Source organism: Bradyrhizobium sp. USDA 4461 (assembly GCF_054055655.1).
The window spans coordinates 6,406,980-6,519,823 of sequence record NZ_JBSRXM010000001.1 but is presented as its reverse complement, the minus strand read 5'-3'; the positions used below and the strand labels follow the sequence as shown (position 1 = coordinate 6,519,823).

Here is a 112,844-nt window from a genome sequence, read left to right as displayed (position 1 = left end):
GCAGACTGACGCCGAGCTGGCCGGCGCGCTGGCGGTTGATGTCGAGCGCGGCGCGCAAGCCGCCGTCCTGCGCTTCCGACGAGACATCGCGGAAGATCGGGTCGCGCCGCATCTCGGCGACCAGCTTCTGCGCCCATTGCGAGACCTCGGCGGCGTCGGTCGCGGTCAGCGTATACTGGTATTGCGAGCGGCTCGACTGGGTCGAGATCTGCACGTCCTGCACCGGCTGGAAGTAGACGGTCATGCCGGGCACCGTCGCGACCTTCTGCTTGAGCCGCTCGATCACCTTGACGACGCCGTCGCGCCGCTCGTCGAGCGGCTTCAAGGTCATGACCAGGCGGCCGACATTGGTGGTCGGATTGACCGAGCCCGAGCCGATCACCGAGACCACGCCGACCACATCAGGGTCGGCCTTGATGAGCTCGGAGACAGCGCTCTGCCGCCGCTGCATCTCGGCGAACGACACATCGGGGCCGGCCTCGGTCACCGCCGTGATCGAGGACGTGTCCTGCAACGGCAGAAAACCCTTCGGCGCCAGCACATACATGATGAGCGTCAGCGCGATGGTCGCGAACGTCACCAAGAGCGTCGCGCGCTGACGCTGCAGCACCCAGAGCAGCGTGCGATGGTAGAACTCGACCATCCGGTCGATGAAGCGGCTGACCGCGGCCAGCCCCGGCACCGCCATCTCCTCATGGATGTTCTTGAGCAGCCGCGAGCACATCATCGGCGTCAGCGTCAATGAGACGATCGCCGAGGTCACGACCGCGATGGTCAGGGTCAGCGCGAATTCCCGGAACATGCGGCCGACCAGGCCGGACATGAACAGCAGCGGGATGAACACGGCGATCAGCGAGACCGTCAGCGAGATCACCGTGAAGCCGATCTCGCTGGCGCCCCTCAATGAGGCCTCCATCACCGTCTCGCCGTCTTCCATGTGGCGGACGATGTTCTCGATCATGACGATGGCGTCGTCGACCACGAAGCCGGTTCCGATGGTCAGCGCCATCAGCGACAGATTGTCGAGGCTGAAGCCGGCGAAATACATGATGCCGAAGCTCGTGATCAGCGACAGCGGCAAGGCCACGCCGGCGATCAGGGTCGCGCGCAGCGACCGCAGGAACAACAGCACCACCAGGGTCACCAGCACGACGCTGAGGATCAGCGTGAACTGCACGTCGTGGACCGAGGCGCGGATCGTCACGGTGCGGTCGGACACGACGGTCAGCTTGACGCCGGCCGGGACCGCGCGCTGCAACCGCGGGATTTCGCCGCGGATCTGCTTGACCACGTCGATGACGTTGGCGCCGGGCTGGCGCTGGATGTCGATGATGACGGCCGGCGTGCCCTGGTACCAGCCACCGGTGCGGTCGTTCTCCAACCCGTCGACGATCTGCGCGACGTCGCCGATCGTGACCGGCGAGCCGTTGCGATAGGCGATGATGATCGGCCGGTAGGCGTCGGCGGCGGCGATCTGGTCGTTGGCGGCGATGGTGTAGGATTGCTGCGCGCCGTCGAGTGAGCCCTTCGGCCCCGACACGTTGGCGCCGGCGATCGTGCTGCGCAGATCCTCCATAGCGATGCCGTAGGCAGCGAGCCGCGCCAGATCGGCCTGCACGCGGACCGCAGGCTTCAGGCCGCCGAGGATCGAGACCCGGCCGACGCCGGAAATCTGGCTCAGCCGTTGGCCGAGGATCGTGTCGGCGAGATCGCTCATCGCGCGCAGCGAGATCGTGTCCGAGGTCAGCGCCAGGGTCATGACCGGCGCGTCCGCCGGGTTCACCTTGGCGTAGACCGGCGGATACGGCAGCGTCTTCGGCAGGATACCCGCCGCGGCATTGATCGCGGCCTGCACGTCCTGGGTGGCGCCGTCGATATCGCGGTTGAGATCGAACTGCAGCGAGATCTGGCTGACGCCGAACGAGCTCGTCGAATTCATCGACGACAGCGACGGGATCTGGCCGAGCTGCCGCTCCAGCGGCGCCGTGATCAGCGAGGCCACCACGTCGGGGCTTGCGCCCGGCAATTGCGTCGTCACCTGCACGGTCGGGAAATCGACCTGCGGCAGTGCGGAGACCGGCAACGCCCAATAGCCGAGCGCGCCGCCGATCATCAGCGCGATGCCGAGCAGCGAGGTGGCGATCGGCCGGCGGATGAACGGTTCGGAGACGCTCATGGCTGCGTGCTCGCTGGTAGGTCGGACATTACGAGGTCAGGATGTCGGTCATGGCTGCGCCTTCGGCGTGCCGCCCGACTGTTCGCTCCCCGCCGCCGGTGCAGGCGCCGGTCCGGTCTGCCCCTTCTGATCGCCGTCGCTATGCTCGCGGCGGCCGCGGTGCTCGCCGTTCTTGCCTTGACCGTCCTGCCTGCCGTCCTTGCTTTGGCCGTCGCCCTGCGCCCCGCCGCGCTTGCCATCGGGATTGCGGCTGCGCTTGCGCGGCGCGAGATCGGCTGCCGGCGGCCCCTCGTCCTTGCCGACCACGACCTTTGCGCCATCGGAGAGATTGGCAAAGCCCGTGGTCACGACGCGATCCGATGTGGTCAGGCCGCTGGCGATGACGGCCTCATGCTCGTTCTGCTGCGTGACTGTCACCGGCTTGGCGGTGACGACGTTGTCCTCACCGATCACGTAGCTGAAGGTACCGGCGGGACCGCGCTGCACGGCCGAGGTCGGCACCACGATCGCCTGGGCCAAGGTCTCGACCTTGAGGCGAACGTTGACGAACTGGCCGGGCCAGAGCTGGTAGCTGGCATTCGGCAGTTCGGCCTTCAGCTTCAGCGTGCCGGTGGTCGGATCGACCTGGTTGTCGATCCCGGTGAGCTTGCCGGTGTCGATCACGGTGACGCCGTCATTGCCGAACACGTCGACCGCAAGCTGGCCCTTCGCGGCGGCGGCGTTGACCCGCATGATCTGCTGCTGCGGCAGGCTGAACCACACCGCGATCGGCTGCAACTGGGTCAGGATCACGAGCCCGGTGGTGTCGGAGGCGTGGATGATGTTGCCCTGGTCGACCTGGCGCAGGCCGGCGCGGCCTGCGATCGGCGCCACGATCTTGGTGTAGCTCAGCGTCGCCGCCGCATTGTCGATCGCGGCCTGGTCGGCCTTGATCAGCGCCTCCTGCTGCGCGACCAGCGCGCGTTGCGTGTCGGCCTGCTGCTTGGAGCCGGCATTGGTCGACGCCAGCTGTTCATACCGGGCGAGGTCGAGCTTCTGGTTGGTGAGCAGCGCGACATCCTGCGCCTTCTTGGCGACGGCCTGGTCGTACTGCGCTTGATAGATCGCGGGATCGATCTCGCCCAGCACGTCGTCCTTCTTGACGTCCTGGCCTTCGACGAAATTCACCTTGAGCAGCTTGCCGTCGACCTGCGAGCGCACGGTGACGGTGTTGAGCGCCTTCACCGAGCCGACGCCGTCAAGATAGACCGGCGCGTCATGCAGCTGCGGCGTCGCCGCCAGCACCGGCACCGGCAAATCGGGCCGCGCGCCTGCGCCGCGCCCGCCGCCTCCGCCCTGCTTCGGCTGGAACGCGAGCCAGCCGAGATAGCCGAGCCCGCCCAGGATCACGAGCGTAATGAGCAGCGATACCATGCGCCCAAGCAGGCGCGAGATCAGGCTCCGCTTGCGCGGCGCAGTGCTTTTCTCGTCGTCCTTGCCGTTTTTGGAGTCGGGCTTAAAGAGCATCGACCGGTCTTTCCATCTTCGGTTCCCAGCCGCCCCCCAGTGCCTGATAGAGGCTCACGATCGCCAAAAGCCGGGCCAATTGGGCCTGCGAATAGGCATCTTCCGCCTGAAACAAGGTCAGCTGCGTGTTTAGCACAGTTACGATGTCGGCAGTGCCGGCCTTGAGCTGCTGCTCGGCGAGGTCAAAGGCGCGGCGTGACGACGACAGCACGTCGCGCTGCAATTGCAGCCGCCGCGTGGTCTCGCGGATCGCGACCAGCGCGTTGTCGACATCGGTGAACGACTGCACGACGGTCTTGCGGTAGGTCTGCAGCAGTTCGTCCTGCCGCGCCTTTGCGTTCTCGAAATTGCCGAGGATCCGGCCACCGTCGAAGATCGGCTGCGTCATGCTGCCGACCAGGTTGAAGAAGGCCGCGTGCGGCTGGAACAGCGAGACCAGCGCCTGGCTCTGGTAACCGCCCGTTCCGGTCAGCTGGATGCTCGGAAAGAACTGCGCCCGCGCGCTGCCGACATTGGCCGTGGCGGATGCAAGCTGCGCCTCCTGCCGGCGAATGTCAGGACGCTGGGTCAGCAATTCCGACGGCAGGCCCGGCGTGACGCGGGGGATCGCGACGGAGTTGAGCGAGCCGCCGGCGACGCGCACGCTCTCGGGCGGCCGCGACACCAACACCGCGAGCGCGTTGATGTTCTGGTCGAGCGTCTGCCGCAACGGCGGCACCAGCGCGCGCTGATTGGCGAGCACGCTCTCCTGCTGGGCGACGTCGAGATCGGAGCCGGTGCCGGCCTTGAAGCGCTCCCGGATCGCATTGAGGATGCGCTCGGCGCTGGCGATGTTGCGCTGCGCGGTGCGTAGCCGATCTTGCGTCGCGAGCACCGTGAAATAGGCGTTGGCGACGCTTGCCAGCGTGGTCAGCGCCACCACCTCGCGGTCGAACCGGTCGGCGACCGCGGTCTCCTCCGCCGCCTGCGCGGCGTCGCGGTTCTGGCCCCAGAAATCGAGCTGATAGCTGGCGCTCAGCGAGGCATTGTAGTTCACCACCTCGCGCCCGCCATTGGTGAGGCCGCTGGCGCTGGAGCCGGACGTCCGCGAGTAGGTTTCCGAGCCATTGAGATTGACGGTCGGCAGCAGCGCGGCGCCAGCCTGCCGCGCCAGCGCGTCGGCCTGGCGGAAGCGCGCCACGGCCGCGGCGATGTCGAGGTTGACGGTCTGCGCCTCCTCCATCAGCTGTGTCAGCTCCTTGGAGCGGAAGCCCCGCCACCAGTCGAGCGTCGGAAGCGCGTCGCCCGGCCGGCTCAGGCGCGCCACCTTGTAGCCCTGGGGCACGTCGAGCGCCGGATCGGGGATGTCCTGGGTCAGGATGCAGCCGGCGGAGCCCGCGACCAGGCCGAGGGCGACCAGCGAGCGTCCCGCGAGCCGTCGCAGGCGGACAACGAGGCCGAAATGGCCTCCAGGCACCATCGCGGACGCGGTCTGGATCACACCCGTTCTCCGCCGCAGCCAGACTTCGCCTGTGGCGCACGAATGACGCGTTCAGCGATGGTCTGGGTAACGTTCACGGGGCAATGCTTTCAATGGAACCTGCTTGTCCATTCTACCCTCGGGATGATGGGGCGGACAGCCCTGTCAGGATTGCGCGACGTCGCGTCCACCGTGATTCGTCGCCACCCCAAATGGCGACTTTCCCCCATTTTTGCAGCGTTTCCGCGCCTTCGGGCGATATCTCAGCCGCTCGGATTCTAACAAAGATTTCATGGGGATTTCTTCACCCCTGTTGCGCCGAATCCGCAATTTCGGGCGCCTTACCCTGCGTTACCATGATCCAGACGCCATGATCCGTCGTTACCTTCCAGCAAGTCGCACCTTGCGGCTGATAGCGGCGTTCAACCTTCGGACCCGACATGACCTATCTCTACGCTTACCTCTCGACGTTGCTCGTCTTCCTACTCTGCGACATGGCCTGGCTTGGAACGATGGCGAGCCGACTATACCGTCCGACGCTCGGGGACATCCTGTCGACCGAAGTAAACCTGCCCCCGGCGATCGTCTTCTACCTGATCTACCCAGTTGGGCTGGTGGTGTTCGCCGTACTCCCTGCCCTAAAGTTGGGAAGCCTCGGCTCGGCCGCGCTCAGCGGCGCACTGCTCGGCTTTTTCAGCTACATGACCTACGATTTGACGAACCAGGCGACATTGCGGAACTGGACCGTCCAACTCACCCTGCTCGATGTCACTTGGGGGACATTGCTCGGTGCGATTTCCGCGACGATGGCCTGTCTCGTGACAGCGAGGTTAGTGGCCTGACGTCGGCTTCGGGAACGGAAAGAACGGCCGGGTTCGCGCCTGCACGTCGCGGAATTGCTGACCGCGCGAGCGCACCATGTGCTGTTCGAGCGGCGGCACGCCGGATACATGAACCAGAACCCAGTACATACAGGCAGGCGCCAGGAGCGTGATCCAGCCGGCTGGGTACCAAGCGTCGATGGCAATCAGCGGATAGGCCAACCAGCACACCCATTCGAAGAAATAGTTCGGATGACGCGACCACTTCCACAGCCCGACTTCACAGACCCGATGTCGGTTGGCAGGGTCCGAGCGAAATTTGCGTAGCTGCGCGTCGGATGACGCCTCCCCGATCAAACCGGTGAGCAGCAGCAGCGCGCCGAGCAGATCTCCAAACCCCAGCCCGGGGCGCGGGTTATGCGCAGCGAGCGCGACTGATGCCGCCAGGATCAAACCGACTGCTGCCTGCGCCTGCAACTGCAGGAACATGCGCCTATCGGCCGTCGCGCCCCATTGTTCGATCAGGTCGCGGTAGCGCGGATCGTCGCCGGCTTTCCAGGTTCGCAGCAGCAGATGACCACCGAGCCGGAGCGACCAGATCGCGACCAGCAGCGCCACCACGAGCTGCCGCTCGCTGGCCGTCCCGCCCTGCGGGACCGGGACGAGGCTGGCCGCGCAAGCAACCAGACCGGTCCCGAATGTCCAGCAGACGTCGATCCATCCGGTAGCGTCTGTTCGTCGCTGAATTTGCCAGGCGATCGTCATGAGCGCAGACAGCACAAGAGCCATGACGATGAACTGGGAGATCAACTGAAGCAGGCTCATGGAGAGCATCTTCCGGGGCGCTCGTCACATGCGGATCAGCGGTTGCAGCAAGCGGCCGATCACTCCGTTGAGCTTCAAATCGCCCTGCATTGCGACCAGGCAAATACAGTCTTCCGTCGAGTCGATCCAGATATCGTGATCCACCGTACCGTCGCCAAAGTCGAAATCTCCCGGCCCGAACTGGCCACCGGCGTGAACGAAGCTTCCGGACAGCACGCAGGTCATCTCAAAGCCGGTGTGTGTATGTTCGATCATCTTCGTGCCGGGGCTGGATTTCAGCAGAAAGGCGCGCGTCGCGCTCGGCTCGGGCAGCCGGATCGGCCGCAAATGCACCTTTGGCGCAATCCATCGCCACGAACTGTCGGGATAGCTGCCCAGAAAGTCCGGCAAGCCCGGCACATCGCGGAATGCCCGCCCCGGGCGTCGCACAGGAACGGACGCCGCCGACGCCTCGTCCAATCTGCGCTCCAACGCCTCAAACGATCCATCCGACATCGCGGCCGGCCGCAGTTGGTCCAGCACCGCACCGCCAACATGCTCCATTGCCCGTACCGCTCCGCGGCACTTGGCGCAGCCGATCAAATGGGTGGCAATCGCAATATGCTGACCCAGGTCGATCGTGCCGGCCGCAAACGCCGCCAACAACTCGTCCGGGGGGTGATGATGGACGGTCATGCGAAGTCATCCAGCAAGCTGCGCAGCCGGGCCATCGCCAGCCGCAAGCGCGATTTGACGGTGCCGAGCGGGATATCGAGCGCCTTTGCGATATCCGCATGGGCTGTTTCGTGAAAGAAGGATAGCTCGATCACCCGCATCTGGTCGTCCGGCAACACCGACAGTGCATCGCGGACTCGCGCCTCTATTTGATACGCCGCCACTCCCGCGTCAGGCAACGGGCCCTCGTCGCGCTGAAACTCAAGGTCCGTCTCCGACGTATCACTGTTCGGAGTTCGCTTCTGACGACGGAGCGCGTCAATGCGCAGGTTTCGCGCGATCGTGAATATCCAGGCGGCGGCACCACCGCTCTTGGGGTCGAACAGAGTGGCCTTCGACCACACCAGGAGCAGGGCCTCTTGCGCCAGTTCGTCGGCAAGCTGCTCGCTCGCCCCCGAGCGCTTCATGAACGCCTTTACGCGCGGCGCAAAATGCCGAAACAGCGCAGCGAAGGCCTCGCGATCCCTGCGAACAGCAACGGCTTCGATCAGCCGCGCCCATCGGGCGGCATCCGACGTCTCGTTGTCGGGAGTTTCACTCAGCATGCCGCGCGGACACTCCCTGTCGTTTAGCGCTCTGCGACCGCAATACCGGATCGCGCCCGGCCTGACCAGACCGGCAATCCCGGAGATATGTCGTATGGCGGCTTGCATACAACAGGAACGCTCTCTGGCTGAGGTTGGATCACTACCGGTGATCCAACGGTCATGATCCGTCGTTCTTACCCATGTCGTCGTCCGCACGACGCGCCGGCGCATTAGTGGATCGAAAAGGAATAGTCGTTGAGGAACGACGGCAAACTAAACGTCGCCGTAGTCGGAACCGGCATTTCCGGCCTCTCGGCCGCCTGGCTGCTCAGCCAACGGCACGATGTGACCGTCTACGAGAAATCCAATCGGATCGGCGGGCATTCCAACACCGTGACTGCGTCCCTCGGCGGCCAGCGCGTCGCCGTGGATACCGGCTTCATCGTGTTCAACCGGAAGACCTACCCTAACCTTGCCGCGCTGTTCCGATATCTCGACGTCTCCACGCAAGCATCGGAGATGTCGCTGTCGGTTTCTCTTGACCAGGGCGATCTGGAATATTCCGGGACCGGCCTTTCCGGCCTGCTGGCTCAGCCCGGCAATCTGCTGCGACGGCGCTTTTGGTCGATGCTGCGCGACCTGGTCCGGTTCTACGATCGCGCGACACGCGATGCGGCGCTGCTGCGTGACGAGACCATCAGCCTCGGCGAATATCTTGCGAAAGGCGGCTACAGTTCAGCGTTCCGCGACGACCATCTGCTGCCGATGGCAAGCGCCATCTGGTCGGCGCCTCCAGATGAAATTCTTGCCTTTCCCGCAGCGACGTTCATCCGCTTCCACCACAATCACGGCCTGCTTCAGCTAACCCAGCGGCCGGCATGGGAAACCGTGACCGGCGGCAGCCGCATCTATGTGCAGCGGCTGGTCCAGCCGTTCGCAGACCGGATCAAGCTCGACTGCGGCGTGGTCAGGATACGACGCTCGGCGCGCGGTGTGACCGTGACCGACGTTCACGGCGAAACGCGACCATACGATCATGTCGTCCTGGCAACGCACGCGAATGAAGCGCTGTCGGTGATTGATGAGCCGACTTCGGATCAATCCAGATTGCTCGGTGCCTTCCGCTACTGCCGCAACCTCGCCGTCCTCCATTCCGATACAACGTTCATGCCGCAACGGCGCCTGGCCTGGTCGAGCTGGAACTATGTCGGATCGCGCGGCCGACGTGCCACGCCGGCCGGAGTCACCTATTGGATGAACCGGCTGCAGGGCATCCCGCGGCATATGCCGCTGTTCGTCACGCTCAATCCCGCCCGTCCCCCGCGGGCGGACACGCTGCATCAGACGGAGGTCTACGAGCACCCGATCTTCGATGCGGCCGCAATCGCCGCGCAGCGCCGGCTTTGGTCGCTGCAAGGCGACGGAAACATGTGGTTCTGCGGCGCGCATTTCGGCGCGGGCTTCCACGAGGACGGGTTGCAATCGGGGCTTGCGGTCGCCGAGCAACTTGGCAAGGTACGCAGGCCGTGGAACGTGCCGAACGAATCCGGACGCATTGTGCTCGCCGCTAATACTAGATCCTTGCCCGAACGGGAGCTGCAGCCATGACACTCCGCTCCTGCCTCTATCGCGGTAGCGTGATGCATCGGCGTCTGCGTCCGACATCTCATCGGTTCCGCTACCGCGCGTTTTGGCTGCTGCTCGATCTCGACGAGATGCCCGCGCTGATCTCGCGGTTGCGGCTATTCTCGCACAACCACTTTAACCTATTCGCGCTGTACGACACCGATCACGGCGACGGCCGCGCAACGCCGCTCCGCGCTCAGATCGAGCGACAGCTCGAGCAAGCCGATATCGATCTGGCAGGCGGACAAATCCAATTGTTCTGCATGCCGCGGACACTCGGCTACAGCTTCAATCCCCTCAGCCTTTATTTCTGTTACCGAGACTCCGGCCAACTCGCGGCGATCGTCTATCAAGTCCACAACACATTCGGCGAACGTCACGCCTATGTAGCGGCGATCGATGCCGACGACGCGAGCATTCGGCACGACTGCAACAAGGACTTCCATGTGTCGCCGTTCATGGCCATGAACCAGAGCTATCATTTCCGCTTGCACTTGCCCGGCGAGCGCTTCGCGCTCGGTATCAGCGCGAGCGAAGACGGCGAAACCATACTGAGCGCCTGCCTTGGCGGGTCGCGCCAGCCACTGAGCGACTGGACGCTGTTGCGCAGCTTCCTTGGAATTCCGCTGGTGACGACCAAGGTCATCCTCGCGATCCATTGGGAGGCGGCACGGCTTTGGCTGAAGGGCATGCGCATTTGCGAACGACCTAGACCATCCGCGAACGGCATGACGCGCGTGGCCAAATCATTTAAGCAACGGACGAATTTGCATGCGCATTGACCATGAGCAGACCGCCCCCGGCTGGATGCCCGTCGAATGGCCGCCGGTGCTCCGCGCGACGATCGGGGTGCTGCTACGGCGATTGCTCCGCCGGATCGATTGCGGCGAAATACTCGTACAATTGCCCGGCGGGCGCGGCGTCACAATCTCCGGCTTGCGCGGCGGAGAACCGGTGCATATCAGGATTCACAGCTGGAAGTGCCTGCTGCGGCTGCTTGTCGGCGGCGACCTGGGCTTTGCTGAAGGCTACCTTGCCGGCGAATGGTCGACGCCCAACATCCACGCATTTCTCAGCGCGGCCGCCCCACGATCGGCCCACGCAACCTCGTTCGAAAGGCTGAGGCCTCCGCAACCCTTTATTTGGCTTCGCCATGCCCTGCTGAATCGCAATACCAGGCGCGGCAGCCGGCGCAACATTCGGGCTCATTACGATCTCGGCAACGATTTCTACCGGCTCTGGCTCGACCCGACCATGACCTATTCGTCCGGGATCTACATCTCGGCCGACCCAACCCTCGCGCAAGCCCAACAGACCAAGCTTGATCGGGTCACCGATCTGCTAGAACTCAAGGGCGGCGAGAAGATCCTCGAGATCGGTTGCGGCTGGGGCGCGCTGGCGCGGCACCTGATCGAACGACACGACTGTCACGTCACCGGACTGACGCTGTCGACCGCACAGCTCGGCTACGCGCGCGAGCAGCTGGCCGTAAAAGGGCTTTCGGAGAAATCAGACCTGCGGCTCGAGGACTATCGGGACACTGATGGCAGCTACGACCGGGTCGTCTCGATCGAGATGCTGGAAGCGGTTGGCGAAGCCTATTGGCCGCTGTTCTTCGACGAACTGCGGCAACGGCTCGATGTCGGCGGCGTCGCGGTGCTGCAAGTGATCACGATCGACGAACGTCGCTTTGAAAGCTATCGCAGGCGGCCGGAATTCATCCAGCGCTACATTTTTCCCGGCGGAATGCTGCCGACCGTCGAGATCGTCAAGCAACTGGTGAGCAATTCCGGATTGCGGCTGGTTTCGACCAAGTTCTTCGCCGATAGCTATGCACGGACACTGGCAGATTGGCACGACCGCTTCCTCGTCGCCTGGCCGTCGATTGAAGCACTCGGCTTCGATATCAGGTTCAAGCGGATGTGGGAGTACTACTTGGCATATTGCAGGCTGGGCTTTGAAATTGGCGCCCTTAATGTGGGGCTGTACAAGGTCGAGCGATCATCCTGAATTGGGTCCGCGCACAGAATCTGACGCAGCATGGTCAATTGCAGCAAGATTTGGCCGGATCGCAGGCCATTCGCAAAACGAGCGTCCTGCCAAGGGTTTTGATCAACGCCAGCGGCTGACCGTCGTACGAAATTCGCCGCACTGCAAAAGCCTTCCCCTTTTGCCGTCGGCACACTAGTTTCCGGCCAGGGCACCACACGGACCGGCAAAAGATTACCCCCGCATGGCATTCAACAAAGACGTCATTGAAGCGATCGGCAACACCCCGCTCATCAAGCTGAAACACGCATCCGAACTGACCGGCTGCACCATTCTCGGCAAGGCCGAATTCATGAATCCGGGCCAATCCGTCAAGGACCGCGCCGGCAAATGGATGATCCTGAAGGCTGAGGAGCGTGGCGTCCTGAAGCCGGGCGGCCTCGTGGTCGAATCGACCGCCGGCAATACCGGCATCGGGCTTGCGGTCGTCGCCAGCGCGCTGGGCTATCGCACCCTGATCGTGATCCCGGAGACCCAGAGCCAGGAGAAGAAGGACTTCCTGCGGCTGTGCGGCGCCGAGTTGGTCGAGGCACCGGCGCTGCCGTTCTCCAATCCCAACAACTACCAGCATCTCGGCAAGCGCCTCGCCGATCAGCTGCGCAAGACCGAACCGAACGGCGTGCTGTTTGCCGACCAATGGAACAACCTCGACAATCCCAAGGCGCATTATGAGTCGACCGGACCGGAAATCTGGCAGCAGACCAACGGCAAGATCGACGGCTTCATCTGCTCGGTCGGCACCGGCGGCACGCTGGCCGGCATCAGCCGCTACCTGAAGGAGAAGAACAAGGACATCGTCACGGCCTGTGCCGACCCGCACGGCTTTGCAATGTATGAACTGTTCAAGCACGGCGAACCCAAGATGACGCCGGGCAATTCGATCACCGAAGGCATCGGGCTCGGCCGCGTCACCCCGGTGGTAGAGACCGCCAAGGTCGACACCGCATTCCTGATCTCCGACACGGACGCCGTGACGGTGATCTATGAATTGCTCGAGCACGAGGGCCTCTGCCTCGGCGGCTCGACCGGCGTCAACATCGCCGGCGCGATCCAGCTCGCCAAGCAACTCGGGCCCGGCAAGACCATCGTCACGATCCTGGCCGATTCCGGCAGCCGCTATCTGTCCAAGCTGTTCAATCCGGAGTTCATGCGCTCGAAGAACCTGCCGGTGCCGGAGTGGCTCGAGAAGCGCACCAAGATCGAGCTGCCGTTCGTTTGAAAGGCGAGTAGCGAGTGGTGAGTGGCGAATAGCGGGAATCCCTACTCGCCATTCGCTACTCCCTACTCGCGCTTTGTGCTCTCACCGCAAAATCTGGCTCAAGAACAGCTTCGACCGCGCATGCTGCGGGTTGGCGAAGAATTCCTGCGGCGTGTTCGACTCGATGATCTGGCCGGCGTCCATGAACACGACGCGATTGGCGACCTCGCGGGCAAAACCCATCTCGTGGGTCACGACCAGCATGGTCATGCCTTCCCTGGCGAGGTCGACCATGGTGTCGAGCACCTCTTTCACCATTTCCGGGTCGAGCGCCGAGGTCGGCTCGTCGAACAGCATCACCTTCGGGTTCATGGTCAGTGCGCGGGCGATCGCGACGCGCTGCTGCTGGCCGCCTGACATCTGACCGGGAAACTTGTTCGCCTGATGCGGGATCTTGACCCGCTCGAGGAACTTCATCGCGGCCGCCTCGGCATCCTTCTTCGGGATATTGCGCACCCAGATCGGCGCCAGCGTGCAATTGTCGAGCACGGTGAGATGCGGAAACAGGTTGAAGCTCTGGAACACCATGCCGACCTCGCGCCGCACCTCGTCGACCCGGCGCAAATTCGGGCCGAGCTCGATGCCGTCGACCGTGATCTCGCCTTCCTGGAATTCCTCCAGCGCATTGATGCAGCGGATCAGGGTCGACTTGCCCGAGCCTGAGGGGCCGCAGATCACGATGCGCTCGCCCTTGCCAACCTCAAGGTTGATGTCACGCAGCACGTGGAAGTCGCCGTACCATTTGTTGAGCGTGGAGATGTTGACGATCGGAGTTGTGGACATGGTGACCTTGTTCAATGGCGGCGGTGGGCGTTGAGCCGGTGTTCGACGAACAGCGAGTAGCGCGACATTCCAAAGCAGAACACGAAATAGATCATTCCGGCAAAGGCAAATCCGGTGAACGCCGTGGTCGGCGTCGACCAGGCCGGGTCCGAGAACGATGCCCGCAGGGAACCCAATAGGTCGAACAGCGCTACGATCGACACCAGCGAGGTATCCTTGAACAGCGAGATGAAGCTGTTGACGATGCCGGGGATGACGTAGCGCAGCGCCTGCGGGAGCACGATCAGCGACGTGGTCTTCCACCAGGACAGGCCGAGCGCCGATGCCGCCTCCGCCTGCCCGCGCGCCACCGCAGCCAATCCGCCCCTGATCACTTCGGCCATATAGGCGCCGGTGAAGATGGCGACGCCGATCAGCGCACGCAACAGGCCGTCGACCGCGAAATTCCCCGGCACGAACAGCGGCAGCATGTAGGTCGCGAAGAACAGCACCGTGATCAACGGCACGCCACGCCAGAATTCGATGAAGGCGATCGAGAAGATCCGGATCAGCGGGATGCTCGAGCGACGGCCGAGCGCGAGCGCAATCCCGATCGGCATCGAGGCGACGATCCCGGTGATCGCGATCACCAGCGTCACCAGCAGGCCGCCCCACAGCCGGGTGTCGACGATCGGAAAGCCGCCGCGATCGAGCCCCATCAGCTTGATGCCAACCGCGATTCCGGCAAACGTCAGCACGCTGCCGATCAGGACCTTGCCGCCCGTCCGCACGCCGCCGCCGAGCACGAACAGCGCGGCGGTGACGATCGCGGCGGTGACCACGAAATCGCTCCAGACCGGCAGCGACGAGGCCTGCAACAGATCGCGCAACCAGGTCAGCGGGTAGATCAGCCAATGGATGATTGCGCCGGCCAGCACGAGCAGCTTGCCCAGCACCCACAGCAGCGGGGCGAGCGCCGAACCTTTGCTGAGATTGACCAGCAGATCGCCGGCGCCGCCGATGCTCTGCTCGAACAGCTGCAACAAACCGGCGGTCCAGCTCACGCCGAAACCTGCAATGCCGCCACCATGCAGCAGGAAGAATGCCACCACGGGAAGCGCGAAGAAGAACAGGCCGGAATTCAGGCCCTTGGCCGGCAGGCGCGGCATCAGCAGCGGCAGCAACAGGGCGGCGCCGAGACCATAGGTCAGATTGACCCGCCAGCGCTGGGCTTCCGGATAGAAGCCGTAGATCAGTTGCGTCAGCTTGGCCTGGATATAGGGCCAGCAGGCGCCGACTTCGTGCCCCGCCTTTTCGGCCAGGCAGGCGGTGCGATCCGTGCCGGTCCAGACCGCGTCGACCAGCAGGAACTTGACCGCGGGGATGATCAGGTACCAGGCCAGCAACAGCCCGAGGATCGTCAGCAGGATGTTGCCCGGCGAATTCAGCAGCCGCGTGCGCAGGAAGCCGATCAAGCCGGTGGTCTTCGCCGGTGCCGCACGCTCGGCGACCAGATCCTGCCGGACAAAGGACACGGCGGAGATGTCCGTCATGCCACCATGCTCCGGTTGATCCGCCAGCCGTAGATGCTCATCAGCGCGCTCGTCGTCAGCGAGAGCAGCAGGTAGACGCCCATCGTCATGGCGATGATCTCGATCGCCTGCCCGGTCTGGCTCACCGCGGTGCCGGCGAACACCGAGACCAGATCCGGATAGCCGATCGCGACCGCCAGCGACGAATTCTTGGTGAGATTGAGGTACTGGCTGGTCAGCGGCGGCACGATGACGCGCATCGCCTGCGGCACCACGATCAGCCGCAGCGTCGCGGAGCGGCTCAGCCCGAGCGAGGAGCCCGCCTCCATCTGCCCCTTGTGCACCGACAGGACGCCGGCGCGGACGATCTCGGCAATGAAGGCCCCGGTGTAGGTCGACAACGCCACCGTCAGCGCGACGAATTCGGGGATGATCCGCGCGCCGCCGGCGAAGTTGAAGCCCTTCAGCTGCGGCAGCTCGAACGTCAACGGCCAGCCGAAGACCAGCATCGAAACCAGCGGCAGCCCGACCAGGCACCCCAGCACATAGGGCCAGATCCGGATCATCTGCCCGCGCTGGAACAGGACCCGCCGCGCGGTACGCCGCAAACCCAGCGCCACGACGATGCCGACCGCGAACGCGGCCAGGAACGGATCGAGCCCCGGCTCGCTGATCGGCTGCGGCACGATCAGCCCGCGATTGTTGAGGAAGACCGCGCTGAAGATCGAGATGCTCTGCCGTGGCGCCGGCAGCGCTGCGAGCACGGCGAGATACCAGAACAGGATTTGGAACAGCAGCGGCAAGTTCCTGACGATCTCGACATAGATGCCGCCGATCCTCGACAGCAGCCCATTCGGCGACAACCGGCACAGCGCCACGATGAAGCCGATCACGGTGGCGAAGACTATGCCGATCACCGAGACCAGGATCGTGTTCAACAGACCGACGAAGAACACCCGCCAGTAGGTGTCGGAGTTGTTGTACGCGATCAGGCTCTGATTGACGTCAAAGCCCGCATTGTAGTTGAGGAAGCCGAAGCCCGATGCAATGTGCTGGGTCTCCAGATTGGAGCGCGCATTGGCGACGACCTCATAGGCGATCCAGGCCAGGATCGCGGCGAAGGCAATCTGGGCCGCCACTCCGTTCCAGCCGCTCTTGCCGCCAAGCGCACGCTTGAGCCTGAGGGCCAATTGCAGCGGTGGTTTGCGGGGCGCGATGCTCATCGCCGCAGCCGTCGGCCGGATCGATCAGCGGATCGGCGGCGCGTACTGGATACCGCCCTTGTTCCAGAGATTGTTGACGCCACGGGCGATGCCGAGCGGCGAGCCGGTGCCGACGTTGCGCTCGAAGGCCTCGCCGTAATTGCCGACCGCCTTCACGATCCGCACCACCCAATCCTTGGTGAGGCCGAGCTGTTCGCCCAGATTGCCGTCGGTGCCGAGCACCCGTTTCATCTCCGGCTTGTCGGATTTGAGCATCGTGTCGACGTTCTTCTGGGTGATGCCGAGCTCCTCGGCATTGATCATCGCAAACAGCGTCCACTTCACGATGTCGAACCACTGGTCGTCGCCGTGGCGCACCATCGGCCCCAGCGGCTCCTTGGAAATGATTTCCGGCAGCACGATGTGATCGGCGGGGTTCGCGAGCTTGAGACGGCTGGCATAGAGTCCCGAAGCGTCATCGGTGAAGACGTCGCAGCGTCCGGATTCATAGGCCTTGACGGCCTCGTCGATGCTGCCGAACGCGATCACCTCGTACTTCATGTTGTTGCCCTTGAAGAAGTCGGCGAGGTTCTGCTCCGTCGTGGTACCGGTCTGCACGCACACCGACGCGCTGTTCAATTCCATTGCCGAATTGACCTTGAGCGACTTCTTCACCATGAAGCCCTGCCCGTCATAGTAGGTCACGCCGGCAAAATTGGCGCCGAGCGAGGTGTCGCGCGACACCGTCCAGGTGGTGTTGCGCGACAGCACGTCGATCTCGCCGGACTGCAGCGCGGTGAAGCGATCCTTGGCCGACAGCGGCACGAACTTGACCTTGGTAGGGTCGTCGAGCACCACGGCGGCAATGGCGCGGCAAACGTCGACGTCGATCCCGGTCCAGTTCCCCTTGTCGTCGGGCGCGGAGAAGCCCGGCAGGCCCTGGCTGACGCCGCAGGACAACTGGCCCCGATCCTTGACCGTCTTGAGGGTTTGCGCCGAGGCCGCCTGGCCCGACAGGGCGGCAGCGGCAACGGCAAGAAAAACAGCCAGGGATGCGCATTTCATGGGCAGGGCCTTTCAGGGTCGTCCGTTGGACGTTTGCTTTGTGATCGCCTCGCGCGTTTCACGGGCCATCCCAATGATCCAATGCAGCAAAAGATGCTGGTCCGACCGGCAGTTTGGCGGGCAAACCGATCGGGCAACGGATCGTAGGTCGCGGCAGGCCCCTCAACGTGCGGCGACTGGTAGTTGCGCCGCATCACATAGCGACTGACGAGCCGGGTCAAGGGGTTGACGCATGTCTTCTGCGTCCTGTTAGTAACACCTCCCGGCGCAGCCCCGTCGTCCGACGCGGTGCGGCCGCGGCAAAAAGTCTAAAGTCGAACGGCAGCGATCCATGACCTCCTCAGACGGCTCCACGCCCGCCCACCCGCAGCACATCGCAACCCGCCTGGTCACGGCCGGCCGCGATACCAAGGCCCAGAAGGGCTTCGTCAATCCGCCGGTGTTTCACGGCTCGACCGTGCTCTATCCCACCGCGGAAGACCTCCACGCCCATCGCGCCGAATTCACCTATGGCCGCCACGGCACCCCGACTACCCGGGCGCTGCAGGACGTGCTGATGGCGCTGGAAGGCCCGCAATGCGCCGGGGTCGGGCTCGCACCGTCAGGCGCGGCCGCCATCAGCACCACGCTGCTCGCCGTGCTGAAGGCCGGCGACCATCTGCTGGTCTGCGACAATGCCTACCGGCCGACGCGAAACGTCTGCAACGGCATGCTGGGCAAGCTCGGGATCGAGACCACGTATTTCGACCCGCTGATCGGCGCCGGCATCGAGACCCTGTTCAAGCCGAACACCCGCGCCGTGCTGCTCGAGGCGCCGGGATCGCAATCCTTCGAGATGCCCGACCTTCCGGCCATCGCGGCGGTGGCCCATGCCCGCGGCGCGCTGGTCATCGACGACAACACCTGGGCGACGCCGCTTTATCACCGCTCGCTTGAGCAGGGCGTCGACATCAGCATGCAGGCCGCGACCAAATATATCGGCGGCCATTCCGACATCATGTTCGGCACCATCTCGGCCAACGCGAAGGCCTGGCCGCTGATTGCCGAGGGTATCCGCCTGCTCGGCGTCTGCGCCGGCCCCGACGACGTCTATCTCGCGCTGCGCGGTGTCCGCACGCTATCAGTGCGGCTTGCGCAACATCATCGCTCCGGCCTCGAGATGGCACGCTGGCTGGCCGCCCGGCCCGAGGTCGCGCGCGTGCTGCACCCTGCCCTGGAAACCGATCCCGGCCACGCGATCTGGAAGCGCGACTTCACCGGCGCCTCCGGTCTGTTCAGCATTGTGTTGAAGCCCGTTCCGCAAACCGCAGTCGATACCATGCTCAACGCGCTCAGGCTGTTCGGCATGGGCTTTTCCTGGGGCGGCTTCGAGAGCCTCGCGATCCCGTTCGACTGCAGCGATTATCGCACCGCGACCAAATGGTCGCCGGGCGGACCGACGCTGCGGCTGCATATCGGGCTCGAGAATGTCGACGACCTCAAGGCCGATCTCGATCGCGGCTTTGCGGCGTTGAAGGCCGCACTCTGATCCTCGGCGCCGGCTGCCGGGTTAGGCGGGATTAACCACAACGGACATGCCGCGACGGCGCGTTGCGACCAAGGCCGCACGCGCTGGAGCGCGCACGATCTCCGGGATTCTGCGGAGATGCGGCCGGCGCCGATAACTCGCCGTTCACCATCCCCACCAATCCCTTAATTGTCCGGACCTTCCATCAAGTTCCCTTATACTTTTGCGGCCGTAGTGATGCCTCCGGGAAGGGCTGTCAGTGCCGCAAGGAACGTGACTGCCCGGCGTTAAGGGCATTCAGACAATCGCATGAAGACGGCACGCATCGTGGTCCTCGGCATCGCCGGCGTCGCAGGCCTCGCGGCCATGTATCTCGCGAGCGTCGGCGATAAAAAACCGGCGCCGGTCGCGCCGCCGGTGGTGCAACTGCCGACCGTCGAGGTGCTGGTGGCGAAGTCCGACATCGGCCTTGGCCAGTCGGTCAAGGCCGAAGACCTGCAATGGCAGCGCTGGCCGGCTGAGACCGCGAGCGCCGCGTTCATCCGCCACGACACCAATCCCGACGCCATGAACGACGTCATCGGCTCGATTGCGCGCACGCCATTCATCATCGGCGAGCCGATCCGCGAGCAGAAGCTGGTCAAGGCCAATGGCAGCGGCTTCATGGCCGCGATCCTGCCCTCCGGCATGCGCGCGATCTCCACCGAAATCTCGCCGGAGACCGGCGCCGGCGGCTTCATCCTGCCGAACGACCGCGTCGATGTGATCCTGTCGCGACGCGACAAGAACCCCGATCAGGTTCAGGGCAGCCGCGACATCATCACGACCGAGATCCTGCTGTCCAACGTTCGCGTGCTGGCGATCGACCAGGCGCCGAAAGAGAAGGACGGCAACAACTCCCTCGTCGGCAAGACCGTGACCCTCGAACTCAAGCCCGAGCAGGCCGAAACGCTGGCGCGTGCCCGGCAGAGCGGCACGCTGGCGCTGGCGCTGCGCAGCATCGCCGACGTCAACGAGAAGACCGACGAGACCAGAGACCAGGCCCCGAAGCGCGGCGAGAGCATCAAGGTGGTGCGCTTCGGCATCCCGAGCTCGCAGACGACACAGAAGTGATGGGGGCTTCGCTATGACAACGGCTGCAAAACAACTGGCGACACGGACCACACTGGTCCGCTCGCTGTCATTCTCGGCGGTCACCGCCCTGATGCTGATCCCTGCCCTCGCCAGCGCGACCGATCCCGACAAGAACGCGGATGTCGCGGTCACGAGCAGCATCGCCGCCAAGACGCGGTTCGTTTCGCTCGGGGTCGGCAAGTCTGTCGTGGTCGACCTGCCGCGCGAGGCCAAGGACGTGCTGGTTGCCGATCCCAAGATCGCCAACGCGGTGATCCGCTCGGCGCAGCGCGCCTATATCATCGGCGCGGCGGTCGGCCAGACCAACGTGGTGTTCTTCGATGCCGACGGCAACCAGGTCGCCTCCTACGACATCGCGATCAAGCGTGACCTCAACGGCATGCGCGCCGCGCTGAAGCAGATGCTGCCGGGCGTCCAGATCGAGGGCGTCGGCGAAAGCGTGGTTCTGACCGGCACGGTGGCGAGCCCGGTCGAAGCCCAGCAGGCCGGCGACATCGCCGCGAAGCTGGTCGGCAGCGCCGACAAGGTCGTCAACTCCATCGTGGTGCGCGGCCGCGACCAGGTGATGCTGAAAGTCACCGTCGCCGAAGTCCGCCGCGACGTCATCAAGCAGCTCGGCGTCGATCTCAGCGCCAACATGAACTACGGCACTGCCGCTGTGGTCTTCAACAACGCCAACCCCTTCACCGCCAACAACGGGCCGCTCACCAGCAACTTGCTGACCGGCGCTGCCCTGAACAAGCTCGGTGTGCCGACCGTCACCGCGACGCTGCGCGCGATGGAAAGCGCGGGCGTGGTCAAGACGCTGGCCGAACCCAACCTCACCGCGATCTCCGGCGAGTCGGCGACGTTTGTTTCGGGCGGCGAGTTTCCGATCCCAACCGGCGTCACCTGTCAGACGACGACGTCGGGCACGATCGGCAATTGCGTGCAGACCGTCAGCTTCAAGAAGTTCGGCATCTCGCTCAACTTCACCCCGGTGGTGCTGTCCGAGGGACGCATCAGCCTGAAGGTGATGACCGAGGTTTCCGAAGTCTCGATGGACAACGCCCTGACCGGCGGCCAGAACGGCACCACCATTCCCTCGATCAAGACCCGGCGCGCCGACACCACGCTGGAGGTGCCCTCCGGCGGTTCGATCGCGATGGCCGGATTGATCCAGGAGCAGACCAAGCAGGCCATCAACGGAATGCCGGGCGTCGATCAGATCCCGGTGCTCGGCCAGCTGTTCAGGAGCCAGGACTTCGTCAACAACGAGACCGAGCTCATGGTCATCGTGACGCCCTATGTGGTGCGCGCGGTCGCCCAGAAGGAATTGTCCCGTCCGGATGACGGATTTGCTCCGGCCTCCGACGCACAATCGGCGCTGCTGGCGCGCGTCAATCGCATCTACGGCGTTGCAGCCCGTGGCGAGCCGATCGGCGCCACGCCGGTCAATTTCGGCTTCATCATCGACTGAGGCGCGGGCCTGAAGGGGGTTGGGGGATCCTATGATGACACGCAACACGCAAGCCGGTCACGTCAGAGCGCTGTCGCTGTGCGGCGCCCTCGTCGTCAGCGCGATCGCGCTCGGCGGCTGCAACCTGACCGGCGACAATGTCGTCACCGGCACCGTGCCCGACGACTACCGGCAACGGCATCCGATCGCCATCACCGAGGGCGAGCAGTCGATCGTCGTGTTCGTGAGCCGGACCCGCGGCAACCTCACCGAAACCCAGCGCGACGACGTCATGGGACTGGCCCGCACCTGGCGCCGTGAAGGCACCGGCGCGATCGCGGTCGACGTGCCGGCCGACACCTCGAACGCGCGCTCGGCGCAGGCGGTGTACCAGGAGATCCGCGGCGTGCTGGCGTCGATGGGGGTGCCCGGCCACGCCATCACCAGGCGCGCCTATCACGTCGACGACCCGCGCGCGCTTCCGACCATTCGCCTCAGCTACCCGAAGATGGCCGCGGTCGCCGGTCCCTGCGGCCTGTGGCCGAGCGATCTCGCTCCCTCGATCTACAATCCGAGCTACAACGAGAACAAGCAGTACGAGAATTTCGGCTGCGCCACGCAGCGCAATCTCGCCGCGATGGTCGCCAATCCATCCGACCTCGAGCAGCCGCGGACCGAAACCGCCGCCTACACACCGCGCCGCTCGGTCGCGTTCCAGAAATACAGCAAGGGCGAGTCGACCACGACCAACTATCCTGAAGCCGATAAAGCCAAGTTGAGCGACGCCGGGAAATGACCGATCCACAACACGAGCCGCAGCACGCCAACGACCACATCGCGCCGGCGCCGCGGATTTCGGTGCAGGCGTTCTGCGCCAGCGTCGCGACCGCCGCAACCGCGCGCGCCGCCGCCGAAGACCGCCGGCTCGCCAAGGCTCACCTCTCCGTCCACATGGGCGGCATCGCCGCGGCGATCGACACCTATCACAAGGCGCCGACGCCCAACGTCATCATGCTGGAGACCGAGCCGGACAGCGATTTCCTCGCCGGCCTCGACGAACTCGCCACGGTGTGCGATCCCGGCACCCGCGTTGTCGTTCTCGGTACGCCCGGCGAGGCTGCGCCGTATCGCGAACTGGTGCGGCGCGGCGTCAACGACTACGTCATCGGGCCGGTCAAGGTGCTCGATGTCGTGCGCTCGATCTGCAGCCTGTTCTCGTCCTCGGAAGCGGTCTCGGTCGGCCGCCTGATCGCGGTCGCGGGCGCCAAGGGCGGCGTCGGCGCCTCGACCATTGCCCACAATGTTGCCTGGACCATCGCGCGCGACCTCGGGCTGGATTCGGTCGTGATCGATCTCGACCTCGCCTTCGGCACCGCCGGGCTCGACTACAACCAGGATCCGACACAGGGCATCGCCAACGCGGTGTTCTCGCCCGAACGTCCGGACAGCGCCTTCATGGATCGCCTGCTCGCAAAGTGCAGCGATCATCTGAGCCTGCTGGCGGCGCCGGCCACCCTCGACCAAGTCTACGATTTCGGCGCCGAAGCATTCGACGCCATCTTCGACACCATGCGCATGACCACGTCCTGCATCGTGCTCGACGTCCCGCACCAATGGACCGCATGGACCAAGCGCGTGCTGGTGGGAGCCGACGACATCCTGATCGTCGCCGAGCCCGACCTTGCCAATATGCGCAACACCAAGAACATGATGAACCTGCTGAAGGCCGCGCGTCCGAACGACCGGCCGCCGCTCTACTGTCTGAACCAGGTCGGCATGTCGAAGCGCCCCGAGATCGAGATCAAGGACTTCGCCAAGACGATCGACAGTCAGCCGATTGCGACCATCCCGTTCGATTGCAGGCTATTCGGCGAAGCCGCCAACAATGGCCAGATGATCGCGGAAGTCTCCGCACGCCATCGCACCACGAGGACATTCCTGCAGATCGCCCAGCGCCTCACCGGTCGCCCTGACCTCGCCGAGGCGCGCGAATCGTTCCTGTCGCCGATCCTCAAGAAGCTGCAGTCGCGCCGCGGCAATGGGCGCCGGGCCGCCGGTTAGAGCGTTTTCGAGCGAAGTGGCTGCCGTTTTGCGCGAAGAAAACGCGCCAAACAAGAATCTAGAGTCCCGTTCCGATCCCATCGGAACGGAAAGGGCTCTAGCCCGCCAGATTCTCGCCTGAAAACGCGTTAGTCGCGGCGGCTGGCCGCGACCGGAATCTTGTCGGTATCGGTCCGGCTCGCGTCCCTGCGCGCCAACAGCCGCTTCAGCGCGGCAACATTGGCCGAACCCTGCTCCGGCGGCAGATCGGCCTTCATGATGGCTTCAGCATCGGCCTGGCGGCCCTGCAGGCCGACCACGACGGCAAGGTTGGTTCGCACCCGCATGTCGTCGGGAGCACGCTCTCGCGCGTGACGCAGCGTCTCCTCGGCCTTCGGCAGGTCCTTCGACAGCAGATAGGACAGGCCGAGATTGGACAGCACCGACGGATCGTCGGGCACAATCTTCAGCGCGCTCGCGTAATACTGGCGTGCCTCGTCGTGGCGATCCAGCTGGTCGAGCACGGCGCCCTGCGCCGACAGGATGCGCCAGTCCGGGTCCTCCGGGGTGTGGGCGCGCCCGAGCACGTCGAAGGCCTGCTGGAAATTGCCATTGTCGGCGAGCGCCCGCCCGTAACCTGCGAGCAGCGCCTTGTTGCTGGGCTGCGCCAGCACCGCCTGCTCCATGACGGCGACGGCCTGCGCCCGCTGGCCGGTAGCGCGCAGCGCCCGGGCGTATTTCAGGGCAGCGTCGGTATCTTTCGGATTGGAGCGGACCCGTTCGTGGTAAGTCGCGATGTCGCGCCGCGGATCGGCCGGGGCCGGCGTGGCCTCCGCCGTGTCGCCCAATGACCCGGTGATGTCGGACGGACCCGAGGTCTGACAGGCGGAAAGCCCGATCAGCAGGATCACGGCAGATACCGGGCCGGCGAGCTGGCGCACGCGGCCCAAAGGTCGGGAAAGTTTCTCAGACATCAACGAGACTCGGAACAGCGAATGTTCCGGGATGCTCACAGCTTAACCCTAAGTTCCGGTTAAGGATGCCATCATCTCGCCGTCATCCGGCCCAAAAGCGCCGCCGGATGCCGGGCGGCCAGCCAGCCTGGCTGCTGTGGTTCAGTCGACGAACTGGGCGCCGAATTCGTGCCCGATACGCCAGGCCAGACGGCACTGGCGCGGACTGCCGGACGACAGGATGATGGTGAATTCCGGCGGAATCTCCAGATATTCGGCGATCACCTTGACGCCACCCGCCGAGATGTCGGTGATCATGCAGTCACGCGGCAACGACCCCGTGCCCAATTGAATTTTGGCGACGCTCCGGCACTCGCGGCGTTCGCTCTTGCGGCGATTCACAAACATCCTGATCCCCACGCCTTTCTGGGCAGCTTGCTGGCTGGATAGCTCTCTCGTTGCTACCGTCATAGCGGGGAAAGATTGGAAACTGCCTAGCGGAACCCATCGCAATTGAGCGGACATTTTCGAGGTTCGTTTACCAGGCCCGCCCCCGTCAGCGCCGCCGCCAACCGTTTCCAACAGGAACAAAAAGGGTTGATCCCAGGTCATTTGGCGATAGCGTGACCCCTTCGACTCGAATTTGCCGGGATATCCAAGACGTATGGGAAGCCTTGTTCTGCTTGATCTGATGGGGGGCGTCGCGCTCCTGCTGTGGGGCCTGCACATGGTCCACAGCGGAATTCTGCGGGCCTTCGGGCCCGATTTGCGGCTGTTGCTGGCGCGGGCGCTGAAGAACCGGTTCACCGCCCTTGGCGCCGGCCTCGGCCTCACCGCCCTGCTCCAGAGCTCAACCGCGACCGCGCTGATCACCAGCTCCTTCGCCGCCGAGGAGATCGTCAGCCTGGTGCCGGCGCTCGCGATCATGCTCGGCGCCAATATCGGCACCACGCTGATCGTGCAGGTGCTCTCGTTCAACGTGGCGGCCGTGGCGCCCGTGCTGTTCATCGTCGGCCTCGTCGCGTTCCGCAGCGGGCCGCGCTCCCGGATCAAGGATCTCGGCCGGGTCTCGATCGGGCTTGGCCTGATGCTGCTCGCGTTGCACATCCTGCTCGACACGATGGCGCCGGCCGAGAATGCGCCGGGCGTGCGCGTATTTCTGAACGCGATCACCGGCGATCCCGTGCTCTGCATCCTGATCGGCGCCGTCGTCACCTGGCTGGTGCATTCCAGCGTCGCCAGCGTGCTGCTGGTGATGTCGCTGGCCTATTCCCAGTTCATCTCGCCCTATGCCGCGTTCGCGCTCGTGCTCGGTGCCAACCTCGGCAGCGCCATCAATCCATTGCTGGAAGGCGCGCGGCGCGACAATCCGGCGAGCTACCGGCTGCCGGTCGGCAACCTCATCAACCGCGTCGTCGGAATCCTGCTGGTGGCGCCGTTCCTGCGGTCGATCACGGAAGCCATCTACGCCTGGCAGCCTGATCTCGCCAAGGCGACTGCGCTGTTCCACATCGCCTTCAACGTCGCAACCGCGCTGCTGTTCATCGGCGTGCTCGACCAGATGGCGCGGCTGCTCGAGCGGCTGCTGCCCAAGCGGGCGCAGGCGACCGATCCGTCACGGCCGCGCTACCTCGACGAAGGTGCGCTGGAGACGCCCTCGCTCGCGCTGGCCGATGCCGCGCGCGAGGTGCTGCATATGGGCGACTACACCGAGGCGATGCTGCGCAAGGTGATGGCGGCGATGATGACCAACGATCGCGCGTTGGTCGACCAGGTGTCGAAGATGGACAACACCGTCGACCGCCTCAACGAGGCGATCAAGCTTTACGTCACCAAGCTCACCCGCGGCAGCCTCGACGAGCGCGAGGGTCAGCGCGCCATGGAGATCATCGCGTTCGCGATCAACCTCGAGCATATCGGCGACATCCTCGACAAGAACCTGAGCGAGCTCGCGACCAAGAAGATCAAGCACCGCCTGCAATTCTCTCCGGAAGGCGCCGAGGAGTTGTCGGCGTTCCACAAGCGCACGATCGATTCGCTGCGGATGGCGTTCGGCGTCTTCATGTCCGGCGACGCCAACGAGGCCCGCAAGCTGCTGACCGAGAAGGCGGCGCTGCGCGCGGCCGAACTGGCCGCCGTCGAGCGCCATCTGGAACGCCTGCGCGAAGGCCGGCCGCAGACCATCGAGACCACCTCGCTGCATCTCGACGTGCTGCGCGACCTTCGCCGCATCCACTCGCACATCTGCTCGGTCGCCTACCCCGTGCTCGATGCCGCCGGCGAGACCGCCGCCGATCGCGAGAGCGCCGTGGATGCGGCCGAACTGCCGGCGCCCGGACGGCTCTGATCGGGCGTCTTCGAGGTCAGGTCGGCGGCCGGTGTTCGGAGCCGGGATGCCGCAGAGGAGAGCCGGAGGCTGCGGCGAGTTGGTCGATGCTGTCGCGCTGGCGATCGAATGCTCCAAGGAGCTCGCCTTGCAGCAGCCGGCCGCCGGACAATTTCATCCGAAGCGGATCGACATTGCGGCCGTTGATCCGCACCTCGTAATAGAGGTGCGGTCCGGTCGAGAGTCCGGTCGATCCGACATAGGCAATCGTCTCGCCCTGACGAACACGGTCCCCGATCTTCAGCCCGGGCGGAAAGCTCGCGACATGGGCATAGGTCGTCTCATAGCCGCGATCATGAAGCACGCGGATATATTTCCCGTAGCCGCGTTCATAGCCTTCGATCTCGACGACGCCGGCGCCCGCGGCCGCTACCGGCGAGCCATAGGGCGCTGCATAATCGACGCCCTCATGGAAGCGGCGGTCGCCAAGGATCGGATGAATGCGCCAGCCGAAACCGTCGCCGAGACGCCCGCTGACGACCGGCTTGCGCAACAGGAATTTGGTGATGGACTGTCCAGCCTCATCATAGAAATCGGAGCTGCCGTCGTCCGGTGCCGTGAAGCGATAGTACCGCCGCGTCTGCCCGCCGGCCGTCAGGTCGATGAAGAGCAGCTCCGGCTGGCCGATGTCGTTGGGCGCATAGATGATCTTGGCCGCGTCGGCATCGCCGAGCGGGGCATCAAGGTCGAAGTCGCGGCCACAAAGCCGCATCAGTTCGGCAACGATTCCCTCGTCGACGTGATTGGAGCGCGCCAGCGCGTTGAGGCCGTCGCGCAGCGTTTCGCCGGCGACCGCATGCGTGTCGATCGACTGACGCAGCAAGCTTTCGCTCCGCGAGGAGGCATCCGGCTGCTCGGGCACGATGGCCTGGTATTGGCCGCCATCGGTACGACCGACGGCGGATACACTGGAGTCCGTCCGTTCGATCGACACCTTCGCGACATGACTGCGCGGCGAGCCACCCTCTCCGCTCTGTTCAACGATCGTGATCTTCTCGCCGCCGGACAGTGCCGCTTGAGTGCCCGCCGGCGGGAAAGCGGCAAGCACGGCCGGCGCGTCCTCTGCAGCCGCGGTCAAGGCCCGCAGGATGGCCGACAGCGTATCGCCAGCTCGCGCGATGATGACGTGCCGACGGTGGCGAGGCGACGCGACTGATTTCGGCAGGTTGGTGACGTTGACGGCGTCACCGATCGGCGCAGCCGGATGCGGCACGTCTTCATCGGCGGCGTAGGCGCTGGTGCCGCCCGGCAGCTCGCGGCGTGACGGACCTGTCCGGATGATGGGTGGTAAGTCCGATAGCGCAGCGCCTGGCGAGGATGCTCGCTGCTGGTCCTTGCCGTCTGCCGGTACATCGCGACCGTGTTCCTGCTGCGGTTCGGGATCGATCTCCGCGAGCCGCGCGGACACGCGGGTGAACGAACGGACCGCGCCGGCGTCGCTCAGCTGCTCGATCCTGAGTGCGGAGCGATTGCCTTGCGCGCCCTGCTTCCGATCGAGCCGGTCGCCGAGCCCCGCCTCGTCGACCATTTGTGCCGTGAAGCGCGGAAGCGAGACGATCGGCGAGACTGCGAATCGTGCGTGATAGCCAAACGTCCCGCGAAGCGCGCCACCGAGCAGCGCGACGGCGGCGGCCCCGATCAAGACCGTCCCCGCCATCCAGCGGAGACTGATGGTGCGCCGGTCCGGCAACTCGCCATCGCCAGTCAGCGGCGGCGCGTCAAACGGCGGGACATCGCGGGCGCTGGATGCTTGACCACCCGCTTTCGTCGCTTCGCCACGGCCGTTCATCGACGCCCCTCATCCGGTGGCGCAGGGTCTTCGGATGCCGCTACGCCCACGGCAGGCCGTAGATGCCATACGCCTTGGGGCGATTGTTTGACCGCCGTTCAGATTCGGCCGCAATTGATGCCGGGACTGGGGATGATCGCGACGATCAGTTCTCGAGCGTCTTCGAGGCACGCCCGCGGTTCTTCAGGATCAGCATGATGTTGCGAATATAGATCAGCGTCGCGAGGCCCTGCCCGATGATGATGACCGGCTCGCGCTTGGCGAGCCCGTAGATCAGCGTCATCAAGCCGCCGCCCATCGAGAAGAACCAGAACGCCATCGGCACCACGCTCTGGCCGGCGCGCTCGCTGGATATCCACTGCACCAGGAAACGCGCGGTGAACAGCAGTTGCGCGACCAGGCCGAACGCCAGCCAGAAATCGAACTTGGCGACGAACGTGTCGTAGAAATAGGCGCTCAGCGCCTGGCCAAACTGAATCAGCATCACTTCACCTCAGTGCCGCGCGTCACTTCGGAGACATCAGTCACCTCGGTGACGACCGGCGTCGGCTTCTTGCGGCGGATCAGCCACCACACGCCGGCGAGATCCATGATCCCGATCCAGAGCCGGTCGAAAAATCCGTAGTTCGAGACGCCGGAATGGCGCGGGCGGTCGACGACATCGACGTAGGCAATCGCAAATCCCTCGCGGCGGACCAGCGCCGGAAGGAAGCGATGCAGTCCGTCGAAATAGGGCATGGCCAGGAACACGTCGCGCGGAAACGCCTTCAGGCCGCAGCCGGTGTCGCGGGTACCATCGCGCAGGATGACGCCGCGCACCGCGTTGGCGATGCGCGATTGCAGCTTCTTGAAGCCGGTGTCCTTGCGGCCGATGCGCTGGCCCGCGGCAAGACCGACCCGGCCATTGCCGCTCTCGATCGCCGCGATCAGATTGGGCAGGAAGGCCGGATTGTTCTGACCGTCACCGTCCAGCGTCGCCACGATCGCCCCGCGCGCGGCACGCACGCCGCTGCGCACGGCGGCCGACTGGCCCGAGGAGACCGCATGGCGGAGCTGCCGGAGATTGGGCCGCTGCGCCATGATCGCGCCCAGCCGCTCGCCGGTCGCATCCGTCGAACCGTCATTGACGTAGACGATCTCGTAGGCCCAACGGCCGTCGAGCGCGGCCGCGATCTCGGCGATCAGCGGCGCGATATTGTCCGCCTCGTTGCGCACAGGCACGACGATGGAAACGGCGACCGGCGTCTGGTCGGAAACAGGCAATTCGGCACTCGTGGTTGATGGAGGGCTCGCGGCTGGAACCCGCCCGATCCGGCCGCCGGGCGACCGCTTTTATGGGGCGAAGGCGCTCCTCGCAACCCCTTTGAGGCGCCCTTCCGACGGTCCCGGCAACGCCAAAACGGTGCCATCGCGACCGATGGCGAAACCAAGGCGGCGGGCGGCGAACCAGTAGCGCACGGCCATGGCGCCGACGACGCCGACCAGCGCGCCGGCCACCACGTCGCTCGGATGATGGGCGAGCAGCACGAGCCGCGTCGCGATGATGATCAGCGCATAGACCAGCATCGCGACCCGCGCGCGCGGCCACACCGCCGAGACGGCAAAAGCCAGCGCAAACGCCGTGATCGAATGGCCCGAGGGAAAGCTCGAATAGGCTTCGGTGCCGGCGAAATGCTGGAAGTTGAATGCGTTGGCCTTGCCGCCGACAAAAGGCCTCCCGCGGCCGACGATCCATTTGATCAGCTCGCCCACCGCTACCGATAGTGAGACCGACAGAAACAGATATTGCAGCCGTGTCCCCAGGCCGAGCAAGGTGGCGCGCGGCACGCCGCGCAGCGCAGGTGCCGCCAACGCGACTACAATCAGCAGCAGGCCGAGCGCGCTCAGCACATACTCGTCCTTGCCGAAATCGGTGAGCACCTTCACCCACCAGAGCCCTGGCGTGCCGCGTGGCGGCATCAGGCTGATTTCGGCGACATCGACCGCATACATCAGCGTGATGATCACGGCGCCGACGATGACGACGAGCAACAGCACGTGGCGCGCCGAGCGCCGCGCCGCCTCGGCCCGTCGCGAATGCGACGGTGCGCGCACGAGCTGGGCAAGGGACAGCCAGACCAGCGTCAGCAATCGTCCGAAATAGTTGGCGGATTCCGGGTTGGCTGGCAGCGCCGGCATGTCACTCCGTCCCTTCGGAACGGAATATCGCGATCGAGACCGCCTTGCCTTGCGAGATGTTGTAACCCTCGATGCGCACCGGCGCGTTGTAGCGCAGCCCGATCGCCTCGGCGCGCTGCACGAAAGCGCGCTCCGAGCGCTGCTCGACCAGCGCGAAGCGGCAGGAGCCCTGCCCGAGGAAATCCGCCGCACCCGAGCCGTCGGTGAGCAGCGTCGAGGTATCGGTCATGAATACGAGGCTCGGTTCATGGAAACCGGCGGCCGCCGCCTTCGGGCCGACGCAGGTCACGTTGCGCAATGCGCGTGCAACCTCCTGGCTCGGAAACACGGTGGTGAGCCGCGGCAGTACCACGCCATAGGTTGCGCCTGCCATCAGCGCCGCGGCGATCACCGCATTGAGCAGCGAGCGCTCGGCGCGGCTGTCTTCGAACATCCACCATGCGATCAGGCCGAACACCATTGCCACCGCGAACAGCGGCCAGGCCGGAAACACCGGCTGATGGATCGCCTTGATCGCGCCGACGATCACCAGCACCGCGCCGAACGCAGGGATGGCGAACCACCACGCCGCGCCGCGGATCAGCCAGGAGCGCGACAGCACCCGCCGCTCCAGCGCGCCCACGGTGAGGATCGCGATCGCCGGATAGAGCGGCAGCACGTAATGCGGCAGCTTGGTCAGCACCGCCTCGAACACGATCCAGGACGGGATCAGCCAGGCCAGCAGGAACTGGGCGCCCGGCTCGCGTCGCGCACGCCAGATCGCCGGCGCCGCCATGCCGGCGAGCGGTGCACCCGGCCAGAACGTGATCCAGAACAACAGGAGATAAAGTCCGGGCGGCGCGCCGTGGGATTCCTGAGCGCCAAGTTTGCTCAGCATGTCGCCGCCGACCGAGTCGGCGAAAAAGGCATCACCCGCGCGCAGGAAGATCAGCACGAACCAGGGCAGCACCAGCACCAGGGTCCACATCAGGCCCCACACCGGGCGCATGCGCCAGAACCACGCCGCCGATCGATCGAGGATGGCAAGCCCGGCCATCGCAAGGCCGACGAACATCAGGATCAGCGGCCCCTTGAGCAGGATGCCGACCGCGAGCGCGGTCCAGAAGATCGCGGGCGGCCCCCATGACGGATGCGCCGGATCCTCACCGCGCTGCCAGGACAGATAGACCCGCGCCATCGCGCCCATCGCGGCGGTGACCGTCAAGAGCAGCATCGCGTCGGTCTTGGCGAGCCGCGCCTCGACCCCGAGCAGCACGCAGCTTGCCATCATCAAGGCGGCCAGCACCGCCCCCTGTCGTGTCACGAAGGCAAGCGCGGTCCAATAGGTCAGCAAAACGGCGCCGATGGCGCCGATCAAAGACGGCAGGCGGTAGACCCAGATCCGGACCTGGGCGCGCGGCACCCCGAGCGCGGAGATCGTCTTCAGGGCCGCCGCCTGCATCCAGTAGATGCCGACCGGCTTCTTGTAGCGGACGTCGTCCTGGAAACGGATGTCGACGAAATCGCCGCTCTCGACCATCTGCTTGGTCGCCTGGGCGAAGCGCACCTCGTCACGGTCGATCGGCGGGATAGTGAAGAAGCCGGGCAGGAACAGAACCAGACAAGTCAGCGTCAGGAACAGGATCGAACGCCATTGGCTGGCCGTTGCGAATTCGAACGCCATGAACAGCCTGCGGCTGGAATGCGCAGGTTTTACAGACTGTTGCCCTGCTCCGAAGCGCCGGGGTTGGAGGCTATCCACCATGGGTTTCGCATACGATGAAACCGCACCGCAAACAACCGTGCTGTTCCGCTTTCCAACGCTGCCGTTCCGCTTTCCCGCGCCATCATTGCACGCGGATCACAACGGTATCCGCGGCACCCGTCGCGTCGATCACGGTGAGCCGCGCAAAGCCCGGCCCCGGCGGCTCGATCAGGCGCTGGCGGCGGCTGTCGATGTCCCCGGCTGAGACACCGTTCACCAGGACCGTCAGCGGCAACACGCCGCCGGCGACCTTGACCGGCATCGGCGCATTGCGACCGCCCTCGGATTGATCGACGTCGATGCGCGAGCCATTCAGCGGAAATTGGATGTGCGGCGCCTGGTCGTTGCCGCTGCGGACCAGTTCGCCGAGCGGCCGGAACCGGCGCAGCGGCGGCGGCAGCTTTGCATTGGAGGCGACCAGCACGCCACGCGGCGGCTTCGGCAACGCCGCCGGGATCCTGCCGGTGCGCGCAAAGGCATCGAACAGGATCGGCGCCGCCGCGGTGCGGCCGACCAGGCCCGGCACCGGCGCGCCGTCCGGACGGCCGACCCAGACCCCGATCGTGATGCGGCCGTCGAAGCCGACCGACCAGGCATCGCGATAGCCGTAACTGGTGCCGGTCTTGAACGCGATCCGATTGTGCACGCCGTTTTCCGGCGGCGGCGTGCCGAGCAGGACGTTGCCGACCTGCCAGGCCGCGGCCTGGTCCATCAGCCGCATCGTGTCCCGGCCGTCATTCGCCTGCATGATCTCGCGCAGTGGCTTGGTGGCGCCGAGCCGCGCCAAACCCGAATAGAGCTGGACAAGATCCTGCAGCGTGACGCCGACGCCGCCGAGACCCATCGCAAGGCCGGGCGCTTCGTCTTTCGGCAGCACGAGATTGGTGCCGGCCTGCTTCAGCCGCGACGACAGCCGGCTGGCGCCGACCCGGTCGAGCAGCGCGATCGCCGGCACGTTCAGTGACAATTGCAGAGCCTTGCGGATCGGCACCGTGCCCTGGAACGTCATGTCGAAATTCTCCGGCGCGTAAGTGCCGAAGCGGATCGGCCGATCCTCGATCAGGCTGTCGGGATGAACAAAGCCGTCCTCGAAGGCGAGGCCGTAGATGAACGGCTTCAAGGTCGACCCCGGCGAGCGCACCGCGCGCGTCATGTCGACCTGCCCGGCCCGCCGCTCGTCGAAATAGTCTGCCGAGCCGACGCGCGCGAGCACGTCGCCTGATTCATTGTCGACCACGATGATCGCGACCGAGACATCAGGCCCCTGCGCAACGGCGCGGTCGCGCGCCAGCACCTCCAGGTTCCGTTGCAGCGTGGCGTCCAGCGTCAGCTTGATGATGGGGGTATCCTTCATCGTCGCGATCGCCTGATCCGACGAATGCGGCGCCAGCATCGGGATCTGCTTGCGCAGCTTCGGTACCGCCGTTGCCCTGGGTTGCGCGGCGTCGTCCTTCGACACCACGCCATCCTCGACCATGCGGTCGAGCACGCGGTCGCGCGCGGCATGGGCCGCTTCCGGATAGCGATCGAGCCGCCGCCGCTCCGGCGATTGCGGCAGCGCGACCAGCAGCGCGGCCTCGGCAAGCGAGAGCCGCTTCGGCTCCTTGCCGAAATAGGCGATCGAGGCGGCGCGGATGCCCTCGAGATTGCCGCCGAACGGTGCCAGCGCGAGATAGAGATCGAGGATCTGCTCCTTCGAAAGCTGCCGCTCGAGTTCGACCGCGCGCACCATCTGCCGCAGCTTGGCGTAGACCGAGCGCTGGTGCCGCGGCTCGATCAGCCGCGCCAGTTGCATCGTGATCGTCGAGCCGCCCGAGACGATATGGCCACGGGTGAGCAGTTGGAGCGCGGCACGCGACAGTGCCAGCGGATCGACACCGTGATGCTCGTAGAAGCGCTTGTCCTCATAGGCGAACAACAGCTTCAGATAGCCGGGATCGACAGCGGTCTTCGCATCGACCGGCAACCGCCAGCGTCCGTCCGCCATCGCATAGGCGCGCAACAGCTTGCCGTTGTGGTCGACGACCGTGGTCGAGACCTGCTGCGCCAGCGTGAGCGGCAGCGGACCGAGCGAGACGACCCAACCGGCGAAGGCTCCGGCGCCGACAAGCGTCGCGACCGCGCAGATCGCGAGGACGGTTCTGATCCGTCGCCAGCGTGATCTGCGCACTTGTGCTGTCGTCAACGTTGCGCTCATTTCGCCGGCTTCACCTCAACCGAACCGGTGCCGCTGCGGCCGTAGCGCGAGGGGTTGTACATGTCCTCGACACAGGCCTGCGGCAGCACGTATTTGCCCGGCGACACCGCGCGCACGACATAGGCGACCGTGAACACCGACTTGTCGTTGGCGCCGCGATCGATCGCCGCGGTGAAGCGGTCATCGCGGAACTCGGTGTTCTTCGGCTCGACACCATCCTCGATCCATTCCAGCGTGCCGGAATCGCCCGATGACACCAGGTTCGGGTTGTCGATCTCGAGCCCGGCCGGCAGATAGTCGGCCACCATGATGTGCCCAAACTCGGGTTTTGCTTCCGTCACCTTCAGGACAACCGCGAAGCGGTCGTTCTGTTTCGCCTTGCTGACGTCGGCCGGCTTGCCGTCGAGGGTGAAGTAATTTCGTTCGATCTTGAAGCCGTTGGACGCGGCAGGCTCCGGCGTCACCGGCGAGCCCGACACCGAGATCACCGCCTGCACCGGCGCATCGCCGGTGTTGGTGATCTTGAGCGGCTGGCCCGTCATCTCCTCGGCCTTATAGCTGCGATAGACCGCGGTCTTGACCGCCTGCCCGTTGATGTCGAGCGCCAGCGTCTCCTTGGCGAGCGCGCGTGCCGCGAGCACCATCCACGCATTCTCCTGCGTCGAGGTGTAGGGCGACAATCCCCGCGCCGCTTCCACCCGCAGCACGGCCTGCGTCAGCGTGGTGCGCGGGGCATTGCCTTCGCCCGCAAGCGAGACCAGCGCCGCCGCATCGCGCAGCGCCGAGCCGTAATCGACCCGACCGAACTCGATCACTGGCTTCGGATTCAGCGCGTCGAGCGCCGCACCATAGACCCGCTCGGCCCTCGCCTTGTCGCCGACCAGCGCCAGCGCCGCGGCAAGCTGCGCCTTGGAGATCGGCGTCGCCAGATTGTTCAGCTTGGTGTCGGCGAGATAGCGCAGGTCACCGATCGGCGCGGCGCCGTTGCGCGCGAGCACGTAGAGGCCGTAGGCCAGATCGCGGCCGCCATCCTTCTCCGGCTCGTTGGCATTGACCACCGAGTTCCTGACGCGATCGAGCGCGTTCTTGAACAGCACGTCCGGCACCGCAAAGCCCTTTTCGCGGGCCCGGGTCAGGAAATCGGTAACATAGGCGTCGAGCCAGGCGTCGTCGCCGCCCGCCGACCACAGGCCGAACGAACCGTTGGAGCCTTGCCGCGCCAGCAGCCGCTCGATCGCGTCGCGGATGCGCTGGTCGACTGCGGTGTCCATCGCAAGATGAGCACCGGCGGCGAGATCGTTGACATAGAGCAGCGGCAGCGCGCGGCTGGTGATCTGCTCGGAGCAGCCATAGGGGTAGCGGTCGAGCGCCTTCAGGATGCTCGCGGCATCGAGCGCGGTCGACAGGCTCGCCGAGACCGAGACGCTGCCGGTGCCCGGCACCAGATCGGAGAACATGTCCGAGGTCAGCGTCAGGCTCTCGCCCTTCGCCAGCGTGCGGATCGAGCGCCGCGCCAAGACTTGCGTCGCCGGCTTGACGTCGAGCGCATAGTGCCGCGCCAGCGTCAGCCCGTTCGGGCCTGAAATGCTGACATCGAAATCGGCGCGTCCGGCGCCGCCGGCCTCGAGGCCGAGCGCCAGCGACGAGCGCTGCTTGGCGGCGAGCTTCACCGTCATGCTCGAATTGCCCGAGGCCTTGATCGGGCCGGTCGCCTTGACGCTGATGGCGTAGTCGCCGGCGGCGCCTTCAACATTGTCGATATCCATGCTGATGGTGCCCTTGTCACCGGTCAGCAGAAAACGCGGCAAGGTCGCGGTCACCACCACGGGATCGCGCACGATCACGTCGGTCGTGGCGCGGCCGAGTTTGGTTGCGCTCCAGGCCACCGCCATCACCCGCGCGGTGCCGGCGAATTCCGGGATGTCGAAGCTCACTTCCGCGGTGCCGTCAGGGCCGACCGTGACGATGCCAGAATACAGCGCCAGCGGCTTCTGCGTCGGCGGCGAGCCCTGCAACTCGGCACCGGCGGCGTCACCGCCGCTGCGGATCTGGCCGCGCGTGCCCTGCATGCCGTCGATCAATTGCCCATAGAGGTCGCGGATCTCGGCGGTCAGCCGGCGCTGGCCGAGATAGTAATCGTCCGGCGCCGGCGGCTTGTAGTTGGTCAGATTGAGGATGCCGACGTCGACTGCGGCCAGCACCACCTTGGCGTCCTCGCCGGGATTGAGCCCGCCGAGCTTGACCGGGATCTTCAGCGTCGAGCCGGGCCGCACCAAGGCGGGCGGCGACAGCTCGACGGCCAGCGTGCGGGCCTTCTTGTCGATGCCGAACCATTTCAGTCCGATCGCGCGGCCGGGCATGCGCCCGGCGGCGGCATCGAGCGGACGGCGCAGCGTCGTCATCACATAGGCGCCGGTGCCCCAATCCTTTCCGACCGGCAGCTTGACCTGCTGGGTGCCCTCCTTGACGTCGACGCTTTGCGTCGTCAGCAGGCGGTCGCCGAGCACATAGACCGTGAGCTTGCCTGACGTGCGCGCATTGACCGACACCGTCATGGTGTCGCCCGAGGCATATTCCGGCTTGTCGATCGAGGTTTCCAACAGGTCGGGCGTGTCGGCGCTGCCGTCGGAATACCAGCCGACATCGAACTGCACCGAGGTCACGGGACCGTCGGCGTCGGTGGATTTGACATCGAGCCGGTAGCGGCCCGGCTGCGGCTGGAAGGTCAAGCGCATCGGCTTGTCGGCCGCGAGATTGACGTCGCCGTCGGCGACCCTGCGGGTCGACTTGACCGGTTCATAGTTCCACGACGAATTCTGCCGGTACCACTGGTAACGCGACTCGAGCTTCAACAGCTCGTAGCGCAGCCCGTCGCGCTGCAATTGCTTGCCGTCGGGTGCAACGAACACGACGTCGAATTCGGCCTTCTCGCCCTCGGCCACGCTCTTGTCGCCGAACAACGGCTTGACGCCGATCAGCGACGCGCCAGGGGCCACCGGCAGCACGATCTTGCGCTCGACCGAGCGGCCGCCGGTCTCCGCCATGCGGATGAATATCTGGGCTTCTTGCGGCCGGGTCGAGGCCGGGACCTTGTCGAGCTTGACCGGGAAGGTCGCCGCGCCATTGGCATCGGCCTCCGGCAGGTCCTCGATCGGGGTCCGCTCGTTGCTTGCGGTCTGCTCGTCGTCGACACCGAACTGGTAGCCCGGATAACCGGGCCGGCCATTCGCCGCCGGTGCGACCAGCATGTCACCCTCAAGCTGCAGGCCCGAGGCCGGCGCGCCGTAGAGGAAGTGGCCGGAGACCTCAAGTTCCACTGGAACTTCAGCTTTGATCATCTTCTCCTTGCTGGTCAGGTCGAATTCGACCCGCTCCGGGATGTAATCCTCGACCATGAAGGTGGTCTCGCCGACCGCGGAGCCCTTCGGGTCGGTAAAGACCCGCGCCCGCCAGGTGCCGGTCGGCACCGCGGAATTGAGCGCCAGCGCCAACATGCGGCCGCCGGCGCCCTGGTCGGGCAGCACCGCACGGCGGAATTCGACGCCGTCGGGCCGCTCGATCACCATGGTCAGCGGCGTTCCGGTCAGGGCGTTGCCCTGCCCGTCGCGCAGCAGCGCGGTCAGATAGACGGTCTCGTTGGACCGGTAGACGCCGCGCTCGGCGTAGACGAAGGCGTCGGCACCGGCCGGGATCGCCCGGCCGGCAACGCCGCGATCGGTGAGATCGAAGGCATTGGTCTTCAGGCTCAGGAAGGCGTAGTCGGACTTTTCGCCCATCACCGTGAGCAATGCCGGCGACAGCCCGCCCTCGCCGCGCGCCAGCCCCTGCTCGAACAGCACATGACCGGCCGCATCGGTCTTGCGGGTGGCCAGGATCTCGTTGTTGCGGGCGACCAGCTTCACCTCGGCATTGGCGACCGGCTCGGTCGAAGCCAGCGAGTTGACGAAGACGTGGATACCGTCATTGCCGGAGAACGCCGACAGGCCCATGTCGGAGACGATGAACCATTGCGTCGCCAAGGTGCCGTCGTCCTCGCTGCCCGGCCCCTTGGCCGCGGCGGTCATGACGTAGACGCCGGGCTGCAGGTCGCCGAGCGCCTGATCGACCGGAAACGCGGTGACGACATCCTGGTTCAGCGTCGTGGCGGTCGCGAGCTCGCCGGACCACACCTTGACACCGCGCTGGTCGCCGAGGTCGGAGAGCTGGTAGCGGCTCAGCGTGCTCTGGAAGTCGCTATCGATCACCGTGTTGATCAAATTGCGGTCGCCGATCCTGAACACGTCGACGGTGACCGCCGGCGTGTTGACGCTGACCACCGGGATACCGCGCTGTCCGGTCCGCGGCAGCACATAGGCGCGCCCGGTGAACCGCACGAACGGCTTGCGGTCGCGGACATAGATGTTGAACTCGGCCGATTTCGGCAGCGTCTCCTTGACGGTCGACGGCAGGCCGGCGCGCAGGTTGATGTTGTAGCGCTCGCCATGCTTCAGCCCGTCGACGCAGAGCTGCTGGCCTTCCGCCGACAGAGCCGACTTGTCGGTGCCGGCGAGCGCGAGGAACGGCGCGAAGTCGACGCGCTTGGCCAGTTCTTCGGAGAACTGGAAGCAGGCCCGCGGCGAGGCCGCGTCGGAATCGACGGTATAATCGAGCAGCCGGAAGCCGTGTTCGTCGCGCATCTTCTCATACTGGCCGCGGACGTCGGCCACCTCGCGCAGGTCGAGCGACAGCCGCAAGCTATCGAGCGCCGGGCGCCACAGCTTGCGCTCGGCGAGTGCCTTGCCGAGCACCGCAAGCGCGTCGGCCTCCTCACCGGCATTGCCGGCACGCTGATAGGCGATGTAGGCGGCGGTGGAGGCGCGCTCCATCAGGAAGGTCTGCTCGCTGGAGCTCGCGGTGCGGATCTGGAACACGGTCTTGGCGAGCCGCAGCCAGTTGGCGCCGTCCTCCGGCGCGGTCGCGGCGATCTGGCCAAGGATCGTGAGCCCGCCACGGAAGTCATTGCGCTTGAAGGCGGCGTCCGCGTCGGTGCGCAAGGTCGCGGCCGACTTGTTGACCGCGCCCGCCTCGCTCTTGATCTGGGCTTCCAGCTTGATCGCGGAATCGGCGAGATCGTCGCGCCTGAAGGCTTTGTCCGCGGCCTGGGCACTCACCATGGCGAGCGCCAGCGTGGCGCAAATTGCGGCGGCACGAACCAATCCGGTCATGATGGAGCTCCTGAACGCCTCGCGGTCGAGCGCCGCGTTGGGGACAAAAATGCGCGAAATGGTGACGGAGTGAAGGCACGGACATGAACGGACGAAAACGTCGCAGCTCGCATTGCCGACATTCCTTCGACCAGCCCCGGCGGCCGCGTCAATGGCGGCTCGGCGGACTGGACAGGCCAATGCAGGGCGAGGACCCCTGCTCGCCTTTGTCGCGCGACCACAAAAATCGGTTCGGCAGGGCTTGGCGGAAAAGCGGATTTTTCATAATGGCGGTGCTACAAGGCCGGCACGGTCCCGTAGCTCAACTGGATAGAGTAGCGGATTTCTACTCCGCGGGTTGCAGGTTCGAATCCTGCCGGGATCGCCAGCCACGCCACTCCGCCTCGACGAAACCATTTTCCGCAAGCCGCGAAGCCGGCCGGAAACAAACCCGGCCTAGCGTCCCATCATTGGACCAAAGGGGATTCGGTCATGTGGGATTTCATCAACGAATTGTATCGGGATTTTTGCCTGGCTCGCGTGCAGGAGATGCGGAAGCTCGAGCATCGCAGCTGACCGGTCGGAGCTTGAACAAACCATCGCCCCTGGCCGGCGCGCTACTGACCGCGATGGCAATTGCGGCGGTCATTTGGGCCACAACCGGAGCGCCGCCGGGGCAAAAGAAGGTCAGCGGCCAACACCAGACGATCGCCAATCGCTGATCCCCGTAGGACTCCGGTGCTTTCGAACCTTGGGGGCGGTCTTGCAGACACACCAATACTGGGATTGCGGGCCCAGATTGGAACAGGGCGCCGCCGGGACAATACATTTCGAGCCCGGCGGCGTACTTTCGCGAGGCGAGCCCATCCGTTGCGAATGCGAGCTGCGCCACTCCGCGTTCCGGATCCGCATTCTAAGGCTCTCTTAACCACCAGCGAAGGCCGTCTCGACTGGTGTGGACCGATTGCGCATCGATCCGCGTTGTCCGGCACCATGCCCACAACGAGCCGCAGGATCGCGCTTGTCATATGCGGCGCGGCAATCCTCGCCCCGCCCATCACGACGGCAGATGCACAACAGGTGCAAGCCGGAACGCTCGATTGCCGCGGCGGCCCCGACACCGGCTTCATTCTGGGCCCCGTGACCACGCTCGATTGCGTCCTGCACGCCGATAGTGCGCCGGACAGTCGCTACGTCGCAGCCATCAGGAACCTCGGCGTTTTCATCGGCGACCAGGACGTTGCGTTGACCTGGAAGGTGATGGCGGCGGTGCCGTGGCTCGGCGGCGACGACCTCACCGGTGGTTACACCCATCCCGGGGGCGCCGATACCAATGTTCTGACCGGTGGCTCGACTGCATCGATCACGTTACATCCATTGAATGAGCAGAACGCCGGCTCAACTCCAACAGTGAAAATCGACAACCTGGAGCTACGGCCGGTGGATCGCTGACAACAGCCAAAATGCACAACGCCGCCCGCTTGAAATATATGCGGACGGCGTCGGCCCTAGCCCCAGGAAGGTCATGCAAAATCCTGACGACCTCAAGTGTGCACAGTTTGTGCCAAGGCGCATGTCCCAAATTGGCTATCACCGGACCGCCGATCGACCCGGATCGGGATCTGGCTTGTCGCGAAACACGGCGGCTCGCAAATCGATGCCGGCGAACAGCAATCGAAGACACCAGACAACTCGAGCGTCGATCGCAGGCGCGACATGCCGCGCGCAAAGGGCACAACGCCGCCCGCTTGAAATCCCTGCGGACGGCGTTGGCATTGGCCCAGGTGGTGCAACATCCTGATGGTGCAAAACCTGCACGTCCTCGGCCACCGATCATGGCCCATATGGGCTATTTTGCTGGTGAGAAACGAAGGTAGGTTAAGCGCTGAGGCGTCGGTTGACGGTGCCTCACGACCAAAGTGTCAACTTGGCCTCAGCGTGGCCCACGCGCTGAGGCCTTTCTTTTTGTGCTCACGGTGTTTGTGTCCACGCTCCGCCCTGAAATCGCGCCCGTTCTTTCTCATTCAGCGCACGATTCCATTCCGTAGTTCTCCGTGCGTGAACAAAGTTCCGGCACCGTTTGAGCAGCCAACACGCCCTTTTCGTCGGCGATAGGCTTCGCGATTTGTTAATGCGGAATTGCTTCCTCAAGGAGATTGCGAGCGCGCTCATTGTTCATCGATATTTCGGAACCGATATGGAAGACTCCGTCCAGATCCGCTGCACACGTTGCAAGAATGTCTTTCGCGACCGGGCCAAGCGGTTGCAGAACGGCTATTCGCGCCAGTGCCCGAGTTGCGAGATCGTCCTGTTCTTCGACGAGGACTCGCACGATGCCAACATCAAGCGCGCGATGCGAACGGCGCGGCGCGCACGCAAGGACATGCGCGAGAACGAGGGTGTGAGCGCAAGAAAGACCGCCGCCGTTCCCCGCCACTATGGCGGCCGCTCGGCTTCTGACGCACGGAGCAGCGAAGACGCGGACGGCGATTGAGTTTGGCTTTGCCGGTCGCTCGCCTGACTGGTCAGTCCGTGTGCGCCTGATGGCAGGCCGCACGCTCCGATCGATCCGGTGCTGAGCCGGGCCACCATTCGGCGAACCGGATAGTGTCGGGCCGGCACAAGAATTTCGTCAGGAATGACCGTGTAAGGAAGACGATCCATCGCCCGGAGAGGACGTCATGCGGAACCTGAACACTGTCCTGACCAAGCTGAACGACCGCCTGCTGCGGCTGGAGGGCGAATTGTTCGTGCTGCGGTCGATTGCGCGTGCCGCCCTCACTTCCGGCGACGACGCCGCCGTCCGGACCCGCAAACTGCTCGAAGGCGCCAGGCTCGCGCTCTCGGACGAAGCCGAACGGCCGCTCGATGCGGCGACGGGAAAATACGTCGCCGCCGCGATCGCAATGGTCGAGGAGTTGCTCGAAGACCCGCGCAAGGCGGCGCCGCTGTTCCGGGTCATCGACGGAGGCAAGCGGGACGATTAAAGCGCGTTGGGGATTGGGGTTGAATCGTCGCGCGCTTTGGCTCCTCGTTTGAGCATGATCTTTCCGGAAAACCGCTTCGCACTTTTCCGGATCATGCTTTAGCCGGCGCCCTGCACGGCCCTGTCATAGGCCTCGATCGTCAACTTGGCCCGGACAGCGATATCCGCGGCGGTCATGCCCGGCTTGTAGAGGCTGCTGCCGAGACCGAAGGCACGGATCCCCGCCTTGACATACTCGGCAAAATTCTGGTCGGAGACGCCGCCGACGGCGGCGATCATCAGATCCGGCGGCAGTACGGCGCGGATCGCCGTGATGCCGGAGGCGCCGAGCACGCTCGCCGGAAAGAATTTCAGGCCCGAGGCGCCCGCGCGTGCCGCCAGCAGCGCCTCCGTCGGCGAGAACACGCCGGGCAGCGTGACCATCGCGTGATCCCGCGCGCGAGCCAGCACGTCGACATCGACATTCGGCGACACCATCAGGCGGCCGCCGGCGTCATGGAGACGATCGACGTCTGCCGCCGTCAGCACCGTGCCGGCGCCGATCAGCACATCGGCGGGCGCGCGTTTCGCTGCGATCTCGATCGAACGGAACGGCTCCGGCGAGTTCAGCGGAATCTCGATCGCCGTCATGCCCGCCTCGATCAGCGTCCTGACGATATCAGGCGTTTCTTCGGGCTTGATGCCGCGCAGGATCGCGACCAACGGACGCTGCATCGGCGGAAACGGAATGCTCATGCGTGGATCCTTCACTTGTTCCAGATCGCCGTCGCGGCGTTGCTGAGGCCGCGGCGAACCGCCTCGTCCGCATCCATGACCGTGAGCGGAATCGAAAGCGCCTCGATCGCCATCTGATAGAGCCGCTGCAGCCGGCCCGACGCAATCAGCCTCACCGGTGTGGCTGGTTCGCGCTCCGCGAGTCCCGCCGCCAGTTCGACGCCGATCAACGTGCCCGAGATCGCCTCACGCGCGGCCTGCGCGCTGCCGCCGAACAGCAGCTGCCGCGCGCGCACCCGGAACAGCAGATTGGCCGCGCGCGCCGGTGCGGCGAACGCCTCGGCGACGGCCGCGCGGAACGCATCGCCGTCGACCGCCTGCTCCGCGCCGGCCACGGCGTGCGCCAGGATGGTGTCGCGCGCCACCGCGCCGAACAGCTCGCCGGTCATGAAGGTCGCAAAGCGTTCGACCGTGCCGCCGCGCATCCGCACCCATTTGGAATGCGTTCCCGGCAGACAGACATCGGCCGCGTCTGCCGCATCGAGGCCGAGCGCGCCGAGCAACTGGGTTTCCTCGCCGCGCATCACGTCGGGCGCCGCGGCATCGCGCTGCGCGATCCCGGGCAGGATCCGGATCTCGCGCGCCTGCCCGCTGACCGCGACGGCGCCTGTGAGGATGTCGGAGAGATGCGCGGGCGTATCGACATAGCCGGCCTCGACCCAGCCCTGCCGCGCGCCGGCCATGCCGCAGATCACCACCGGCAGTTCAGCCGCAACTCCGAGCGCATCGAGATGCGATTGCAGCACGCCCGCAAAGCCGGTCCTGGCGGCCGCCGTCATGCCCTCATCGCTGCGGCGCTCGCCGAGCACCTGGCCGCCACCGTTCATCAGCCAGAGCCGGAAGCTGCTGGTGCCCCAATCGACCGCGACATAGGAAGGATCGCTCATCGCGTTCGGTTCCACGCTCTCAGTTGCCGGCGCGCTGACTGCGCCGCTGCCCAGAGGCGATAACGGCGTTCATCACGCCGCGCAAGGCGCACCTAATTCGCGAGGCTACGCGACCACGCGCACGCGTGCGACCACGATGTCCGGTTCGCGTCGGTGGGTGCACGGATCGATTACCGCGCCCCCTTCAGCGTGCAGGAGGTCGTGCAGGTGGTGACGTTGCCGCGGTCACATTTGATGCAGGCATTGACGCACTGATCCATGACCTTGGGATTGTATTGGCTGTAAAGGTTGGCCGCGCAGCTGTTGGTCGATCCCGTGACCTCCGGGTCGGGCCAGCAACCGGACAGTAAAAATGCTGCGGCACTCAAAATGGCGACCTTGCGCATAAGGCCTCCTGCCACGCTCTATCCAATGACTTTGCGAGTAACCTTGATGGGTTAGGTTAAATTCCGGTTTCAATTGCGACCTTTTCCGGAAGCAGTATTGGTTATCCACCGGACATTTCCCCAAGGTCCGGGCCCACACCGGCAAGGCCGTCAGGCGACCCCGCCTGGCGGCATTTGTTGCCCAGCAATGCGCAAGGATACCAACAAGATGGCCCGAAAGCCGCGGTGGTCGTTCAAGGAGGACCGACGACTGATCGAACTGGCTCGCTCCTCCAAGTCGCTGGAAGAGGTCGTGAAGGCCACCGGCCGCTCGCCCGAGCGAATCAAGAAGATGGCGATGCGCCTCGGCCTGTCGATCAAGCCGCGCGGCACCACCAAGAAATAATCTGAAACGCTGCCGCTGCGGCGGCCCGCCGGTGAGAGCGTTCCGGATCGGCGCACACGAACGTGTCAGAAAACAGCATTTAAGGTTCCGGTGGACAATCGTCCTTTGCCCGCACCGGGATCGCCTGGATCTCAGCCGCCGGCTTGATGTCGCCTTCAGCCTTAGCCTCTGGCTCAGCCTTGGCCTCTCCCTCAGCTTTGGCCTCTCGCTCGGTCTCGGCCGTCCGGCTGCAAGTTGTCACCACGAACGCCACCCGGCTGCATTGCCACGCCGGCCCGAGGGCCGCGCTGGACACCGGCTCGGGCGACGCCAACGTCAGGGAGAGATACGCTACCAAAACGGCACCCGCCGCGCCTGCGGCAGCCAGCGCCGCGCCCTTTCCGGACCACAGCTTGGATATCATGGCCTTGGTTCCCGCCGATCTCTGGGAGTCGATTAAGGCAACCCACCCGTCCGCGTGTGATCGGAATCACAACCGGTAGCAAACAGATCAGCCCTGATCTTTGCGGGTGATGTGGGATCGATATTGCACTGCCGCAAGATGGGTCAGCGTGCCGGCTCGATCACGTTACAGTTGGTCCGGCCCGACATCAGGCAGTCCTGCATCTTGCTGGCCGCCGTCAGGTCATGCGCGAGCCACAGTCCCACCGCGAGCATCACCGCGGCCACCAGCAGTCCGATCAGCGCGCCCCGGCGGCTGCCTCCATCTTCGGGTTCGCTCATCCTTGTTTCGGTTCCCGGTTGCAACGCGCGCATCATGACGATTTGCACGCTTGGGTGCGATCAATTCTGCAACACTTGTACAGCGAAATGCGTGCCCGCAGCTGCGAGCACTGCAATTCCGTTGCAGGCGGTCACGACTCGCGAAACACTGATAGCAGCAATGGAGCGCGTGTACGGGGCGTGCCAGTGAGCGAACAGCAAGCAACCACCCAAGCAACGACCTACGACTATCGGCGTTACAGGCAGCTGCTCTCGGAAGCAATCGACGAGACCAGCCGGCTGCAGCTGATCAGCCTCCTGATCTCCGAAAAGGCCCGCGACAGATTGGAATCCCAGCGTGCCTCGGACCGCAGCGCGATGACCGCCGAGACCGTCGCCAAGGTGCTCGGCAACGGGCGGCGCGAGCAGCTTCAGCGCGGCTAGAGCATGATCCGGAAAAGTGGAAACCGGTTTTCCGAAAAGATCATGCTCAAACAAAGAGATGAGCGGCAGATTCGGTGACCAACCACTCACCAGGCCGGCAGCCTGGCGAGGCAGTCACCAGCAGTCCACCATTTGCTATCAGCTCATATCACCCCTGCTCCACAACCTTCCCTTCGCCACTGGCAATTTCGCCGCCGTTCACTTATTGAAGCGCCGAACCAAACCCCATCCATCACCCGAACAGAAAGCAGCAGGCTTCCTCTATGAGTGGCTTCAAGGAACCGGGTTTTGCCGACCGCCAAAAGGCGGCCCTGCAGGCACGGCAAAACCTCCTCAACAAGTTTCGCGCCCAGCCGGGCGCTGACGATCCGACGGTGAAGGCACGTGCCGAGGAGCGCGCGGCGATCGCCGAACGCCGCGCCAAGGCCAAGGAAGCCCGTGAGGCCGAGAAGGCCGAGCAGAAGCGCCGCGAGGAAGAAGCCGCTGCGGCCGAGGCCGCCCGCATCGCGCGCGAGAAGGAAGAAGAAGCCGCTCGAGAGGAGGCCCTGCTCGCCGAGCAGAAGGCCAAGCGTGACGCGCGCTACGCCGCGCGCAAGGAGCGCGGCAAGAAGAAGCGCTAAGCAGGACCAGGCCCGCCACGATGGCGGGCCTGCGCACGATGAGGGGTGGCGGCGATCAGTTCTTCTTCATCCCGTCGTCCTTCTTCATCATCGCACCGCCATCCTTCTTCATGGCGTCGTCCTTCTTCATCATGCCACCGTCCTTCTTCATGGCATCCTTGGACATCGTGTCTTCCTTCTTCATCGCGTCGTCCTTGCCCATCTTGTCCTGAGCGAAGGCGGCGGGCGCCAGCGCGAGGCTGAACGAGAGCAGCGCGGCGGAAAGGCCAAGGCGGGTGTTGGTGGTCATGATGATGATCCCTTGTGTGGTCGAATGTGAGCGCGACGACTTGCCGCTATCTGCTCGACGCGCTTGCAAGGCCGGTTGTTACCTCCAATAACAAATTCTTGAAGCTGCACGGCGCGTGCTCGCCTGGGTTGAATAGAGCCACAGCACCGGCGCGGCAGTGTGCGCCGCAACAACGGCAAGACTTGCTGCCGCCTATCGGCTCGCACTATCAGGGCGCCTCGAACTATCAGACTAGAGAATATTCAGGCGAAGACCGGCTAAGCTAAGGCTCCGCGCCGGCCTAACAGCCACTCAAGAAGCTCTTCAGGGGAACAACCATGCTCACACGCCGCCACGTCCTCGCGTCCGCCCTCGCCGCCCCAGCCGTGCTGCGGATGGGCGTCGGGACCGCGCATGCCGCGACCACGCTGAAGATCTCGCACCAGTTTCCCGGCGGCACCATCGACAAGGGCGACTTCCGCGACCGGCTGTGCCGGATGTTCGCTGCCGAAATCGCCAAGCGCTCGGGCGGCGACCTGACCGCCGAGATCTATCCGAACTCGTCGCTGATCAAGACCAACGCGCAGTTCTCCGCGATGCGCAAGGGCGCGCTCGATCTCAGCCTGTATCCGATGCCCTATGCCGGCGGCGAATTGCCGGAGACCAATATCGGCCTGATGCCCGGCCTCGTCACCACCTACGACCAGGGCCTGCGCTGGAAGCAGGAGCCGGTCGGCAAGGCCCTGACCGATTTCCTCGCCGACAAGGGCATTCTCCTGATCTCCTGGGTCTGGCAGGCCGGCGGCGTCGCCAGCCGCTCCAAGGCGATCGTGGCGCCGGAAGACGCCAAGGGCCTGAAGGTGCGCGGCGGCTCGCGCGAGATGGACATGGTGCTGCAGACCGCCGGCGCCGCGGTGCTGTCGGTGCCGTCGAACGAGATCTACGCCGCGATGCAGACCGGCGCCTGCGATGCCGGCATCACCTCCTCCACCAGCCTGATCTCGTTCCGCCTCGAGGAGGTCGCGAAGTCGCTGACCTCGGGCGCCGGCGCCTCGTACTGGTTCATGCTGGAGCCGCTGATGATGTCGAAGGCGATCTTCGACAAGCTGCCGAAGAACCAGCAGGACATCATCCTCGCGGTCGGCACCGAGCTCGAGGCGTTCGGCCGCAAGGGCGCGCAGGACGACGATGCCGAAGTCGCCAAGGTCTACGAGAAGGCCGGCGCCAAGGTCAGTGCGCTCGATGCCGCCGTGGTCGGCAAGTGGCGCGACATCGCGCGCGACACCGCCTGGAAGGACTATGGTGCCAAGACGGCGACGGCCGCCAACCTGCTGAAGCTCGCAAGCGACGTCGCCGCATGATGCATGGTCCGGTCGCGGATCAAGCCGAAACCACTGGCATCGCCACGGGCAATACCGCCGTGGCGATGCTTGGGCGCGCGCTGTCCGTCTGCAACAATGTCATCGTGGTGTTCGCCGCGCTCGCCCTGATCGCGGCCTGCGCGATCCTGAGCTACAGCGTGCTCGGGCGCGCCCTGTTCCACAGCCCGAACTACTGGCAGGACGAGGCCGCCGTGTTCCTTTTGGTCGGCGCTACCTTCATGACCTCGGCCTATGTGCAGAGCCAGCGCGGCCATGTCAGCATCGAGGCGTTCGTCGGCCTGCTCTCGGCGCGCGCCAACGGCATCCGGCTGTGGCTGGTCGATGTCGCGAGCTTCGCGTTCTGCACCTTCTTCGCCTGGAAGTCCTGGACCCTGGCCCACGAGGCCTATGTCGACGGCCAGGTCTCCAACTCGATGTGGTCGCCGCCGCTCGCCATCCCCTACGGGCTGATGGCGCTGGGCATGACGCTGCTTTGCGTGCAACTACTTTTGCAGATCATCCTTCCGCTGACCGGTGGCGCGCGCCGATGACCGTGTTTGGTATTGGCATCTCCTACGGGCTTGCCACCCTGTTTGCGATGTTCTCCGGCATGCCGATCGCATTCGCGCTCGGTGCAGTCGCGGTCGTGTTCATGGCGATCTACATGCCGGCGGCTTCGCTCGATACGGTGACGCAGAACGTCTACGAGGAGATGGCCTCGATCACGCTGCTGTCGATCCCGCTGTTCATCCTGAAGGGCGCGGCGATCGGCAAATCGCGCGCCGGCCAGGACCTCTACTCGGCGCTGCATGCCTGGCTGCATCGGGTGCCCGGCGGCCTCGGCGTCGCCAACGTGTTCGCCTGCGCGCTGTTCGCGGCGATGGCCGGCTCATCGCCCGCGACCTGCTCGGCGATCGGTTCGGCCGGCATTCCGGAGATGCGCAAGCGCGGCTATTCCGGCGGCTTTGCCGCGGGCATCATCGCCGCCGGCGGCACGCTCGGCATCCTGCTGCCGCCCTCGATCACGATGATCCTGTTCGCGGTCGCCGCCGAGAAATCGCTGGGGCGGCTGTTCCTCGCCGGCATCGGCCCGGGGCTGCTGCTGGTGTCGCTGTTCGGCCTCTACGCCGTGTTCCGCTTCCGCAGGGAATATGCGACGGCCAAGGCCGCCTATGCGGAGACCGGCGAGGACGCGGCGATCCTGCAGCGCGACGAGTTCACCATGGCCGAACGCTTCAGCGCGCTGCCGCGCGTGATCCCGTTCGTGCTGCTCCTGACCGGCGTGATGATCGCGCTCTATGGCGGCTACGCCACGCCGTCGGAAACCGCAGGCCTCGGCGGCCTGCTGGCGCTCGGGCTGATCGCCGTGATCTACAGCGTGTGGAAACCCAGCGACCTGTCGCCGATCCTGAAATCGACCATCCGCGAGTCGACCATGCTGATGCTGATCATCGGCATGTCGCTGCTGTATTCCTACGTGATGAGCTATCTGCACATCTCGCAGTCGGCGGCCGAGGCGATCGTCGCGATGCACCTGCCGCGCTGGGAGCTGCTGTTTGCGATCCTGGTGATGGTGATCGTACTCGGCTTCTTCCTGCCGCCGGTCTCGATCATCCTGATGACCGCGCCGATCATCCTGCCGCCGCTGCGCGCGGCCGAGTTCGACATCATCTGGTTCGGCGTCGTCATGACCATCGTGATGGAGATGGGCCTGATCCATCCGCCGGTCGGCCTCAACATCTTCGTCATCCGCAACGTCGCGCCCGACATCCCCTTGAGCGAGGTGATCTGGGGCACGCTGCCGTTCGTGCTGCTGATGATGTTCGCGGTGCTGATGCTGTGCGTCTTCCCGGATATCTCGACCTGGCTGCCGAACCTGGTGATGGGGCCGGACGGCGGGCGCTAACGCGTCGGAAGCGGAGTGGATGGCGGTCAGGCCGCCTCCTGCTCCCGTGCCGCCAGTGCCTGCTCGATGCGACGGACGAGCGACGCCGTCGGACGCCCCTCGCGCTGGAGCCGGCGGAGTTCGTTCCATAGCCTGATGATTGCGCGGTCTCGTTCGGCGTCCATGGCGGCATTCTCCCGGGCAAGCCAATATGAACGAAACAAGAACGAAACTCAAGCCTTCAAGATGCCGGCGCGCGCGCTGGAACCAGAGCGGCGCTGCGCGATTGGTTCCTTCATGAAAATGGCCAAGGCAATTCGCAAGCAGGCGCAGACCGCGGAACGGGTCGCAACGACGACGGCGGACGCCATCGTCGCCAACCAGATGCGCTCGCTCGCGCGCGCCTTCAGGAGCCAGGCCGACATCCTGAAGAAGAAAGGGAAGAAAAAGAAGAAGCAGTCCTAGCTTCCCGACTGTGACTCAGGGATAGCCGTCACCGGGCGTTTCGACCTCGACCACGTCGAACCGCGACACCGATTTGCCCTTCCGCAGCTCCTCGTACGATGTCTCTGCGCTCAGGCAGAACAACGTCCTGCGATCCGCACCGCCGAGCGCACAAGCCAGTGCGCGGCGGCCGGGCACGGAGATGCGTTGCCGCTCCACACCATTGCGATCGATCCGCACAAACGCATCCTCGGTGAACGACGCGACCCAGACCGCGCCGTCACCATCGAGGCAGATGCCGTCGGGATCATTGATGCGACCGAGCCGCCCGCGGAGGCTCAGGCCGCCATCGGCTGCGACGTCGTAATCGGCAAGGCCGGCACCATCCATCTCCGCGACGACGAGCCGGCGATGATCGGCAGAGACGGCAATGCCGTTGGGAAAACGCAAGCCGTCGGCGACGACGCGCGCACTGCCGTCGGGCATCACCAGGATGATCCGGCCGACGGCGCCGCGGCCCTCCGGCGGCGGCAGATTGAAGCCGAGATCGCCGATATAGGCGCGGCCCTGCCCGTCGACGATCATGTCGTCGATCGTGCCGGCCGCGACCTCGGAGAGGTCGGCATAGAGCGACAGTGCTCCGTTGGAGAAACGCAGCAGCCGCTTCCTGAACATCGTCAGCACGACGATGTCGCCGTCAGGCAGCACGCCGAGACCACAGGGCGTGTCGTCGCTCACCGCAGCATGCTCCTGCAAGTTGCCGGACGGACTGACGCTGAGCAGCGTCCGCGCCATGCAGTCGACGAACCAGAGCCGCCCGAGATGCCATCGCGGGCCTTCGAAATAGCGACCACCGTCGAGAATGGTCGTGAGGCGAGCCGTCATGGCGCCTCGGCTCGCACGAAGTGATCTGTCGGTGACATCGGCAACCCCCACGGCGTTTGCAGCGAGGATACATCTCAGGGTCACCCGATCAAAGTGCGGCGCTTCACCCGTAAAAATCCCGGTTCCCGCGGGTTCCACACGCCGCATTCCATATTTCGCCGCGTTTTCCCTGTTGAGTTGCAGCCGCATTAACACTCGAGAATCGAGGGTAGTGGTAATCTGCGGCGGTTGTGCCGCCGTATGACGCGTTCTGTTGTGCCTCATGGTTTCTCAGGGGGGACCAGGGAATGAACCGTTGCCTACGTCCGCTGGCGTGCTTCGCCACCGCCGCCGCGCTCGCGCTGCTGCCGATCAAGGCAGACGCCAAGCCGCATCACCAGCACCAGGCCAAGAGCAGCCACGGCGCCAAGGCCGGTGGCTCATCAAAGGCCGGCAGCAAGGTTGCGCGCGAGGCCTCGGCCAAGCGCCGGCACGCCAGGCATGGCGCCGACAAGCACAAATCCGCCAAGACCAAATCCGTTCCGTCAAAATCGGCTGAGACCGCGCCGGCAGAACCGGTGAAACCCGCCGGGCCGCAACTGTCGGGCGATCTCGCCATGGTCAGGGACGCGATCACAGCTGCGCGCCGGGGCAAGACCAACGACGCCACCGATATCCAGGCTGGGATCACCGACCCGGTCGGACGCAAGCTCGTCGAGTGGTATCTGCTGCGCCATTCGGAATCGAATGCGCCGTTCAGCCGCTATGCGGCGTTCATGACCGCCAACCCGGACTGGCCAAGCGTCACGCTGCTGCGCAAACGCGCCGAAGCGCGGATGTGGCAGGAGCGCAGCGATCCGGCCACGGTGCACGGCTTCACGCTCGACCAGCCGATCAGCGCCAAGGGCAAGTTCGCGCTCGCCCGCACCCTGCTCGCCGAAGGCGACCGCGACGGCGCCGCCCGGCTGGTCCGCGAGGCCTGGCGTTCGGACGAATTGCTGGAGCGGACCGAGAGCGACGCCTACGACGCGTTCAAGGATCTGCTGACGCGCGACGACCATCGCGCGCGCATGGACAAGCGGATCGGCGCCAAGGACCTCGCCGGCGCCCGGCGCGCGGCGCAGCACCTCGGCAGCGATTATCTGGCGATCGTGAAGGCCTGCGGCGCGGTCCGCGGGCAATCCAGCAAGGCCGAGGACACGCTTAACGACGTGCCGGCCGATGCCCGCAGCGATCTCGGCTACACGCTGTGTCGCATCCAGTTTCTGCTCGCAAAGAACCGGATCGACGATGCGGCGCGCGTGACAATCGCGGCAGCGCCCGAGACGATGGCGCAGCAGGACACCGACCAGTGGTGGCGCGAGCGGCGCATCCTCTCCCGCAAGCTGCTCGACCAGGGTGAGTACCAGGCGGCCTATGACGTGATCCGGGGCGCGGCGGCGCCGGACAATCCCTATTACCGCTCCGACATGCACTTCATGCGCGGCTGGATCGCGCTGCGTTATCTCGACGATGCCAAGACCGCCGCGGCGCATTTCGCCCACATCGACGAAGGCCAGACCAACCCGACGGTGCTGTCGCGCGCCGCCTATTGGCGCGGCCGCGCCGCCGAGGCGCTCGGCAACAGCGTGGCGATGCGGGCCGACTACCAGGCCGCCGCGCGGTACCCGACCGCCTATTATGGCCAGCTCGCGCTGGCCAAGCTCGGCCGCGACGGCGGCGTCGAGCTGCACGCGCCCTCGCCGGCCGCCAGCGCCTCCAGCATGGCGGCCGACGAGCGCGTCCGCGCCGCCGACATGCTCTATGCGATCGGCGAACCGGACATCGTGCTCTATTTCGCGGCCGACCTGGCCGAGGAAAGCACCGATGTCGGCATGCTCGAGGCGCTCGCCGAGCTCACCGGCCGCCGCAACGATGCCCGCGCCATGCTGCAGATCGGCAAGATCGCGCTCGGGCGCGGCTTCGCCTTCGATCATTACGCCTTCCCGGTGATCGGCATTCCCAAGCACACCCCGATCGCGCCCGATATCGGACGCAGCATGACCTACTCGATCGCGCGCACCGAAAGCGCGTTCGACCAGCGCGACAAGTCGGCGGCCAACGCCGTTGGGCTGATGCAGGTGACGCCGGAAGCCGGCCGCGACACCGCCAAGCGTTTCGGCGTCAGCTATGACTGGAGCCGGATGGTGTCCGATCCCGTCTACAACACCCAGATGGGCGCAGCCGAGCTCAGCGCGCTGCTGTCGGAATACCGCAACTGCCACATCATGACGTTTGCCGGCTACAATGCCGGCCGCGGCCGCGTCCGCGACTGGGTCAAGGCCTATGGCGACCCGCGCGATCCCAACGTCGATCCGGTCGACTGGGTGGAGCGGATCCCGATCTCGGAGACGCGCAACTACGTCCAGCGCGTGATGGAGAATTTCGCGGTCTACCAGGCGCGGTTCGAGGACGCCGGCACGGCGATAGCCAAGAACGGCGAGCGCGTCGTGACGCAGGAGAGCAATGCGGCGCCGGCATCACAGTAGGAACGTAGGGCGGGTTAGTACTACTGCGTCACAAGCGCTCTTTCAGCCGATCCTGAGAGGCCGTGAACGAATCCAGCCGTCATTGCGAGCGAAGCGAAGCAATCCACCGTCCCGCAAACGCGGTTGGATGGATTGCTTCGTCGCTATCGCTCCTCGCAATGACGGCGGAGGCAGAATTATGACGCAGTAAGATTAGTTAGCAACGCGTAACCCGCCGCGCCGCCCGGCCCGCGAATGGCGGAGTACGCCTGCGGCTAATCCGCCCGACAATCTTCAATCCACCTTCACATTGGCGGCCTTGATCATCGGCCACCACTTCGCGATTTCCGCCTTCTGCCAGACGCCGAGCGCTTCCGGCGTCAGCTGGTCCTTCGGCGGCATCTGCAAGCCGAGATTCTCGAGCTGCTTCTGCACCGTCGGATCGGCCATCGCCGCGACCGCGGCGGCGTTGAGCTTGGTCACGATCTCCTTCGGCGTGCCCTTCGGCACCCAGAGGCCGGACCACAGTGTCATGTGGAAGCCCGGCAGGCCGGCCTCGTCGACCGTCGGAACCTCCGGCGCATTCGCGACCCGTTTGGAATCGGTCACCGCGTAGGCGCGGATGTTGCCGGCGCGGACCTGGTTGATCGAATTCGAGGTCTGGTCGACGATGATGTCGATCTGGCCGGCCACGAGATCGTTCAGCGCCGGCCCGGTGCCGCGATACGGCACGTATTGCAGCTTGATGCCGGAAACGTTCTCGAAATAGAGCCCGGCGATGTGGCTGCCGCTGCCGGCGCCGGCGGTGCCCGCGGTCGGCGGCTCCGGCCGCGACTTCAGCCATGCCAGGAGCTCCTTGAGCGATTTCGCCGGCACCGCGTTCTTGCTGACGATGATCATCGGGTTGCTCGGCAGCAGCACCACCGGCTCGAGATCGGTGACGAGATCATAGCCGAGCTTGTAGATCGCGCCGTTCGCGACATGGGTGCCGAGATGGCCGAACGAGACGGTGTAGCCGTCGGGCGCCGAACGCACCGCGCGGCCGACGCCGATCGAGCCGCCTGCCCCGGTCACATTCTCGATCAGCAGCACCTCGCCGAGCGACTGCTTCATGTGCTCCCCGAGGATGCGCGCCATCGCATCCGACGGACCACCGGCGGCGAACGGCACCACGATGGTGATCGGGTGCGCCGGCCAGGTTTCGGCATGCGCTGGGCTGGTGATGGTCAACAATGCAGCCAAGGCAGCCCAGATCGTTCTACGCATCATGCACTCCCTCGAATGATTTTGTCATTGCAAGGAGCGAAGCGACGAAGCAATCCATGGTTCAGCGCAAGCGGTGAAATGGATTGCTTCGCTTCGCTCGCAATGACGAACTAGAATGACCGCTCAGAACTGCGAGAAGTCGATCGGCTTGTGCCGATCCAGCGTGCGGGTGATCGGCGGCAGCGGGTATTTCAGGCCGCTGGCGCAATTGAACAGCATCACGCGGTCGCCCTTCGCGACGCGGCCGTCGGCAAGGCTCTGCTTGTAGGCGGCATAGGTCGCGGCGCCCTCGGGGCACAGCAACAGCCCCTCCACGCGCGCGACCTCATTGAGCGCCGCGGTGATCTTGTCGTCGTCGACGGCGATTGCAAAGCCCTTGCTTTCGCGCACCGCGCGCAGGATGAGGAAATCGCCGATCGCCTGCGGCACGCGGATGCCGGAGGCGATGGTGTGGGCGTCCTCCCAGCGTGCCGCGTGCTCGGTGCCGGCCTCATAGGCCCGCACCATCGGCGCGCAGCCGGACGCCTGCACCGCCACCATGCGCGGGCGCTTCGAGCCGATGAAGCCGATCTTTTCGAGCTCGTCGAACGCCTTCCACATGCCGATCAGGCCGGTGCCGCCGCCGGTCGGATAGAAGATCACGTCCGGCACGTCCCAGCCGAGCTGCTCGGCGAGCTCGAGGCCCATGGTCTTTTTGCCCTCGATCCGGTACGGCTCTTTCAGGGTCGAGGTATCGAACCAGCCGACTTTTGCTTTTCCCTCGCCGACGATCTTGCCGCAGTCGTCGATATAGCCGTTGACGCGATAGACGGTGGCGCCCTGCAGCTCGATCTCGCTGACATTGACCTCAGGCGTATCCGCCGGGCAGAAGATCGTGGTCTTGATGCCGCACGAGGTGGCATAGGCCGCGAGCGCCGCGCCGGCATTGCCGTTGGTCGGCATCGCCATGTGCTTGATGCCGAGCGCCTTGCCCATCGACACCGCCATGACAAGGCCGCGCGCCTTGAACGATCCGGTCGGCAACCGCCCCTCGTCCTTGACGATGATCTCGCCGCCGCCGAGCTTGGCGCCGAGCCGCGGCAGCCGGATCAGCGGCGTCGTGACCTCGCCGAGGCTGACGATGTCCCCGCATTTGCGCACCGGCAGCAGCTCGCGATAGCGCCACAGGTCCGCCGGACGCTGGGCCAGCGCGTCCTTTGTGAGCGCCTTCTTCACGCCGGCGAGGTCATAGCGCACCAGCAGCGGCTTGCCGGCCTTGGACAGGTTATGGACCTGGTCGGCCGCATAATGATCGCCCTCCATCGCGCATTCGAGATGGGTCACGAAGGTCGGGCGTTCGATGGTGAGGTTGTCGTTGTCCTTCACGAGATTCTGTCCTTCTTGTTCTTCGTGATGTCTTCTCTGCCAGACCCGTCACCCTGAGGAGGCCGCGCAGCGGCCGTCTCGAAGGGCGAACGGTCCCGCGGAGTAATCCGGGCCGTGCATCCTTCGAGACGCGCTCTGCGCTCTTCAGGATGACGGGACCGGGGGCGGCGTCCGCGGCGTCAAATATTCAGCACCCGCCCGTAGGCGTCGAGCACCGCTTCCTTCATCATTTCCGACAGCGTCGGATGCGGGAACACGGTGTGCATCAATTCCTCTTCGGTGGTCTCCAGGTTCATGGCCACCACATAGCCCTGGATCAGCTCGGTGACCTCGGCCCCGATCATGTGCGCGCCGAGCAACTGCCCGGTCTTCTTGTCGAAGACCACCTTGACCAGGCCCTGGTCCTCGCCGAGCGCAATCGCCTTGCCGTTGCCGACGAACGGGAAGCGACCGACGCGGATCTCGCGGCCGCCTTCCTTGGCCTTGGCTTCGGTGAGGCCGACGGAAGCGACCTGCGGGTTGCAATAGGTGCAGGCCGGGATCATCAGCTTGTCCATCGGATGCGGATGCAGGCCCTTGATCGCCTCGATGCAGATCACGCCCTCATGCTCGGCCTTGTGCGCGAGCATCGGCGGGCCCGCGACGTCGCCGATCGCGTAGATGCCGGGGACATTGGTCTTGCCGAGGCCGTCGATCACGATGCAGCCGCGGTCGGTCTTGACGCCGAGCTTTTCCAGCCCGAGCCCCTCGATATTGCCGACCACGCCGACCGCCGAGATCACGCGCTCGAATTCCTTGCTCTGCGGCTGGCCCTTGCCGTCGTCGATGGTCGCGACCACGCTGTCGGCCTTCTTCTCCAGCTTCGTCACCTTGGTCGAGGACATGATCTTAATGCCCTGCTTCTCGAAGCGCTTGCGGGCGAGGCCGGCGATCTCCGCGTCCTCCACGGGGAGGATCTGCGGCAGCACCTCGACGACCGTCACGTCGGCGCCCATAGTGTGGAAGAACGAGGCGAACTCGATGCCGATCGCGCCGGAGCCGACCACCAGCAGCGATTTCGGCATCCGTTCCGGCACCATCGCCTCGAAATAGGTCCAGATCAGCTTCTTGTCGGGCTCAAGCCCGGGCAGCACGCGCGGCCGTGCGCCCGTCGCGACGATGATGTGCTTGGCCTGATAGGTGCCCTCGCCGCTCGCGCCCTTCGGCGCCTCGACCGTGGATTTCTTCACCGTGATCTTCCCGGGCGCATCGATCGTGGCGTCGCCCCAGATCACCGTGACCTTGTTCTTCTTCATCAGGAAGCCGACGCCGTCATTGAGCCGCTTTGAGACCCCGCGCGAGCGCTGCACCACCGCCTTCGGATCGAACGAGACGTTGTCCGCCGACAGCCCGTAATCCTTGGCGTGCTGCATGTAGTGGTAGACCTCGGCCGAGCGCAGCAGCGCCTTGGTCGGGATGCAGCCCCAGTTCAGGCAGATGCCGCCGAGATAGGATTTCTCGACGATCGCGGTCTTGAAGCCGAGTTGCGCGGCGCGGATCGCGGTGACGTAGCCGCCGGGGCCGGAGCCGATGATGATGACGTCGAAGGATGTGTCGGCCATGGCGGCTCCCGTTCAACTCAATGTGTGACGCCGCGCGCGCGGCTTCTTGCGATCAATGTCCTGACCAGCCATTCGAGCCCGATCGTCACGGCCATGATGGCCAGGGCCGTCAGCACGATCGGCTGGGCGATGTTCCGCGCCAGTTGTTCGCCGGCGAAGAACGCGGAGTGCAGAAAATCCAACCCGACCGGATTGCACACCAGCGCGGCCGACAGCAGCAGCGAGATCCAGGGCCAGCGCGTGCGGGCCGTGCCGGCCATTCATCGGTACTCCTGCCATACCGCACCGAGGAAGATGGTCCACACCACCGCGAGCACGGCCGCGCCGATCATCATCATCCTGAACTGGAACGTCGAGATCAGGTCGCGGTTGACCGCGACCAGCAACGCGACGGCGATGGCGACGAGCAGGACGTACGGACCGGCGATCGCGTACATGGCCGATGCCCGTCACACCATCATCATCACGGGGTTCTCGATCAGCTGCTTGAAGGCACCGATCAGCTCGGCACCCAGCGCGCCGTCGATCGCGCGGTGATCGCACGACAACGTCACGCTCATGATGTTGGCGATCTCGATCTTGCCGCCGCGCACCACCGGGCGCTCCTCCGAGGTGCCGACCGCGAGGATCGAGGCGTGCGGCGGGTTGATCACGGCGGTGAAGTGGTTGATGCCGTACATGCCGAGGTTCGACACCGCAGTGGTGCCGCCCTGATATTCTTCCGGCTTCAGCTTGCGGGCACGGGCGCGGGCGGCAAAGTCCTTCATCTCGTTGGAGATGGTCGACAGCGTCTTGGTCTCGGCCTTGCGGATGATCGGCGTGATCAGGCCGCCCGGCATCGCCACCGCGACGCCGACGTCGGAATGCTTGTGCTTGAGCATGCCGCCTTCGGTCCAGCTGACATTGCAGTTCGGGATTTTCTGCAGCGCGACCGCCATCGCCTTGATGACGAAGTCGTTGACCGAGATCTTGTAGAGCGGCTTCTTCTCCTTGTCCTTCGGCGCGGCCGCGTTGATCTCCTCGCGCGCGGCGAGCAGCTTGCCGATGTCGCAGTCGATCGTGAGATAGAAGTGCGGGACGTTCTGCACCGAGGCGGTGAGCCGCTGCGCGATGGTGCGGCGCATGCCGTCATGCGGCACGACCTCGTAGGAGCCCGGCTCGAACAGCGCCAGGATCTGCTTGTCGGACATTGACGGCGCGATGCTCGGCCCCGCGGCGGGCGCAGCCGCCGGCGCCTTCAGGCCCTTGCCGGACTTGGCGTCGTCGACGTCGCGGGCGATGACGCGGCCATGCGGCCCGGTGCCGGTGATGCGGCCGAGATCGATGCCGGCTTCTTTCGCCAACCGGCGCGCCAGCGGCGAGGAAAACACGCGGGCGTGGCCATTGGCCTGCGACGCCGCGGCCGCAGGTGCCGCCGCCTGGGTCGGCCCGGCCGCGGGTGCCGGAGCCGGTGCGGCCTTCGGGGCTGATTCAGGGGCCGGCGCGGCCTGGGCCGCGGGCTTCGGTGCCTCGGCGGGCTTCGGCGCTGGCGCTGCGCCCGCCCCGGCGATGGCGGCCGCCTTCACATCCTCGCCGTCGCCGGCCATCACCGCGATCACGTCGTTGACCGGAACGTCCTGGGTGCCCTCGGGCACCAGGATCTTGGCGATCGTGCCTTCATCGACCGCTTCGACTTCCATCGTCGCCTTGTCGGTCTCGATCTCCGCGATCACGTCGCCGGACTTGACCTTGTCGCCCTCTTTCTTGAGCCACTTGGCGAGGTTGCCCTTTTCCATCGTCGGCGACAGCGCGGGCATGAGAATATTGATCGGCATTGTCAGTGACCTTGTTGCGACCGCGGTTTGGTTTGGCCCATGTCGGTCGGCCGGGCGATTTCGGCTTCGAACATCTCGACGATGCGCGCGAGCGCCTCGTCCTCGGTGTATTCGCTCTCGCGCGAATAGGCGCGCGCGGCGTGACGGGCGATGTCGACGAGCATCAGCCCCCACATGTCCGGCTCCTCGAAGGCGCGCTGGAACGCGATCGACAGGCCGCCGTCGACCACAAAGGCGCGCAGCACCTCGACGGCGTCGTCGCGGCCCATCACGTCGGGCGGCAGCGGCTGCTCCTTGGGACCGGCCATCGGCGTTACCGGTAGGACACGGCCTTGGCGGCCGCGACCACCTCGGCGACGGAGGGCAGAGCGAGCTTTTCGAGATTCGCGGCGTAGGGCATCGGGACGTCCTTGCCGGAGACACGCGCGACCGGCGCATCGAGATAGTCGAAGGCGTGCTCCATGATGCGCGCGGCGACCTCGGAGCCGACGCCGCTCTGCTGCCAGCCCTCTTCGACCGTGACGGCACGGCCGGTCTTCTTCACCGAGTTGATGACCGTCTCGGTGTCCATCGGGCGGATGGTGCGCAGGTCGATTACCTCGGCCTCGATGCCTTCCTTGGCGAGTTCATCGGCGGCCTTCAGCGCATAGGACATGCCCATCGCCCAGGAGACGATGGTGACGTCCTTGCCGGCGCGGGCAATCCGCGCCTTGCCGATCGGCACCACGAAATCGGGTAGCTTCGGCACTTCGCCGGTGTGGCCGTACAGCACCTCGTTCTCGAGGAAGACCACCGGATTGGGATCGCGGATCGCGGCCTTGAGCAGCCCCTTGTAGTCGGCAGCCGAATACGGCGCGATCACCTTGAGGCCCGGGATCTGCGAGTACCAGGCGGCATAGTCCTGACTGTGCTGGGCGGCGACGCGCGCGGCGGCGCCGTTCGGGCCGCGGAACACGATCGAGCAGCCCATCTGCCCGCCCGACATATAGAGCGTCTTGGCGGCGGAGTTGATGATCTGGTCGATCGCCTGCATCGCGAAATTCCAGGTCATGAACTCGACGATCGGCTTCAACCCGGCCATCGCCGCACCGACGCCGACGCCGGCAAAGCCGTGCTCGGTGATCGGCGTATCGATCACGCGGCGGGCGCCGAACTCCTGCAACAGGCCCTGCGTCACCTTGTAGGCGCCCTGATACTCGGCGACCTCCTCGCCCATGATGAAGACGTCGCCGTCGCGGCGCATCTCCTCGGCCATCGCATCGCGCAGCGCTTCGCGGATGGTCTGGGTGACCATCTCGGTGCCGGCGGGGATCTCCGGATCGGGCAGTGGCTCGCTGGCGGGCGCGGCCGGTGCCTTCGCCGCCGGCTGCGGCGCTTCCGCCTTTACATCTCCCTTGGCTTCGGCAGCAGGCGCGGCCTCGGCAGCCTTCGGCTGCGGCGCGGGAGCGGCCGGCACCTTGGCGAGGTCGGCGGCGCTTTCGCCGTCGGCCAGGATGGTGGCGATCGGCGTGTTGACCGCGACGTCTGCGGTGCCTTCCGGAATCAGTATCTTGCCGAGCGTGCCCTCGTCGGTGGCCTCGACCTCCATCGTCGCCTTGTCGGTCTCGATCTCGGCGATGACGTCACCGGACTTGATGGTCTCGCCTTCCTTTTTCAGCCATTTGGCGAGGTTGCCCTTCTCCATGGTGGGCGACAGCGCAGGCATCAGCACTTGAATGGGCATATCAGCTCCCGAAATCGGTCTTGAGATTCGTCTGCGCGGGTGGGGTCAGCGGTAGATGTCGGTGTAGAGCTCGGACGCATCGGGCTCCGGATCGTGCTGGGCGAAGTCGGCGGCCGCGTTGACGATCTCGCGCACCTCGGCGTCGATCGCCTTCAGGTCCTGCTCGCTGACGCCGGATGCCAGCAAGCGGTTGCGCACCTGCTCGATCGGATCCTGGTCGTGGCGGACCTTCTCGACCTCCTCGCGCGTGCGGTACTTCGCCGGATCGGACATCGAGTGGCCGCGGTAGCGGTAGGTCTGCATCTCCAGGATGATCGGTCCGTTGCCGCCGCGGCACCAGGCCGTGGCTTCATCGGCGGCGGCCTTCACCGCGCGCACATCCATGCCATCGACCTGTCGTCCTGGAATGTTGAATGAGGCGCCACGCTTGGAGAAGTCCTGCTGCGCCGACGCGCGCGACACCGAGGTGCCCATCGCATAGCGGTTGTTCTCGATCACGTAGATCACCGGCAGCTTCCACAGCTCCGCCATGTTGAAGCTCTCGTAGACCTGGCCCTGGTTCGCGGCGCCGTCGCCGAAATAGGTCACGCTGACGTTATCGTTGCCGCGATAGCGGTTGGCGAAGGCAAGGCCGGTGCCGAGCGGCACCTGTGCGCCGACGATGCCGTGACCGCCGTAGAAATGCTTCTCCTTGCTGAACATGTGCATGGAGCCGCCCTTGCCGCGGGAATAACCGCCGCGGCGTCCGGTCAATTCGGCCATCACGCCCTTGGCTTCCATTTCGGTGGCCAGCATGTGGCCGTGGTCCCGGTAACCGGTTATGACCTCGTCGCCCGGCTTCAGCGCCATCTGCATGCCGACCACGACGGCTTCCTGGCCGATATAGAGATGGCAGAAACCGCCGATCGCACCCATGCCATAGAGCTGGCCGGCCTTCTCCTCGAAGCGCCGGATCAGCAGCATGTCGCGCAGCGCCTTGAGCTCCTGCTGCTTGGAGAATTCCGGCGGCGAGCCAGCCTTCTCCTGCCCTGAGTCCTTTGCGACGGTTTTCTTCGGTGTGGCCATGGCAATTCCGGGTGAGAGAAGTCGAAGAACCCTCTCTAACCCAACTCAAATCGGCTTGGAAGGATTGCGTTCGCCCGATGGAATTTTGCTATGCCGCAGTGCAGCGCGGCGCGACACTTTTGTGATAGCGCGCACGTGTTTTTGAAATTTGAGAACGCGTCAGTTCGGCTTGTTGATCCGGACCAGATCGCGCGGGTTGACGTAGTCGAGCTGGAAGCGCGCGCGCTCGTCCAGCATGTCGGGGTCGACCCGGTCCGACCGCAGCAGCGACACCCGCTGCTCGCCCTCGGCGCGCTCCTTCTTCAGCCGCGCCAGCTCCGAGGTCAGCGCGATGATTTCCTGGTCGAGCTCCTGGCGCGCATTCAGGCCGTATTTGCCGGTGTAGGCGTTGACGCCGAAATAACCGACCATCAGCGCCGCCAGCGTATAGAGGGCGAGACCGGACAGAATCGATTTGAGGCGCGTGCGGGAAACCATGGCCGCGAAGATGCGGCCATGGAGTTAACGAACGCTAAACGAGAGCATTTCGAGCGACGCGGATACCGATTCAACCGGAACGACGACCGCTCCGGATCAGCGGTTCTGCTTTTCAATGAAGGCCGCGAAGGCGTCGAGATACTGCTGCAACACGGCCTTGAGCGACTCCTTGGTCAGCTCGCCCTTGTCGTCGAAGGCATCGCCGACGCCGTTGAGATAGGCCTCCGGCTGGCCGAGGATCGGGCCCGAGATGCCCGGCAGGATGTTCTGCAGATGCTTCACCGCGCTGACGCCGCCGAGCGGTCCGGGCGAATTGCCGATGATGCCGACCGGCTTGCCGAGGAACGAGCTCTTGCCGTAGGGCCGCGAGGCGACGTCGATCGCGTTCTTCAGCACGCCCGGGATCGAGCGGTTGTATTCGGGGGTCACGAACAGCACACCGTTCGACTTCTGCAGCTTCTCGCGGAGCGCGAGCCAGTCCGCCGGCGGGGCCGCCTCGAGGTCCTGGTTGAAGAAGGAAATCCCCTGCAGCGTCGTGACCTCGAGCTTCAGCGAGGCGGGCGCGAGCTTGGCCAGCGCATTGGCGATCTTCAGCGAAAAGCTCTCCTTGCGGATGCTGCCGACGATGGTGACGATGTTATAGGCCATTACAGATTTCCCCTCGGGTTTGCGTGAAGCTCGTGGACCTCACCTACCGGCCCGTCAAGAAAGATGCAAGTGCATGGATCACCCAATTCCGGAAACGCAGCGTTTCGCGGAATTGGTCTACGCTAAAGTAAAAAGGCCGTCCCGGGGACGGCCTTTCGTTTCAGTCCTCATCCCTTGTTCGGGTTGATCAGGAATTTCTCGCCGGTCGCGCGCTTGTTGTAGACGGCGATGTTGTCGAGCTGCAGGGTCTCCTGCAACGACACCACCTTGGTGTAGTGGCTGGCGAAGGTCGTCTTCAGTTCGGCCACCACGCGCTGGCGCAGCTTGTTGCCGGCCTCGGGTCCGATCTTCATCAGGAACGGGAACAGCAGCCAGCCGCCGACGCCCCAGGCCATGCCGAAGCCGCGCGGCAGCTCGATCGATCGGCTGTCGAGGCTGCCATAGACATAGACCTGCTTGTGCACGTTCGAGCCGTAGCGGCTATAGGCCTTGGCGGTCTTGTTGATCGCGCTCTCCATCGCGACCAGGATCTGGCCCGCGAGCTTGCCGCCGCCGATCGCATCGAAGGCGATGGTCGCGCCGGTCTCGACCAGCGCGGCGGTGAGCTTGTCCATGAAATCGGGCGCCGAGGAATCGACGACATGCCGGGCGCCGATCTTGTGCAGGATCTCGGCCTGCTCCTTGTTGCGCACGATGTTGACGAGGCCGATGTCGTCCTTGAGGCAGATCCTGTTCAGCATCTGGCCGAGGTTGGACGCCGCCGCGGTGTGCACCAGCGCCTTGTGCCCCTCGCGCCGCATCGTCTCGGTCATGCCGAGCGCGGTCAGCGGATTGACGAAGCAGGAGGCGCCTTCCGCCGGCGTGGTGCCCTCGGGCAGCGGCAGGCATTCGCCGACCCGCAGCGTGCGGTATTGCGCATACATCGCGCCGCCGATCATCGCGACCGTCTTGCCCATCAGCGCCTTCGCGGCGTCCGAGGAGCCGGTCCGGATCACGACGCCGGCGCCTTCATTGCCGACCGGCATGGATTCGTCGAGCCGCGCGGCGAGGCCCGGCAACGCCGCGTCCGGCACGCGCGCGGTCACCACAGGCAGGTCCTTGCTGCCGGAGACCTTGGCGGCCGTCATGTCGGCGGGGCCGATCAAGAGACCGAGGTCGGACGGATTGATCGGGGTCGCCTCGACCCGGACCACGACCTCGTCGGGACCGGGCTCGGGGGTCGGGACATTGACCAGCGACAATTCCAGCTCGCCATCCTTCTTGAGCAGCGAACGCAGTTGCAGACCGCTCTTGCCGTCGCTCATCCCGACCTCCCTTTTTTGCGTCTTGTTCAGTCCCGATCAGTTGGGGCGTTACGCCAGCGCCTTCAAGGCCGCCCTGCCGGCGTATTTCGCCTGCGTGCCGAGTTGCTGCTCGATGCGCAGCAGCTGGTTGTACTTGGCGGTGCGGTCGGAGCGCGCCAGCGAGCCGGTCTTGATCTGCCCGCAATTGGTCGCGACCGCGAGGTCGGCGATGGTGGAGTCCTCGGTCTCGCCGGAGCGATGCGACATCACGGCGGTGTAGCCGGCCTTGTAGGCCATCTCGATTGCCGCCAGCGTCTCGGTCAGCGTGCCGATCTGGTTGACCTTGACCAGGATCGAATTGCCGCGGCCGTTCTTGATGCCGTCGGCGAGCCGCTTGACGTTGGTGACGAACAGATCGTCGCCGACCAGCTGGCACTTGCTGCCGATCGCATCCGTCAACTCCTTCCAGCCGTCCATGTCGTCTTCCGACATGCCGTCCTCGATGGTGACGATCGGATAGCGGCCGACCAGATCGGCGAGATACTTCACCTGCTCGGAGCGCGAACGGGTCTTGTTCTCGCCGCCGTAGACGTAGGCGCCTTCCTTGAAGAACTCGGTGGAGGCGCAGTCGAGGCCGAGCACGACGTCGTCGCCGGCCTTGTAGCCGGCCTTGCCGATCGCGTTCATCACGAACTCGAGCGCGGCGTCGGCCGACGGCAGGTTCGGCGCGAAGCCGCCCTCGTCGCCGACATTGGTATTGTGGCCGGCCTTCTTCAATTCGCCGCGCAGGGTGTGGAAGATCTCCGAGCCGCACCGCAGCGCCTCGGCGAACGAGGTGGCGCCGACCGGCAGGATCATGAATTCCTGGAAGTCGATCGGATTGTCGGCATGCACGCCGCCATTGATGATGTTCATCATCGGCACCGGCAGCGTCCGCGCCGAGGTGCCGCCGACATAGCGATACAGCGGCATGTCGAAGGATTCGGCGGCGGCCTTGGCGCAGGCCAGCGAGACGCCGAGGATGGCGTTGGCGCCGAGCCGGCTCTTGTTCGGCGTGCCGTCGAGATCGATCATGATCTGGTCGATCGCGACCTGGTCCTCGACCGAGTGATCGGCGAGCGCCTCGAAGATCTCGCCATTGACCGCGGCAACCGCCTTCTGCACGCCCTTGCCGAGATAGCGCGTCTTGTCGCCGTCGCGCAGTTCCACCGCCTCATGGGCACCGGTGGAGGCGCCCGAGGGCACTGCCGCGCGGCCGATTGACCCATCCTCCAGCACCACATCGACCTCGACCGTAGGATTGCCGCGGCTATCAAGGATTTCGCGGCCGATGATGTCGACGATGTCAGTCATGAGAACCTCTTATGGCAGTGAGGGGGTCGGATGGCGGTGCTTCTACCGCAATGCATCGAGGGGGAAAAGGCCGCCTGACGGGCTCCTTTGCATGGGGTTGTTTTGCAGGAAAACCGGTTTCCACTTTTCCGGATCATGCTCTATGAGACCCGAACGGAGACCCCAATGGCAAAGACATCCAGCAAATCAACGACCTCCCCCGGCCTGCAGCTCGGCCGCGCGGTTGAATGGCCCGACGCGCCGGACAAGGCGCAGCTCGACCGCGTGCCCAATCCGCAAGCTGGGACCGATTATCTGGTCCGCTTCACGGTGCCGGAGTTCACCTCGATCTGCCCGGTGACGGGCCAACCGGATTTCGCGCATCTGGTGATCGACTATGTGCCGGGCCGCTGGCTGCTGGAATCCAAGTCGCTGAAGCTGTTCGCCGCGAGCTTCCGCAACCACGGCGCCTTCCACGAGGACTGCACCGTCATGATCGGCAAGCGGATATCAGACGAGATCAAGCCAAAATGGCTGCGCATCGGCGGCTACTGGTATCCGCGCGGCGGCATCCCGATCGACGTGTTCTTCCAGACCGGAAGACTGCCGAAGGGCATCTGGGTTCCCGACCAGGGCGTCGCGACGTATCGCGGGCGCGGCTGAATCCCGCAGGGAGGTTGGAGCCTTGATATCTATCGCATCAGCATGCGGTCGGTGATCGCCTGCTGTTCCCGTCGGTAATTGCCGATGCCCCATTCCGTTTGCAAACCATAGGGCGGATCGTTCGATGGACCGATCAACCACCAACTGCCGCTGATGGGTTGTTGACCGGGGCCAAATGCCGGGCCGCCTTGGCTGCCATATTCGCCCGCCATGTAGCCGATCAATGTCGCGGCCCAGTCACGATCAGCCTGTGTCCGCAGCGACGAGCCCATCTCGCCGATCCAGACCGGCGCGATATTGTCCCGGACCAGATAGCCCCAGGTACGGTTCATCCGATCGACGTAGTCTGCGCCACTTTGCGCCAAACCAAATCGCGCAATATCGGACACTTCGTCCGGATATTCATGGACGGTGTAGACCAGCTTGTTGGCAATCGGCAATTTCACGGGATTGGCCCCCGCAGCGGTCAGATTTCCCGCAGGGGAGGCATATCTTGGATCCATCCCCGAGGCCGGCGGCGGGGGTGAATAAAAGAACGGCCCAGGACAGATAATCAGCACGTCCTTGTTGACCGACTGGATCGCCGAGCCCACGCTTTCACACATCGCCTTGATGTCCGTCGGCCCGCCGCCTCCCCAGGTAATGCGCCCCTTTTCGCCGTTCGGCTCGTTATGCAGATCGAAGCCGATCACGGTGGAATTTCCGGCAAATGTTCGGGCCATCCGCACCCAATTTTGCCTGAACGTGTCGGCGGTGATCCGACCTTTGATGCCTCCGTCCCTCCCCTCGCTCCCCGGTCCCAGATCAAACCAAAGGCCGTTCTTCTGCTCGGTCCCCGCGTTGCTGTGATGGTCGAAAATCACCTTCAAGCCGAGCTGACCGGCGTAGGCGACGACTTTTTCGAACAGCTGCAACGTGGTGACGTATCGATAGTGTCCGTCCACATCCGGCACCGGGTCGGCCACCAGATCCCAGTTCAAGGTCGTATGAATCCAGCCGAGCCGATCACTGTAGCCATTGAGCGGCGCATCGAGGCCGGCATCGGTCCAGGGGATTCTGACCGCGTTGAATCCATCGGCGACGATGGAATCCAGGACAGTCGTGTAGCTCACCCGCCATAGGCCCGAGAGCGCCGCGCCCGGCGGACTATCCGTACCGTTCCAACCGATCGACGCGATGCGAACGCTGCGGCCCGTCTCGTCCACGATCTGGCTTCCCGACGTCTTCAAGAAGCCGGATGGCAGGAGGCGGCCGCCATGTGCCGATGGCCGCTCGCGATCTGCAATTTGAAGCACAATCGCGGGTGGAGCGATATGAGGGTCCAACGTCAGCACGGCCATGAAGTGTTCCTTGTCAGGTCACGTAGTCCCTCGGAACATCGCGCCGCCGGAACAGCGCCGAGATCATGACGATGAAAATCGAAAAATTGACGAAGCGCCCTGCGAATGATCCGAAAGTGTTGCAAAGCGACAGGTAAATGACGATCGGAAAGATCACGGTGGCATCAAGACGCTTGTAGACATCATACAAGAGTAGCAGCAGCCCCGACATGACCAGGGATGCGACCACCACGCCCTGAAAAACACTCATCTGGATAAAGGGATTCTCTACCCCCCATTCCAAACCGAAGGAATAGACCTGCGCCAGGGCATAGTCGGTGTTGGCGCCCCACAGAAAGTCCGTCCAGTTAAAGGACAAGAGAAGCGGGAGCATCAGCACGCGGCTGCGGGCGCTGCCGCCGTCCTCCGAAAAGCGATCGAGAAACTGGTCGAAGAATCCGGCGTAGGCCAGAACGGAGACGATCGCGATCCCAACCGGAACGGTCGCGATCGCAAGGATCACCTTGGTGCGCGAAATATGCCTTCCCCCGGTAAACCGCAGCACCTGCCATAGCGAGGCGAAAGCCAGGATGGCCAGGGTCAACAGCAAAGCGGTCCGGCCGCCAAAGGCAAGCAGCGCGACCGTTTGCAAGCCGATCATCGGAATGCGCAAGTCGGGACGCAACAGCCTGCCGGCGCCGACCAGGAGGCTGACGATGTAAGCGCAGGTTACGGTTGCCGCGTGAAGCGGATGACTGAGAAAAGCGGTTGCCCGCGGTTCCAGGGTCGTCATGCCATCCGGCGAGTATGTCATGAGCGGAAAAACATTGACGCCGGAAACCAGCTCGAAAATGCCGAGAACCGCGTTGATCGCAAAAAACCAATGCAGGAAGCGCTCAAGCCTTTCCATGCCGTCCGGCGGCACGAATGGCAGCAGCATGCAGCACAGAAACAGATGTAGATCGGTGTCGAAATACATCCCGAATCCGTTCCGCCGACCGACGACGATGTTGATCACTGCGAAGGTTGTCGCGAGAAAGAAGTAGATCGTTCCAAGCTTTGTCGCGAGATAGTAACGGGCAAGATCCGACTTCTGCGGATATGAGACAATGAAGGCCACAAACAGCAAGACGATGAAATAGGTGGCTACGTGTATCTTCGTGAGCGGCATTCCGCCGATCGATGAATAATCATACCCGATCAGATCGAGAAACGTCGAAGGAACGAACAGCAGGACAAAATAAGCCGCCAGCATTTTTTGGATGCGAGGGCCGGCAAACGGCAACCTCAGTCTGATCGTTCCGCCAGACGACGCTGCACGCGGGAGCGTGATTCCATCATCGCAAACGCGGCTGTTGGGACTCATGCCGCCACTGTTTCGGGATCGGAATCGACAATGACGGATCTGGCCTTGATTTGATTGTGCTTCAGCAACTCGGCCAGAACCTGCGCATCATCCGTCCTGGCGCCTCTCGGAGATTCCAGGAAGATCACCTCGTCAGCCATGGCGTAAAGCCCCAATTCGGACGGCGTCCCGCCCAGCTCCCCACCGTCGATGACGACGCGATCGAAGCTGCGTGCCTCCTTCAAGGCAGTCGAGAGCAAATAGCGCATCTGATGGTCCGGCGAAGCCAATGTCGTTACGCCGACCGGAACGATCCGAATGTTGGTTTTTCCCAATGCGTGGGCTGCCCGCTCGATCGTCGATTTGCCCGCCAGCACATCGCGGATGCCCGGGCGCTGGGCGAAACGTAACCGCGACGTCACGGGATGGCGCGCCAGATCGGCATCGATGACGATTACCTTCTGCCCTGCGGCGTCGACCGAACGTGCCAGTTCCAGCGCCGCCAGATCGAGCGAGGCCTCGGACGAGGCGCGGACCAGCAGCACGGAATGCCCCGAGGGTGCGCCAAGCAGTTCTGCCGCAAAATCGTCCAGTCGGACTTGGCCGCCCATTTGCCGGTCCGCTCTGACGGGATGGCTGGCCTCCGGCTGCACCGGCGGTGGCACCCTTACGCGCCTCGTATTCGGGTTTGGTGCCTCCCTGTCCCCAGGATCGAAACCTTCGCGCGCCAGGGCCAGGACGATGCCCAGACTAAGACCACCGAACAACGCTGCCGCCATGATGATCGCGGTCGGCGGCCAGCTCTTGCGATCCGGCGGCGACGCTTGCGAGATCAGCCTGATATTGGTGGTGTCGATAACCTCCTGCACGCCCGCCGTCTTGGCTTTCGCAAGAAAGGTCTCGTAGAGGGAACGATCGGAGTCCGCCTTACGCTCGAGCTCGCGCAGCGGCACCATGACCTTTTCGTTGTTTTCCGAGAGCTTCTTCAATGCATCGAAACGCGCCTGGAGGGTCTGGACGTTTGTTCGCTCGCCGGCGGCCACGTTTCGGACCGCCTCGGCGATCAGCCTGACTTCGTTCTTGATCGCGACCTGCACGTCATGGAGCTGGGCGCGCGCGGCCCGCAGGGCGGGATGATTGGGTCCATTGATCAGCGCCAGTTGCGCTTCGTCGCGGGAAACATCCGCCGCGCGGGCCCGAAGCTGCGCGATCGTCGCGGACTGGACGGCTTCCGGCAAGGCCTCCAACTGCGCGCCGCCAGCCTCGATCGATTCAATCAGCTTGACGCGTGCCAGCGCCTCGTTCAGCCGGGTCTTCGCACTGGTCAGCTGGGTATTGGCCTCGTCGAGCTCCTGTTCGGTCACCAATCTGTTTCGCGCGCCGACCAGGTTATTGGCTGCCTTGTAGGCAGCGACGGCCTGCTCCGATTGGTTGACGGCAGCACGCATCCGGTCCAGCTGCGACGTGATCGCATCCGAAATGCGCCGGTTGAAATTTGCGTTCGCGCTGGCCTGCCCTTCGAGGAAGGCATTGGCCACGGCATTGGTGAGCTTGGCTGCCAGCTCCGGTGTCCTGGCCGAAACCATGATATCGATGACGAATGAACGGTCGTTGCGCTTGACGACCGTGTTCAGGCGCAGATTGCGCAAGGCAACCAGTTCGGGGGATTCATTCCGCGACAATCCGAGCAGAGCCCTGATCGTCGCCGAGAGGCCGCTCCGGCCATTGAAATCCGGATTGTCAGCCAGCTTCATGTCATCGACGACGCGCGTCAGCACTTCGCCGGACGTGATGATTTTCAACTGGCTTTCAACAAGCAGCAAGCCGTCGCCGGGCACGGAGTTCTGCACCGCAGGCTCTTCCTTCGGCGTTGTGCGGTCGCGCGGATCGACATAGACCTCTGCGGTCGCGGTGTAGATCGGCCGAGCGATCGCGAGATAGATCGTCGCCACCGCACAGAAGGCCGCAGCCACTCCGAAAATCCAGCCCTTGCGCCGGAGCAGAATGCCCGTCACGTCCTTGAAGTCGACGCCGTCCCGAACCGATCCAGCCCCCCCGCGCAGAATGGCGCTGATTGCCTTGCTGCTGTCTGCCTGCTGAGCGGTCATTACAAACTCCAACCCGACCGTCACAACAAGACTCCGGACCAGCCGACGGCTAGCCGTAAAGTAAATAGGTACAGTTAATCGGGGGTTACCCGATCCAGCCATACCTCCTGTGGTGGCGTCCGGTGAACGGACAGCAGCCTTTGGCGATTACGGCATTGTCCGCCGGGTCGGGCGGGAACCAATAGCGGCCGGGAGCAGCCATTGAGGCGTGGATGCCTCGCAGCCCCCACTCAGGTCCCTGCATGCGCGTCGGCTGGCGCCCGCTGTTTGAGGAATCTTGCGCAGATGAAGCCGAGCACGACCATCACCGCGCCCGCCGAGACCAGCGTCGCGGTCTTGCCGGCGTGTTGCAAGCCGAAACCGTAGGCGATCGGGCCGACGGTCTGGCCCATGAAGAAGAAGAACGAGTGCAGCGACAGCGCGGTGGCGCGCGCCTCGACCGACAGCTCGCTGGCGAACACCTGCAGGCAGCCATGGATCATGTAGAAGCCGAGGCCCATCACCAGGAGGCCCGCCATCTGCAGCTTCCAGTGCGGCCCGAAGGCGACGCCGACCAGCTGGATCGCGACCAGCGTCGCGCCAACGATCATCATCCCCCTCACCCCGATCATCGGCAGCAGGCGCGCCACCGTCAGCGTGTAGAGCAATCCGCCGATCGCAAAGCCCGCGATCACGATGCCGGCGATCGACAGCGAGGTCTCGCCGAGCTCGAACAGGAACGAGGCGATGAAGGGAAACAGGCCGAGCACGCAGCAGCCCTCGACGAAAACCGCCGAATAGCAGATCCGCGCGTTCGGGTTGGTGAAGATGGTGCGATAGCCGTGGCGCAGCGCCTTCAGGCTGGTGCGCGGCGGCCGGTTCAGCTCGGCGCCGCGGAAGCCGGCTGCGACCGCCAGCGCAACGACGATCACGAGGCCGCCGAGCACCGCAAGCACGCCGCGCCAGCCGAGCAGATCGCCGATCAGGCCCGAGGCCGTGGCGCCGAGCAGATTGCCGGTCATCGAGCCCGCCAGCGTCCGTCCGATCGCGAGCTGCCGCTTGTCCGGGCCGACGAGATCGCTGGTCAACGACAGCGCCACCGGAAACACGCCGCCCGAGCCGACGCCGGCGAGGATGCGGGTCACGAACAGCATCGGAAACGAGGTCGAGAGCGCGCCGAGGATGTTGGCAACGCCGAGCAGCCCGAGGCAGATCGTCATCAGCCGCGCCTTGCCGAACAGATCGGCGGCGGCGCCGATCGCCGGCTGGACCGCGGCAAAGGTGAAGGCGAACACCGCGGCAAAGCTCGCCGCGGTCGCGATGCTGACGCCGAAATCATCCGCGACATGCGGCAGCACCGGATCGAGCGCGCGCACCGACAGGCTCGCCGCGAAGGTCGCCAGCGTAATCACGTTGAGGGCCGGCGGCATGCCGCTGGTTGCGGTCATGTCGTTGTCCGCCGGTCAGGCTGCCGTCTTGGCGAGCACGTCGAACTGCATCAGCCGCTTGACGAGGGATTCGAACTCCCGCAGCGGCACCATGTTGGGTCCATCGGACGGCGCATGATCCGGATCGGGATGGGTCTCGATGAAGACGCCGGCAACCCCGACCGCGACCGCCGCGCGCGCCAGCACCGGCACGAATTCGCGCTCGCCGCCCGACGAAGTGCCCTTGCCGCCGGGCTGCTGCACCGAATGGGTGGCGTCGAAGATCACGGGCGCGCCGGTCGTGCGCGACAGGATCGGCAGCGCGCGCATGTCGGACACCAGCGTGTTGTAGCCGAACGACGCGCCCCGCTCGGTGACCAGCACATTGGCGTTGCCGGCGCCCGTGATCTTGCTGACCACGTTCGTCATGTCCCACGGTGCCAGGAACTGGCCCTTCTTGACGTTGACGGCCTTGCCGGTCGCGGCCGCGGCCAGCAAGAGATCGGTCTGCCGGCACAGGAACGCCGGGATCTGCAACACGTCGACCGCCTGGGCCGCCTCCGCGCACTGGTCGGGTTCATGCACATCGGTCAGCACAGAGAGCCCGAGCGACGAACGGATTTCGGCGAAGATCGGCAGCGCCTGCTTCAGTCCGATGCCGCGCGCCGCCGATGCGCTGGTCCGGTTCGCCTTGTCGAACGAGGTCTTGTACACCAGACCGATCTTGAGCCTGGCCGCGATCTCCTTCAGCGCCGAGGCCACTTCAAGCGCGTGCGCGCGGCTCTCGAGCTGGCAGGGACCGGCGATGATCTGTAGCGGCAAGGCGTTGCCGAATTTGGCCGATCCAACGGCAACGATCGGCGCGGCTGGCGCGGAAACCTGATTGGTCAAAATGCTGCATCCTTATTGGCCTGCGACCATGCAATCCCACACGGGAGGGATCAAGCCATCCCGCACGATGAGGGGGTTGCGCTGACGCCGTGGGTGGGCCGTGCTATCACAATCCTGCCCCATCCGCCCCTGTAGATTGAGCGGAACAGAGTCCCAATGAGGATGACATGCGCCTGTTGATGATCGGAGCCTTTGTCGCCTCGTCGGCGATGTCCGGCCTGGCCTATGGCCAGGCCAGCAGCCTGCCCGGGGTCGTCACCAGCGGCGCCGCCGGCGTCACCATCAACGGCAAGCCGGCGGCGCGCAGCGGAGACACCACCAGCAATGGCGGCCCGCTGGTCGAAGGCGTGCCCAACGTGCTGATCAACGGCAAGCCGGCGGTCGTGATGGGCGACCGCACGCATTGCGGCGGCAAGACCACCTCAGGCAGTCACGGCGTCTTCATCAACGGCAAGCCGATGGTGACCCAGGGCGATCAGACCTCGGGCTGCCCGCAATAAGGAGCTGCGGCACGACGAGGCCTCGTCATCGTGCCCCTGACGGCCACCGCATCACTTGACCGCTGAGAACGACGTCGGCACCAGGAGCTGGTTGACGATGTTGAGAACGATCTGGCCGTCCTCCTCGGTCTTGGCGCGCGCGCTGATCCATTCCGGATCGGTCGTGAACGCGGTCCACTTCTTGTCGCGCTCGGCGAGCGATTCCCAAGCGAGCAGATAGGTCAGTTCCTGGTTGGATTCGCCGACCAGCGTCGTGAAGAAGCCAGCCTGCTTGATGCCGTGCTTCTCCCACAGTTTCAGCGTGATGGTCTCGAAACGCTTGAGCAGCGCCGGCAGCCGGCCCGGCAGACAGCGATAGACGCGGGTCTCGTAGATCATTGGCGGTACTCCCCAGAATTGTTTGCGGGGGCGGTTATAGCTACTCGGTTCCGGACTGTCTTGAGGGAGTGACAACATGGCACCCCTGCTCGCCGCAGGCGGCCATTTCCGCAATGTTGTTGCAATGTTACTTGCCTTAAAAGCAGCCCTTCGGGATCTGGACCCAAAGCACATGCGGATATTGCTGGTCGAAGACGAGGCCGAGATGGCGGCGGCGCTGTCGCAGGCCCTGAAGGGCTATGACATGGTGGTCGACCATGTGCCGAACCTTGCCGAGGCCGAGGAAGCGATTTCCGCCGATGTCCATGGCGCGGTGCTGCTCGACCGCCAGCTTCCAGACGGCGACGGGCTCACGCTGATCCCGAAATTACGCGCCAAGGCGGACGGCGTGCCGATCATCGTGCTGACCGCGCGCGGCGACCTCGCCGACCGCATCACCGGCCTCGACTCAGGCGCTGACGATTATCTGGCCAAACCCTTCGCGGTCGAGGAACTGCTGGCGCGGCTGCGCGCCGTGCTGCGCCGGCCCGCCGGCCTCCAGCTCGAGATCATCAAGGCCGGCCGCGTGGCCTTCGATTGCGGCCATCGCGAGGCCAGCGTCGACGGCCGCCCGCTCGAGCTGCCGCGGCGCGAGCTGCTGGTGCTGGAGACCCTGCTGCGTCGCATGGGCCGCACCGTGCTGCGCGCGACGCTGGAGGAAGCCGTCTACAACGAGGACGAGATCCAGTCCAACGCGCTCGACGCCCATGTCTCGCGCCTGCGGCGCAAGCTTGCCGACGCCGATGCCGGCGTCGAGATCCACAGCATCCGCGGCGTCGGCTACCTCCTGAAGCAGACGTCATGAGCGAGGCGGCCGATCACTATTGCCTGCGCTCCAAACTGAGCTGGTGGCTGGTGACGTTGCAGGCAGCCCTGCTCGCCCTGCTCGTCATCCTGCTGATCGCGGGCCTGTGCGCCTCCGGCATCCTGCTCGTGCCGCGCGACGAGGACCACGTCATCGGCATCGTGCAGGGTGCGCTCGCGCGCGATCCTCAAGGCGGCTTGATGCTGCGCCCGACACCGGATCTGAAGGAGCTGCGCGAGAACACGCCCGACCTCTGGTTCGTGGTGCGCGACCGGCAGGGCCATTCACTGTCGGAAGGTGCGGTGCCGAACGAGTTTGCCAGGATCGGTGATGCGCTCGACCAGATCAGCCAGGCGCGGCTCGGCTGGCAGATGTTCGAGGACGACCCGCGCAAGCCGCCGGCCCGCATGAAGCGCGTCAACACCGATGCCGGACCGGTTCAGGTGATGACGGCCACGCAAGGACCGATGACGCGCGCCAAGACGGTGCTCGCCACCTCGCTGGCGTTTCTCGCCGTCGCCCTGCCCGGCCTGATGCTGATGGCCGCGGCGACCTTCGTGGCAACGCCGATGGTGATCAGGCGAGCCTTTGCCGGCCTCGACACCGCGGCCGACGAAGCACGCCGGATCGATTTCCGCCAGCGCGGCAGCCGGCTGTCGGCGGAGCATCTGCCGCTCGAAGTTGCCCCACTGGTGACCGCCGTCAACGATGCGCTGAAGCGGCTCGACGACGGCTATTCGCGCCATCAGCGCTTCGTCGCCGACGCGGCGCACGAATTGCGCACGCCGATCGCGATCCTCAACACGCGGCTGGAATCCCTGCCTCCGGGCCCCGAGAAAACCCGCCTGCTGGAGGATTCGGCGCGGCTTGCGACCCTCGCCGAGCAGTTGCTCGACATCCAGCGCTTCGACCAGTGCCGCAACCCGTTCGTGCGGGTCGATCTCGTCGCGGTCGCGCGCAATGTCGCGGCCGATCTCGCGCCGCTCGCGATCGCGGCTGGCTACGAACTATCGCTCGAAACCGCAACCGACCGGGTCGAAACGCTTGGCGACCGTGCTGCGCTGGAGCGCGCGCTGACCAACCTCGTGCAGAACGCCATCCAGCATGGCGGCCGCCGTGGCACCATCACGATCCACGTCGGCAGCGCCGCGACCATCGATGTATCAGACGAAGGCGACGGCATTCCGCAGGACCAGCGCGCGCGGATCTTCGATCCGTTCTACCGCCTCGCACCGCTCGACCGCGGCGCCGGTCTCGGTCTCAACATGGTGCGTGAGATCGCAAGGCTGCATGGCGGTCACGTCTCCGTGCTCGACGGCCCGAAGGGCGGCGCGTGCTTCCGTCTCACCTTACCGCCGGCGCCGTTGCTGTCGTGATGCGCACAATGTTGCGCAATGTTCTCGCAATGCAGCTCCCGCAAACAACGCATCACGCTTCGCATCTGAGTCGAAGCGCCGCGATACTTTGCTGGGAATCCCAATGTCACATGATCTCCTGTCTTTCTTCACGGCGTGGATGGCAGCCCCCGGCCGCGTCGGCGCCATCGCGCCGTCGGGCACAGCGCTCGCCGAACTGATCACACGCGACATCACCGCTAACACCGGCCCGGTGCTGGAGCTCGGACCGGGCACCGGCGCGTTCACCTACCAGCTGCTGAAGCGTGGCGTGCGCCAGCAGGATCTCACGCTGATCGAATACGGCTCGGATTTCATGCGGCTGTTGCAGCTGCGTTTCCCCGGCGCGCGCGTGCTGTGGATGGACGCGGCGCGGCTGGCCTCGGAACGGCTCTACGACGGCGCGCCGGTCGGCGCCGTGGTCAGCGGACTGCCGCTGCTCAACATGTCGCCGCGCAAGGTGATGGCGATCGTCGGCGGCGCGTTCAGCTATCTGCGTCCCGGCGGCGCCTTCTATCAATTCACCTACGGCATGCGTTGTCCGGTGCGGCGGCCGATCCTCGACCGGCTCGGCCTGCGCGCCACGCTGGTCGACCGCGCCATCCTCAACGTGCCGCCGGCCGCAGTCTACCGGCTGACGAGGCGCCCGCAACACAGATTGATGACGCGCGACGCCGCGCCGGCGCCCGGTGCAGATGTCTTACCGATCAAGAAAGAACGCCGGGCCAGCGAGGACTGCGCCGCCGTCTGACGGCGCAGCTGATCGAGGCTTTAAACCAGCCGGCTCTGCTTCGCCGCCGCCTCGATGAACGACGCGAACAGCGGGTGCGGTTCGAACGGGCGCGACTTCAGTTCGGGATGGAACTGGACGCCGATGAACCAGGGATGGTCCTCGTATTCGACGATCTCCGGCAGCACACCGTCGGGCGACATGCCGGAGAAGCGCAGGCCGTGCTGCTCGAGCCGGTCCTTGTAGGCGGTGTTGACCTCGTAGCGATGGCGATGCCGCTCGGAGATTTCGGTCGCACCGCCATAGACCTGCGAGACCCGGCTGCCGCGGTTCAGCGCCGCAGGATAGGCCCCTAACCGCATCGTGCCGCCGAGATCGCCGCTCTGCGAGCGCTTTTCGAGCTCGTTACCGCGCAGCCATTCCGTCATCAGGCCGACCAACGGCTCCTTGGTGGGGCCGAACTCGGTCGAGTTGGCCTCCTCGATGCCGACCAGATTGCGCGCCGCCTCGATGACGGCCATCTGCATGCCGAAACAGATGCCGAAATACGGCACGTCGCGTTCGCGCGCGAACTGCGCCGCGCGGATCTTGCCCTCGGCGCCGCGCTGGCCGAAGCCGCCGGGCACCAGGATCCCGTTGACGTGCTCGAGGAACGGCGCCGGGTCCTCGTTCTCGAACACCTCGCTCTCGATCCAGTCGAGATTGACCTTCACCTTGTTTGCGATGCCGCCATGCGAGAGCGCCTCGATCAGCGATTTGTAGGCGTCCTTCATGCCGGTGTACTTGCCGACGATCGCGATCGTCACCGCGCCTTCCGGATTGCGGACGCGCTCGTTGATCACGTTCCAGCTCTGCAGCGCCGGCGGAATCTTCGCGGTGATGCCGAACGCGGCCAGCACCTCGTCGTCGAGGCCGGCGGCGTGATAGGCCTCCGGCACCGCATAGATATTGTCGACGTCGCGCGCCTCGATCACGGCGCTCTCGCGCACGTTGCAGAACAGGCCGAGCTTGCGCCGCTCTTCCTTCGGAATCTCGCGGTCGGTGCGGCACAGCAGGATGTCGGGCTGGATGCCGATCGAGCGCAGCTCCTTGACCGAGTGCTGCGTCGGCTTTGTCTTGAGTTCGCCGGCACTTGGAATGTACGGCAGAAGCGTCAGATGAATGTAGACGGCATGATCGCGCGGCAGCTCGTTCTTGAGTTGGCGGATCGCCTCGAAGAACGGCAGGCCCTCGATGTCGCCGACGGTGCCGCCGATCTCTACCAGCACGAAATCGTACTCGTCGTTACCCGACAGCACGAATTCCTTGATCGCGTTGGTGACGTGCGGGACCACCTGGATGGTGGCGCCGAGATAATCGCCGCGGCGCTCCTTGGTGATGATGTCCTGATAGATCCGCCCGGTCGTGATGTTGTCGGCCTTGGTGGCCGGACGACCGGTGAAACGCTCGTAATGGCCGAGATCGAGATCGGTCTCGGCGCCGTCGTCGGTGACGAACACTTCGCCGTGCTGATACGGCGACATCGTTCCGGGATCGAGGTTGAGATAGGGATCGAGCTTGCGAAGGCGGACTTTGTAGCCTCTGGCCTGCAGCAGAGCGCCGAGCGCCGCTGAAGCCAGACCCTTGCCGAGCGAGGAGACCACGCCGCCGGTGATGAATATGTACCGCGCCATGGGACTTTACCTTTAATCCGCTTGCTGCGATTCGCAAAACGAATCGGCTGTTCCCGGCAAACAAATCACCGGGCTGTGGGTTACGTTAAACTGAGAGCGATTTCAGAGCATTAATGGGGGTTCTGGATGCAGGATGCCAGCGCCGCATCCTGCATGGCCACCCCGCTTTATTGCGACCGTGGCGCCTGCGGACCGCTCGGAGCCTGCTGGCCCTGCTGCTCGTCGGTCTTCTTCAGCGAATCGAGGATGCCGCCGGAGGTCGGTGGCGTCAGCGGCGTGCCGCTGGCCGGCTGCGTCTGCTGCGCCGGCGCGCCGGTGCCGATGATCGAGCTCGGCTTGCGGTCGTAGCCCGCGTACCAGGACAGGAACAGGCTGGTCACGAAGAAGCCGACCGCGAGGATCGCGGTGGTCCGCGTCAGCAGGTTCGCGGTGCCGCGGCTCGACATGAAGCCGGCACCGCCGCCCATGCCGAGGCCGCCGCCTTCGGATTTCTGCAGCAGCACGGCGCCGATCATGACGGCAACGATCATGAGATGGATGATGATAACGACAGTCTGCATCGCAAGCCTTCCGTCACAAGCCGCCAAGCGGCCAGACAAACGGCGCTATCGGCTTTGCGGGTTTCGTGAAAGTCGCGCCCTGTTACACGATTGCACCGGGCATTGTCACCCCCGAGATAGTCGCAACGGCCGACATCACAAGCAGCACAGACGGCGCCCGCCGGGGCCCTTGATCGGAACCGGTCAATTCCACTATGATCGACGTATGGATACTTTAGTAGACAACCTGAGCCAGCGCCTGGCGCAGCGGATCCGGCTCGAGCGGGATGGCCGCGGCTGGTCGCTGGCCGAGCTTGCCGAACGCGCCGGCGTCTCGAAAGCGACGATCAGCAAGATCGAGCGCGCCGAGGTCAGCCCGACTGCGGTCGTGCTGGTGCGGCTCGCCTCGGCGTTCGACCTCACGCTGGCCGGCCTGATGCTGCGCGCCGAGGGCGAGGGCGAACGGTTGTCGCGCGCCGCCACCCAGCCGCTGTGGCGCGATCCGGAAACCGGCTATCTGCGCCGCCAGGTGTTCAGCCGTCCCGACCATCCGGTCGAGCTGGTGCGGGTCGAGCTGCCGCCGAAGCAATCCGTCACCCTGCCCGCCTCGTCCTACGCGCATATCCGCCAGCTGGTCTGGGTCTTGAGCGGCAGCCTCGTGATCACCGAAGGCGGCGCGCGTCAGGTGCTCGCGAGCGGCGATTGCTTCGGCTTCGGCCCGCCGGCGGAAACCACCTTCGCCAACGAGACCAACACCGGGTGCACCTATGTGGTCGCCCTGGCCCGGAGCTGACGCATGCCGCAGTTTTCGATCAAGCCGCTCGCCGACGGGCCCGGGATTCGCAGCGCGCTCAGCGGGCTGTTGATCGAGACCGTCGCCAGCGGCGGCTCCGTGAGCTTCATGCATCCGCTATCGCCGGGCGATGCCAATGCGTTCTGGCAGGACTCGCTCGGCGCTGCCGCGCGCGGCGAGCGCATCGTGCTCGGGGCATTCGAGGGCGACGATCTGATCGCGACCGTGACGCTGCTGCTCAAGCTGCCGCCGAACCAGCCGCATCGGGCGGAAATTGCAAAAATGATGACGCGGCCCAGCCACCGCAACCGCGGCGTCGCGACCGCATTGCTGCGCACGGCCGAGCGGCTCGCGATCGAGCACGGACGCACGCTGCTGGTGCTCGACACCGCGGTCGACGACGGCGCCGCGCCGCTCTACGAGCGATCGGGCTTTCAGCTCAGCGGCATCATCCCGGACTACGCGCTGAAGCCGCATGGCGGGCTCACGGGGACGATGATCTACTGGAAGCGGATCGGCGCTGCTGCAACCTAGCCCGAGGCGTCATTGCGAGGAGCGAAGCGACGAAGCAATCCATCGATCCACATATGCGGTGAAATGGATTGCTTCGCTTCGCTCGCAATGACGTGGGTGGAGCGCCGTCCGCCTAACACCCCGCGGCGATGGCCAGGAAGTCGGAGGCCTTCAGGCTGGCGCCGCCGACCAGCGCGCCGTTGACGTTGGCGACGGCCATCAGCTCGGCCGCGTTCGACGGCTTCACCGAGCCGCCATAGAGGATCCTGATCCTGTTTCCCTCGGCCTTGAAGCGATCGGTGAGCTGACCGCGGATAAACCGATGAACGTCCTCGACATCTTTGGCGGTCGGGGTCAGGCCGGTGCCGATCGCCCAGACCGGCTCATAGGCCACCACCAGGTTGGCCGCGGTCGAGCCGTCGGGCAGCGAGCCCGCAAGTTGGGTGCCGCAGACATCAAGCGTCTTGCCGGCATCGCGCTGCTCGCGGGTCTCACCGATGCAGACGATCGCGGTCAGTCCGGCGCGCCAGACGGCCTCCGCCTTCTGCCGAATCAAGGCGTCGGACTCGCCATGGTCGGCGCGCCGCTCGGAATGGCCGACGATGATGGCGACCGCGCCGAGATCCTTGAACATCTCCGCCGAGAGATCGCCGGTGTGGGCGCCCGACGGCTTCGGATGGCAATCCTGGGCGCCGACGGCAACCTTCGAGCCGCGTGCCTTGTCGGCGAACGCCCCGACCAACGTCGCCGGCGGACAGACCAGCAGGTCGGCCTTCCCTGCGACGTCGCCGGCGCCGGCCAGCATCGCGTCAAATTCGGCAAAGGAGGATTTCAGGCCGTTCATTTTCCAGTTGCCGGCGATCAGCGGCCGGATGGCGTCGGTCATGTCGGATTTTCCCATCTTCGAAGCGTCGTCAGCGCTATCAGAGCCAGGCGGCGACTTCCAGAGCGCGGCTTGGCTCCCGTTGCGCGGCGTGCAGAGCGTTTTCGAGCGAAGCGGGCACCGGTTCGCGTGAAGAAAACGCGTCCGAACAAGAGCCTACCCGCTTCAATCCGCCCCCTCACCCATGGTTGCGGGGGGGCTTCGGCCACTTTATAAGCGTTTTCAATTCGGTGACGCCCTGCTGCCGGACCAAAAGTCCCGACTTTCGGTCCCATTTGGGCGCGACCGGTTCCCCTCCTGTAAAACAAGTTGGACCCATGCTTCGAGGAATGCGGAAAGCCTCATCAAACTGGCTCGGCAAGACGATTATGGCCGTGGTGATGGGCGTTTTGATCGTCAGTTTCGGGATCTGGGGCATCGCCGACATTTTCAAGGGGTTTGGCCAGTCGACCTTCGCCAAGGTCGGCGGGACCGAGATTTCGGCCGAGCAGTTCCGCCAGATCTATACCGACCGGTTGCAGCAGCTTGGCCGCCAGTTCGGCCGTCCGCTGACCCCGGACCAGGCCCGCGCCTTCGGCATTGACCGCCAGGTGCTGCAGCAGACGCTCGCGGAAGCAGCCCTCGACGAGGAGGCGCGCCGCATGGGTCTCAATCAGTCCGACGCCGAGGTGCTGCGCACGATCTACAACGATCCGAACTTCAAGGGCCTCAACGGCCAGTTCGATCCGCAGCGCTTCCAGGCCGTGATCCGCAATTTCGGCTACACCGAAGGCCGCTACATCGCCGAGCAGCGCCGCGTCGGGCTCAGGCGGCAGATCGCCGGCACCGTCTCGTCCGGGATCGAGCCGACCAAATCGATGGTCGAGGCGCTGACCCGCTTCCAGAACGAGCAGCGCTCGATCGATTTCGTCACGCTCGGTGCCGCACAGGCCGGCACCATCGATCCACCCTCGCCCGAGGCGCTCGCTGCCTATTTCGAGGACCACAAGGTCCAGTTCCGCGCGCCCGAATACCGCAAGATCGCCTTCGTCGCGATCACGCCCGAGGAAATCGGCAAGTGGGAAACGGTGTCGGATGAGGATGCGAAGAAGCTGTTCGAGGAGCGCAAGGACCGGCTCAGCAAACCGGAGAAGCGCGAGGTCTCGCAGATCGTGTTCCCGGACGCCGGCGAGGCGCAGGCCGCCCGCGCGCGCATCGCCTCGGGCACCTCGTTCGACGACATCGCCAAGGAGCGCAACCTCAACCCGGCCGACGTCAATCTCGGCCTGGTCGCGAAGTCGGCGATCCTTGACCCCGCGGTCGGCGATGCCGCCTTCGCGCTGCCGGCAGGCGACGTCAGCCAGCCGGTGCAGGGCCGCTTCGGCATCGCGCTGGTCAAGGTCGGCAAGATCGAGCCGGGCGTGACCCCGACCTATGAGAGCATGGCGCAGCAGGTGAAGAGCGAGATCGCCGCCGAGCGCGCCCGCACCAAGGTCGCCGAGCTGCGCGACAAGATGGAAGACGAGCGCGGCGGCGGCTCCAGCGTCATCGATGCGGCGCAGAAGCTGAAACTGGCCGCTGTCACGATCGACGCGGTCGACCGCTCGGGACGTCTGCCGAACGGCCAGGTCGCGACCAACATTCCGCGCGGCCTCGACGTGGTATCGCAGGCCTTCAACAGCGACGTCGGCGTCGACAACGACCCGATCTCGTTCAACAACGGCTATGTCTGGTACGACGTGCTCGGCATCACGCCGTCGCGCGAGCGTACCCTCGACGAGGTGCGCGACCAGGTCGAGGCCAAATGGCGCGAGGACCAGATATCTGCCAAGCTGCGCGCCAAGGCGACCGAGATCGTGCAGAAGCTCGACGGCGGCGCCAAGCTCGCCGACGAGGCGGCTGCGGCCGGCGTCAAGGTCGAGACCGCGGCGAACTTCCGCCGCGAGGCAACGCCGCCCAACGTGCCGGCCGGCGTGATCGCGGCCGCGTTCCGCACCGCCAAAGACGGCGACGGCCAGACCTCGGTCGCCGGCGGCAGCCAGTGGGTGGTGTTCCGCGTCACCGACGTTACGGTGCCGCCGGTCGACTTCGCCTCCAACGAGGTCAAGCAGCTCACCGAGGCGTTGAAGCGCTCGCTGAGCGACGAGCAGGTCGCGCAATATGTCAGCAAGATCGAGTCTGACATCGGCGTGATCGTCAACGAGGCAGCCTTCGCACAGGTGACAGGCGCGAATAATTGAGCATGATCCGGACAGCGCGACGGCGCGCTGTCCGGAGATCAAGCTCCAACAACAGACCCTGAGCCAGCGAATGGACGACCTGAAATCGATCATCGGAAAAGTCGCCACCGGCGCCACGCTGACGCGTGAGGAAGCGGCATCCGCCTTCGACAGCATGATGTCGGGCGACGCCACGCCGTCGCAGATGGGCGGGCTGTTGATGGCGCTGCGGGTGCGCGGCGAGACCGTCGAGGAGATCACCGGCGCGGTGAGCGCGATGCGCGGCAAGATGCTGCCGGTCAAGGCGCCGGCCGAGGCGGTCGACATCGTCGGCACCGGCGGCGACGGCTCCGGCTCGGTCAACGTGTCGACCTGCGCGGCCTTCATCGTCGCCGGCGCCGGCATCCCCGTCGCCAAGCATGGCAACCGCGCGCTGTCGTCGCGCTCCGGCTCGGCCGACGTGCTGGCCTCGCTCGGCGTCAAGATCGACCTGACGCCCGAACAGGTCGGGCGCTGCGTCAAGGAGGCCGGCATCGGCTTCATGTTCGCGCCCGCGCATCATCCGGCGATGAAGAATGTCGGCCCGACCCGGGTCGAGCTCGCCACCCGCACCATCTTCAACCTGCTCGGGCCGCTGTCGAACCCGGCGGGCGTCAAGCGGCAGATGGTCGGCGTGTTCTCCCGGCAATGGGTGCAGCCGCTGGCGCAGGTCTTGAAGAACCTCGGCTCCGACAAGGTCTGGGTCGTGCACGGCTCCGACGGCCTCGACGAGATCACCCTCACCGGCCCGACCTTCGTTGCCACGCTCGAGAACGGCGAGATCAGGACGTCGGAAGTCACCCCCGAGGACGCCGGCCTCGGCCGCGTCGGCGGCGAGGCGCTGAAGGGCGGCGATGCCGATGCCAATGCGATCGCGCTCTCCAGCGTGCTGAACGGTAAGCCGAGCGCCTATCGCGACGTCGCCTTGCTCAACGCCGCCGCGGCGCTGATCGTGGCCGGCCGCGCCAAGGACCTCAGGGAAGGCGTGGCGATCGGCGCGCAGTCGCTCGACAGCGGCGCTGCCGCGGCGCGGCTTAAGCACCTGGTCGCAGTTTCCAACGGGTGAGCATGATCCGAAAAAGTGGGAACCGGTTTTTCGAATCAGATCATGCGCAAGCAAGGCGTTGAGTCATGTCCGACATCCTGACCAAGATCGAGGCTTACAAGCGCGAGGAAATCGCCGCTGCAAAGCGCGCGTGTCCGCTCGCCGAGGTCGAGGCGCAGGCCAAATCGGCCTCGGCCCCGCGCGGCTTCGTCCGCGCGCTCAGGGACAAGCACGCACGCGGCGACTACGCGCTGATCGCGGAAGTGAAGAAGGCCTCGCCTTCGAAAGGGCTGATCCGTGCTGACTTCGATCCGCCTGATCTCGCGAAGGCCTATGAAGCCGGCGGCGCGGCGTGCCTGTCGGTGTTAACAGATGCGCCCTCGTTCCAGGGCCATCTCGACTTCATGGTCGCAGCCCGCGCGGCGACCAATCTGCCGGTGCTGCGCAAGGATTTCATGTTCGACACCTATCAGGTCGCGGAAGCGCGCGCCCATGGCGCCGACTGCATCCTGATCATCATGGCCGCACTCGACGACGCCGCGGCCGGGGAGCTCGAGGACGCCGCGATCTCCTACGGGATGGACGTCCTGATCGAGATCCACGACCGCGCCGAGCTCGACCGCGCCTTGAAACTTCGCTCGCCGATGATCGGCGTCAACAACCGCAATCTGCGCACCTTCGAGACCACGCTCGCGACCAGCGAGGCGCTGGCGCCGCTGATCCCGCGCGACCGCCTGATGGTCGGCGAGAGCGGCATCTTCACGCCGGACGATCTCGCCCGCCTCGAGCGCGTGGGGATGTCGACCTTCCTGGTCGGCGAGAGCCTGATGCGCCAGCAGGACGTCACGGCGGCGACCCGGACCCTGCTGACGCGGCCGACCGCGCCCCGCGCCTCCGGCACGCGCTGACGCGATGGCGCGGAAGACCAAAGCCAAGAGCAAGGCTGCAAGCAAGGTTGCGAGCAAGGCTGTGACCAAGGCCGAGCCGACCGGCACGGCCCTCACCCATATCGACGCCAAGGGTGAGGCGCGCATGGTCGACGTCTCGGCCAAGCCCGCGACCGAACGGACCGCCGTCGCCGAAGGCCGCGTCCTGATGAGCAAGGCCACGCTCGTGCTGATCGAGCAAGGCCGGGCCAAGAAAGGCGACGTGCTGGCGACCGCACGGATATCGGGCATCATGGCGGCGAAGCGGACCTCCGAATTGATCCCGCTCTGCCACCCGCTGGCGCTGAGCAAGGTCACGATCGACATCGCAACCGACGCCAAGCTGCCCGGCTGCATCGTCCGCGCCAGCGTCAAGGTGACCGGGCCGACCGGCGTCGAGATGGAGGCGCTGACCGCGGTCTCGGTCGCCTGCCTGACGATCTACGACATGATCAAGGCGGTCGAGCGCGGCGTGCGCATCGAAGGCATCCATCTGATCGAGAAGATCGGCGGCAAGTCCGGGCACTACCGCGCGGGTGAGTGACCGCGCGCGCGGTCACCTCAATGAACCGCGGATCGAATGGACGGTGCCGGGCAGCTTGGCTGTCGACGCAAGGCAACCGCTCGTTAGCCAATCTCGCTAACTAGCGCTCCATTTCGTTTGGATACGACTTTCGCGGGCCGGAGGTGCATGAAAGCTACTTCCGGGTGAAACGCGGGGATCCGATTGCGTCAGATGAATCCAAACGGCAGCGCGTCATTCAATATCACCTCGGTGATCGGCAGCGGTCCGATCCGCTGGCTGATCCTTGGCGGCGCCGTGCTGATGGCCGCGATCGCGATCGGCGCGACCCTGATGGCGGAGAATTTCCGCGAGCGCGCGTTGCACAACAGCGAGCGCGAACTCGAGAACACCGTGCTGCTGCTGGCGCGGCATTTCGACCAGCAGCTCGATGATCTCGAGGTGGTGCAGCGCGACCTGATCGCGTTCATGCGCGATAACGGGATCGCGACGCCGGAGAATTACAAGCGGCGGATGTCGGCCGCCGACATCCATGCGATGCTCAAGTCCAAGATGGAGGCGCTGTCCAATGTCGGCAGCCTCAACGTGTTCGACGCCGACGGCGCGCTGATCAACAGCTCGGGCGCCTGGCCGCTGCCGCAGGTCAACATCGCCGACCGCAGCTACTTCCAGATCTTCAAATCGAGCCCCTATTCGCCCGACATGCAGGTCGCGCCGGTGGTCAGCCGCGTCAACGGCGGCTGGACCACGGTCATCGTCCGCAAGGTCACCGGTCCGCATGGCGAATTCCTCGGCGTGGTCGGCCGCGGCATCGAGCCGGCGACCTTCGAGAAATTCTTTGCAACCGTTGCGCTCGGCGAAGGTGCCGCGATCTCGATGCACCATCGCGACGGCACGCTGCTGGCGCGCTATCCGCATGTCGAGGAGCTGATCGGGAAGAATTTCCGCAGCGGCCCCGCCAACCAGCAGCAGGTGTTCGAGCTGCCGGCGAGCACCACACGGTTGCCCAGCCCGGTCGACGGCAAGGACCGACTGTTGTCGTCGCGGGCGTTGACCAAATTCCCGATCGTCGTGGTCGCGACAACCACCACGGAAGCGGCGCTCGCCAATTGGCGCGAGCAGATCGGCATCCTGATCGCGGTGACCAGCATCTCCGTGCTGGCGATCGCGATCCTGCTGACGCTCGTGGTGCGCAAGCTGGTGCAGCAGCATCGCGCCCAGCAGCAGCGCCTGACCCTGGAGAAGCTCCGGCTCGACACCGCCGTCAACAACATGACCCAGGGCCTGCTGCTGTTCGATGCCGCCCAGCGCCTGGTGATCTGCAACAAGCGCTATATCGAGATGTACGCCCTCTCCGCCGATATCATCAAGCCCGGTTGCAGCTTCCGCGACGTCATCGTGCACCGCCATTTGACCGGCTCGTTCCAGGGCGATGTCGAACGTTACGTCAGCCTCGTGCTGCGCGACGTCGGCGTTCGCAACACCATGGTGATCACGACGCCCGACGGGCGCTCGATCCAGGTCGTCAACGAGCCGCTCGCCGACGGCGGCTGGCTTGCCACCCACGAGGATGTCACCGAGCGCCGCCGCGCCGAGGAACGGATCACGCACCTTGCCCACTACGATGCGCTCACCGACCTGCCGAACCGCGCCCTGTTCCACGAGGAGATCAAGCGCGAGCTATCGCATGTCACATCAGACAGCCAGCTTGCCGTGCTCTATATCGACATCGACGAGTTCAAGGGCGTCAACGATTCGCTCGGCCACATGGTCGGCGACGAGCTGCTCAAGTCCGTTGCCAGGACGCTGAGCGGCGTGATCGGCGGCGGCGATTTCGTCGCCCGCCTCGGCGGCGACGAATTCGCGATCGTGCAGACCGGCGTGAAGAGCGAGATCGAGGTCACCGACCTCATCGCGCGCATCTACGAGGCGATCCGCTCGCCCTATCAATGCCTCGGCCACCAGGTCACGACCGACGCCAGCATCGGAATCGCGATGGCGCCGAAGGACGGCACCGATCTCGACCAGATCATGAAGAACGCCGACCTCGCGATGTATGCAGCCAAATCGGCCGGCCGGCGCGTCGCGCGCTTCTTCGAGCCGGCGATGGACGCCGACGCCCGCGCCCGCCGCGAGCTCGAGATGGAGCTGCGGCAGATCATCGCGGCCGGCAGCGGGCTCGACGTGTATTACCAGCCCTGCGTCGACCTGCGCAGCAACGAGATCACCGGCTGCGAGGCGCTGGTGCGCTGGCGTCATCCGCTGCGCGGCATGATCTCGCCGGCCGAGTTCGTGCCGATCGCCGAGGAGACCGGGCTGATCAACCAGCTCGGCGAATGGGTGCTGATGACGGCCTGCAAGGAGGCCGTGAACTGGCCCGACCACATCAGGCTCGCCGTCAACGTCTCGCCGGTCCAGTTCAAGAGCGGCACGCTGGCGCTCAAGGTGATCGCGGCGCTTGCGGCGTCGGGCCTGTCAGCCGGCCGGCTCGAGCTCGAGATCACCGAGGCGGTGCTGATCCGCGACGACGAGACCGCGCTCGCCGCGCTGCATCAGCTCCGCGCCATCGGCATCCGGATCGCGCTCGACGATTTCGGCACCGGCTATTCGTCGCTGAGCTATCTGAAGCGCTTCCCGTTCGACAAGATCAAGATCGACCGCTGCTTCGTCACCGACATCGCCGACCCCCAGGGCTCGGCCGGCATCGTCGAGGCCGTCGTCAACATCGCCGCCGAGCGCAGCATGACCACGACCGCGGAAGGCGTCGAGACCGCCCAGCAGCAGCAATTGCTGCGCGAGCTCGGCTGCTCGGAAATGCAGGGCTATCTGTTCAGTCCGCCGAAGCCGGCGGTGCAGATCCGCGAGCTGCTGGCCGGGCACCGCCACGGCCCCGCGGCGGGTGCGGGCGCCACACGCCGGCGCAAACCTGTCGCCGGCGCGGCGTAGGCTTCGCTACATAGGACTCGTCATGCCCGGGCTTGTCCCGGGCATCCACGTCTAATGCATCCGCTTCGGGAAAGTCGTGGATGGCCGGGCCAAGCCCGGCCATGACGTGTAGAAAGGTTCGTCTACTAACTAGTTCGGCACCGGCCGCTTCTGCGCGGCCTTGGTGTCGGCGTTCTTGGCGTCGGCGTTGACGGTGACGCCGCGCAACTGGTTGAAGGCCGCGGCCAGCGCCTTGTCGTTCTTCTCGTCCGGCGGGACGTAGGACTGCGAGCCGGACTGAATTACGGTGACAGTGCATTTAATTGGCACGTCCCGGCGTGCACCATGCGGCATGGCTCGCCTTGCCCGTGTCGTGATCCCCGGTTGCCCCCACCATGTCACGCAGCGTGGCAATGGACGCGCGCAGACCTTCTTTGGCGACAACGACTGCGCTCTATCGCGACCTGCTCGCCGCCCATTGCGCCGCGGCCGGGGTCGAGGTGTGGGCGTGGTGCCTGATGCCGAACCACGTTCACCTCATCCTGGTGCCGTCCGATCCCGACGGGCTGCGCCGCGCACTGGCGCGCGTGCATCGCATCTATGCCGGCACGATCCAGGCGCGGCGCAAACGCACCGGTCATTTCTGGCAGGGCCGGTTCGGCGCCGTCGCGATGGACGAGCCGCATTTCGCGGCGGCGCTGCGCTATGTGTCACTCAATCCCGTGCGGGCGCGTTTGGTGCAGCGTGCGCAGGACTGGCGCTGGTCGAGCACGCGGGCGCATTTGCGCGGCAAGGACGACGGCATCACGGCGCTGGCGCCGGTGCGCGATCGCTTTCCGGATTTCGCCGATCCTGGCATGCGAACCGGAGGCGGATCTGTTTGAGAGGCTACGCGCCGCGGAGAGCATCGGGCGGCCGCTCGGTGACGAGCGTTTCCTTGCCCGCATCGAGCGCAAGACGGGCCGCATTCTCAAACCAGGCAAACGCGGGCCTAAGGCGTCTGTGGAGCAGCACGATTGAGCGCGTGTTAAGTGCACTGTCACCGTAATTGCTCTGCGCTGAATTCAACCTATCAACTCAGACTTCAGACGTACTACTCTGTTGTAACCAATCAACCGTTTACCGTATATACCAGCCGTCCCATTGGGACTGTATTAGCCGACTATTTCGTCCGATGGGGCGTGCGTACGGCACCGATTCGCTGAGGAGCCTAGCGATGGAGTACAAGTTCACCCGCCATCAAGTGCCGAGGAAAGCTCGACCAGACGCTGAAGCGGCGGGTAAGATCTACCTAATCAAGAACGTCAAGGAACTCCGCGCGACGTATCAAGTACGCCTACTTGCGTTCAACGCGTCGACGACCGGGAGGAAGCTGATTCTGAAACTGCCGAAGAAATCCCGGTTGGCTCCATCCCTGAAGGAATTAATACGCGACCTGCCAAATGTCATTAAGCGGGAACCTCTTTGATGGGCCTTTATCTTTGTGTTTTTGCCGATGACGAAGACATCGCGGGTGTCGAAGTTGGCTCCTACGCCGATTTTGATTTTTTTCGAAGCTATGTGGTCAACGAGCTGGAAGGTGGCAAAGCAGGAACCAGATTTCCAACGCTGATCTTGCATTCGGATTGCGATGGAGAATGGAACGTTCTGGAGTGCAAGAAGCTCGCGGACGAACTGGATGCGGTTGCGGAAGATGCGAGACAGCGACCGGCTGTGGCGTTTCCGTCGGAATGGCAACGGACGGTTGCCAGATCGATAGGTCTTGCGCCGAGAAATGCATTAGAATCGTTCATTGATGTTGACGGAGAGCTCCTAGTCGAGAGAATGCGAGGATTGGTTGATGTTGCACTAGAGCGGCAATTGCCGATCCTCTTCCAGTAGATGCCTCGACGTCATGTTCCGCGCCGATATCCGCGATGTTGCGGACGCTGCGGACGCTGCGGCGCTGGCTCGACAGGCAGCCGAGATTATAGAGCCGCATAATCCGGAATTACGGTGACAGTGCACTCAATTGAGGACCACGCGCTGACGTGCACCATGCGGCCCGTGTCGTGTCCGCGGTTGCTCCCACCACGTCACAAAGCGTTGCAATGGCCGCGCGCAGACCTTCTTTGGCGATGGCGGCTATGCGCTTTATCGAGCGCCAGCCGCCATCGGCTCCTTTGCATGGGGTTGTTTTCCATATTTTGGCAGCACACCCCTGCGACGGCAGCTGCGCAACGCGCGCCCGATGACAGGCTCGGCGCAATCCGGGACCTCGCCTCCGGGAGACCGGTCCCGGATTTCGCTTCGCTCCATCCGGGCTACACAGCTCAGCGCCTAGTTCGGCACCGGCCGCTTCTGCGCGGCCTTGGTGTCGGCGTTCTTGGCGTCGGCGTTGACGGTGACGCCGCGCAGCTGGTTGAAGGCCGCGGCCAGCGCCTTGTCGTTCTTCTCGTCCGGCGGGACGTAGGACTGCGAGCCGGTCTGCTCGGCGCCCTCGGCCGAGAGATGGCCGCGCATCGAGGCCTCGCCCTTGATCTCCGAGCGGGTCTTGAACTCGTCCGGCACCTCCTGCAGCACCTCGATGTCGGGCTTGATGCCGAGCGCCTGGATCGAATGGCCCGACGGCGTGAAATAGCGCGCCGTGGTCAGCGCCAGCGCGCCGTTGCCGGTGCCGAGCGGGATGATGGTCTGCACCGAGCCTTTGCCGAACGAGCGGGTGCCGATCAGGGTCGCGCGCTTGTGGTCGTGCAGCGCGCCGGCGACGATCTCGGAGGCCGAGGCCGAGCCGCCGTTGATCAGCACCACCAGCGGCTTGCCCTTGGTCATGTCGCCGCCATGGGCGGTGAAGCGCTGGGTCTCTTCCGGATTGCGGCCGCGGGTGGAGACCACCTCGCCGCGCTGCATCAGGGTCGAGGTCACCGACACCGCCTGGTCGAGCAGGCCGCCCGGATTGTTGCGCAGGTCGATGACATAGCCGTCGAGCTTGTCCTGCGGCACCTGCTTCTGGATATCCGTGATCGCCTTGCGCAATCCGTCGGTGGTCTGCTCGTTGAACGAGGTGATCCGGATATAGCCGATGTCGTTGCCCTCGACGTGATACTTCACCGGGCGGACGCGGATGATCTCGCGGGTGATCGAGAGCTCGATCGGCTTGTCGGCGTCCTTGCGCACGATCTTCAGCCGGATCGAGCTGTTGGGCGCGCCCTTCATCTTGTTGACGGCCTGATCGAGTGTCATGCCCTGGATCTGGTCGTCGTCGATCGAGGTGATCACGTCGCCCGACATGATGCCGGCGCGCGAGGCCGGGGTGTCGTCGATCGGCGCCACCACCTTGACGAAGCCGTCCTCCATCGTGACCTCGATGCCGAGCCCGCCGAACTCGCCATGCGTGGTCTCCTGCATCTCCGCCCAGCCCTTCTCGTTCATGTAGCGGGAGTGCGGATCGAGCGAGGAGATCATGCCGTTGATCGCCCCTTCGACGAGCTTGGAGTCCTCGGGCTTCTCGACGTAGTCGGTCTTGACCTTCTCGAACACCTCGCCGAACAGGTTGAGCTGCGAATAGGTGTTGGAGTTGTCGGAATGCGCGGCGGCATTGGCGACGGCGAACAGATGCGCCCCCTGCGGCGAGGCCACGAGCAGGGTGAGACACGCTCCCGCAACCGTCCCGAGGAAGAAGCCAACATGTTTGCGCATTATCCGTGATCCCTTCGCTATCGGCCGGCAACGTTTCGCAACATTCGGCCCGCCTCACCCCGACGCGGGGCACCACACAACGGCTTTTTGGTCGGATCAAGGCCGCTTCGTCACCGGACCATTACGGTCCTGTCACGAGGCCCCGATCGGCGCCAAATCAGCACTTAGTCAGGCACTTGGCCGGCCTCAAGTCAGCTCCCGGTCGGCCTCTGGGCCAGTTTCCAGCAATCCGTTCTGCCAGGTCGATGGCCGGGTGCCGAATCCGCGCTTGGCCCTGGTGCCTAACCAATAGCCAAACTGCGGAGGAACATTGCGAAATGGCCCTTCAACCCCGAGTTTCAATGCCGCATCCATCGGCCAGTTGGGGTTATTGAGGATTTCCCGGCCGACCGCGATCAAATCTGCTTGTTTGTCACGCAGGATCCGCTCGGCCTGGTCACCATGAATGATCAAGCCGACCGCCATGGTCATGATATCGGCGTGGGTGCGGACATATTCCGCCAGCGGCACCTGATAGTTGTATTTGATCTCCTTGCCCAGGATCGGCGCCATCTCGCTGATTCCGCCCGACGAGCAGTCAATCACATCGACGCCCCCAAGCTTGAGGATGCCCGCCAGCCGGGCGCTCTGCTCCGGACCCCAGCCGGCATTGTCCTCGACCGACAGCCGCACGAACAGCGGCTTGTGCTCCGGCCAGTGCGCGCGCACGGCCTCCGTCACCTCGATCAGGAAGCGCATCCGGTTCGATTCGGTGCCGCCATATGCGTCACTGCGCTGGTTCGAACGCTCCGAGAGGAATTCATGCACGAGATAGCCGTGGGCGCCGTGCAATTCCAGCACCTCGAACCCGGCTTCATGGGCGCGCCGCGCCGCCTGCCCCCAGGCCGCGACGAGGTCTTTCACCTCGTGCGTTTCCAGCGCCCGCGGCACCGGCCAGCGCTCGCTATGGGCGATCGCGCTCGGCGCCACCGGCGTCCAGGCATCCCAATCCTCGATCGCCGCAGAGCGTTCGAGCGGACGGTCGCCCTCCCAGGGCCGGCTCGCACGCGCCTTGCGGCCGGAATGGCCGAGCTGGATGCCGGCGACCGCGTTCTGCTGCTTGATGAAGCCCGCGAGGCGGCTGAGCGGGGCGATGAACTTGTCGTCCCAGATGCCGAGATCGCCGACCGTGCCGCAACCGCGGCGCTCGACCTTGGTCGATTCGACGATCACGAGACCGGCGCCGCCGGCGGCGAACTTGCCGGCATTCATCAGGTGCCAGTCGGTCGGGAAACCCTTCTCGGCCGAATATTGATGCATCGGCGGCACCACGATGCGGTTCTTCAGCGTGACGCCGCGGATGGTGATCGGCGAAAACAGCAGCGTCTCGGACATCGCTTCCTCATTTGACGGGCACGCCCCGGTGCGGCCGGGTCGATCTTGTATGTGCCGCCGACGATATACGCGCTGCGCTGGGGCCGATAGGGGCCGGCGGAGCACGCGGAAGCAGCCATTGTCCCACCGATGCAGCGCGGGCTCGTCGGCAATCGTGTGTTCCATCGCGACAAATTCCTCCGCGCACAGGAAATGATCGTCGCGAAACGTGTTGTCCCCGGCAACCCAGGGAGGACTCTCATGAGGACCAGCACGATCGCGCTGCTCATCGCAGCCACCATGGCAACGGCGCCGTTCGCGGCCGCGCAGAACCTGCAAAACGAGGCCGACAAGGGCGCCAAGACGCGCAACTCCGGTGAATCCGGCTATGTCGGCGACCAGCAGCGTCCCGGAGCGGCCGCCACGCCTCCGGGCCGCCCCGATGCCACGACGGGTTCCACGGACGCCGCGACATCTCCGAGCGCCCAGAATTCCGGCACCGGCATCAGCGGGGCGCCGGGCAACAAGAACGGACCGGCGGCTCACGACCAGAGCACGGTTGGCTCAAGCTCGCAAAACCTGCACGTCCGGGAGCAGGATCCGTCAAACGTCAAGGGATTGCCCGGCAACAAGAGCGGTCCGCCGGCAAAACGCTGAGCGAGTGACGTTGAGGTCAACCGGAGCGGCGCGGCGCGAGACGTCACTCGCGCGACGCTGGTGAGCCGTCTTGTTATTGAGCCGTCTTGCTACTGAGCGGTCTTGCGGATTGCGGAGACGTCGGTCGGGCAGCCGGCTCCGCAATCGACCGATCTCTTCTGATCGGCAACGCGCCACACCAGCAACGCGACCAGGACAATGACGGTGACGGTGAGCTTGGCCAATGCGTCGTGATTCAATGTCGGCTCCGAACAACAATCGGCATCAAGGAAAGAAACCCGCTGCAAACATAGGTCGGCACCGACGGCGATCGGTCCCGCTCGAGTCGCATTCGACACGAGTTGATTGACGTCATCATGATACGGTCCTGGCGCGGCCTGCAACCGTCCCGCTCCGCATGGCAGCACGGCATCGAGGCCCGCAGCAGTTCCTTCAGTCCCAGTGCTTACGTCGCAAAGCAGCGAAGGTCCACGCGCAGCTGAGTTGGTTGACCGGAAGCCCTTAGCCCATATGGGCTAGGTTCGCGGCAAAGTCGTCGCTGCGACGCGCGAACTCGTCCAGAATGTCCTGCAGCGGCCGAAGTATATGAGACGCTATTTCGTTTTTCGCCGCGGGCGCGAAAAGCCGTTCCAAATATCCATGGCTTGACGCGGAAAACCATTCCAACGACGAAATGTAGCCCGGATGGGCGAAAGCGAAATCCGGGGCCGCTCCATCGACTCAACCTGGGCCTTACCCCGCATGTCGCGGAGCGCGCGTTCGCGCGACCCGTTGGCTCATGCGGGTTACTTCGCAACCTCATACACATCCGGATCGTAGCTCGAATTCGGATGGGCGAACGCGTGGCGCAGTGCGGGCGACATCGGCACGTTGTAATTGATGCCTTTCGGCGGCGTCGGCTGCTCCAGCCACTTGCTGTACATCACCCCGATCTGCGGGCTCTGGTAGAGCTCCGCGGTGGCGCGGTCGGCGAGCGCCTTGAACGGCGCGTCCTCCCGGCGCAGCATGATGCCGAACGGCTCTGCCTTCGAGAACGCCTCTTCGCTGATCATGTAGAGCGCAGGCTCTTTCGACCGCGCGATCGCGACCGCGAGCTGGACGTCGTCGAGCGCATAGGCCTGGGCGCGATCGGTCTCCAGCATCAGGAACGCCTCGGCCTGGTCCTTGGCCGGCAGCACGTTGATGCCGAGCTTGCGCTCGGTATTGACCTTGATGAGCTGCGTGAGGTTGACCGAGCCCGCCACGGCGGTGACCGACTTGCCCTTGAGATCGTCGATCCCGTTGATCCCGGCCGATTTCTTGGCGGCAAAGCGCGTCGCGCTCAGGAAGTGGGTGTTGGTGAAGGTCACCTGCTTCTGGCGCTCGGCGCTGTTGGTGGTCGCCGAGCAGTGCAGATCGAGCGTGCCGTTGACCATCAGCGGGATGCGATTGGACGAGGTCACCGGCAGATAGTCGACGGCGATATCGGGCATGCCGAGCTGCTGCTTCACCGCGTCGACGATCTTCAGGCAGATATCGAGCGCAAAGCCGATCGGCCGCGCATTGTCGTCGAGATAGCTGAACGGAACCGAAGCTTCCTGAAAGCCGAGCGTGATCTTCTTGGTCTCCTTGATCTTCTGCAGCGTGCCCGACAGCTCCTCGGCCGCCGCAGGGCTTGCGGCGAGCGTGAGAGCGAAAAGGACGGCGGGCAAACGCATCTTGCGGCTCCTGTGCGGGGATCAGGCGGTCCTGATAGCGCACAGATGAGCCGGGAACCAGATAACGCTGTGTCTAGCAGCTATCGCAGTTTGCGATGGTCGGTCGGCCTACCGCTGCGCGCCACCGCCAGCAGGCGGTCGCCGATCAGATGCACCGCGCCGCGGGTCCAGGAATAATCGGCGCCCATCCGCAGGCCGCTGTCGCCACGCGCGACGACCGCGCCGCTGCGGGCATCGCGCACCTGGAAGCCGACCGTGTATTCGGTCCGGCTGACCCGCCTGATCACGCCGATCAGCGATTGATCGGCGCCGAGTTGTTGCGCAATCGCCGCCTCGCAACCGTCGCAGTCGCGCAGCGCGCGCGCCTTGACCGGCTCGGCGGTCACCGCGCCGGTGTCGACCAGGCGGTAGCGCCCGGATTGCGCAATGCGGTCGCGCACGCCCTTCGTCACCTCGGCAAGAGTGGCCAGGTCGGAGCCGGCAAGCCCGGCGACCGGTGTCGCGGAAGTATCCTCGAGCTCGAACTCGAACACCGCAAGCCCGGTCGGTGCCGCAGCGGCAGCCGCGTCCGGCGGCAGCGCCGCCGCGAGGGCGTCGCGCACCTCGCGCGACACGAACATCGCGGCGTGGTCCCACGCCTCATCGGTGTCGCCACGGAACGTATAGAGCTTCTCGTACAGCACCTGGCTCGCGCTGACGTCGATCACCGCGACCTTGGCCCATTGGACCAACGTGCTCATCTTCTGCACGCCGCCGATCACCTTGATCCGGGCCTCGCCCGCGGGCGCCGTGGGCGCGACCAGCCGATAGCGCGGCTCCGCGGCAACATCGGCGCGCAGCTTCTGCACCAGTGCCTCGAGCCGCTTCTGGTGCGCGGCGGCCTGGTCGATCACCTCGCCCGACGTATCGAGATAGCTGAAATCGTCGATGCTGACGCCGAGCGGGAACGCCGCCGCCGCCGCTGCGGCGGTGCCGGCGCGCAGCGGACAGATTCCGGCCAGCAGGCCGATCAGGGTAACGGAGAGCAAGACGAGGCGGGACTGGCGCATGGTCGGTGGCCTTTCAGCTGTTGGTGCGGGCGGCTCGCTCGCAGCCTAGGCCGGCGAGCCTCCGTGCCGCAGCGGCGCACCTCCCGGCCGACGCCGGGAAAATTTCACGACGACGATCCGCGGCCGAAGAACGCCCATGGCGGCGCTTCTCGGCGCTTCCGTTCTGCCGTTTAATATGCGGGACGGCCCTGCCCGCGACCGAGCGCCAAGGGCCGTCTGCGACCCCTTGAGGATGCGCCGATGTGGATTTGGTCCGGAAGCGATCTGAAGCTGCGGCTGATGCTGCGTGTGGCCGCGGTGACGGCGCTCTGCTTTGCCGCCATCGCCGGCTACTTCCTGATCGAGTCCGATCGCGCGGTGCGCGCCAGGATCGCGGCCATTGCCGACGTCACCGCCAAGACGCTGGAGTTGCAGCAGAGCAAGATCCAGTGGCTGAACAACCCCCGCGCTGAATTCCCCGATCTCGACAGCGTTGCCGGCTCGGTCATGGCGCCCGGCCTGTGCCTGGCCTTTCGCAGCACCAGCGGCGAGATCAGCCAGCGCTTCTGCGGCGGGGCGCAGACCGATGCGGCCGCGCCGCCGCAGGTCTTCGCGGCGCTCTATCGCCGCCTGTTCGATCCCGGCCGCGAAGCCGTCCGCCCGGTGGTTTCGCGCGGCCAGGCGATCGGCCAAGTGATCGGTGAGGCCGTGGTCTGGGTCGATCCGGCGGTGCTGACCGCCGAGGCCTGGCACGATGCCGGCCGCCTGATGGCGGCGCTGCTGATCGCACTGCCGCTGCTCTGCGCGCTGGTCTATGCGGCGCTGGCGCGTGCGCTGCGTCCGACGCGTTTGATCCGCGACGGGCTCGAGCGGATCGCCAGAGGCGACCTCGCCGCGCGCCTGCCGCCATTCGACCTCGCCGAACTGTCGGCGATCGGCGACGTCTTCAACCAGCTCGCCGAACGCCTCGCCACCGCGCTCTCCGAGCGCAGCGCGCTGACGCAAAAACTGATCCTGGTGCAGGACGAGGAGCGCCGGCACCTCGCGCGCGAGCTGCATGACGAATTCGGGCAATCGCTGGCCGCGATCCGCGCGCTCGCCGCCTCGGCGCGCCTGACCGCGGTTCAGGATTGTCCGCCTTTGCTCGCCGAATGCGACGGCATCGCACGGACCGCGACCGACATGATGGAGACGTTGCGCGGCGCCCTGTTCCGGTTACGCCCGCCCGATGTCGACGAACTCGGACTTGCGGCGAGCCTCGAGGGCCTGATCGCCGGCTGGAACGGCCGCAGCCGGGGAGCGCCGCAATTCGAGATCGCCATGGCGGGATCGCTCGAGCGCATTCCCACCTCGGTCAGCGCCAATCTCTACCGCATCGTCCAGGAAGCGCTCACCAACGCGGCCAAGCACGCCGGCGCCACCCGCGTGACGCTGCGGCTTCAGATGCGCGAGGCCGCGCCAGGCCATGCCGGCGAAATCGCGCTGGCGATCGAGGATGACGGCCGGCCCGGCGATTCCCCGATCAAGTCCGGCATGGGCCTGCTCGGCATGCGCGAACGGGTCGCTGCGCTGGGCGGACGGCTGAGCTTTGAGACCGGACAGCCCGCTGGCTCTTCGCTCCGCGTCACCGTTCCCGTCGCAGCCGGTCCGGGCGTCGCTCCGGTGGAATACGCGGCATGAGCAATACAGCGCGAACCATCATGCTGGTCGACGACCATGCCGTCGTGCGCGAGGGCTACCGGTCGATGCTGCAGAAGCAGCCGGGCCTCCGTGTCGTCGCCGAAGCCTCCGGCGGCGCCGAGGCCTATCGTCTCTACAAGGAGACCGGGCCCGACCTCGTGATCATGGACCTGTCGATGCCCGGCATCGGCGGCATCGAAGCCATCCGGCGCCTCCGGCAATGGGACAAGCACGCAAAAATCCTGGTGTTCACCATGCACCAGAACGCGGCCTTCGCCGTGCAGGCGATCCGCGCCGGCGCCAGCGGCTACGTCACCAAGACCAGCCCGCCGGAGACGCTGGTGCACGCCGTGATGGATGCGCTGTCCGGCAAGATCGCGATCAGTCCTGACATCGACCACCAACTCGCGCTCAGCCGCCTCGCCGGCGAGACCGCCGCCGCCGACCTCTTGACTGCGCGCGAGTTCGAGGTGCTGCGCATGTTGCTCGCGGAGAAAACCACCGAGGAGATCGCCGGGGCGCTGCACCTCAGTCCCAAGACGGTCGCCAACCTGCATTCCCTGGTCAAGGACAAGCTCGGCGTCGGCACCGATATCGAGCTGGTCCGCCTCGCGCTGCGGCAGGGCATCCTGACGCGGATCGATCTGGGCGAGTGCTGAGCCCGGTTGGTTGTGCCTGGGCCGTTCGACCAGCGACAGAGCGCGTCCTCATCTGGAACGCGGCTCCCATCCCGGTTGTTGTATGTCATCGTCGGCAATGACCTTCGGGCGCCGGTTGCGCCCGCGCCCTCCGAAGCAGCCGGACCTCCCTGATCGTCCTGGCTCAAGTGACAGGGAACCGGGACGATGGCTGAAACTCTCTCGGACGCACTGGTGCGCAAGATCTGCGTATCCAACAGGCTTGATCAAGCGGATATCGAGGCGCTCAGGACACTCCCGATTCAGAGGCGTGAGGTCCGCGCGCGCGAGATCATCGTGGCGGACGGGCAGAGAGCGACCCAATGCTGCCTGGTCGCGGACGGTTTCGTGTTCCGCGCCAAGTCGACGCCCGATGGGCAGCGACAAATCCTGTCACTGCATATTCCAGGGGAGATTCCGGATCTTCAAAGCCTCCACCTCGGCATCATGGACCACGATCTGGTCGCACTCACGCCCTGCACGCTGGGCTTCATCCCGCATGAGGCCTTGAAGCGGATCAACGCGGCGTTCCCGAACATCGCCGCCGCGCTCTGGCGCGAGACGCTGATCGACGCGTCCATCTTCAGGGAATGGATCCTCAATGTCGGCCGCCGAACCGGCACTCAGCGCATGGCCCACCTGCTGTCGGAAATGCGGCGCCGCCTGGAGGCGGTCGGCCGGACCTCGGGCGAGACCTTCCGGTTTCCGATCACGCAGGCCGAACTCGCCGACTGCCTGGCCCTGTCGACGGTGCACGTCAACAGGGTTCTGCAAGAACTTCGAAGCGAGGGACTGATTGAGATAGACCGCGCCGCCTTCAATCTGCTCGACCGCGCGGGGCTGGAGGAACGCGGCCAGTTCGATCCCCACTATCTCCATCTCCACCCATCCGTGTGACGGGCAACCGAGATTCTTTTAGACCTTCAAGACGGCGGCAGCGTCAATCGGCTGCGCAAAGAAAGGCCCCAGCGAGGGGGTACACACGCTGAGGCCAGAGCAACTTGGTCACGCCATCCTAGACCTCGCGCCCGACACTTTCTCGTGCCCGTTCGGAGTACCGGAATCGTACGGGGTTTGACGATGCGGGCCTTATTTCCGCGTTCGTCCGTATCGTTGAAAGTTCCTGGAAAGGAACCGGAACGGAAACTGATCACAATTAGTTGGATCGAATGATTTCGAAGATGGAGCGTCAACGCCGTGACCCGCAAAACCCTACAGGCACGTTCAGAGCAGGCGCTCGTCGTTGTTATTCTGAGCACCGGGGCGCTGATCGCATATCTCGGTTTGGCGCTTTCCAGGATGTGAGCGCTGTCCGGCAAAAAACGAGTCGGCCGAGAACGCTTGTTTGAGCGACCACCCAATATTGAAACCTCAACCGGGGAACTGCGGCTCGATCAGCGACATGATCATCAGCGTGACGATCAATATCGAGGGCGCGCAGGCAACCACCGCAGCCAACCAAAGGTCCGAGTGGGCAAAGATGTCATAATCGTCCCGCATGGGTGGCCTCCAAACGAATCCAACCATGTACGGAAAAACATTGGTTTGCCGACTGTTCCATTCGCGTTCGAGGAACGACCGGTCTCGATGAGCGTCGCCTGCAGAGCTCGCGCACGGCCGGCGATGAAGCGAGACGAGGAACCGACATGGCGTGCAACAGTCGATTGCGGCGAGGTAGCTCAACCGATCTTGCGGCGCATCGCGTTCGGGAACGCCCACTGAGGAACGCTTGGGCGAAATTCAATCTCCTCGGCTAGACCGGAACAGATCGACCAGTCATGTACCGCATTTACTATTTTGCTGCCTTCCTCGCTGTGACGGGATCGGTCTTCGGCTTGCTGGTCGCCCTTGAGAAGACCGTCGGCGGATGACGCCAGGGAGGAAACAAGTTTTGCATCGAGTGGCACGGAAGCGCTCGATGGGGCGATCCGGCGACCCTGGCCGGGTTATGCCGAGCCTAGCTTTTTCTCGATGTAAGCATTCACCGTTTCGGCGAAGCCGCGCTGATCTCCCACAACGGCATTGAGCTGCGTCAGCACGTCTTGCTGGAGGAGCCGGAGTCCGCTCCTCCTGGCTCCAAGCAAGGTCGCGTCCCAATACTCGTTGACCGCTCTCTCGGCCAGCGCAATGCGGTTCACGTCGCCTTCTGCGATCAGTCGGCGCAGAACTCCCAGGCAAGCATCCAGGTGGGGCATCCCTCACCCGCCTCCAGTCCAGGGAGCTCGGAAAGAAAGGGCCCCAGCGAGTGGGCACCACACTGAGGCCAAGGTCCGTTCGTCCATCGTGTTCGGCGTCACCCGGTCAGGAGCCAGCTCACGCTGGCGACGAGCGCGATGAATGACATTCCGGCAAAGCCGAGAAAGCCCATCTCCACGCTGTCCATTCGATGAGGTGTCAACATCCCCGCAGTTTGCATCTCGTCTCCGAGACCCGCATTTAAAAATGCATGTCAGAAGCCATGTCCTAATTTCGCTGAGCCCCAAACAGCGGCCGCTCCACCAATTCGGATTTCAGAAACAACGGGCGTGAAGCGACGAGAACGTTTCGGCTCTCGTCGTCCCTGACCGAACACGCCGTCAGCCACGTCACCCCGCATGCTCGCGCCAGTTGGTTCCTGCCCGCAGCAAAAATTCCGCCAGCACTGGATTAACCTATGTAGATGCCATGCAAGGCCATTGGTGGCCGAATTCGCGCGACAATTGTTCGCGCGGGCCGAACGCCATGGGAAAGAAACGACGAAATCGGGTTAAGCAAACGACGTCACTGACCTTCAGACTGCTAAAGCTTGCCGAAACGGCCAGGACCAGGGCAAGCGGCTTGCCGCCTGGAGCCGAACGTGAACGCATGCTGAGGAAGTCACTTGAAGCCCGGCGTGCCCTCGAGATCGAGAAGTTCCTAGCAACCCCGGGGGCTGCAATGCCTTCATAGGCTTGTCGCGCATCCATCGTCCAAACGGCATCCGAAATGTCAGCCGAGCCGATCGAATATCAGGGTCATCGTCTAACGATCGTCGAGCAGCGAGGCGGCGGCTTCCTCGTCGAGATCACGCCTCTTGCGGGCGGTCCTCCGATCAGAACGCAAACCTTCCAGAGCACTCAAGAGGCGATCGCCAGGGCCAAGGCGACCATTGAGAAGCATCCAAGCAAGTGAAGCCGTACGGTTTGCAAGCAAAGCGTCCAACGCGTCGGCGGGCGGACCGGAGCAACATGATTGCTGGACCGATGCGAAAGCTCCATTTTCGAGTTGCGCGACATCCCACGTACTTTAACCAGGTTAAGGCGGGAACTTGGTAGCGGTTGCACGGTGTCGCCGCGCACGAAAGCACAGGGTATCGCGTGATGCGATGCTGGCTTCTGCGGGCTGGGGCACTCCGATGATCCTTCCAAAAGGACCCCTATTCATCATCAACATTTCAAACCCCGACGCCTTCTCGGGGAAAGGCAGCATCATCATGCTTGAATTGGCGGACGAGGATGCCGCTGTAAGAATAGCTCGAAAGATCGCTGCCGAGACAGGACGCTGGGTGACTGTGCGGAAAGAAGACATGGAAGTCGTTGGAACGATATCGCCGCCTACGACACATTAGGCGCGGTGATGACACGCCCCTGAAGACCACGAAGGTGTGCCCCTGGCTCGGGGACAGAGCCAAGGGCACCGGAAACGCCGACCTGCCGTTCCTGTTGGGTGGCGTTTGTTATCCAATACGCGGTGCCAGGTGCTGTCGTTCCTAATGAGCGATCGCCCGACAAGAGACGGCCCAGCGAGGGGCGCGATTATCGACGTCGGCCGCTCCTGGACGCCTGGAGAAGAAGGGTGCAGCCCGCTGAGGGCACACGTCGGACGGCGATGTGTTTGCAGGGTGTTGCGGTCCGGACACGACGGGCAACTCAGCAAAACCTGTCAATCACCGTGCGCGAAAATATTTCGCTTTATCCGAAGCGCAACTCGGTGTATGAATTCCCCGTCTCACCCGACACGAGGGGCGCTTCGCGGTCGTCACGAACGCGGGTCGAGATGCGGTGGACGCCGAATGCGCAGTTGACGAACGCGCATGAGGCGGACGGCGAAATCGTGCAGGCCTGACGCCCTAGCGGTAGGTGTCTCTTCCGATTGCGCAATGCGCGTTGTGAAGACGGTGACAACAAAGCCAAGTCTCGCCGGGGAGAGCACGTATAAGCCGTAAGCCATCGCGCAGGGAAAGCCGGATTGCTCCGCGTTACACCTGTGGTCCTACCCCCGAGCTTTCTACCCCATTGCTCGGGGCCCATGGGTGCGATCGGCACCCGGCTTTCCCTGCGCCCTCACCAACGGAGAGGGCGGAACGAGAAGCAAGACTCGGACAAATCATGTCGCGAGAATGCGGACGTATGATTCACAAGCGGCGCCACACATTCGCCGTCGTCCCGGCGAAGGCCCGGGACCCATTACCCCAAAAGCGAATTGTTGCGCGACGCTGGGGCCACAGCTTGTTTTCAACAACACAACCCTGTGGTTATGGGCCCCGGCCCCCGTGCGCAATTGCGCACTAGGCCGGGACGACACTGAAATTGTGGCGCGAGCATGCGAAGCTATGGATCGAGCGGGAGCCACTGTCAGCACATCAGTCGCATGCCTCCCGCACAAATCGGGGACATTGCCGCCTGCCCGCAATTTTCGTACATGGTTCCACGCAATGACCTCGCACCCCCTCCCCGATTCCGTCGACGTGCTGCTGTTCGATATCGGCCGCGTCGTGCTCGACATCGACTTTGACAAGGTGATGGCGCACTGGGCGCAGCATGCCGGCTGCGCGCCGTCCGACCTCGCCACGCGCTTTGTCGTCGACGACAGCTTCAAGCATCACGAGATCGGCCGGATCGACGATGCGGCGTTCTTCGAAAACCTGCGCCGGACGCTCGGCATCGACCTCACGGACGCCCAGTTCCTCGAAGGCTGGAATGCGATCTTCACCGGCGAGATGCCCGATATCGCCCCCCTGCTCGCGGCCGCGGCGAAGCGGATGCCGCTCTATGCGTTCTCCAACACCAATCCGGCCCATGTCGCGCATTTCTCGGTTGTCCACGCCGAGTTGCTGAGCCATTTCCGCACCGTGTTCCTGTCCTCGAGCATCGGCTATCGGAAACCCGACGCCGCGGCCTACGATCATGTGGTAAAAGCCATCGGCGTGCCGGCGTCGCGGATCCTGTTCTTCGACGACCTGGCCGCCAATATCGAAGGCGCGCGGGCGCGCGGCCTTCATGCCGTCCACGTGACATCGACGGATGACGTGGCAAGGGCGCTGACCGCGCTCGGTATTTGAACCCTGGACTTGAGGAGCTCCGAGCGTGGCCCTGATGCCGGTTGCCGATGCCCTGTCCGCCGTCCTGGCCGGCGCCGAACCGCTGCCGGAGGAGATGGTCGCGCTCGATGCCGCCTATCACCGCACCCTGGCACGCGACCTCGCCGCGCGGCGCACCCAGCCGCCGCAGCCGATGTCGGCGATGGACGGCTATGCGGTGCGCGCCGCCGATGCGGCTGACCTGAAGGCGCGGCTCAAGGTGATCGGCGAAGTCGCCGCCGGCCGGCCGTTCGAGCGCACGGTCGCCTCAGGCGAAGCGGTGCGGATCTTCACCGGCGGCGTGATCCCCGACGGCGCCGACGCCGTCATCATCCAGGAGGACACCGCCGTCGACGGCGACCACATCACGATCACCGAGGCTGCCGCCGTTGGACGGCACATCCGCCCCGCCGGTGTCGACTTCCGCGAGGGTGACGTTCTGCTCGCCGCCGGCAGCCGCCTCTCCGACCGCGCGCTGTCGCTGGCCGCCGCCATGAACCATCCGGAAGTCGCCGTGCATCGCCGGCCGAAGGTCGCGGTGCTGGCGACCGGCGACGAGCTGGTGATGCCGGGCTCGCAGCCCGGACCCGGCCAGATCGTCTATTCCAACGGCTATGCGCTGCGGGCGCTGGCGCGTGCCGAAGGCGCCGAGACCATCGATCTCGGGATTGCCGCCGATACGGTTGAGGCCACCACGGCCGGCATCCGCCGGGCCCGCGACACCGGAGCCGACATCCTGATCACGACCGGCGGCGCCTCGGTCGGTGACCACGACCTGGTCAAGCGGTCGCTGGAGGCCGAGGGCGTCGCGATGGCGTTCTGGCGGATCGCGATGCGGCCCGGCAAGCCGATGATGCATGGCCGGCTCGGGGCGATGCGGGTGATCGGCCTGCCCGGCAATCCGGTGTCGTCCTATGTCTGCGCCTTCCTGTTTCTGGTGCCGTTGATTCGGGCGCTGAGCGGCCGAAAAGCGATTCATCATCGCCGCGCGACCGCTTTGCTCGGCCGCGACCTCGCTGCCAACGACCAGCGCGAGGACTATCTGCGCGCGCGTCTCGAGACGCGCGACGACGGCACGCTGATCGCAACGCCCGTGATGCAGCAGGATTCTTCGCTGCTCGGGAATCTCGCTGCGGCACGGGCACTTCTCGTGCGTCCGCCGTTTGCGCCGGCCGCCGTCGCCGGCAGCGAATGCGAGATCCTGATGCTGCCCGAATAGGGTTTTCTCACCGCGGCGATTGTGCGCCGCCGGGCGTGTTCACCGGAAATTAAGTGGTTGCGGAACACATATCGAACATATAGTGTCCGTTCATGATTTGTTTCGAGTACTGGTGTCTACAATCGGGAGGCCGCCCAGGAGCGCTTGCAGCAAGCACCATGCTCCCTTGGTCAGGCCCGGTCTGCAGATCCCACCGAAGAGTCTCGGAATCGAACGACGCTATCAACCGGGGGAATACTCGAGATGCTCACGCGCAAACAGTACGAACTTCTGCGTTTCATCAATGAACGTCTGAAAGAGGCCGGCGTCCCGCCCTCCTTCGACGAGATGAAGGATGCGCTCGACCTGCGCTCGAAGTCCGGTATCCACCGCCTGATCACTGCGCTGGAGGAGCGCGGCTTCATCCGCCGCCTGCCCAACCGCGCCCGCGCCATCGAAGTCATCAAGCTGCCCGAGCTGTCGGCCGGCGGCGGCAACGGCCGACGCGGCTTCACCCCGAGCGTCATCGAAGGCACCCTCGGCAAGCGCACCTCTACACCGCCGATCGCCGAGGATGACGGCAATCGACCGGTCGCGGTCCCGGTCATGGGCCGGATCGCTGCCGGTACGCCGATCGAGGCGCTGCAGACCCGCAGCCACACCATCAGCGTGCCGCCCGACATGCTCGGCTCCGGCGAGCATTATGCGCTGGAGGTGCGCGGCGACTCGATGGTCGATGCCGGCATTCTCGACGGCGACATGGCGCTGATCCAGCGCAACGACGTCGCCAACACCGGCGACATCGTGGTGGCGCTGATCGACGAGGAGGAAGCGACCCTGAAGCGCTTCCGCCGCCGCGGCGCTTCGATCGCGCTGGAGCCGGCCAACACCGCCTATGAAGTGCGCATCCTGCCGCCGAACCGGGTCCGCATCCAGGGCAAGCTGATCGGGCTCTATCGCAAGTACTGAATTGCAAATAGTTGCGGCGGCGAGGCAAATACTTGCGGCGGCGAGGAACGAGCGACAGATCGGATCGTTCCTTGGAAGATAGCGCGGCATGCGGCCTGCTCGATGCGCTCCGATACCTCTCACGCAGTGTCGCGTGTTTGTGATTGAGGCGGTCTCGGGCGAGTCGTACAATCGCCCAGAAACGAGCTGACACTCGTTCGCTATCGTCCACTCTGGTAGAGGCCCTATGCCTCAAGGAGAGGCACGGGTCGCTACCTCCATTTGAGGAGCCATCCGATGTGTGACTATAGTCTGCACGCCGTGGCATCGCGCCCCGCCATTGTCGGAGAGACGCTGATCACCACGACCTTCCGCGGCACGTCGACCCGCGGCTTTGCGTCGGAGAACGATCCGACTGTCGCGGTCTGCATGCTGCCGGGCACCGAGCTCGCTTTCGCCGAGAACGTTCGCTACGACAGCCGCTGGATCTGGACCAAGACGCTGAATTTCCGCGTCGGCGTGTTCAACGAAGTCGAGCCCGACGTGCCGGATCGCCATCATGATGCGGTCGAATTCCCCGACGGCAGCCATGTGCTGGTGACCCAGCTCGTCGAGGGACAGCGCGTCAGCGTGCTGCAATTGCCGGCACTGCATCCGCCGGTCGCGCAGAAGCCGAAGGTTGTGGAGCGGCGGCCCTCCGCATTTGCGTCGCTGTTTTTGGGTTGAACGCATCGTCGCCGCAGGATGACCCGGCGGCGAGTGACCGAAACGATTTCGAGCGACCCCGGACGTCGGGTTCCGGGGCGCGGCAGGAGATTTCCGTCGGCGGCCGCCTTGGCGCATCATCAGGCGCAGAGGACGTGCACTTACGGAAACCTGCTCGGTGGTCGAAAAGGTCACATGGCAAAAGGCTGGACGCGTCACGGAGCCGGGCCGCTACATGTTCCGGTTCGGCTGGCTGACGGTGACGGCTGACGACCTGAAGGTCTGGCAGCAATTCCCCGAGGCGTCCTTCACCCTCGTCAAGAAGCCCGACGCCGGCCCCGATTCCGACGAATACCATCTCGGCCTGTTCGAATTGCCGGCCGGTCCCTCGCCAGACCCCGGCTAATCCTCACCCTGCAGATCGCTCTCCCCCGGCGTGGCGTCGACGGCCGGCCGTGGCGCGGTGGCGGGGGCGCGGAGCGTCGCCTCGGCCTCGCCGTCGCCGGGAACCGCAGGCGACCATGGCCGGTCGATCCCGCCGGGCTTGACCGCATCGATGGCGTAGCCGTCACTGGTCCGCCGCAGCACCAGCGCGCCGTGACGCCGCAGCCGCTCGGCGTCGACCACCGAGGCCGCGCAGCCCCGCGGCGCCGGCCGGGCGGTGACGATCAGCGCCGCGCGCTCGCAATCATCCACCAGCGCCTCCGGCCGGCTGGCCAGCGCGACGAAGGCGCCGCCGGGCCCCTGGACCACGCAGCCGCTCGGATCGCAGGAGACGCCCTCGCCGAGCGATGCATCAGTGGCGGTCCGCGCATCGGCGTCCGCCGCCAGCCACTCCTTGACCAAAAACGCATCCTTGGCGCTGTGCATCAGATGCAACCGCCCGTCCCCGCCGCGCACCGCGACGTTGCGGCCATCGGCGGAAATCAGCACGTCCGGCTGCGGCACCCTGAGCGCCCAGACCGAGGCCACCACCAGCAGCACCGCGCCCGACCAGCGCAGCGGCGTGCGCAGCAGCCCGAGCAGGATCAGGCCCGCGCTGGCTGCGATCAGCGGCCCGATCCCGAACGCCGCCATCCGGCCGACCGCACCGGGCAGCGCGGCGACCCATTGCGTCACCAGGATCATCCAGTCGATGCCAAAGCCCATGATCGCCCAGAACACGCCGTCGAAGCCGAACGGCATCGCTACGAGCCCGAGCAGGCCGGCCGGCATCACGACCGCAGACACCACCGGCATCGCCGCGAGGTTGGCGAGCAGTCCGTACGGCGTCACGCGATGGAAATGAAATGCGGCATAGGGCGTCGTCGCGAGCCCTGCCACGAGGGAAGCCAGCATCAGCATCGTCAGCTCGCGCCCGCCCCACAGCGCAACCCGCGCGGTCGCCGAATGATCCGGCGACGCCAGCAGGTTCGGCAGCCCGATCTGCACCAGCGCCACCAGCCCGAGCGTCGCGGCGAACGACATCTGGAAGGTTAGACGCCAATTCCGATATCATTCGCATTCCCAACAGGTTAGCTGATCTTCTGCACTTTATTCCGGGGATTTTTCCGGGACTCCGCGAGCCGCTCGACCGCTGCGGCAACGTCCTCGTCCAACACATGGGCGTATCGCAGCGTGCTCTTGATGTCGCGGTGGTTGAGCGCCTTCTGCACGAGCTTAAGGTTGCCGCTGTCCCGCAGGAGCTTGGTCCCGAAGTCGTGGCGGAAGTCGTGGAAGCGAAAATCGGCGACACCGGAAAGGGCTCGGAGACGCTGCCAGGCTGTCTTGGCTCCGTTATAGGTCAAGGGATAGCGCTGCCCCCTCACCCGGCCCAGCCGCTTGTTGCCGTAGACGGCGACATAGGTGAAGACAAACTCGGTGTGCTGTCCCTGCAGCGGGAACAGGATCTCCCGGACCGCCGGGGTGATCGGAAATACCACGCGCCGGCCGCCCTTCCCAAGTCTCACGATCTGCTTGGCGCCGAAGTCCACTTCCGCCCACCGCAACGTCACGCACTCCTTCAGCCGCATGCCACTAGCGCGAACGAAGTCGAAGAACGGGCCGTAGTCGTCGCGCATCGCCTCATCGATCGCGTCGGCTTCCTCGCTCTTCAATTCACGGACCCGCTCCTCGGGCTCGGGCAGGATCAACTCATCCCATTTCGGCTCGGCCTCGAAGATCGCGCCTTCAGCCTTGGCAAAGGCGAACAGCCGCTGCAGGACCTTGGTGGCCGAGCGGTTCACGGTGGCATTGGAGATTAGCGGTAATGCCTCCTCTTCCTTCTTGGTCCGCTTGCCGCGCCGCGACACCCGATGACCACGGCGCCAGGCCACAAGCTCTTTGGCCGCCTTGTGGTCGATGTCCGTCAGCGATTTGGCCTCTCCGAAATATTCGATCAGCCGCGCAAGGTTTGTTTCAGTCGCCTTCGGCTCAGCGTCGTACTGCGCCTGATCATTCCACAAACGGTCGGCCACATCGTCGATCGCGAGCGATGCTTTCGCGCGGCTGGCGGCTTTTATCAGCTTCTTGGCCCGTTCCTGTTCTGCGGCCTCGAATTTGAGGGCGTCTTTGCGCGACGTGCATTTCGTTGAGCCATGAAACCGATGACCGTTGAGCTGGAAATCGAATTGGTAGTACGGGGAACGCTTGTCGCGGTAGACAGACACACTTCCCTCCTGCGGCGTCTCTCCAGAAATTCCTGAATGTCTTGCTCTGTGTATCGTCGGCGCGGACGCTTCTTACCGCGGCCGACGTTGATGTAGGCAATCTCGCCGTCTGACGTGAACGCGGCAAGCTGCTCGACGGTAATGCCGAGCCGCATGGCGGTCTCTTTGGGCGTCAGGGGGATCACGTCAGATAGGCTCCATTGGGCGCTCGGCCGGCCAAGCCACAGCGCACGTGGTTCGCTAATTTCGCGAAACCGAGGCCCAATGAAGGGGTGGATTCCGCGCTTTCCCATTGGCCATGGGGCAAATCAATGCATCGATGCTGACGCGGCGCCGGGGGTGTATTCAATGGGTCGGTATCCAAGTTTTCCGGCCCTGCACCCCTGTGAAACGTTCACGAAGTGGTGAGATCGGGGCAACAGGCCCGCCGGCTGCACCGGCGGGCCAAGGCATCAGCCTTCAGGC

106 protein-coding genes, 1 tRNA gene and 3 pseudogenes (2 of these 110 cut by a window edge) are annotated in these 112,844 nt (G+C 65.0%); 48 read left to right on the top strand and 62 right to left on the bottom strand.

Features of this window, described 5'->3' with window-relative positions; genetic code table 11:
- The 3 genes in view from ACVINW_RS30650 to ACVINW_RS30640 are tightly spaced (at most 48 nt apart) and all read right to left on the bottom strand, a layout consistent with a single transcriptional unit that may run on beyond the window.
- Nucleotides 1-2,176 carry the 5' portion of an efflux RND transporter permease subunit gene (locus tag ACVINW_RS30650; protein ID WP_456754718.1) on the bottom strand. The gene continues 953 nt to the left of window position 1, outside the view, so the window shows 2,176 of its 3,129 coding nt (coding positions 1-2,176); it begins with the start codon at nt 2,174-2,176; its stop codon lies off the left edge, out of view.
- Between the two features lie 48 nt (nt 2,177-2,224).
- The gene (locus tag ACVINW_RS30645) at nt 2,225-3,682 is read right to left on the bottom strand and encodes an efflux RND transporter periplasmic adaptor subunit (protein WP_456754717.1); all 1,458 of its coding nucleotides are present in this window, start codon (nt 3,680-3,682) and stop codon (nt 2,225-2,227) included.
- Nucleotides 3,672-5,141 carry an efflux transporter outer membrane subunit gene (locus ACVINW_RS30640; protein ID WP_456756538.1) on the bottom strand — a complete coding sequence of 490 codons (1,470 nt, stop codon included), beginning with the start codon at nt 5,139-5,141 and terminating at the stop codon, nt 3,672-3,674. Before ACVINW_RS30640 ends, ACVINW_RS30645 begins: the two co-directional genes overlap by 11 nt.
- Before the next feature lie 440 nt (nt 5,142-5,581).
- Between ACVINW_RS30640 and ACVINW_RS30635 the strand changes: the two genes are divergently transcribed.
- Entirely contained in the window at nt 5,582-5,983 is a 402-nt protein-coding gene (locus ACVINW_RS30635; protein ID WP_456754716.1) for a DUF2177 family protein, read from the top strand.
- Here the strand turns inward: ACVINW_RS30635 and ACVINW_RS30630 are convergent.
- From ACVINW_RS30630 to ACVINW_RS30620, 3 genes are read right to left on the bottom strand one after another with little or no spacing between them, the layout of a single operon-like run.
- On the bottom strand, nt 5,972-6,787 hold the full coding sequence (locus ACVINW_RS30630) for a DUF1295 domain-containing protein (protein WP_456754715.1): 816 nt from the start codon (nt 6,785-6,787) through the stop codon (nt 5,972-5,974). The genes ACVINW_RS30635 and ACVINW_RS30630 overlap by 12 nt on opposite strands.
- Nucleotides 6,788-6,811: 24 nt before the next feature.
- Nucleotides 6,812-7,462 carry a ChrR family anti-sigma-E factor gene (locus ACVINW_RS30625; protein WP_456754714.1) on the bottom strand — a complete coding sequence of 217 codons (651 nt, stop codon included), beginning with the start codon at nt 7,460-7,462 and terminating at the stop codon, nt 6,812-6,814.
- Nucleotides 7,459-8,046: a sigma-70 family RNA polymerase sigma factor gene (locus ACVINW_RS30620; RefSeq protein WP_456754713.1), complete on the bottom strand. Its 588-nt coding sequence runs from the start codon at nt 8,044-8,046 to the stop codon at nt 7,459-7,461. Before ACVINW_RS30620 ends, ACVINW_RS30625 begins: the two co-directional genes overlap by 4 nt.
- A 237-nt stretch (nt 8,047-8,283) precedes the next feature.
- Here ACVINW_RS30620 and ACVINW_RS30615 point away from each other — a divergent pair, with 237 nt between their 5' ends.
- The 4 genes from ACVINW_RS30615 (at nt 8,284) to ACVINW_RS30600 (ending at nt 12,922) form a co-directional block, all read left to right on the top strand.
- On the top strand, nt 8,284-9,636 hold the full coding sequence (locus ACVINW_RS30615) for an NAD(P)/FAD-dependent oxidoreductase (protein WP_456754712.1): 1,353 nt from the start codon (nt 8,284-8,286) through the stop codon (nt 9,634-9,636).
- Complete coding sequence (locus ACVINW_RS30610; RefSeq protein WP_456754711.1) at nt 9,633-10,436, top strand: DUF1365 domain-containing protein; 804 nt, start codon at nt 9,633-9,635, stop codon at nt 10,434-10,436. The genes ACVINW_RS30615 and ACVINW_RS30610 overlap by 4 nt, the downstream gene beginning before the upstream one ends.
- A gap of 82 nt (nt 10,437-10,518) precedes the next feature.
- Nucleotides 10,519-11,664, top strand: a complete 1,146-nt coding sequence (locus tag ACVINW_RS30605) for a class I SAM-dependent methyltransferase (protein WP_456754710.1) — start codon at nt 10,519-10,521, stop codon at nt 11,662-11,664.
- 223 nt (nt 11,665-11,887) lie between these two features.
- The gene (locus ACVINW_RS30600) at nt 11,888-12,922 is read left to right on the top strand and encodes a cysteine synthase A (protein ID WP_456754709.1); all 1,035 of its coding nucleotides are present in this window, start codon (nt 11,888-11,890) and stop codon (nt 12,920-12,922) included.
- An 81-nt stretch (nt 12,923-13,003) separates the two neighbouring features.
- Here ACVINW_RS30600 and ACVINW_RS30595 read toward each other — a convergent pair whose 3' ends face one another.
- The 4 genes from ACVINW_RS30595 to ACVINW_RS30580 are packed head-to-tail and all read right to left on the bottom strand — an operon-like array spanning nt 13,004 to nt 17,522.
- Complete coding sequence (locus ACVINW_RS30595) at nt 13,004-13,744, bottom strand: amino acid ABC transporter ATP-binding protein (protein WP_249136587.1); 741 nt, start codon at nt 13,742-13,744, stop codon at nt 13,004-13,006.
- Nucleotides 13,745-13,755: 11 nt separating this feature from the next.
- Nucleotides 13,756-15,276, bottom strand: a complete 1,521-nt coding sequence (locus ACVINW_RS30590; RefSeq protein ID WP_456754708.1) for an amino acid ABC transporter permease — start codon at nt 15,274-15,276, stop codon at nt 13,756-13,758.
- A complete protein-coding gene (locus tag ACVINW_RS30585) occupies nt 15,273-16,478 on the bottom strand; it encodes an amino acid ABC transporter permease (RefSeq protein WP_456754707.1) in 1,206 nt (401 codons plus the stop codon). Before ACVINW_RS30585 ends, ACVINW_RS30590 begins: the two co-directional genes overlap by 4 nt.
- Before the next feature lie 24 nt (nt 16,479-16,502).
- Complete coding sequence (locus tag ACVINW_RS30580; protein ID WP_456754706.1) at nt 16,503-17,522, bottom strand: amino acid ABC transporter substrate-binding protein; 1,020 nt, start codon at nt 17,520-17,522, stop codon at nt 16,503-16,505.
- Between the two features lie 331 nt (nt 17,523-17,853).
- Here ACVINW_RS30580 and metC point away from each other — a divergent pair, with 331 nt between their 5' ends.
- The 5 genes from metC (at nt 17,854) to ACVINW_RS30555 (ending at nt 23,662) form a co-directional block, all read left to right on the top strand.
- A complete protein-coding gene (metC, locus tag ACVINW_RS30575; protein WP_456754705.1) occupies nt 17,854-19,050 on the top strand; it encodes a cystathionine beta-lyase in 1,197 nt (398 codons plus the stop codon).
- Nucleotides 19,051-19,338: 288 nt separating this feature from the next.
- Nucleotides 19,339-20,142 (top strand): Flp pilus assembly protein CpaB, encoded by an 804-nt coding sequence (cpaB, locus tag ACVINW_RS30570; protein WP_456754704.1) that lies wholly within the window; start codon nt 19,339-19,341, stop codon nt 20,140-20,142.
- 13 nt (nt 20,143-20,155) lie between these two features.
- Complete coding sequence (locus ACVINW_RS30565; protein WP_456754703.1) at nt 20,156-21,622, top strand: type II and III secretion system protein family protein; 1,467 nt, start codon at nt 20,156-20,158, stop codon at nt 21,620-21,622.
- Between the two features lie 34 nt (nt 21,623-21,656).
- Nucleotides 21,657-22,397 carry a CpaD family pilus assembly protein gene (locus ACVINW_RS30560; protein ID WP_456754702.1) on the top strand — a complete coding sequence of 247 codons (741 nt, stop codon included), beginning with the start codon at nt 21,657-21,659 and terminating at the stop codon, nt 22,395-22,397.
- Entirely contained in the window at nt 22,394-23,662 is a 1,269-nt protein-coding gene (locus ACVINW_RS30555) for an AAA family ATPase (RefSeq protein ID WP_456754701.1), read from the top strand. The genes ACVINW_RS30560 and ACVINW_RS30555 overlap by 4 nt, the downstream gene beginning before the upstream one ends.
- 128 nt (nt 23,663-23,790) lie before the next feature.
- Here ACVINW_RS30555 and ACVINW_RS30550 read toward each other — a convergent pair whose 3' ends face one another.
- Both ACVINW_RS30550 and ACVINW_RS30545 read right to left on the bottom strand, forming a co-directional pair.
- Complete coding sequence (locus ACVINW_RS30550) at nt 23,791-24,615, bottom strand: tetratricopeptide repeat protein (protein ID WP_456754700.1); 825 nt, start codon at nt 24,613-24,615, stop codon at nt 23,791-23,793.
- Between the two features lie 141 nt (nt 24,616-24,756).
- Nucleotides 24,757-25,002 (bottom strand): PilZ domain-containing protein, encoded by a 246-nt coding sequence (locus tag ACVINW_RS30545; protein ID WP_021079298.1) that lies wholly within the window; start codon nt 25,000-25,002, stop codon nt 24,757-24,759.
- Between the two features lie 256 nt (nt 25,003-25,258).
- Here ACVINW_RS30545 and ACVINW_RS30540 point away from each other — a divergent pair, with 256 nt between their 5' ends.
- Nucleotides 25,259-26,941, top strand: coding sequence for a Na/Pi cotransporter family protein (locus tag ACVINW_RS30540; protein WP_456754699.1), 1,683 nt, complete (start codon nt 25,259-25,261; stop codon nt 26,939-26,941).
- 16 nt (nt 26,942-26,957) lie between these two features.
- Here the strand turns inward: ACVINW_RS30540 and ACVINW_RS30535 are convergent, their stop codons facing one another.
- From ACVINW_RS30535 to ACVINW_RS30505, 7 genes are all read right to left on the bottom strand, one after another.
- A complete protein-coding gene (locus ACVINW_RS30535; RefSeq protein ID WP_456754698.1) occupies nt 26,958-28,769 on the bottom strand; it encodes a M23 family metallopeptidase in 1,812 nt (603 codons plus the stop codon).
- Nucleotides 28,770-28,914: 145 nt separating this feature from the next.
- A complete protein-coding gene (locus ACVINW_RS30530; protein WP_456754697.1) occupies nt 28,915-29,253 on the bottom strand; it encodes a lipid-A-disaccharide synthase N-terminal domain-containing protein in 339 nt (112 codons plus the stop codon).
- Nucleotides 29,253-30,032 carry a glycosyltransferase family 2 protein gene (locus ACVINW_RS30525; RefSeq protein ID WP_456754696.1) on the bottom strand — a complete coding sequence of 260 codons (780 nt, stop codon included), beginning with the start codon at nt 30,030-30,032 and terminating at the stop codon, nt 29,253-29,255. Before ACVINW_RS30525 ends, ACVINW_RS30530 begins: the two co-directional genes overlap by 1 nt.
- Before the next feature lie 69 nt (nt 30,033-30,101).
- Entirely contained in the window at nt 30,102-30,947 is an 846-nt protein-coding gene (locus ACVINW_RS30520; protein WP_456754695.1) for a phosphatase PAP2 family protein, read from the bottom strand.
- A gap of 1 nt (nt 30,948) precedes the next feature.
- Complete coding sequence (locus ACVINW_RS30515) at nt 30,949-32,691, bottom strand: ArnT family glycosyltransferase (RefSeq protein ID WP_456754694.1); 1,743 nt, start codon at nt 32,689-32,691, stop codon at nt 30,949-30,951.
- Between the two features lie 82 nt (nt 32,692-32,773).
- The gene (pbpC, locus tag ACVINW_RS30510; protein WP_456754693.1) at nt 32,774-34,888 is read right to left on the bottom strand and encodes a penicillin-binding protein 1C; all 2,115 of its coding nucleotides are present in this window, start codon (nt 34,886-34,888) and stop codon (nt 32,774-32,776) included.
- Entirely contained in the window at nt 34,885-40,092 is a 5,208-nt protein-coding gene (locus ACVINW_RS30505; RefSeq protein WP_456754692.1) for an alpha-2-macroglobulin family protein, read from the bottom strand. Before ACVINW_RS30505 ends, pbpC begins: the two co-directional genes overlap by 4 nt.
- A 290-nt stretch (nt 40,093-40,382) precedes the next feature.
- On the opposite strand from ACVINW_RS30505, the gene ACVINW_RS30500 reads away from it, so the two are divergent.
- The 4 genes from ACVINW_RS30500 to ACVINW_RS30485 all read left to right on the top strand — a co-directional run bounded on the left by ACVINW_RS30500 (nt 40,383) and on the right by ACVINW_RS30485 (nt 43,058).
- A tRNA-Arg gene (locus ACVINW_RS30500) sits at nt 40,383-40,459 on the top strand.
- Nucleotides 40,460-41,052: 593 nt separating this feature from the next.
- Complete coding sequence (locus ACVINW_RS30495) at nt 41,053-41,523, top strand: DUF992 domain-containing protein (protein ID WP_456754691.1); 471 nt, start codon at nt 41,053-41,055, stop codon at nt 41,521-41,523.
- Nucleotides 41,524-42,151: 628 nt separating this feature from the next.
- Complete coding sequence (locus tag ACVINW_RS30490; RefSeq protein ID WP_456754690.1) at nt 42,152-42,565, top strand: hypothetical protein; 414 nt, start codon at nt 42,152-42,154, stop codon at nt 42,563-42,565.
- A gap of 187 nt (nt 42,566-42,752) precedes the next feature.
- Nucleotides 42,753-43,058 (top strand): hypothetical protein, encoded by a 306-nt coding sequence (locus ACVINW_RS30485; RefSeq protein WP_456754689.1) that lies wholly within the window; start codon nt 42,753-42,755, stop codon nt 43,056-43,058.
- A gap of 98 nt (nt 43,059-43,156) precedes the next feature.
- On the opposite strand, the gene ACVINW_RS30480 is transcribed toward ACVINW_RS30485, so the two are convergent.
- From ACVINW_RS30480 to ACVINW_RS30470, 3 genes are all read right to left on the bottom strand, one after another.
- A complete protein-coding gene (locus ACVINW_RS30480; RefSeq protein WP_456754688.1) occupies nt 43,157-43,792 on the bottom strand; it encodes a 2-dehydro-3-deoxy-6-phosphogalactonate aldolase in 636 nt (211 codons plus the stop codon).
- Nucleotides 43,793-43,803: 11 nt separating this feature from the next.
- Nucleotides 43,804-44,718: a 2-dehydro-3-deoxygalactonokinase gene (locus ACVINW_RS30475; protein WP_456754687.1), complete on the bottom strand. Its 915-nt coding sequence runs from the start codon at nt 44,716-44,718 to the stop codon at nt 43,804-43,806.
- 170 nt (nt 44,719-44,888) lie between these two features.
- Nucleotides 44,889-45,104: a hypothetical protein gene (locus tag ACVINW_RS30470; RefSeq protein WP_456754686.1), complete on the bottom strand. Its 216-nt coding sequence runs from the start codon at nt 45,102-45,104 to the stop codon at nt 44,889-44,891.
- A 208-nt stretch (nt 45,105-45,312) separates the two neighbouring features.
- Here ACVINW_RS30470 and ACVINW_RS30465 point away from each other — a divergent pair, with 208 nt between their 5' ends.
- Nucleotides 45,313-45,489 (top strand): hypothetical protein, encoded by a 177-nt coding sequence (locus ACVINW_RS30465; RefSeq protein ID WP_456754685.1) that lies wholly within the window; start codon nt 45,313-45,315, stop codon nt 45,487-45,489.
- A gap of 79 nt (nt 45,490-45,568) precedes the next feature.
- Here ACVINW_RS30465 and ACVINW_RS30460 read toward each other — a convergent pair whose 3' ends face one another.
- Nucleotides 45,569-45,892, bottom strand: coding sequence for a hypothetical protein (locus tag ACVINW_RS30460; protein ID WP_456754684.1), 324 nt, complete (start codon nt 45,890-45,892; stop codon nt 45,569-45,571).
- 143 nt (nt 45,893-46,035) lie between these two features.
- The gene (locus ACVINW_RS30455) at nt 46,036-46,248 is read right to left on the bottom strand and encodes a hypothetical protein (RefSeq protein ID WP_456754683.1); all 213 of its coding nucleotides are present in this window, start codon (nt 46,246-46,248) and stop codon (nt 46,036-46,038) included.
- A 150-nt stretch (nt 46,249-46,398) separates the two neighbouring features.
- Between ACVINW_RS30455 and ACVINW_RS30450 the strand changes: the two genes are divergently transcribed.
- Nucleotides 46,399-46,635: a hypothetical protein gene (locus ACVINW_RS30450; protein WP_456754682.1), complete on the top strand. Its 237-nt coding sequence runs from the start codon at nt 46,399-46,401 to the stop codon at nt 46,633-46,635.
- Nucleotides 46,636-46,898: 263 nt separating this feature from the next.
- Nucleotides 46,899-47,255, top strand: coding sequence for a DUF6481 family protein (locus ACVINW_RS30445; RefSeq protein ID WP_456754681.1), 357 nt, complete (start codon nt 46,899-46,901; stop codon nt 47,253-47,255).
- A gap of 55 nt (nt 47,256-47,310) precedes the next feature.
- Here the strand turns inward: ACVINW_RS30445 and ACVINW_RS30440 are convergent, their stop codons facing one another.
- Entirely contained in the window at nt 47,311-47,544 is a 234-nt protein-coding gene (locus ACVINW_RS30440) for a pentapeptide MXKDX repeat protein (protein ID WP_456754680.1), read from the bottom strand.
- A 317-nt stretch (nt 47,545-47,861) separates the two neighbouring features.
- Between ACVINW_RS30440 and dctP the strand changes: the two genes are divergently transcribed.
- The 3 genes from dctP to ACVINW_RS30425 are packed head-to-tail and all read left to right on the top strand — an operon-like array spanning nt 47,862 to nt 50,790.
- Nucleotides 47,862-48,884, top strand: coding sequence for a TRAP transporter substrate-binding protein DctP (dctP, locus tag ACVINW_RS30435; protein WP_456754679.1), 1,023 nt, complete (start codon nt 47,862-47,864; stop codon nt 48,882-48,884).
- Nucleotides 48,884-49,435: a TRAP transporter small permease gene (locus ACVINW_RS30430; RefSeq protein ID WP_456756537.1), complete on the top strand. Its 552-nt coding sequence runs from the start codon at nt 48,884-48,886 to the stop codon at nt 49,433-49,435. The genes dctP and ACVINW_RS30430 overlap by 1 nt, the downstream gene beginning before the upstream one ends.
- The gene (locus tag ACVINW_RS30425) at nt 49,432-50,790 is read left to right on the top strand and encodes a TRAP transporter large permease (protein ID WP_456754678.1); all 1,359 of its coding nucleotides are present in this window, start codon (nt 49,432-49,434) and stop codon (nt 50,788-50,790) included. The genes ACVINW_RS30430 and ACVINW_RS30425 overlap by 4 nt, the downstream gene beginning before the upstream one ends.
- A 26-nt stretch (nt 50,791-50,816) precedes the next feature.
- On the opposite strand, the gene ACVINW_RS30420 is transcribed toward ACVINW_RS30425, so the two are convergent.
- Entirely contained in the window at nt 50,817-50,954 is a 138-nt protein-coding gene (locus ACVINW_RS30420; protein ID WP_456754677.1) for a hypothetical protein, read from the bottom strand.
- Here ACVINW_RS30420 and ACVINW_RS30415 point away from each other — a divergent pair.
- Nucleotides 50,953-51,234 carry a hypothetical protein gene (locus tag ACVINW_RS30415; RefSeq protein ID WP_456754676.1) on the top strand — a complete coding sequence of 94 codons (282 nt, stop codon included), beginning with the start codon at nt 50,953-50,955 and terminating at the stop codon, nt 51,232-51,234. The two genes, ACVINW_RS30420 and ACVINW_RS30415, sit on opposite strands and share 2 nt — an antisense overlap.
- 15 nt (nt 51,235-51,249) lie before the next feature.
- On the opposite strand, the gene ACVINW_RS30410 is transcribed toward ACVINW_RS30415, so the two are convergent.
- Nucleotides 51,250-52,098 (bottom strand): SMP-30/gluconolactonase/LRE family protein, encoded by an 849-nt coding sequence (locus tag ACVINW_RS30410; RefSeq protein ID WP_456754675.1) that lies wholly within the window; start codon nt 52,096-52,098, stop codon nt 51,250-51,252.
- A 287-nt stretch (nt 52,099-52,385) separates the two neighbouring features.
- On the opposite strand from ACVINW_RS30410, the gene ACVINW_RS30405 reads away from it, so the two are divergent.
- A complete protein-coding gene (locus ACVINW_RS30405) occupies nt 52,386-54,605 on the top strand; it encodes a lytic transglycosylase domain-containing protein (RefSeq protein ID WP_456754674.1) in 2,220 nt (739 codons plus the stop codon).
- Nucleotides 54,606-54,878: 273 nt separating this feature from the next.
- Here the strand turns inward: ACVINW_RS30405 and ACVINW_RS30400 are convergent, their stop codons facing one another.
- The 13 genes from ACVINW_RS30400 to eno form a co-directional block, all read right to left on the bottom strand.
- Nucleotides 54,879-55,850, bottom strand: a complete 972-nt coding sequence (locus ACVINW_RS30400; protein ID WP_456754673.1) for a tripartite tricarboxylate transporter substrate binding protein BugD — start codon at nt 55,848-55,850, stop codon at nt 54,879-54,881.
- Nucleotides 55,851-55,973: 123 nt separating this feature from the next.
- Nucleotides 55,974-57,215, bottom strand: a complete 1,242-nt coding sequence (locus tag ACVINW_RS30395; protein ID WP_456754672.1) for a threonine synthase — start codon at nt 57,213-57,215, stop codon at nt 55,974-55,976.
- 179 nt (nt 57,216-57,394) lie between these two features.
- The gene (gene lpdA, locus ACVINW_RS30390; RefSeq protein WP_456754671.1) at nt 57,395-58,816 is read right to left on the bottom strand and encodes a dihydrolipoyl dehydrogenase; all 1,422 of its coding nucleotides are present in this window, start codon (nt 58,814-58,816) and stop codon (nt 57,395-57,397) included.
- A gap of 17 nt (nt 58,817-58,833) precedes the next feature.
- A complete protein-coding gene (locus ACVINW_RS30385; RefSeq protein WP_456754670.1) occupies nt 58,834-59,076 on the bottom strand; it encodes a hypothetical protein in 243 nt (80 codons plus the stop codon).
- Complete coding sequence (locus ACVINW_RS30380; RefSeq protein WP_456754669.1) at nt 59,077-59,253, bottom strand: hypothetical protein; 177 nt, start codon at nt 59,251-59,253, stop codon at nt 59,077-59,079.
- Between the two features lie 12 nt (nt 59,254-59,265).
- Nucleotides 59,266-60,630, bottom strand: coding sequence for a pyruvate dehydrogenase complex dihydrolipoamide acetyltransferase (locus tag ACVINW_RS30375; protein ID WP_456754668.1), 1,365 nt, complete (start codon nt 60,628-60,630; stop codon nt 59,266-59,268).
- A 2-nt stretch (nt 60,631-60,632) separates the two neighbouring features.
- Nucleotides 60,633-60,938 (bottom strand): DUF5076 domain-containing protein, encoded by a 306-nt coding sequence (locus ACVINW_RS30370; RefSeq protein WP_021079261.1) that lies wholly within the window; start codon nt 60,936-60,938, stop codon nt 60,633-60,635.
- Between the two features lie 5 nt (nt 60,939-60,943).
- The gene (locus ACVINW_RS30365) at nt 60,944-62,353 is read right to left on the bottom strand and encodes a pyruvate dehydrogenase complex E1 component subunit beta (protein WP_456754667.1); all 1,410 of its coding nucleotides are present in this window, start codon (nt 62,351-62,353) and stop codon (nt 60,944-60,946) included.
- A gap of 45 nt (nt 62,354-62,398) precedes the next feature.
- Nucleotides 62,399-63,418 (bottom strand): pyruvate dehydrogenase (acetyl-transferring) E1 component subunit alpha, encoded by a 1,020-nt coding sequence (gene pdhA / locus ACVINW_RS30360; protein ID WP_456754666.1) that lies wholly within the window; start codon nt 63,416-63,418, stop codon nt 62,399-62,401.
- A gap of 159 nt (nt 63,419-63,577) precedes the next feature.
- A complete protein-coding gene (locus ACVINW_RS30355; protein ID WP_456754665.1) occupies nt 63,578-63,895 on the bottom strand; it encodes an FtsB family cell division protein in 318 nt (105 codons plus the stop codon).
- 96 nt (nt 63,896-63,991) lie between these two features.
- Nucleotides 63,992-64,543 (bottom strand): NADPH-dependent FMN reductase, encoded by a 552-nt coding sequence (locus ACVINW_RS30350; RefSeq protein WP_456754664.1) that lies wholly within the window; start codon nt 64,541-64,543, stop codon nt 63,992-63,994.
- Between the two features lie 167 nt (nt 64,544-64,710).
- The gene (locus ACVINW_RS30345; protein WP_456754663.1) at nt 64,711-65,847 is read right to left on the bottom strand and encodes a zinc-binding dehydrogenase; all 1,137 of its coding nucleotides are present in this window, start codon (nt 65,845-65,847) and stop codon (nt 64,711-64,713) included.
- A 48-nt stretch (nt 65,848-65,895) separates the two neighbouring features.
- Nucleotides 65,896-67,179 carry a phosphopyruvate hydratase gene (gene eno, locus ACVINW_RS30340; RefSeq protein ID WP_456754662.1) on the bottom strand — a complete coding sequence of 428 codons (1,284 nt, stop codon included), beginning with the start codon at nt 67,177-67,179 and terminating at the stop codon, nt 65,896-65,898.
- Nucleotides 67,180-67,344: 165 nt separating this feature from the next.
- Here eno and queF point away from each other — a divergent pair, with 165 nt between their 5' ends.
- Nucleotides 67,345-67,821 (top strand): preQ(1) synthase, encoded by a 477-nt coding sequence (gene queF, locus ACVINW_RS30335; protein ID WP_456754661.1) that lies wholly within the window; start codon nt 67,345-67,347, stop codon nt 67,819-67,821.
- A gap of 29 nt (nt 67,822-67,850) precedes the next feature.
- Here the strand turns inward: queF and ACVINW_RS30330 are convergent, their stop codons facing one another.
- The 5 genes from ACVINW_RS30330 to kdsA form a co-directional block, all read right to left on the bottom strand.
- Nucleotides 67,851-69,161, bottom strand: coding sequence for a glycoside hydrolase family 5 protein (locus tag ACVINW_RS30330; RefSeq protein WP_456754660.1), 1,311 nt, complete (start codon nt 69,159-69,161; stop codon nt 67,851-67,853).
- Nucleotides 69,162-69,174: 13 nt separating this feature from the next.
- A complete protein-coding gene (locus ACVINW_RS30325; RefSeq protein WP_456754659.1) occupies nt 69,175-70,395 on the bottom strand; it encodes a VpsF family polysaccharide biosynthesis protein in 1,221 nt (406 codons plus the stop codon).
- Nucleotides 70,396-70,502: 107 nt separating this feature from the next.
- On the bottom strand, nt 70,503-72,593 hold the full coding sequence (locus ACVINW_RS30320; protein ID WP_456754658.1) for a GumC family protein: 2,091 nt from the start codon (nt 72,591-72,593) through the stop codon (nt 70,503-70,505).
- Nucleotides 72,594-72,823: 230 nt separating this feature from the next.
- The gene (locus tag ACVINW_RS30315) at nt 72,824-74,020 is read right to left on the bottom strand and encodes an MFS transporter (protein ID WP_456754657.1); all 1,197 of its coding nucleotides are present in this window, start codon (nt 74,018-74,020) and stop codon (nt 72,824-72,826) included.
- A gap of 15 nt (nt 74,021-74,035) precedes the next feature.
- The gene (gene kdsA / locus ACVINW_RS30310) at nt 74,036-74,890 is read right to left on the bottom strand and encodes a 3-deoxy-8-phosphooctulonate synthase (protein WP_456754656.1); all 855 of its coding nucleotides are present in this window, start codon (nt 74,888-74,890) and stop codon (nt 74,036-74,038) included.
- Between the two features lie 167 nt (nt 74,891-75,057).
- On the opposite strand from kdsA, the gene ACVINW_RS30305 reads away from it, so the two are divergent.
- The gene (locus ACVINW_RS30305; protein WP_456754655.1) at nt 75,058-75,390 is read left to right on the top strand and encodes a PAAR domain-containing protein; all 333 of its coding nucleotides are present in this window, start codon (nt 75,058-75,060) and stop codon (nt 75,388-75,390) included.
- 51 nt (nt 75,391-75,441) lie between these two features.
- Here ACVINW_RS30305 and ACVINW_RS30300 read toward each other — a convergent pair whose 3' ends face one another.
- Nucleotides 75,442-75,768, bottom strand: coding sequence for an NIPSNAP family protein (locus ACVINW_RS30300; RefSeq protein ID WP_456754654.1), 327 nt, complete (start codon nt 75,766-75,768; stop codon nt 75,442-75,444).
- A 172-nt stretch (nt 75,769-75,940) separates the two neighbouring features.
- Between ACVINW_RS30300 and ACVINW_RS30295 the strand changes: the two genes are divergently transcribed.
- From ACVINW_RS30295 to ACVINW_RS30285, 3 genes are all read left to right on the top strand, one after another.
- Nucleotides 75,941-76,612, top strand: a complete 672-nt coding sequence (locus ACVINW_RS30295; RefSeq protein ID WP_456754653.1) for a response regulator transcription factor — start codon at nt 75,941-75,943, stop codon at nt 76,610-76,612.
- A complete protein-coding gene (locus ACVINW_RS30290; protein ID WP_456754652.1) occupies nt 76,609-77,988 on the top strand; it encodes a sensor histidine kinase in 1,380 nt (459 codons plus the stop codon). The genes ACVINW_RS30295 and ACVINW_RS30290 overlap by 4 nt, the downstream gene beginning before the upstream one ends.
- A 103-nt stretch (nt 77,989-78,091) precedes the next feature.
- Nucleotides 78,092-78,757 (top strand): class I SAM-dependent methyltransferase, encoded by a 666-nt coding sequence (locus ACVINW_RS30285; protein WP_456754651.1) that lies wholly within the window; start codon nt 78,092-78,094, stop codon nt 78,755-78,757.
- A gap of 20 nt (nt 78,758-78,777) precedes the next feature.
- Here ACVINW_RS30285 and ACVINW_RS30280 read toward each other — a convergent pair whose 3' ends face one another.
- Both ACVINW_RS30280 and secG read right to left on the bottom strand, forming a co-directional pair.
- Nucleotides 78,778-80,409, bottom strand: coding sequence for a CTP synthase (locus ACVINW_RS30280; protein WP_456754650.1), 1,632 nt, complete (start codon nt 80,407-80,409; stop codon nt 78,778-78,780).
- Nucleotides 80,410-80,576: 167 nt separating this feature from the next.
- Nucleotides 80,577-80,969, bottom strand: coding sequence for a preprotein translocase subunit SecG (gene secG, locus ACVINW_RS30275; protein WP_456754649.1), 393 nt, complete (start codon nt 80,967-80,969; stop codon nt 80,577-80,579).
- 205 nt (nt 80,970-81,174) lie between these two features.
- On the opposite strand from secG, the gene ACVINW_RS30270 reads away from it, so the two are divergent.
- Nucleotides 81,175-81,741 carry a helix-turn-helix domain-containing protein gene (locus tag ACVINW_RS30270; RefSeq protein WP_456754648.1) on the top strand — a complete coding sequence of 189 codons (567 nt, stop codon included), beginning with the start codon at nt 81,175-81,177 and terminating at the stop codon, nt 81,739-81,741.
- A gap of 3 nt (nt 81,742-81,744) precedes the next feature.
- The gene (locus tag ACVINW_RS30265; RefSeq protein ID WP_456754647.1) at nt 81,745-82,275 is read left to right on the top strand and encodes a GNAT family N-acetyltransferase; all 531 of its coding nucleotides are present in this window, start codon (nt 81,745-81,747) and stop codon (nt 82,273-82,275) included.
- 112 nt (nt 82,276-82,387) lie between these two features.
- On the opposite strand, the gene tpiA is transcribed toward ACVINW_RS30265, so the two are convergent.
- The gene (gene tpiA, locus ACVINW_RS30260; RefSeq protein ID WP_456754646.1) at nt 82,388-83,140 is read right to left on the bottom strand and encodes a triose-phosphate isomerase; all 753 of its coding nucleotides are present in this window, start codon (nt 83,138-83,140) and stop codon (nt 82,388-82,390) included.
- Between the two features lie 314 nt (nt 83,141-83,454).
- On the opposite strand from tpiA, the gene ACVINW_RS30255 reads away from it, so the two are divergent.
- The 5 genes from ACVINW_RS30255 to ACVINW_RS30235 all read left to right on the top strand — a co-directional run bounded on the left by ACVINW_RS30255 (nt 83,455) and on the right by ACVINW_RS30235 (nt 90,814).
- The gene (locus ACVINW_RS30255; protein ID WP_456754645.1) at nt 83,455-85,356 is read left to right on the top strand and encodes a peptidyl-prolyl cis-trans isomerase; all 1,902 of its coding nucleotides are present in this window, start codon (nt 83,455-83,457) and stop codon (nt 85,354-85,356) included.
- Nucleotides 85,357-85,426: 70 nt separating this feature from the next.
- A complete protein-coding gene (gene trpD / locus ACVINW_RS30250) occupies nt 85,427-86,440 on the top strand; it encodes an anthranilate phosphoribosyltransferase (protein WP_456754644.1) in 1,014 nt (337 codons plus the stop codon).
- Between the two features lie 65 nt (nt 86,441-86,505).
- Nucleotides 86,506-87,327, top strand: a complete 822-nt coding sequence (gene trpC / locus ACVINW_RS30245; protein WP_456754643.1) for an indole-3-glycerol phosphate synthase TrpC — start codon at nt 86,506-86,508, stop codon at nt 87,325-87,327.
- Between the two features lie 4 nt (nt 87,328-87,331).
- Nucleotides 87,332-87,889 carry a cyclic pyranopterin monophosphate synthase MoaC gene (gene moaC / locus ACVINW_RS30240; protein WP_456754642.1) on the top strand — a complete coding sequence of 186 codons (558 nt, stop codon included), beginning with the start codon at nt 87,332-87,334 and terminating at the stop codon, nt 87,887-87,889.
- 192 nt (nt 87,890-88,081) lie between these two features.
- Nucleotides 88,082-90,814 (top strand): bifunctional diguanylate cyclase/phosphodiesterase, encoded by a 2,733-nt coding sequence (locus ACVINW_RS30235; RefSeq protein WP_456754641.1) that lies wholly within the window; start codon nt 88,082-88,084, stop codon nt 90,812-90,814.
- A 129-nt stretch (nt 90,815-90,943) separates the two neighbouring features.
- On the opposite strand, the gene ACVINW_RS30230 is transcribed toward ACVINW_RS30235, so the two are convergent.
- Complete coding sequence (locus ACVINW_RS30230; RefSeq protein WP_456754640.1) at nt 90,944-91,123, bottom strand: hypothetical protein; 180 nt, start codon at nt 91,121-91,123, stop codon at nt 90,944-90,946.
- Nucleotides 91,124-91,227: 104 nt separating this feature from the next.
- On the opposite strand from ACVINW_RS30230, the gene ACVINW_RS30225 reads away from it, so the two are divergent.
- From ACVINW_RS30225 to ACVINW_RS30215, 3 genes are all read left to right on the top strand, one after another.
- Nucleotides 91,228-91,677, top strand: a complete 450-nt coding sequence (locus ACVINW_RS30225) for a transposase (protein WP_456754639.1) — start codon at nt 91,228-91,230, stop codon at nt 91,675-91,677.
- A gap of 332 nt (nt 91,678-92,009) precedes the next feature.
- Nucleotides 92,010-92,261, top strand: coding sequence for a hypothetical protein (locus tag ACVINW_RS30220; protein WP_456754638.1), 252 nt, complete (start codon nt 92,010-92,012; stop codon nt 92,259-92,261).
- Nucleotides 92,261-92,674 (top strand): Imm70 family immunity protein, encoded by a 414-nt coding sequence (locus ACVINW_RS30215; RefSeq protein ID WP_456754637.1) that lies wholly within the window; start codon nt 92,261-92,263, stop codon nt 92,672-92,674. The genes ACVINW_RS30220 and ACVINW_RS30215 overlap by 1 nt, the downstream gene beginning before the upstream one ends.
- A gap of 438 nt (nt 92,675-93,112) precedes the next feature.
- Here the strand turns inward: ACVINW_RS30215 and ACVINW_RS30210 are convergent, their stop codons facing one another.
- Together ACVINW_RS30210 and ACVINW_RS30205 are read right to left on the bottom strand one after the other, a co-directional pair.
- Complete coding sequence (locus tag ACVINW_RS30210) at nt 93,113-94,471, bottom strand: S41 family peptidase (RefSeq protein ID WP_456754636.1); 1,359 nt, start codon at nt 94,469-94,471, stop codon at nt 93,113-93,115.
- Between the two features lie 186 nt (nt 94,472-94,657).
- A complete protein-coding gene (locus tag ACVINW_RS30205; protein ID WP_456754635.1) occupies nt 94,658-95,845 on the bottom strand; it encodes an NADH:flavin oxidoreductase/NADH oxidase in 1,188 nt (395 codons plus the stop codon).
- 450 nt (nt 95,846-96,295) lie between these two features.
- Between ACVINW_RS30205 and ACVINW_RS30200 the strand changes: the two are divergent.
- Nucleotides 96,296-96,481, top strand: a pseudogene (locus ACVINW_RS30200) (hypothetical protein); the annotation flags it as partial.
- A gap of 89 nt (nt 96,482-96,570) precedes the next feature.
- On the opposite strand, the gene ACVINW_RS30195 reads toward ACVINW_RS30200, so the two are convergent.
- From ACVINW_RS30195 to ACVINW_RS30185, 3 genes are all read right to left on the bottom strand, one after another.
- Nucleotides 96,571-96,720 (bottom strand): hypothetical protein, encoded by a 150-nt coding sequence (locus ACVINW_RS30195; RefSeq protein WP_456754634.1) that lies wholly within the window; start codon nt 96,718-96,720, stop codon nt 96,571-96,573.
- A 546-nt stretch (nt 96,721-97,266) separates the two neighbouring features.
- Nucleotides 97,267-98,178, bottom strand: a complete 912-nt coding sequence (locus ACVINW_RS30190) for an amino acid ABC transporter substrate-binding protein (RefSeq protein WP_456754633.1) — start codon at nt 98,176-98,178, stop codon at nt 97,267-97,269.
- Between the two features lie 80 nt (nt 98,179-98,258).
- The gene (locus tag ACVINW_RS30185; RefSeq protein ID WP_456754632.1) at nt 98,259-99,227 is read right to left on the bottom strand and encodes a DUF2380 domain-containing protein; all 969 of its coding nucleotides are present in this window, start codon (nt 99,225-99,227) and stop codon (nt 98,259-98,261) included.
- 240 nt (nt 99,228-99,467) lie between these two features.
- On the opposite strand from ACVINW_RS30185, the gene ACVINW_RS30180 reads away from it, so the two are divergent.
- The 3 genes from ACVINW_RS30180 (at nt 99,468) to ACVINW_RS30170 (ending at nt 102,460) form a co-directional block, all read left to right on the top strand.
- Nucleotides 99,468-100,886: a histidine kinase gene (locus ACVINW_RS30180; protein WP_456754631.1), complete on the top strand. Its 1,419-nt coding sequence runs from the start codon at nt 99,468-99,470 to the stop codon at nt 100,884-100,886.
- Nucleotides 100,883-101,545: a response regulator gene (locus tag ACVINW_RS30175; RefSeq protein ID WP_456754630.1), complete on the top strand. Its 663-nt coding sequence runs from the start codon at nt 100,883-100,885 to the stop codon at nt 101,543-101,545. The genes ACVINW_RS30180 and ACVINW_RS30175 overlap by 4 nt, the downstream gene beginning before the upstream one ends.
- A 186-nt stretch (nt 101,546-101,731) precedes the next feature.
- Nucleotides 101,732-102,460 carry a Crp/Fnr family transcriptional regulator gene (locus ACVINW_RS30170; RefSeq protein ID WP_456754629.1) on the top strand — a complete coding sequence of 243 codons (729 nt, stop codon included), beginning with the start codon at nt 101,732-101,734 and terminating at the stop codon, nt 102,458-102,460.
- Between the two features lie 474 nt (nt 102,461-102,934).
- On the opposite strand, the gene ACVINW_RS30165 is transcribed toward ACVINW_RS30170, so the two are convergent.
- From ACVINW_RS30165 to ACVINW_RS30155, 3 genes are all read right to left on the bottom strand, one after another.
- On the bottom strand, nt 102,935-103,063 hold the full coding sequence (locus ACVINW_RS30165) for a hypothetical protein (RefSeq protein WP_456754628.1): 129 nt from the start codon (nt 103,061-103,063) through the stop codon (nt 102,935-102,937).
- Between the two features lie 179 nt (nt 103,064-103,242).
- The gene (locus tag ACVINW_RS30160) at nt 103,243-103,470 is read right to left on the bottom strand and encodes a hypothetical protein (protein WP_456754627.1); all 228 of its coding nucleotides are present in this window, start codon (nt 103,468-103,470) and stop codon (nt 103,243-103,245) included.
- A gap of 39 nt (nt 103,471-103,509) precedes the next feature.
- Entirely contained in the window at nt 103,510-103,758 is a 249-nt protein-coding gene (locus tag ACVINW_RS30155; RefSeq protein ID WP_456754626.1) for a hypothetical protein, read from the bottom strand.
- Between the two features lie 769 nt (nt 103,759-104,527).
- On the opposite strand from ACVINW_RS30155, the gene ACVINW_RS30150 reads away from it, so the two are divergent.
- The 6 genes from ACVINW_RS30150 to ACVINW_RS30125 all read left to right on the top strand — a co-directional run bounded on the left by ACVINW_RS30150 (nt 104,528) and on the right by ACVINW_RS30125 (nt 110,137).
- Nucleotides 104,528-104,713, top strand: a complete 186-nt coding sequence (locus ACVINW_RS30150; protein WP_456754625.1) for a hypothetical protein — start codon at nt 104,528-104,530, stop codon at nt 104,711-104,713.
- 1,522 nt (nt 104,714-106,235) lie between these two features.
- The gene (locus ACVINW_RS30145) at nt 106,236-106,862 is read left to right on the top strand and encodes an HAD family hydrolase (RefSeq protein WP_456754624.1); all 627 of its coding nucleotides are present in this window, start codon (nt 106,236-106,238) and stop codon (nt 106,860-106,862) included.
- 25 nt (nt 106,863-106,887) lie between these two features.
- Complete coding sequence (locus ACVINW_RS30140) at nt 106,888-108,099, top strand: molybdopterin molybdotransferase MoeA (RefSeq protein WP_456754623.1); 1,212 nt, start codon at nt 106,888-106,890, stop codon at nt 108,097-108,099.
- 243 nt (nt 108,100-108,342) lie between these two features.
- Nucleotides 108,343-109,047 carry a transcriptional repressor LexA gene (gene lexA, locus ACVINW_RS30135; RefSeq protein WP_076857656.1) on the top strand — a complete coding sequence of 235 codons (705 nt, stop codon included), beginning with the start codon at nt 108,343-108,345 and terminating at the stop codon, nt 109,045-109,047.
- Nucleotides 109,048-109,323: 276 nt separating this feature from the next.
- Nucleotides 109,324-109,752, top strand: a complete 429-nt coding sequence (locus tag ACVINW_RS30130) for a hypothetical protein (RefSeq protein ID WP_456754622.1) — start codon at nt 109,324-109,326, stop codon at nt 109,750-109,752.
- Between the two features lie 157 nt (nt 109,753-109,909).
- Nucleotides 109,910-110,137, top strand: a complete 228-nt coding sequence (locus ACVINW_RS30125) for a hypothetical protein (protein ID WP_456754621.1) — start codon at nt 109,910-109,912, stop codon at nt 110,135-110,137.
- On the opposite strand, the pseudogene ACVINW_RS30120 reads toward ACVINW_RS30125, so the two are convergent.
- The 4 genes and pseudogenes from ACVINW_RS30120 to ACVINW_RS30105 all read right to left on the bottom strand — a co-directional run.
- Nucleotides 110,134-111,207, bottom strand: a pseudogene (locus tag ACVINW_RS30120) (ComEC/Rec2 family competence protein); the annotation flags it as partial. The gene ACVINW_RS30125 and the pseudogene ACVINW_RS30120 sit on opposite strands and share 4 nt — an antisense overlap.
- Before the next feature lie 38 nt (nt 111,208-111,245).
- A complete protein-coding gene (locus ACVINW_RS30115; RefSeq protein ID WP_456754620.1) occupies nt 111,246-112,379 on the bottom strand; it encodes a tyrosine-type recombinase/integrase in 1,134 nt (377 codons plus the stop codon).
- 23 nt (nt 112,380-112,402) lie between these two features.
- Nucleotides 112,403-112,672 (bottom strand): annotated as a pseudogene (locus tag ACVINW_RS30110) (hypothetical protein); the annotation flags it as partial.
- 166 nt (nt 112,673-112,838) lie between these two features.
- Nucleotides 112,839-112,844 carry the 3' portion of a hypothetical protein gene (locus ACVINW_RS30105; protein WP_456754619.1) on the bottom strand. Its footprint extends 558 nt past the window's final position, so only the last 6 of its 564 coding nucleotides appear in the window; the start codon falls outside the window, past its right edge; its stop codon occupies nt 112,839-112,841.

Excerpts from the sequence above, each read along its gene's own strand:
- ACVINW_RS30645 (WP_456754717.1), bottom strand. The coding sequence starts at position 3,682 with ATGCTCTTTAAGCCCGACTCCAAAAACGGCAAGGACGACGAGAAAAGC.
- ACVINW_RS30640 (WP_456756538.1), bottom strand. The coding sequence starts at position 5,141 with ATGGTGCCTGGAGGCCATTTCGGCCTCGTTGTCCGCCTGCGACGGCTC.
- ACVINW_RS30635 (WP_456754716.1), top strand. The coding sequence starts at position 5,582 with ATGACCTATCTCTACGCTTACCTCTCGACGTTGCTCGTCTTCCTACTC.
- ACVINW_RS30630 (WP_456754715.1), bottom strand. The coding sequence starts at position 6,787 with ATGAGCCTGCTTCAGTTGATCTCCCAGTTCATCGTCATGGCTCTTGTG.
- ACVINW_RS30625 (WP_456754714.1), bottom strand. The coding sequence starts at position 7,462 with ATGACCGTCCATCATCACCCCCCGGACGAGTTGTTGGCGGCGTTTGCG.
- ACVINW_RS30620 (WP_456754713.1), bottom strand. The coding sequence starts at position 8,046 with ATGCTGAGTGAAACTCCCGACAACGAGACGTCGGATGCCGCCCGATGG.
- ACVINW_RS30610 (WP_456754711.1), top strand. The coding sequence starts at position 9,633 with ATGACACTCCGCTCCTGCCTCTATCGCGGTAGCGTGATGCATCGGCGT.
- ACVINW_RS30600 (WP_456754709.1), top strand. The coding sequence starts at position 11,888 with ATGGCATTCAACAAAGACGTCATTGAAGCGATCGGCAACACCCCGCTC.
- ACVINW_RS30595 (WP_249136587.1), bottom strand. The coding sequence starts at position 13,744 with ATGTCCACAACTCCGATCGTCAACATCTCCACGCTCAACAAATGGTAC.
- ACVINW_RS30590 (WP_456754708.1), bottom strand. The coding sequence starts at position 15,276 with ATGACGGACATCTCCGCCGTGTCCTTTGTCCGGCAGGATCTGGTCGCC.
- ACVINW_RS30585 (WP_456754707.1), bottom strand. The coding sequence starts at position 16,478 with ATGAGCATCGCGCCCCGCAAACCACCGCTGCAATTGGCCCTCAGGCTC.
- ACVINW_RS30580 (WP_456754706.1), bottom strand. The coding sequence starts at position 17,522 with ATGAAATGCGCATCCCTGGCTGTTTTTCTTGCCGTTGCCGCTGCCGCC.
- metC (WP_456754705.1), top strand. The coding sequence starts at position 17,854 with ATGACCTCCTCAGACGGCTCCACGCCCGCCCACCCGCAGCACATCGCA.
- cpaB (WP_456754704.1), top strand. The coding sequence starts at position 19,339 with ATGAAGACGGCACGCATCGTGGTCCTCGGCATCGCCGGCGTCGCAGGC.
- ACVINW_RS30565 (WP_456754703.1), top strand. The coding sequence starts at position 20,156 with ATGACAACGGCTGCAAAACAACTGGCGACACGGACCACACTGGTCCGC.
- ACVINW_RS30560 (WP_456754702.1), top strand. The coding sequence starts at position 21,657 with ATGACACGCAACACGCAAGCCGGTCACGTCAGAGCGCTGTCGCTGTGC.
- ACVINW_RS30555 (WP_456754701.1), top strand. The coding sequence starts at position 22,394 with ATGACCGATCCACAACACGAGCCGCAGCACGCCAACGACCACATCGCG.
- ACVINW_RS30550 (WP_456754700.1), bottom strand. The coding sequence starts at position 24,615 with ATGTCTGAGAAACTTTCCCGACCTTTGGGCCGCGTGCGCCAGCTCGCC.
- ACVINW_RS30545 (WP_021079298.1), bottom strand. The coding sequence starts at position 25,002 with ATGTTTGTGAATCGCCGCAAGAGCGAACGCCGCGAGTGCCGGAGCGTC.
- ACVINW_RS30540 (WP_456754699.1), top strand. The coding sequence starts at position 25,259 with ATGGGAAGCCTTGTTCTGCTTGATCTGATGGGGGGCGTCGCGCTCCTG.
- ACVINW_RS30535 (WP_456754698.1), bottom strand. The coding sequence starts at position 28,769 with ATGAACGGCCGTGGCGAAGCGACGAAAGCGGGTGGTCAAGCATCCAGC.
- ACVINW_RS30530 (WP_456754697.1), bottom strand. The coding sequence starts at position 29,253 with ATGCTGATTCAGTTTGGCCAGGCGCTGAGCGCCTATTTCTACGACACG.
- ACVINW_RS30520 (WP_456754695.1), bottom strand. The coding sequence starts at position 30,947 with ATGCCGGCGCTGCCAGCCAACCCGGAATCCGCCAACTATTTCGGACGA.
- ACVINW_RS30515 (WP_456754694.1), bottom strand. The coding sequence starts at position 32,691 with ATGGTGGATAGCCTCCAACCCCGGCGCTTCGGAGCAGGGCAACAGTCT.
- pbpC (WP_456754693.1), bottom strand. The coding sequence starts at position 34,888 with ATGAGCGCAACGTTGACGACAGCACAAGTGCGCAGATCACGCTGGCGA.
- ACVINW_RS30505 (WP_456754692.1), bottom strand. The coding sequence starts at position 40,092 with ATGACCGGATTGGTTCGTGCCGCCGCAATTTGCGCCACGCTGGCGCTC.
- ACVINW_RS30485 (WP_456754689.1), top strand. The coding sequence starts at position 42,753 with ATGCGGAACCTGAACACTGTCCTGACCAAGCTGAACGACCGCCTGCTG.
- ACVINW_RS30480 (WP_456754688.1), bottom strand. The coding sequence starts at position 43,792 with ATGAGCATTCCGTTTCCGCCGATGCAGCGTCCGTTGGTCGCGATCCTG.
- ACVINW_RS30475 (WP_456754687.1), bottom strand. The coding sequence starts at position 44,718 with ATGAGCGATCCTTCCTATGTCGCGGTCGATTGGGGCACCAGCAGCTTC.
- ACVINW_RS30470 (WP_456754686.1), bottom strand. The coding sequence starts at position 45,104 with ATGCGCAAGGTCGCCATTTTGAGTGCCGCAGCATTTTTACTGTCCGGT.
- ACVINW_RS30465 (WP_456754685.1), top strand. The coding sequence starts at position 45,313 with ATGGCCCGAAAGCCGCGGTGGTCGTTCAAGGAGGACCGACGACTGATC.
- ACVINW_RS30460 (WP_456754684.1), bottom strand. The coding sequence starts at position 45,892 with ATGATATCCAAGCTGTGGTCCGGAAAGGGCGCGGCGCTGGCTGCCGCA.
- ACVINW_RS30455 (WP_456754683.1), bottom strand. The coding sequence starts at position 46,248 with ATGATGCGCGCGTTGCAACCGGGAACCGAAACAAGGATGAGCGAACCC.
- ACVINW_RS30445 (WP_456754681.1), top strand. The coding sequence starts at position 46,899 with ATGAGTGGCTTCAAGGAACCGGGTTTTGCCGACCGCCAAAAGGCGGCC.
- ACVINW_RS30440 (WP_456754680.1), bottom strand. The coding sequence starts at position 47,544 with ATGACCACCAACACCCGCCTTGGCCTTTCCGCCGCGCTGCTCTCGTTC.
- dctP (WP_456754679.1), top strand. The coding sequence starts at position 47,862 with ATGCTCACACGCCGCCACGTCCTCGCGTCCGCCCTCGCCGCCCCAGCC.
- ACVINW_RS30430 (WP_456756537.1), top strand. The coding sequence starts at position 48,884 with ATGCATGGTCCGGTCGCGGATCAAGCCGAAACCACTGGCATCGCCACG.
- ACVINW_RS30425 (WP_456754678.1), top strand. The coding sequence starts at position 49,432 with ATGACCGTGTTTGGTATTGGCATCTCCTACGGGCTTGCCACCCTGTTT.
- ACVINW_RS30415 (WP_456754676.1), top strand. The coding sequence starts at position 50,953 with ATGGCGGCATTCTCCCGGGCAAGCCAATATGAACGAAACAAGAACGAA.
- ACVINW_RS30420 (WP_456754677.1), bottom strand. The coding sequence starts at position 50,954 with ATGGACGCCGAACGAGACCGCGCAATCATCAGGCTATGGAACGAACTC.
- ACVINW_RS30410 (WP_456754675.1), bottom strand. The coding sequence starts at position 52,098 with ATGACGGCTCGCCTCACGACCATTCTCGACGGTGGTCGCTATTTCGAA.
- ACVINW_RS30405 (WP_456754674.1), top strand. The coding sequence starts at position 52,386 with ATGAACCGTTGCCTACGTCCGCTGGCGTGCTTCGCCACCGCCGCCGCG.
- ACVINW_RS30400 (WP_456754673.1), bottom strand. The coding sequence starts at position 55,850 with ATGCGTAGAACGATCTGGGCTGCCTTGGCTGCATTGTTGACCATCACC.
- lpdA (WP_456754671.1), bottom strand. The coding sequence starts at position 58,816 with ATGGCCGACACATCCTTCGACGTCATCATCATCGGCTCCGGCCCCGGC.
- ACVINW_RS30385 (WP_456754670.1), bottom strand. The coding sequence starts at position 59,076 with ATGGCCGGCACGGCCCGCACGCGCTGGCCCTGGATCTCGCTGCTGCTG.
- ACVINW_RS30380 (WP_456754669.1), bottom strand. The coding sequence starts at position 59,253 with ATGTACGCGATCGCCGGTCCGTACGTCCTGCTCGTCGCCATCGCCGTC.
- ACVINW_RS30375 (WP_456754668.1), bottom strand. The coding sequence starts at position 60,630 with ATGCCGATCAATATTCTCATGCCCGCGCTGTCGCCGACGATGGAAAAG.
- ACVINW_RS30370 (WP_021079261.1), bottom strand. The coding sequence starts at position 60,938 with ATGGCCGGTCCCAAGGAGCAGCCGCTGCCGCCCGACGTGATGGGCCGC.
- ACVINW_RS30365 (WP_456754667.1), bottom strand. The coding sequence starts at position 62,353 with ATGCCCATTCAAGTGCTGATGCCTGCGCTGTCGCCCACCATGGAGAAG.
- pdhA (WP_456754666.1), bottom strand. The coding sequence starts at position 63,418 with ATGGCCACACCGAAGAAAACCGTCGCAAAGGACTCAGGGCAGGAGAAG.
- ACVINW_RS30355 (WP_456754665.1), bottom strand. The coding sequence starts at position 63,895 with ATGGTTTCCCGCACGCGCCTCAAATCGATTCTGTCCGGTCTCGCCCTC.
- ACVINW_RS30350 (WP_456754664.1), bottom strand. The coding sequence starts at position 64,543 with ATGGCCTATAACATCGTCACCATCGTCGGCAGCATCCGCAAGGAGAGC.
- ACVINW_RS30345 (WP_456754663.1), bottom strand. The coding sequence starts at position 65,847 with ATGAGCGACGGCAAGAGCGGTCTGCAACTGCGTTCGCTGCTCAAGAAG.
- eno (WP_456754662.1), bottom strand. The coding sequence starts at position 67,179 with ATGACTGACATCGTCGACATCATCGGCCGCGAAATCCTTGATAGCCGC.
- queF (WP_456754661.1), top strand. The coding sequence starts at position 67,345 with ATGGCAAAGACATCCAGCAAATCAACGACCTCCCCCGGCCTGCAGCTC.
- ACVINW_RS30330 (WP_456754660.1), bottom strand. The coding sequence starts at position 69,161 with ATGGCCGTGCTGACGTTGGACCCTCATATCGCTCCACCCGCGATTGTG.
- ACVINW_RS30325 (WP_456754659.1), bottom strand. The coding sequence starts at position 70,395 with ATGCTGGCGGCTTATTTTGTCCTGCTGTTCGTTCCTTCGACGTTTCTC.
- ACVINW_RS30320 (WP_456754658.1), bottom strand. The coding sequence starts at position 72,593 with ATGACCGCTCAGCAGGCAGACAGCAGCAAGGCAATCAGCGCCATTCTG.
- ACVINW_RS30315 (WP_456754657.1), bottom strand. The coding sequence starts at position 74,020 with ATGACCGCAACCAGCGGCATGCCGCCGGCCCTCAACGTGATTACGCTG.
- ACVINW_RS30305 (WP_456754655.1), top strand. The coding sequence starts at position 75,058 with ATGCGCCTGTTGATGATCGGAGCCTTTGTCGCCTCGTCGGCGATGTCC.
- ACVINW_RS30300 (WP_456754654.1), bottom strand. The coding sequence starts at position 75,768 with ATGATCTACGAGACCCGCGTCTATCGCTGTCTGCCGGGCCGGCTGCCG.
- ACVINW_RS30295 (WP_456754653.1), top strand. The coding sequence starts at position 75,941 with ATGCGGATATTGCTGGTCGAAGACGAGGCCGAGATGGCGGCGGCGCTG.
- ACVINW_RS30290 (WP_456754652.1), top strand. The coding sequence starts at position 76,609 with ATGAGCGAGGCGGCCGATCACTATTGCCTGCGCTCCAAACTGAGCTGG.
- ACVINW_RS30285 (WP_456754651.1), top strand. The coding sequence starts at position 78,092 with ATGTCACATGATCTCCTGTCTTTCTTCACGGCGTGGATGGCAGCCCCC.
- ACVINW_RS30280 (WP_456754650.1), bottom strand. The coding sequence starts at position 80,409 with ATGGCGCGGTACATATTCATCACCGGCGGCGTGGTCTCCTCGCTCGGC.
- secG (WP_456754649.1), bottom strand. The coding sequence starts at position 80,969 with ATGCAGACTGTCGTTATCATCATCCATCTCATGATCGTTGCCGTCATG.
- ACVINW_RS30270 (WP_456754648.1), top strand. The coding sequence starts at position 81,175 with ATGGATACTTTAGTAGACAACCTGAGCCAGCGCCTGGCGCAGCGGATC.
- ACVINW_RS30265 (WP_456754647.1), top strand. The coding sequence starts at position 81,745 with ATGCCGCAGTTTTCGATCAAGCCGCTCGCCGACGGGCCCGGGATTCGC.
- tpiA (WP_456754646.1), bottom strand. The coding sequence starts at position 83,140 with ATGACCGACGCCATCCGGCCGCTGATCGCCGGCAACTGGAAAATGAAC.
- ACVINW_RS30255 (WP_456754645.1), top strand. The coding sequence starts at position 83,455 with ATGCTTCGAGGAATGCGGAAAGCCTCATCAAACTGGCTCGGCAAGACG.
- trpD (WP_456754644.1), top strand. The coding sequence starts at position 85,427 with ATGGACGACCTGAAATCGATCATCGGAAAAGTCGCCACCGGCGCCACG.
- trpC (WP_456754643.1), top strand. The coding sequence starts at position 86,506 with ATGTCCGACATCCTGACCAAGATCGAGGCTTACAAGCGCGAGGAAATC.
- moaC (WP_456754642.1), top strand. The coding sequence starts at position 87,332 with ATGGCGCGGAAGACCAAAGCCAAGAGCAAGGCTGCAAGCAAGGTTGCG.
- ACVINW_RS30235 (WP_456754641.1), top strand. The coding sequence starts at position 88,082 with ATGAATCCAAACGGCAGCGCGTCATTCAATATCACCTCGGTGATCGGC.
- ACVINW_RS30220 (WP_456754638.1), top strand. The coding sequence starts at position 92,010 with ATGGAGTACAAGTTCACCCGCCATCAAGTGCCGAGGAAAGCTCGACCA.
- ACVINW_RS30215 (WP_456754637.1), top strand. The coding sequence starts at position 92,261 with ATGGGCCTTTATCTTTGTGTTTTTGCCGATGACGAAGACATCGCGGGT.
- ACVINW_RS30210 (WP_456754636.1), bottom strand. The coding sequence starts at position 94,471 with ATGCGCAAACATGTTGGCTTCTTCCTCGGGACGGTTGCGGGAGCGTGT.
- ACVINW_RS30205 (WP_456754635.1), bottom strand. The coding sequence starts at position 95,845 with ATGTCCGAGACGCTGCTGTTTTCGCCGATCACCATCCGCGGCGTCACG.
- ACVINW_RS30190 (WP_456754633.1), bottom strand. The coding sequence starts at position 98,178 with ATGCGTTTGCCCGCCGTCCTTTTCGCTCTCACGCTCGCCGCAAGCCCT.
- ACVINW_RS30185 (WP_456754632.1), bottom strand. The coding sequence starts at position 99,227 with ATGCGCCAGTCCCGCCTCGTCTTGCTCTCCGTTACCCTGATCGGCCTG.
- ACVINW_RS30180 (WP_456754631.1), top strand. The coding sequence starts at position 99,468 with ATGTGGATTTGGTCCGGAAGCGATCTGAAGCTGCGGCTGATGCTGCGT.
- ACVINW_RS30175 (WP_456754630.1), top strand. The coding sequence starts at position 100,883 with ATGAGCAATACAGCGCGAACCATCATGCTGGTCGACGACCATGCCGTC.
- ACVINW_RS30170 (WP_456754629.1), top strand. The coding sequence starts at position 101,732 with ATGGCTGAAACTCTCTCGGACGCACTGGTGCGCAAGATCTGCGTATCC.
- ACVINW_RS30165 (WP_456754628.1), bottom strand. The coding sequence starts at position 103,063 with ATGCGGGACGATTATGACATCTTTGCCCACTCGGACCTTTGGTTGGCT.
- ACVINW_RS30155 (WP_456754626.1), bottom strand. The coding sequence starts at position 103,758 with ATGCCCCACCTGGATGCTTGCCTGGGAGTTCTGCGCCGACTGATCGCA.
- ACVINW_RS30150 (WP_456754625.1), top strand. The coding sequence starts at position 104,528 with ATGTCAGCCGAGCCGATCGAATATCAGGGTCATCGTCTAACGATCGTC.
- ACVINW_RS30145 (WP_456754624.1), top strand. The coding sequence starts at position 106,236 with ATGACCTCGCACCCCCTCCCCGATTCCGTCGACGTGCTGCTGTTCGAT.
- lexA (WP_076857656.1), top strand. The coding sequence starts at position 108,343 with ATGCTCACGCGCAAACAGTACGAACTTCTGCGTTTCATCAATGAACGT.
- ACVINW_RS30130 (WP_456754622.1), top strand. The coding sequence starts at position 109,324 with ATGTGTGACTATAGTCTGCACGCCGTGGCATCGCGCCCCGCCATTGTC.